We start from the raw sequence: 111,989 nt of genomic DNA on the forward strand, positions 1-111,989 counted from the left end.
GAAGGCCATCGCGAAGCGACGCGACCGAAGGGAGCGCCCTTGAGGGACCGGCCCGACCCGGAAGACGATGGGACGGACGGGAAACCCCCAGACCTTCTCTGATCCCGAGTGAGCGGCTCCCGACCATCCGAAGCCACCGGCCAGCGTCCCTGATGCCGCCCGGCTGAAGTCCCGCCCCCCGAAGCCCCCGCCGCGCGAAGCGATCCCGCCCGGGGGCAGCAGCCCGCCGTGATCCCGCCCACCATCAGATCCCGCCCGCCCTGCACCCGGCTCCCCGCTCCCGCCCCCCGAAGCCCCGCCCCCGCCCCCGCCCGGGGACACCCTCGAACGGATCCCCGGGGCCGCGGAGCGGTTACCCGGGGGTGCGGCGCCGCGTTGCTCCGGCATGACCACGGTTGAGACTTCCACGCCACGGACGGGACGCCGTCGGCGGCCTACGCCGCCCGGTTACGAAGAATCGGTTCAGCAGGGATCCCGGCAGCGGTATCCCGATCCGCCCATCTACAGTGCGCTGATCGCCCGTTGGGCGGAGGACGGCCGCACCGTGCCGGGGCGTCGGGACCCGGAGTGGTCCCGGATCAGTAGCACCCCGATCTGGCCCAACGGGCCGCTGTTCGGGAGCTGACTCAGAGCGCGAGCCGTCCCGCCGCCGTCGGGCGGAACCCGCACTCGGCGTAGAAGGTGCCGAGGTGAGGCTCGTGGTCGACGTGCAGCCACTGCGCCCCGCGCTCCCGCGCCGCCTCGGCGGCGGCCCGTACCAGCCGGACCCCGAGCCCGCGCCGCTCGTCCGGGTGCACGGTGGTGTCGAGGACGAAGGCGTGCGCCCCCCGTCCCAGGCGACGTTGACGAAGCCGACCAGGAGGCCGTCCCGGCGGGCGGTGACCCAGGCCGGGCTGCGTTCGAGGACGGGGGCGAAGGAGACCGCCCGGTGGCCGGGCCGGGCGGCGCCGAACAGGTCGTTCGATTCGGCGTCGGTCAGCGCGCCGGGCGGACGGCGAGCACCGGTGCCGGCCCCGCCATCGGCACCGCGTCCGGCACCTAGTGCTGTGACCGGCAAGGTTCACCGGGGCGCGGCGCTCCCCCAGCTACCTCCCCCAGACTCCGTCCGGGGGGACCCCCAGGGAGGTACCCCCAAGCACGGCACCTCGCAGCGTTGTCGGACCGCGCGAGTACGTCCAGTACGAGCCGCGGCCCTCCGCCTTGCGATGCACCGCACCTGGGGGCACCTCCCAGCGGTAGCTGGGGGAGCCGCGCCCCGGCAAGCCTTTCCGGCCACAGCACTAGCGCGTCTCCGGCCCCGCCAGGTGGCGGGCGATGACCATGCGCTGGATCTGGTTGGTGCCCTCCACGATCTGGAGCACCTTCGCCTCCCGCATCAGCCGCTCCACGGGGAAGTCCGCGGTGTAGCCGTAGCCGCCCAGGACCTGGACCGCGTCCGTGGTGACCGCCATCGCCGCGTCGGTGCAGAACAGCTTGGCCATGGCCGCCTGCCGGGAGAACGGCTTGCCGGCGTCCCGCAGGCGCGCCGCCGCGAGGTACAGCGCCCGGCCCGCCTCGATCTTGGTGGCCATGTCGGCCAGCATGAAGCGCAGCCCCTGGAAGTCCGCGATCGGGTGCCCGAACTGCTTGCGGTCCAGCGCGTACGTCAGGGCCTCGTCCAGCGCCGCCTGGGCGACGCCGATGGCGCAGGCGGCGATGCCGAGGCGCCCCGCGTCGAGCGCGGCCAGGGCGATGGTGAAGCCCTGCCCCTCCTCGCCGATACGGCGCGAGTCCGGCACGCGTACGCCGTCGAAGTGCAGCTGGGCGGTGGGCGAGCCCTTCATGCCCATCTTCTTCTCGGGCACGGCAGCGGTCAGGCCGTCCACGTCGCCGGGGACCAGGAAGGCCGTGATGCCCTTGGGGCCCTCGGCGCCGGTGCGGGCGAGGACGGTGTAGAAGTCGGCGACTCCGCCGTGCGTGATCCAGGCCTTGGTGCCGGTGATGACCCAGTCGTCGCCGTCGCGCACCGCCTTGGTGGTGAGCGAGGCGGCGTCGGAGCCGGCGGCCGGCTCGGAGAGGCAGTAGGCGCCCAGCAGGCCGCCGCCGAGCATCGCGGGCAGGTGGGCGGCCTGCTGCTCCTTGGTGCCGTAGCCGGCCAGGCCGTGGCAGGCCAGGGAGTGCACGCTGACGCCGAGCCCGACGGTCAGGCGGGCCGCGGCCAGCTCCTCCAGGACCTGGAGGTAGACCTCGTACGGCTGCTCGCCGCCGCCGTATTCGCCGGGGTACGGGAGGCCGAGCAGTCCGGCCTCCGAAAGCAGGGTGAAGATCTCGCGGGGGAACCGCCCGGAGTCCTCCTCCTCGGCGGCCACGGGGCGGATCTCCCGCTGGGCGATCTCGCGTACGAGGGCGAGGAGGTCCCGGGACTCCTCGGTGGGCAGCTGACGGTCCACCGGCTGCGGGGCGCGGTCTGTCATGGCGGCGCTCTCCTCCCTGGTCGGGCACGGCGGCGACGCGTGAGGTGTGGGACGCGACGCCGGATCTCGGTGCTCTCACAGCCGATGCTGCCCTCCCGGATCACGGAAGGGGCAGTTCAGAGGCTGCGGCGGGTCGAGTATGCCCGATCAGGGGCTTCCCGTCACCGGGGCAAGATCACCGAGCTGATCGAACGGCTCTTCGGGGGCGGGAGGCGCCGGGCACTCCGGGACGAACTCCTCGATCACGGTCAGCGTCGCGCGCAGCTGGCGTACGAGCAGGGCTCCCAGTGCGGCGCGGACCGGCTGTCCGGTCGCGTCCGAGGCGAGGCCGCCGATCCACTCCAGGGTGATCCCCTCGACCGAGGAGAGCCAGCCCACCAGCGCGAGCCGGGCGAGCGGCGGGAGCGCGCGGTGGCCGTACGCGCCTTCGGCGATCGTGGCGACCAGTTCCTCGCGGACGGCGTCGCGGATGGCCAGCACCTCGGCGTCGGAGCCGACGCCGCCGGTGACGATGGTGCGGTAGGCGGCGTGGTGGTGCTCCGCGTAGTAGAGGTAGCCGTCGATGGTGCGCCGGACCCGCTCGGCGTTCGGGAGGTCGGTCTCCCCGCCGGCGCGGGCGACGAGCTCGGCGACCGAGTCCTCGACGATGGCGAGGTAGTAGCCGCGCTTGCTCTTGAAGTAGTAGTAGATGAGTCCCTTGGCGACGCCCGCCTGCTTGGCGATGTCGTCCATGGACAGCGCGTCGTACGAGGTGTCGGCGAACAACTTGCGTCCGGTCGCTATGAGTTCGGCCCTGCGGACCTGCGAACGCTCGCTCGTACCGCGCTGTTGACTATTATTCAAATTCAGCCCTAGCCTCGAACCGCCACAAGATGCCTGAAGTATGGCAGCACTTCCCCTGCGCACCTGACGACGTACGGGAGGAAGACCATGGGTACCGGCACGACGCGCCACGGCACGGGAAGGCCCCGCGAGGGCCGCGTCCACTGGAAGAAGACGGCCGCCGTCGCGATGCCCGCGGTCGTCGCGGTCGGCGCGATGGCCATGATCATGGCGCAGGGCGCGCTCGCCGCCTCCTTCGCCGTCTCGGGGACCAGTTTCCAGGTCTCCTCCTCCAAGCTGAGCAGCAAGGGACTCGCCTCCTACGTACAGACGGACCGCTCCGTCGACGGCAAGGGCCATCCCGTCGCGCTGCTCGGCATCGGCGAGGCGACGCTCACCGACATCTGCCAGGCCGCCGAGGTGGACACCCCGCTCGGCACGGTGGTCTTCAAGCTGACCGCCGGCGGGCCGGCCGGGGAGGTCACGGCCGGCGACCTGGTGATCGACGGCGAGGACCTCGACGGCGACGCCGTCTTCGGCACGGCGCAGATCGGCCGGGACGCCTCGACCCTGGATCAGGTGGACGGGGTCAAGGGCGAACCGGGGAAGTTCGGCCTGCAGGCCGGGAACATCGAGGTGGTCGGGGTGAAGTCGCACGCCTGGTCCGCGACCGGCGGCAACTTCAGGCTCAAGGGCATGAAGCTGAGCGTCAGCCTGGACGGCGAGAAGTGCTTCTAGGCGTGCGAGGCCCGCGGAACGGGAGCGGGTGGCTGGAGCGGCGGCTTCCGCTGCCCGGGCACCGGCGGCGGCTGCGCGCCTGGCGCCGGACCCGGCCGTTCTGGGGCGGACTGCTGGTGCTGCTGAGCGGAGCCGAGCTGCTGCTGGTCCCGCTCTCCCCGCTGACCGTGCTGGTCAGCCTGGGCCTGGGCGGGATCGCGGCCATCGGGATCGGCGCCGCGCTGGTCCTGGCGGGGCTGTTCCTGTGGTTCCTGCCGCAGGCCCGGGCGTACGTCTCCCTGCACGCGCTGCTGCTGTCGGTGGTGTCCTTCGTGGCGACGAACCTGGGCGGGTTCCTGGTCGGGATGGCGCTCGGCATCGCGGGGAGCGCGCTGGCCTTCGGCTGGACCCCGCTGTCCGACGAGGAGGCGGGCGAGGAGGGTCCGTACCGGCCGGGCCCGGACGGCCGCGGTCCGCGGACGCCCGCCGTGGCGCTGCCGGTGGTGCTGCTGGCGGCGCTGGTGACGGGCGGCCCGGTGACGGAAGGGGCGAGGGCCGCCCCGGCCGCGGGGCCGCCGATGGCGGCGCGCACTCCCCCGACGGTCACCACCTCGCTCTTCGCGCCCCAGGGCTTCGCGTTCGCGGGCGTCACCCGGGTGCCGACGGTGGACGGGCCGCTCAAGGTGCTGGTGCTCACGATGCGCGCGGCCTCGCTGCGCGACTACCGGCTGCGGACGCGCGACGGCCGCGACGAGTACGGGCTGGCCGCCACCTCCCTGGACCTGCGGGGCGATGTCACCTTGTACCTCACGAAGTTCAGCGGCTGCATCGAGGGACTGCTGTGCGTCACCTTCAGCCCCGACGGGCTGCCCGCTCCCCCGGTCATCCCGCCGTTCGTCTTCATGACCCAGGTCAGCGCCGAGCAGGCGCTGGTGACCTCCGACGTGATCGTCACCGACGGCCTGCGGCTGGAGGCCTCGTGATCCCGGACCGGCACCGGCACCCGCACCGGTGCCGGCACCGGCGCCGGCCGGCCGAACCCGGCCGTGCCCGGTGCCGGTCCGGGCGGGGTCAGCCGGCCGTGACGCGGATCTTGGACTGGCCGTGTCCGAGCCGCTCCCAGTCGTCCATGAAACGGGCGGTGAGGCCGTGCTTCGCGGCGAGGTCCACCAGGGTCCGGGTGCGGTAGTAGAAGTCCTCGCGCAAGACCTGGTGCTCGGCGCCCTCGGTGCGGTCGAAGGTGAAGTCGAACCAGCCGCCGGGGGCCAGTACGCGCTCCACGTGTGCGAGGCACTCGTCGATGATCTCGATCGGCGAGTGGGAGAAGACGCTGTGGGCGTGCACGACGTCGAAGTGGTGCTCGGGGAGGAAGTCCAGGGTGAGGTCGCGGGTGATGGTCAGGTGCGGCAGCTTGGCCTGGAGGCCCTGCCTGGTCAGGGTCTCCTTGGCGGAGATGAGGATGTCGGGCGAGATGTCGATGCCGTAGTAGTGGCCGGGGTCGAGGTGCTCGATGAAGCGCCAGCCGGCCCGCAGGTTGCCGCAGCCGATGTCGAGCATCCGGTGGCCCGGCGTGAGGCCGTGCTCCATGAGGTAGTCGAACTGCATCTTGCCGAGGGCCAGCCAGCGGTCGTGGGTCTGGCTGCCGACGGCGGCCTCGGGGTTGCGGCCGGTGTCGGAGGCCATGACCGCGCGGTAGTAGCCCACGTGGTCGGGGTGCTTGTGGCGCAGCCAGGCGTCGCGTGCGGCGCGGCGTACGTACGGGGCGATGCGGGTCGGGTTGCTCAGCGCGTAGCGGACCTTGTGGGTGACGCTGGTGCGGTCGGCTTGGAGGTTCTTCTTCGTGGCCATGCGGGTTCCCTTGTGGGTGGCGGGCAGGAAGAGGTCGGACGGTCAGACTCCGGCGGGCGCGGCGGCGGACCCGGCGGTGGTGGCGGTGACGGTCCCTGCGGCGCGCGCCGTCGTGGTGGGGCGGCGCAGGACGAACAGGACCAGGGCCACCAGGGCGGCGGCGACGCCCAGGTAGAGCACGGTCTCGATCCACTGGAAGGTCCAGAAGTCGCTGCTGGGATAGACCTTGTGGTAGCGGGCTATGAAGCCGTGCTCGGCCATGCACTGCCGGAGCTCCTCGCCGGAGGTCTGGCAGACCGGGGTGTTGATGTCGTGCTCCCGCCCGTCGGGCGCGAGGTAGCCGAACTCCCCCGTGGACCAGGCGCTGCCGACCGTCCTCTTGGGCGTCATGCCCGGGGTGATCCGCGACTCGGGGTCGATCCAGCTGCTCCGCAGGAACCTGGTGAGGACGGTCGCCGTGCCGATGGCGGCGAAGGTCACGGCCATGGCGGGCAGGGTACGGCGGACCAGCAGGCCGACGGCCGTGCCGACGGCGAGACCGAACAGGGCGCAGGCCACTGAGGCGGGGCCGGTCGCGTTGTAGATGTAGGCGTCGTACCAGTAGAGGCCGTCCAGGGTGTTGGACACGGGCGACCACCACCAGGCGACGAGCGCGCCGATCTGGACGGCGGCGATCACGGCGAACAGCGCGGCGAGGCCGAAGCGGGCGGCGAACCAGCGGCGGCCGCTGACGCCCTGGGTGAGCGCGAGTTTGAAGGTCCCGGTCTCCATCTCGCGGCCCAGCAGCGGGGCGCCCCAGAACACGCCGATGAGGGCGGGGAGGGCGAGTCCGAGGGTGCCGAGGGCTCTGATCGGGCCGGTGCTGTGGTCCAGGACCAGGAAGGTGCCCACGCTTTCGCAGCCGCCGTTCCAGCCCTTGCAGGGGACGAAACCGTAGGCGTCGATCAGCGTCATCATCTCGGAGCGCATGTGGACGACCCAGGCCGTGAGGGCGATGAGCACCACGGTGCCGGTGGCGATCATCAGTCGCTGCTGGCGCCAGGCCAGCCACAGGACGCCCCTCACGCGGCCGCCTCCGTACGGTCGGTGCGCGGGGCCCGAGGGGCGCGCAGGTGTGCGAGCAACAGGTCCTCCAGGGAGGGGGTTCCGCTGAGCCAGCGGTCTTCGCCGCCGGTGACGGGGCCGCGTACGAGGGCGGTGACCTGACGGCCTGCGGTGACGGCGTGGACGACGGTGTTCCGGTCGAACTCGTGGGGCAGGCCGTCGGTTTCGATCGGGTCGGCGCGACCGGTGAGGCGGGTGTGCGCCGCGCAGAGTTCCTGGGCGTCGCCGGCGAGGCGTACGGCGCCGTCCTTGAGGAGCAGGACGTGATCGCAGACGTCCTCCAGCTCGGACAGCACGTGCGAGGACATGACGATGGTGACGCCCCGGTCGGCGGCCTCGGCCATGAGCAGGGCCGTGACGTCGTGCCGGGCCACCGGGTCGAGGTCGGCGAGCGGCTCGTCGAGGAGGAGGAGTTCGGCTCGTTTGCCGAGGGCGAGCGCCAGGGCGACACGCGTGCGGTTTCCGCCGGAGAGTGCGCCGACGCGCGCGGTGAGGGGGATGCCCCCGGCCCGTACGAGGCGTTCGGCGGCGGCCTGGTCCCAGCGGCGGTTCAGTTCGCGGCCCAGGCGCAGGGTGTCCTCGACGGTGAACCGCGGGTGGAGCGGCTTCTCCTGGGCGAGGAAGGCCGTACGCTCGCGGGCCTCGCGGGAGCCGGGGGCGTGGCCGAAGACCCGAATCTGCCCGGTGGTGGGGCGCTGCAGGCCGGCCGCGAGCTGGAGCAGGGTGCTCTTGCCGGCGCCGTTGGGGCCGACGAGTGCGGTGACGCGCCCGGCGGGCAGGTCGAGATCGCAGTCCCTCAGGGCGCTGCGGCCGCGGAACTCCCGTCCCAGCCGCGTCGCCTGGAGTGCCGTAGCGACGGTCGGGTCGCTCACGTGGTGTCCTCTCTGCCGGGGGATCCGGGGTGCGGTCCGGAGCCGGGTCCCGGTCCAGGTCCAGGTCCGGGTCCGGGTTCATGTGCGGGGAAGCTCTCGTCCACGGCTGCGGTGATCAGCGCCGTGATGTCCTCGCGGTCCAGGCCCGCCTCGCGCGCCCGGGCCATCCAGGCCGCCAGGTCGAGGCGCAGCGGCGAGTCGGCGGCCGCCTCGGGGCGCGACAGGGAGCGGCGTACGAAGGTGCCCGCGCCGGGACGCGGCTCGACGAGCCCTTCGCGCTCCAGCTCCCGGTACGCCTTGAGCACGGTGTTCGGGTTGATCGCGGTGGCCTCGACCACCTCCCGCGCCGTGGGCAGCCGGTCGCCGGGCTCCAGTACACCGAGCCGAAGGGCCTGCTTGACCTGGGTGACGAGCTGCAGATAGGTGGCGACACCGCTGCGCCGGTCGACGCGGAACTCCATGCCTCCACCTCATTCCACTAACTGGTTAGTGGAATAGTGCAGACATGATCCACCTCCGTCAAACCGGCGCGTCGGCACGGAACGCGAAAACGCCCGCCACGGTGAACGTGACGGGCGTGCGGGGAGGGGAACGGGAGGGCGGTTACAGCCAGCCGACCTGGGTGACGAACATGGCGATCACGACCACGAGCGTCCAGCCGAGCACGTGCTCCACCCAAGAGGAATCGTCCTTGGGTCCGCCGGTGCGGACGAGGTTCCGGACACGGGCGGCGGGGGCGGCGCTGTTGGCGGTCATGGTGTCCAATGTGCCAGCGTTCGCGGCGTTCGCGGTAGATGACGATGGTCACTGGTGGTGCGCGTCACGCCGCCGGGCCCGGCCGCCCGGTATGTGCGGTGCGGCTGGGGCCCGGCGGGCGTACCCTTCCGGCGTCCCGGTCAGATGCGTGTCTCGCGGCTGCGGCCCGCCATCGCCGCCATCGCGAGGCCGAGGCACAGGGCTACGGCACCGGTGATCACGTTGTTGACCACCGTGCGGGTCGTGTCCATCTCACCGGCGATGGCCCACGGGGCGATGATCGTCCACGCACCGAGGACGACCGCCGTCCACGCCATCGCGTGGGTGCGCTCGTACGCAGAACCCAGACCGCCCATGCACAGGCAGAACGCCAGGCCGGTGATCAGGTTGTTGATGGCCAGCGGCAGGAGGAGCAAGCCGAAACCCACGATCCACGGCGAGGCTGCCAGGTACAGGCCCGTGACTAGGGCCAGCGCCTCCACAGCCTGCGCCGCCGGGGTGCTGGTCACCCGCTCGAAGCGCGTGCGCATCTCTGCGAGGTCGGGGTGGTGCTCGATGCTCGAATGGGTGGTCATGGTGGCCGCCTCTCCTTGAGAAGCCTTTATCTGCCATTTACCCCACTATGTTCCGCCCATTCGGGCCATCGGGTCAAAAGGTGTTTTCAGAGCACTCCGACCGCCCGCAGCGCCGCGACCTGGGCCGGGCCCGGCGCCGCCGGGGCGTAGAGGTAGCAGACACCTCCGCTGCCCGAGACGACCTTGCCGGCCGCGTTGTGGCGCTTGGTGCGCAGCCAGATGTTCTCCCATTCGCGGCGCCGGTAGACGCGGCGCACGGAGGCGTTGTCGGGCGAGTTGGGGTCGTTGGCGACGATGTCACCGGCGGCCGTGAACCCGACGACGGTCATCAGGTGGCCCGCGGTGCCGTAGCCGGCGCCGGTCAGCTCCTCGGGCCGGAAGGACTGGGACGTGATGGCGGGGATGCCGGCCCGGACCAGGGTCTCCAGTTCGGCGAGGGAGGCGAGGCGGGTGACGACGCCGGCGAGCCCGCGGTAGGTGGCGGCGTAGGCGGCGTTGAAGGGCCAGTTGCCGCACCCCTTGTAGGCGGCGTCGTAGGTGGAGCGGGCCGCGTGGCACACCTGCGGGTCGGAGTACTTCGGGTTGACCCAGCCCAGGGCACTGGCGCTGGCCTTGCGGCCCCAGTACTCGATGATCATCTGGGAGGAGGTGGGGCTGCACCAGGCCTCTCCCCCGTTGTCGTACTGGGGGTAGCGGCCGGCGTGGACCTCCTGCGAGTAGCGCGGGACCGTCAGCTCGTGCGCCTGGCCGGAGGGCGGGGAAGCGGGGACGGTGAACCGGTCCGGGACGCCGGAGGCCATGGCGCCGGCCAGCCAGACGGTGGGCCCGCGGTCGGCTCCGGGCCTGCGGTACAGGGTCAGGCGCAGCTGCCAGTCGGTGACGCGCAGGCCGCCGGCCGGGGCGTCGACGGCCAGGGTGTCGGTCCAGACGGTGGACCTGCCGTCGGTCTGGCCGTCCACGGAGGTGCGGCGGATGTCGCCGTCCCCGGCGGCCCAGCGGCCCATGACGTACCAGGGGGTGGTGGTGCCGTCGTTGTAGGTGCCGCGCAGTTCGGTCTGGATCCAGGCGCCGGCGGGGGTGCGGGCGTTCCAGGAGGCGATGGCCTCGGTGGCGGGCACGCCGGAGCGGTGCACCGGCGAGGTCCAGGTCGCATACTCCCAGGTGCTCTTCTTCCCGGTGTGCGGGTCGGCGTACTCGGTACGGCCCGCGGCGGTCTCGATCTCCAGGCCGGGGCGGGCGCCGCCGACGGCGGTCGTGCCCTGGTGGACGCCGGCCTTCCAGTGGTCGTACGAGAACCAGAACCGGTTGTCGACGGGGCGGCCCGGACCCCGCGGAGCCGCGGGGGCGGCGGCCGCGGCGCTGCCGCCGGAGACCGTGGCGGCGGTGGCGGCGGTGGCGACCGCGAGTGCGGCGACGAGTACGGCCCTGCGCGGTGTGGGTGCGGTCATCGCGGGGTTCCCCCAGGGTGGGTCGGTGCTTCGATGGGCTCACCCTTCCAGTTCCCGGCGGCCCGGTGACGAAGCCACCGGTCGTGTCGGACACCCCTCTAGGCTGGTCGGGTGGAACCACAGCAGTCGCTTGAGTCACTCGCGCGGGAACTCGCCGCACTGCCCCCCTCCCTCGGCCCGGTGCGGCTGGTCGGGATCGACGGGCACGCCGGGTCCGGGAAGAGCACCTTCGCGGACCGGCTCGCCGAGGCGCTGGGCGACGTACCCGTACTGCACCTGGACGACGTGGCCACCCACGAGGAGCTCTTCGGCTGGCAGCGGCGGCTGCGCGCGCAGGTGCTGGAGCCGCTGGCCGCCGGGCGGCCCGCGCACTGGGCCCCGTACGACTGGGTGGAGCGGCGCTTCGGCCCGGAGCAGGTGCTGAAGCCGGCGCCGGTGCTCCTCGTCGAGGGGGTCGGGGCGGGCCGGCGGGCGCTGCGCCCGCATCTGGCGCGGCTGCTGTGGATGGAGACGCCGCGCGAGCAGTCCTGGGGGCGCGGGCGAAACCGGGACGGGCGTGAACTTTCCGACTTCTGGGACGGATGGGAGCGCGCGGAGCGCGCGCACTTCTCGGATGACCCTTCGCGCCCCTTCGCCGACACGCTGGTACGCCAGAGCGGTACGGGATACGAGTGGTCTTCCGGGACGGGTGCGACCGCACGAACCACCCCTTCCGTCACCGAGGGTGACGGACTCCCCCGGGCCTGAGCGGACCCCGAATTCCGCTCCGCCGGGCCTCCACCGAGCCGCTTGACCTGGGGCCCGAAACGGCCTTACGTTCTCAATGCGCGGCCTTTCGCGGCCGCCGCGGACACGAAGCCCCCGGTTGTTCCCCCGTGATCGGGGGCTTCGTTCTGCCCCGGACTCCGTCCACGCGGGCACCTTCTTCACCCTGAGTCACCGGGTAGACCCGGGGCGCACACCGGAACCCGGCCTGTCGCGCCCTACGTAAGGTGCGAAACCGCAGGTACGATGCAGCCCTGATTTCAGCGACGCTAGTCGGGGGCACCGGGCAACTCGCGCGCTCGAAGCGGGGGTTGCCGCGCACCACGGGGGCAGGCTTGTGGGGGACGTGATGGATTTCGGCACGCCGGGCAGCACGCACGCCCCGGCCGAACTCGCCTGGCTGCGCGGGGTCGACGCCTGCACCATGGGCGCCTATCCGCAGGCCGAGGAGGAGTTCCGGGCGGCCGTACGACTCGATCCCGCGATGGCCGACGCCTGGCTCGGGCTGCACGCGCTCCGGGTCGACACCACCAACGCGTTATTGCGCATGTACGCGCACCGGGACCGCTTCGGCGAACAGCGGGCCCGGCACCGGCGGACGCTGAACTCCTGGTACTGGCTGGGCTGGTGGGTGCAACCGGTGCTGGAGAGCCGCCGGGACCTGCTGCTGGCCCACGCCTCGCACTGGCTGGACGGCCGCCACGTGCCCGAACTGGACCAGGCGCTGGCCGCGCTGCCGCCGGTGGACACCGATCCGCAGGTGCGGTTCCTGCACGCCTGCCGGGCCTACCTGGTCAAGGACTGGGAGCAGCTGGTGCGGCACACCGAGCCGCTGGTGGACGATCCGCTGCTGGGGATCGAGGCGGGCCTGTTCGGCGGGATGGCCCGGGTCCGGCTGGAGATGTACGGGCAGGCCGAGCCGATGCTGTCGGCGGCGCTGATGCGGTGCCGCAGCGAGCAGCCGCAGCGCAAGGAGCTGCGGTACTGGCTGGCGCGGGCGCACGAGGGCACCGGGCGCAGCGCGGCGGCGCTGCCCCTGTACCGGGCGGTGCACCGGGTGGACCCGGCGTTCATGGACACGGCGGCCAGGCTGACGGCCATCGAGGACGGCGACGACACCGACGGCATGGCCGGTATGGCCGACGGGGCCGCCGGGTACTCCGGGTACGGGAGCTACGGCGGGCACGGCCCGTCCCCGGCGGGCGGGAACTTCGCGGCGGTGGCGCTGGGCGGCGGACCCGTCCAGGACATCGCGGCGGACGGCCAGGTGGAGCCGGACCCGCTGACCGGCACCTCGCCCCCCACGGGCCGGGCCGAGGGCGTACGGCGCAAGGTGTCCGTCCCGCCGCAGGGCGCGCCGGCGGGGCTGCCGGCCGGGCCGCCCGATCCGGAGGCGCTCGCCGAGGCGCTGGCGGAGCTGGAGCGGATGGTGGGGCTGGAGCCGGTCAAGCGGCAGGTGAAGGCGCTCTCCGCGCAGCTGCACATGGCGCGGCTGCGGGCGGGGCAGGGACTGCCGGTTCAGCCGCCGAAACGCCATTTCGTGTTCTCCGGACCCTCCGGCACGGGCAAGACGACGGTGGCGCGGATCCTGGGCCGGGTCTTCTACGCGCTGGGCCTGCTGGGCGGCGACCATCTGGTGGAGGCCCAGCGCTCCGATCTGGTGGGCGAGTTCCTCGGCCAGACCGCGGTGAAGGCGAACGAGCTCATCGATTCGGCGATCGGCGGGGTGCTGTTCGTGGACGAGGCGTACAGCCTGTCCAACTCGGGCTACAGCAAGGGTGACGCGTACGGGGACGAGGCCCTCCAGGTGCTGCTGAAGCGGGCCGAGGACAACCGGGACCACCTGGTGGTGATCCTGGCGGGCTACCCGGCCGGCATGGACCGGCTGCTGGCTGCGAATCCGGGGCTGTCCTCCCGGTTCACCTCCCGGGTGGACTTCCCCAGCTACCGGCCGCTGGAGCTGACCGCGATCGGCGGGGTGCTGGCGGAGGCGAACGGGGACTGCTGGGACGAGGAGGCCCTCGACGAGCTGCGCAGCATCAGCGCGCACGTGGTGGAGCAGGGCTGGATCGACGAGCTCGGCAACGGCCGCTTCCTGCGCACCCTGTACGAGAAGAGCTGCGCGTACCGGGATCTGCGGCTGGCGGGCTTCGCGGGCGAGCCCTCCCGCGACGACCTGGCCACTCTGCGGCTGGCGGACCTGATGCAGGCCTACGGCGAGGTCCTGTCGGGCCGGGGGCCGCAGGAGCGGCCGGAGCCGCCGCCGCTGTAGCTCGCGCAGGCCTTGCGGAAAGGGCGGGGCGGAGCCCCGCCCTTTCGCGGGGCTCCGCCCCGGACCCCGTACGTGCGCTCCGCGCCCGTACCCTCAAACGCCGGGCGGGCTGGGATTTGCTACGCACCGCGTACGTACGAGCGGGCTGGGATTTGCTACGCGCCGCGTACGTACGACCGGTGCGACGGGTCGCGGACCTCCCCGACCAGCATCTCCAGGACGTCCTCCATGGCGACCAGGCCCAGTACCCGCCCGGCCGCGTCCGCGACCTGGGCGAGGTGGGTGGCGTCCCGCCGCATGACGCTGAGCGCGTCGTCCAGCGGGAGGGTGGCGGACACGGTGGTCATCCGGCGCCAGACCCGCTGGGGCACGGCCCGCTCCCGGTCCTCCAGGTCCAGTACGTCCTTGACGTGCAGGTAGCCCATGAAGGCACCGCTGTCGGAGCGGACGGGGAACCGGGAGTACCCGGTGCGCACCGTCAGCTGCTCGATCTGGCGCGGGGTGACCGAGGGACCGACCGTGACGATGCGGTCCCGGGCGAGGAGCACGTCGGTGACCGGGCGGCTGCCCAGCTCCAGCGCGTCCTCCAGGCGCTCCTGCTCGACCGGCTCCAGGAGCCCGGCCTGCCGGGAGTCCTTGAGCAGCCGGCCGAGCTGGGCGCTGGTGTAGACGGCCTCGACCTCGTCCTTGGGCTCGACCTTGAAGAGCCGCAGGACGAGCTTGGCGCAGGCACCGAGCGCCGTGGTGACCGGTCCGCACAGGCGGGCGAAGGCCACCAGGCCGGGACTGAACCACAGGGCGGTCTTCTCGGGGGCGGCCATGGCGAGGTTCTTGGGGACCATCTCGCCGATGACCAGGTGCAGGAAGACCACGGCGGCGAGCGCGAAGGCGTAGCCGAGGGGGTGGATCAGTCCCCGAGGTACGTGGACGGCGTGGAAGACGGGCTCCAGCAGCCGGGCCACGGTGGGTTCGGCGACGGCGCCGAGGGTGAGCGAGCACATGGTGATGCCGAACTGCGCGGCGGCCATCATGCGGGGCAGGTTCTCCAGGCCGTGGAGCACCTGCCGGGCCCGCTTGGAGCCGGCCGCCAGGGGTTCGATCTGGCTGCGCCGTACGGAGACGAGTGCGAACTCGGCGCCGACGAAGAAGCCGTTGGCGAGGACCAGCAGCAGGGCGAAGAGGAGCTGGAGCACGTTCACCGGGTGGCGCCTTCCAGCTCGGCCGGCTGCGGGGCCGGTTCACCCGTGCGGCTCGCGCCGAGCCGTGCCGGGGCGGCGCGGCCGGACTCGGAGGCCGAGGCGAAGGCGGGCGCGGGCGCGGACCCGTGCGGAGCGGCCACGGGGGCCGCCGTCATCCGGACCAGCCGGACCCGTTCGGCGCGGTTGCGGCCGACCTGGCGGACGGACAGCCGCCAGCCGGGCAGCTCCGCCCGGTCCCCGGGAGCGGGGATCCGGCCGAGGAGGTCGGCGACGAGGCCGGCGACGGTCTCGTACGGGCCTTCGGGCACCTCCAGGCCTATCCGGCGCAGGGTCTGCACCCGGCAGCTGCCGTCGGCCTCCCAGGAGGGGCGGCCGTCCTCGGCGGGTACGGCGGCCAGCTCGGGGCCCTCGTCCTCGGCGAGGTCGTGCTCGTCGCGGACCTCTCCGACGAGTTCCTCCACGATGTCCTCCAGGGTGACCACCCCGGCGGTGCCGCCGTACTCGTCGACGACCACGGCCATCGGCTGTTCGCTGCGCAACCGTTCCAGCAGCGGCTGCACCGGCAGGGAGCCGGGCACCAGCAGCGGGGCGACGCAGATCCGCGCCACGGTGGTGCGGCCGCGCTCGGACTCGGGCACGGCGAGGGCGTCCTTGAGGTGGACCACACCGGTGATCTCGTCGATGCGGTCGCGGTAGACCGGGAAGCGGGACAGGCCGGTGGCGCGGGTCAGGTTGAGCACGTCGGCCGCGGTGGCCGTGTGCATCAGGGCGCTGACCTTCACCCGGGGAGTCATGACGTGCTGGGCCGTGAGCTCGCCCAGCGACAGGGTCCGTACGAAGAGGTCGGCGGTGTCCTGTTCGAGGGCGCCGGCCTGGGCCGAATGGCGGACCAGGGAGACCAGTTCGCCGGGGGTCCGGGCGGAGGCCATCTCCTCGGTCGGCTCGACGCCGAGCGCGCGCACGAGGCGGTTGGCGACGGCGTTGAGGCCGGCGATGACCGGCCGGAAGGCGCGGGAGAAGGCGTTCTGGGGACCGGCGACGAAGCGGGCCACCTGGAGCGGCCGCGAGACCGCCCAGTTCTTCGGGACGAGCTCGCCGACGACCATCTGGACGGCGGAGGCGAGCAGCATCCCGATGACCACGGAGACGCCGGAGGCGGCTCCCTCGGGGAGGCCGGTCGCGGCGAGCGGCCCGGCCAGCAGTGCGGCGAGGGCGGGCTCGGCCAGCATGCCGACCACGAGGGAGGTGATGGTGATGCCGAGTTGGGTGCCCGAGAGCTGGAAGGACAGCTCTCGCAGGGCCTCGACCACCGTGCGGGCACGGCGGTCACCGTCGGCTGCGGCGCGCTCGGCCTCGGGCCTCTCCACGGTGACGAGCCCGAATTCGGCTGCCACGAAGAAGCCGTTGGCGAGGATCAGGACGAAAGCCGCCGCGAGCAGGAGTAGCGGGATGGTCATGCCGCCGCCTCCGTGGGGAGGGCGGCGCGGGTATTACCGGACGATCCGTCCATTGCTGGAGGGAGTCACTCCTCAAGTCGCAGGTGACCCGCAGGCCCCGGGGGCCCCGGGGCAAGTGGGAGGGCGCACAGCTGCGCCCCGTCACCAGGGTAGTCATTGAGATCGTGGCCGCAACGGTACGCAGCCACGAGACTCGGTGGGCTCAGTGGTCGTTTGCGCCGGTTCCCCGGGTTTCGGCGAGGGCGCGCAGGGCGCGGGCGTCGCCGATCGCCTGGGCCTTGGCGACCCCGGGCTGGATGCCGAGGGCGGGCAGGCTGGTGCCGTCGCTGAGGTCGAGGAACACCCACGGGTCGCCGGGGCGGAGGTTGACGCGCAGGATCTGCGCCCACTCCAGGCGGCGGGTGGTGGTCAGATTGACCACGGTGACTCCGGCCTCGTCCGCGACCACCTTGGGGCGGCTGAGCAGGACGAGGACGGAGCTCAGCAGGACGGCGGTGAAGACGAAGCTGATCCGCTCCCCCGCGCTGAGGGTCTCCAGCAGGAAGGCGACCGCCGTGATGGTGACGAACATGGCGAGCCCGGCGCTCAGCAGGACGGCCCGGGTGCGGGTCGGCCGAAAGGTGACCGGCAGGGCGGGCGGTACGGGCTGGGCGGCGGACTCGGTCATGCGTTCGGATGCCTTCTGCGGTTGTCGTGCGGGTCGGGCAGCGGTGGGCCGGCCGGGCCGGCCCGCCGCGGCCTAGAGCCGGCAGGCGTGGATCGAGGTGGTGAGGATCGCGCGCGCGCCGAGCTCGTACAGGTCGTCCATGATCCGCTGGGCCTCCTTGGCCGGGACCATGGCGCGGACGGCGACCCAGCCCTCGTTGTGCAGCGGGGAGACGGTCGGCGACTCCAGGCCCGGGGTGAGGGCGACCGCGCGCTCCAGGTGCTCGGCGCGGCAGTCGTAGTCCATCATCACGTAGCTGCGGGCCACCAGGACGCCCTGGAGGCGGCGCAGGAACTGCTGGGCCTGCGGGTTGTCGGCGTCGGTGCCGTTGCCGCGGATGACGACGGCCTCGGAGGTGAGGATCGGCTCGCCGATGACCTCCAGGCCGGCGTTGCGCAGGCTGGTGCCGGTCTCGACGACGTCCGCGATGATCTGGGCGACGCCGAGCTGGATGGCGGTCTCGACCGCGCCGTCGAGGTGGACGACGGAGGCGTCGATGCCCTTCTCGGCGAGGTGCTTGGCGACGATTCCCTCGTACGAGGTCGCGATGGTCATCCCGTGGAAGTCCTCGGGGCCCTTCGCGGTGCCGGGGAGGGTGGCGTAGCGGAAGGTGGACCGGCCGAAGTTCAGCGGCAGGATCTCCTCGGCGCTGGCGCCGGAGTCGAGCAGCAGGTCGCGGCCGGTGATGCCGATGTCGAGCTTGCCCGAGGAGACGTAGATCGCGATGTCCTTGGGGCGGAGGTAGAAGAACTCGACCTCGTTCTCGGGGTCGACGACCACGAGCTCCTTGGACTCCTTGCGCATCCGGTAGCCGGCCTCATGGAGCATCGCCGACGCCGGTCCGGAGAGTGAACCCTTGTTGGGGACGGCGATGCGCAGCATGGGACTTCCTTTGATGCGTGGGTTTTGCGTGAATACGGGCGGGGTGTACGTGCCGGGGCTCAGAGGTGGGCGTAGACGTCGTCGAGGGAGATCCCGCGCGCCACCATCATCACCTGGACGTGGTAGAGCAGCTGGGAGATCTCCTCGGCGGCGGCTTCCTTGCCCTCGTACTCGGCGGCCATCCAGACCTCGGCGGCCTCCTCGACGACCTTCTTGCCGATGGCATGGACGCCCTTGCCGACGAGCTCGGCGGTACGGGAGGTGCTGGGGTCGCCGTTGGCGGCCTTGAGCTGGAGCTCGGTGAAGAGCTCTTCGAAGCTCTTGGAGGGTTTGTTCGCCATGATGGTCCTCAGAATACGGGGTTCCCCCACGCCACTCAGCGCCAGGGTTCGCTTACGGTCCGCAGGGTCATGGCGGTGGAGACGGCGGCGGTGACCGCTTCGTGCCCCTTGTCCTCATTCGACCCTTCGAGCCCGGCGCGGTCCAGCGCCTGCTCGTCGTTGTCGCAGGTCAGTACACCGAAGCCGACGGGGACTCCGGTGTCGATCGACACCTGCACCAGGCCCTGGGTGACGCCCTGGCAGACGTAGTCGAAGTGCGGGGTGCCGCCGCGGATGACCACACCGAGGGCGACGATGGCATCGTAACCGCGACCGGCGAGTACCTTCGCCACCACGGGGAGCTCGAAGCTGCCGGGGACGCGCAGCACGGTGGGCTCGTCGATGCCCAGCTCGTGCAGGGCCCGCAGGGCGCCGTCGACCAGTCCGTCCATGACCTTCTCGTGCCACTGGGCCGCGATCACGGCGACTCGGAGGTCTCCGCAGTTCTTCACGCTCAGTTCGGGTGCGCCCTTGCCGCTCACAGCTCTGCTCCTCGGTGGTTCGTGGATGTACGGGGGGTGTGCGTTCTTACTGGTTGCCGCAGGCGGACGTGGTCACGGCCTCGTCCAGCCAGGGCAGGTCGTGGCCCATCCGGTCCCGCTTGGTGCGCAGGTACCGCAGGTTGTGCTCGCCGGCCTCCACGGGCATCGACTCCCGGCCGGTGACCGCGATGCCGTGCCGTACGAGGGCGGCGGACTTGTCGGGGTTGTTGGTCAGCAGCCGGACGCTGCGGACGCCGAGGTCGGCGAGGATCTGCGCGCCGGCTCCGTAGTCGCGGGCGTCGGCGGGCAGGCCGAGCTCCAGGTTGGCGTCGAGGGTGTCGCGGCCGCGCTCCTGGAGTTCGTACGCGCGCAGCTTGGACAGCAGCCCGATGCCGCGGCCCTCGTGGCCGCGCAGGTAGACGACGACTCCGCGGCCCTCGGCCTTGATCCGCTCCATGGAGGCGTGCAGCTGGGGGCCGCAGTCGCAGCGCTGCGAGGCGAAGATGTCGCCGGTCAGGCACTCGGAGTGCATCCGGACCAGGATGTCCTCGGACGCGCCGCCCGGGCCGATCTCGCCGTGGACGAGGGCGACGTGCTCGACCCCGTCGACGGTGGAGCGGTAGCCGTACGCCGTGAAGTCGCCGAAGGCGGTCGGCAGGCTGACCTCGGCCTCGCGGCGCACGGTCGGCTCGGCGGAGCGGCGGTAGGCGATCAGGTCCTCGATGGAGATGATCGTCAGGCCGTGCTTGCGGGCGAAGGGGATCAGCTCCGGCAGGCGCAGCATGACGCCGTCCTCGCCGGCGATCTCGACGATGGCGCCGACCGGGCGCAGACCCGCGAGGCGGGCGAGGTCGACGGCGGCCTCGGTGTGGCCGTTGCGGACCAGGACGCCGCCGGGCTTGGCGCGCAGCGGGAAGACGTGGCCGGGGCGGACGAAGTCGGCGGGCTGGGACACCCCGCCCGCGAGCAGCCGCAGGGTGGTGGCGCGGTCGGCGGCCGAGATGCCGGTGGTGACGCCGTGGGCGGCGCTCGCGTCGACGGAGACGGTGAAGGCCGTCTGCATCGACTCGGTGTTGTGCTGGACCATCTGGGGGAGTTCGAGCCGGTCCAGCTCGGGGCCCTCCATGGGGGCGCAGATCAGGCCGCGGCACTCGCTCATCATGAAGGCGATGATCTCGGGGGTGGCCTTCTCGGCGGCGATGACGAGGTCGCCCTCGTTCTCGCGGTCCTCGTCGTCGACGACGACGATCGGGCGGCCCGCCGCGATGTCGCGGATGGCCTGCTCGACGGGGTCGAGGCGGAAGGTCTCTTCGGGGATGTCGGGCACGGGCTTGAGGGTGGTCATGCCGTTGCTCCTTCCAGGGCCGGGGCGGTGGTGGTGCGCGAGCGCTGGTACCAGTCGTAGGCGCCCCACAGCACGAGGGCGAAGTACACGACGTAGACGAGGCCGGAGAAGGCCAGGCCGTTGTTGAAGGCGAGGGGTACGCCGACCAGGTCGACGAGGAGCCAGGCGAACCAGAACTCGACGAGGCCGCGGGCCTGGGCGACCATCGCGACGATGGTGCCGACGAAGATGTACGCGTCCGCCCACGGGCTCCAGGACAGGTGCGGGAAGAGCGTGAAGAGGCCGCCGACGGCGAGGGTGCCCAGCGCCGCTCCGGCGAGGAGCAGGCCGCGCTCCTTCCAGGTGGCGGTGCGCACGGCGATGGAGCCGTCCTGGGCCTGCTGCTTGCCGCGCTGCCAGGCGCGCCAGCCCCATACGGCCACGCCGATGACCAGCAGCTGCTTGCCGACGCCGCCGGAGAGGTGGGCCGAGGCGTAGGCGGCGATGAGGATCAGGCCGGAGAGGAGCTGGGCGGGCCAGGTCCATATGGAGCGGCGCCAGCCGAGGGCGAGGGCGGCCAGGCCCATCAGGTTGCCGATCATGTCGGACCAGATGACCTTCTGCCCGAAGACGGCGAACGCCTCCGTGTTGAGCCAGGTCAGGGCGCTCACTGGTCGTCTCCCGTCGCGTGCAGCGGGTTCACGCCGGCGGCCAGCAGGCGTTCGACGTACTTGGCGAGGACGTCGACCTCCAGGTTGACCGGGTCGCCGCTCTGCTTGATGCCGAGCGTGGTCAGCGCGAGGGTCGTGGGGATGAGGCTGATGGTGAACCAGTCGGCGGCGGCCTCGACCACGGTCAGGCTGACGCCGTCGACCGTGATGGAGCCCTTCTCGACGACGTACCGCGAGAGGTGCTCCGGGAGGGCGATCCTGACGATCTCCCAGTGCTCCGACGGGGTGCGGGAGAGGATCGTTCCGGTGCCGTCCACGTGCCCCTGGACCAGGTGGCCGCCGAGCCGTCCGCCGAGCGCCATCGGACGCTCCAGGTTGACCCGGGAACCCTTGGTCAGCGCGCCGAGGCTGGAGCGGTTCAGGGTCTCCTGCATGACGTCGGCGGTGAACTCGCCGTCGGCGGTGTCCACGACGGTCAGGCAGACGCCGTTGACGGCGATGGAGTCGCCGTGCTTGGCGCCGTCGGTGACGAGGGGGCCGCGCAGGCGGAAGCGGGAGGCCTCCGAGAGCTGCTCGACGGCGGTGACCTCGCCCAGTTCTTCGACGATTCCGGTGAACACTCAGTGCTCCTTGGTGGCGGTGGCGGGGACGGGGACGGTGGCGGCGGGGACCGCGGTGATGCGCAGATCAGGGCCGACGCGGACGGCCTCGGTGATGTCGAGGCGCAACGCACCGGAGATGTTCTTGATTCCGGCGTCGGCGAGGGCCGCGGGGCCCGCGCCGAGCAGGGCCGGGGCGAGGTAGCCGATGACGCGGTCGACGGCTCCGCCTTCGAGGAAGGCTCCGGCCAGGGTGGGCCCGCCTTCCAGCAGGACCGAACGCACGCCGAGCGGGTTCAGGTGGGCGAGCAGGTCGTGCACGCCGATGCGGCCGTCACGCAGGGGCAGCCGGAGCAGCTCGACGCCGGGCAGGTGCCGCGTGTCGGCGTCCTCGCCGACGACGAGCAGGGTGGGCGCGGCGTCGTCGAGGATGCGGGCGGTCGGCCGGACCGTGGCCCGGGTGTCGAGGGCGATCCGCAGCGGTTGCGTCGCGCCTGCGACGCCGCGTACGGCGAGGTGCGGGTCGTCGGCGCGCAGGGTGCCGCCGCCCACCAGGACGGCGTCGCTCTCGGCGCGCAGCCGGTGGACGTCGGCACGGGACTCGGCGGAGGTGATCCAGCGGCTGCTGCCGTCGGCGGCGGCGCTGCGTCCGTCGAGGGTGGCGGCGTACTTCCAGGTGACGTGCGGCCGCCCGAGGCGTACGGAGGTCAGCCAGGCGGCGTTGCCCGCCGCGGCCTCCTCCTCCAGCAGCCCGGCCGAGGTGTCGACCCCGGCGCCGCGCAGGGTGGCGGCGCCGCCGCTGGCCTGCGGGTTCGGGTCGGGGACGGCGTAGACCACGCGGATGATCCCGGCCTCGACGAGGGCGCGGGCGCAGGGGCCCGTACGGCCGGTGTGGTTGCAGGGTTCGAGGGTGACGTACGCGGTGCCGCCCCGCGCGGCTTCGCCTGCCGCGCGGAGGGCGTGGACCTCGGCGTGCGGGCCGCCGGCCCGCTCGTGCCAGCCTTCGCCGACGACGGTGCCCGCGGGGTCGGTGATGACGCAGCCGACGACCGGGTTGGGGCTGGTGGAGCCGAGTCCGCGCGCGGCGAGCTCGATGGCTCGGCGCATGGCACGGATGTCCGCGTCGGGTGCTGCGTGCGCGGCGTGTGTCGCCACCGGGTCCTCCTGCCTCATCGGGCACGGACTCCGGGGCCTGTCGGGATACGACAGATGAAGCGGAACAGCTCACACGGGGACGCCGAGGCCGGAAAAACGGTCCGATCAGACATATCCACAGGGATATGCCGATGAACCGCCGACGGCGGCGTACCGGTCACTGGCCCGCCGCGCACTGCCTCCCATCCGGACTTTAACCGTCGGTCCAGGAATCTCACCTGGTCAACCGGCCGCTGGCTGCGGACGGGTCGCGGACTATAACCGCCGGTTCGGAATTACACCGACCCCGGAGTGCGCTGCTACTGGTACTGAAGCCAGTCTGCCACGGGTGATCGGCGGCCATGCGGGGGAAGCGCTGTGGCCTGGGTCACAAGACAGCCGTTCTTGAGCGAACGTATTGCGCCACCCGCACCCCCACCCGCACGCCACGCGTGCCCCCGTCCGGACTCCCGGCCGGGCTTTGGTCCAGACCTATTGACGGGTTGGTCTAGTCCTCTTAACGTTCCCTTCATCTTCCCGGGAGCAGCCCGTCCGATGTGCACGTCACGGGCCAACCAGCGCTACCTCTCTGCCTGTTGTTGCCCTGTTGTTGCCCTGTTGTGTCACGCCATCCTCCCCTCCCCAGGAGGCACCATGCTGTCCCCCACACGTACGAGAGCGATGCTCCTGGCATCCGGCGCCGCAATCGCCGGACTGCTGGTGGCCGGGCTCTCGACGGGCGTCTCGCACGCCGCCGACAACGAGAGCTGTCGCCCCGACGGGCTGTACAAGACGGCCGGTGTCGACGTCCCGTACTGCTCGGTGTACGACACCGAAGGCCGCGAGAAGATGGGCGCCGACCACCAGCGCCGCGTCATCGGATACTTCACCGGCTGGCGCACCGGCAAGGACGGCACCCCCGCCTACCTCGCCAACAACATCCCGTGGTCCAAGGTCACCCACCTGAACTACGCCTTCGCGCACGTGGGCGGCGACAACAAGATCTCGGTCGGCGCGGACAACGCGAACAACGCCGCCACCGGAATGACCTGGCCGGGCGTCGCGGGTGCCGAGATGGACCCGGCCCTCCCGTACAAGGGCCACTTCAACCAGCTGACGAAGTTCAAGAAGCAGTACCCGAACGTCAAGACGCTGATCTCGGTCGGCGGCTGGGCCGAGACCGGAGGCTACTTCGGGGACGACGGCAACCGCGTGGCCTCCGGCGGCTTCTACTCGATGGCCACCAACGCCGACGGCTCGGTCAACCAGGCCGGCATCGACACGTTCGCGGACTCCTCGGTCGAGTTCATCCGCACGTACGGGTTCAACGGCGTCGACATCGACTACGAGTACCCGACGACCATGAAGGACGCGGGCAACCCGCTGGACTGGCAGCTCTCCAACGCCCGCCGGGCCGGCCTCGTCAAGGGCTACGACGCCCTGATGAAGAGCCTGCGCGAGAAGCTCGACCGGGCCGGCGCCGCCGACGGCAAGCACTACCTGCTCACCGTCGCCGCGCCCTCCTCCGGCTACCTGCTGCGCGGCATGGAGACCTTCCAGATGCAGAAGTATCTGGACTACGTCAACATCATGTCCTACGACCTGCACGGGGCCTGGAACGAGTTCGTCGGACCGAACGCCTCGCTCTTCGACGACGGCAAGGACGCCGAGCTGGCCGCGGCGAACGTCTACGGCAGCTCCCAGTACGGCGGCATCGGCTACCTCAACACCGACTGGGCGTACCACTACTTCCGCGGCTCCATGCCGGCCGGCCGCATCAACATCGGTCTGCCGTACTACACCCGCGGCCACAAGAACGTGCAGGGCGGCACCGACGGCCTGTGGGGCAAGGCTCCGGCGACCACGTGCCCGGCGGGCGCGGGCCTGACCAAGTGCGGTGACGGCGCGGTCGGCATCGACAACCTGTGGCACGACAAGGACACCAACGGCGTCGAGGCGCCGGCCGGTTCCAACCCGATGTGGCACGCGAAGAACCTGGAGAAGGGGATCGTCGGCGACTACGTCACCTCGTACGGCTTCCCCGCGAACACCACGCTGACCGGCACCTACGCCCGCAAGTACGACGCGACGCTGGTCGCGCCGTGGCTGTGGAACGCGCAGAAGAAGGTCTTCCTGTCCACCGAGGACGAGCAGTCGGTGGCGGCCAAGGCCGACTACGTGGTGGACCGCGGCATCGGCGGCACCATGGTCTGGGAGATGGCCGGCGACTACGCCTGGAACGCCGCGAAGGGCCAGTACGAGACGGGCTCCACGCTCACCTCGCTGATGTACGACAAGTTCAAGGCGGCCGCCCCGTACGGCGCGAAGAAGTCCAACACCGCGCTGCCGACGCAGGCCGTGGACATCAAGACGGAGTTCACCGAGTTCAAGCTGGGCGACTCCAACTACCCGATCACCCCGAAGATCAAGATCACCAACAACACGCAGACGACGCTGCCGGGTGGCACCGAGTTCCGGTTCGACTACGCGACCTCGGCCCCGAACAACGCCTCCGACCAGTCCGGCTTCGGTACGACGGTGATCAGCAGCGGCCACACCGGCAGCAACGCCGGCGGTCTGAAAGGCGACTTCCACCGGGTGTCGCTGAAGCTCCCGGCCTGGCAGACGCTGGCCCCGGGCACCTCGGTCGACCTGGCGTTCAACTACTACCTGCCGGTCTCCACGCCCTCCAACTGGACGGTGACCGTCTCCGGCACGACGTACGCGCTCGCCGGGGACCTGGCGCGCGGCGTCACGGTGGTGCAGCCGGGCAGCACCACGCCGCCGACCACTCCCCCGCCCACCACGGCTCCGCCGACCACGCCGCCCCCGACCACCACGCCCCCGACGGGCGGCACGTGCACCAGCCCGGCGTACGTGGCAGGTCAGATCTACAACAGTGGCAACCTCGTCTCCCACAAGGGCCACACCTGGAAAGCACAGTGGTGGACGCAGAACGAGGAGCCCGGCACCACGGGCGAGTGGGGCGTCTGGAAGGACCAGGGCGCCTGCTGATGACACCCGACGGGTGAGGTGAGGACGTGAGGACCCGGTGGCCCGGCGGCCACCGGGTCCTCACGCGTGGCCTTCGGCATGCGGACGGTGGCCGGTCCGGCGAAGCTGGATTCCTCCAGCGGCAGCTGTCACGTTTCCGAGGGCTGTCCGGTCTCTGCTGGTGAAGGCAACGTTTCCAGCGAAGGGCAGGACCCCATGAGCACCATCCTCGTCACCGGAGGCACCGGCACCCTCGGCTCGCTCGTCGTCACCCGGCTCCGGGACGCCGGCCACGAGGTCCGCGTGCTGAGCCGGCACTCCCCGGACCACCCGGTCGACCTGCGGGACGGCAGCGGGCTGGCCGCGGCCATGACGGGCGCGGAGGTCGTCGTGCACTGCGCGAGCAACACGCGGGCCCAGGGCAAGGGCGACGACGTGGCCGCCGGGCACCTGATCGAGGCGGCCCGGCGGGCGGGGACCATCACGAACATCGTCTACATCTCGATCGTCGGCGTGGACGTGGTCCCCTTCGGCTACTACGAGATGAAGCTGAAGGTCGAGCGGCTGCTGGAGGAGTCCGGGCTGGGCGTGACGATCCTGCGCACGACCCAGTTCCACGACCTGGTGGAACAGGTGGTGGCCATGGCGGCGAAGCTGCCGGTCATGCCGCTGCCGAACGGGGTCCGGGTGCAGCCGATCGCCGCCACGGAGGTGGCGGACCGCCTGGCGGAACTGGCCGTCCCGGCCCCGTCGGGCCGCGTCCCGGACATGGGCGGCCCCGAGATCCGCACCCTGCCGGAGCTGGGCCGCGCCTACCTCTCGGCGACGGGACGCCGCCGCCGGGTGGTCCCGCTGCCGCTGTGGGGCAAGGCGTACGCGGGCTTCCGCCGCGGCGGCAACCTGACGCCCTCCCACGCGGCGGGCCGGGTCACGTTCGCGGAGTTCCTGGCCGCGCGGGAGCGGTAGGACACCCCCCAGGCCGCAGGGCGCTGAGGAGCCGTCAGCCGGACCCGTCAGCCGGATCCCCCGAACAGCACCTCCTGCGCCGCCTCGCGCGCGGCCAGCCGTGCCCCCGCCAGCACCGCCGGGCCGCCCAGGGTGGTGGCCCGGACCTCGGTGGGGACCGGGGTCAGCGTGGTCAGCCGGTGGGCCACCCGGGCCGCGAGGCCGGGGCCGCCAGCGAGGCCCAGTTCGCCCGCCAGGACCACGCATCCCGGGTCCAGGACCGCGGCGACCGCCGCCGCGCCCAGCGCCAGGCGTTCGGCCAGGGCTTCGAGGAAGGCCTCCCCCGCGGCTCCTGCCACGGCTTCCTCCCCCGGACCCGCGAAGCCGTGCTCGCGCGCCAGCGCCGTCACGGCGTCCCGGCCCGCCAGGGCGTGGAACCCGCCCCCGCAGTCGGTGGCCGAGGGCAGGCCGCCGGTGCCGGGGACGGGGAGGAAGCCGATCTCGCCCGCCCCGCCGGAGGCGCCCCGGCGCAGCCGCCCGTCCAGGACGACGGCGGCGCCCACTCCGGCGCCGAGCCACAGGAGCACGAAGGAGTCCAGGTCGCGGGCCACGCCCAGGCGCTGTTCGGCGAGGGCGGCCAGGTTGGTCTCGTTCTCGACGGCCACCACGGCGGTCAGGCTCCGCTGCAGCGCCGCCACCAGGTCCCGGTGCCAGGCCGGCAGGCCGTTGGTGTCGCGGAGTTCGCCGGTGGCGGGGGCGACCAGGCCGGGGGCGCCGATGACGACGGTGTGCAGTGCGCCGGCCCCGGCCTCCCGGGCGGTGCGCAGCAGGGCCGCGACCGCGTCCTCGGGGGCGCCGACGGGCAGGGCGGCCTCGGCCAGGGGCTGGCCGAGGAGGTCGGTGACCACGGCGGTGACGCTGTCCGTCCGCACGTCAAGGGCGGCGAGGTGGGCGCGGCGGGCGACGATTCCGTACAGCTTGGCGTTGGGGCCGCGGCGCTGTTCGCCGGACTCCCCGACGACTTCGATCAGCCCGGCTTCGGTGAGCCGGTCCACGAGGTCGGCGACCGACGGGCGGGAGAGGCCGGTCATGGTCTTGAGCTGGGTGGCCGTCAGCGGTCCGGCCTCCTGGAGGAGTTGCAGGGCCAGGCGGTCGTTGATGGCGCGCGCCGTGCTCGGTGAGGCGGGGGACGGTACCGGAGTGAGGGCTGGGGTCACGGTGCCCATCCTAGGGAGTCGAAGCCATTAACTATCAGGTAGGGTCCCTGATAGTTTAGTGCTCATGACCGGGGAACCCGACCTCAGCCCGGCGCGCCTGCGCCATGCCCGTTTCGCGATCGCCGCCGTCTTCTGCGCCCATGGCGCCGTCACCGGCTCCTTCGCCACCCGTATCCCCTGGATCCAGGACCACGCCCAGCTCAGCGCGGGCACCCTGGGCCTGGCCCTCGCCTTCCCCGCCCTGGGCGCGGCGCTCGCGATGCCGCTGGCGGGGCGGATCAACCACCGTTTCGGTGCCCGGGCCGCACTGCGCGCGCTGCTGGCGCTGTGGACCTTGTCCCTGATCCTCCCGAGCCTGGCCCCGAACCTGCCCACCCTCTGCTTCGCGCTCTTCGTGTACGGAGCCACCTCCGGCATGTCGGACGTGGCGATGAACGCGCTGGGCGTGGAGACCGAGAACCGGCTGGGCCGCTCGATCATGTCCTCGCTGCACGGCATGTGGAGCACGGGCGCGCTGCTCGGTTCGGCCGCCGGTACGGTCGCCGCGCACGCGGGGGCCGACGCCCGGCTGCACCACCTGATCGCCGCGCTGGCCCTCACCGCGGCCGGGCTGGTCGCCGTACGCGGGGTGCTGGACCTGAGGAGCGACCAGGAGGCGCAGGCGCCGCCGCACTTCGCGCTGCCGCCGAGGTCCGCGCTGCTCATCGGGGCCATCGGCTTCTGCGCGGTCTTCGCGGAGGGCGCGAGTCTGGACTGGTCGGCGGTCTACCTGCGGGACGTCCTGCACACGGACGCCGGCCTCGCGGCGGCCTCCACCACCGCCTTCGCGCTCACCATGGCCGTCGCCCGGCTCGCCGGGGACCGGGTGGTGGACCGGTTCGGGGCGGTGCGCACCGTGCGGGCCGGCGGCGTGCTGGCCACCGTCGGCGGGCTGCTCGTCGTGACGGTCCGCCATCCCGGGGCGGCCCTGGCCGGCTTCGGACTGATCGGGCTCGGCATCGCGGTGGTGGTGCCGCTGGCCTTCGCGGCGGCGGCGCGCAGCGGTCCGGCCCCGGCGCAGGCCATCGCGGGCGTCGCGACGATCACGTACACATCGGGACTGATCGCCCCGTCGGCGATCGGTGCGGTGGCGGACGCGACCTCGCTCGTGGTCTCCTTCGGTCTGGTCACCCTGCTGGCCTTCGCGCTGGTCGTGGGGGCCGCCGTACTGCGGCAGAAGCCGGCCGCGCCCGGGGCCTCCGCGGCCGATCGGGACGAAACCGCCGGTATCCGCCCGTAATATGTCCGGGGCCCTCGCGGCCTTGATGCTTGATCAGCGGCGGAACGGAAGTGGTGGACATGGGCCTCGGCGTGCGCTGGACCCTGCACGGTGACGGGCGGACCCCCGCCCCCGGCGCGGTGGTACGGCCGGACGAGCGGCTTTCGTGGCCGCGGACCGCGGGGCTCGGCGCCCAGCACGTCGTCGCCATGTTCGGCGCGAGTTTCGTCGCGCCGGTGCTGATGGGCCTGGACCCGAACCTGGCCATCATGATGTCCGGTGTCGCGACGGTGATCTTCCTCCTCGCGACGCGCGGCCGGGTCCCGTCCTATCTGGGCTGTTCGCTGTCCTTCGTCGGTGTCGCGGCGGCGATCCGGGCCTCCGGCGGGGACAGCGCGGTCGTCACCGGCGCCGTCTTCGTCGTCGGCGTGGCGCTGTTCCTGGCCGGGCTCGCCGTGCAGTGGTTCGGCGCCCGGATCATCCACGTGGCGATGCCGCCGGTGGTGACGGGCGCGGTCGTGATGCTGATCGGCTTCAACCTGGCGCCGGTGACGGCTTCGACGTACTGGCCGCAGGACCAGTGGACGGCGCTGCTGGTGATGCTGTTCACGGGTCTGGCCGTGGTCTGTCTGCGCGGTTTCTGGTCGCGGATCGCGATCTTCCTGGGCCTGGTCTTCGGGTACGGGCTCTCCTGGATCCTCGACCGGATCTTCGGCAAGATCCACTCCACGGTGGGCGGGGCCGAGGCCGTGGACCACTGGCGCCTCGACCTCTCCGGGGTCGGCAAGGCCGACTGGATCGGGCTGCCGACCTTCCACGCGCCGCAGTTCGAATGGTCGGCGATCCTGATCGCCCTGCCCGTTGTGATCGCGCTGATCGCCGAGAACGCCGGTCACATCAAGGCCGTCGGCGAGATGACCGGCGACCCGCTGGACGACAAGCTCGGCACCGCCATCGCGGCCGACGGCGCCGCGTCCATGCTGTCCACGGCGGTCGGCGGGCCGCCGAACACGACGTACTCCGAGAACATCGGCGTCATGGCCGCCACCCGGGTCTACTCCACGGCGGCGTACTGGGCGGCGGCCGGCTTCGCTCTGCTCTTCGGCCTGTGCCCCAAGTTCGGGGCGATCGTCGCCGCGATCCCGGGCGGGGTGCTGGGCGGCATCACCGTCATCCTGTACGGCATGATCGGTCTGCTCGGCGCCCAGATCTGGATCAACGGCCGGGTGGATCTGCGCAACCCCCTGAACCTGGTGCCGGCCGCGGCGGGCATCATCATCGGCATCGGCGGGGTCGAGCTGCAGATCACCGACAGCTTCGAGCTCGGCGGCATCGCGCTGGGCACGATCGTGGTGATCACCGGCTACCACACCCTGCGGTACTTCGCCCCTGCGCACATGAAGGAGCAGGAGCCCCTGCTCGACGAGGGCACCTCCACCTACGATGATCAGGACGGCCCGGACACGCCGCGTTGACGGGGTTTCGCCCGAACCGGCGAAGCGTACGGCCAAGTTCCCCGGATCCGGCGCGGCGCCTGCGACTCTGCCTCCCATGGAAGCGGTGCTGGCGCGGATGCGCGCCCTGGACGAACGGCTGCCGCCGCAGGACGGTGTCGCCGTCTTCAACCGGGTCTACCTGACAGTGACGGAGACCCTGCACCGGCGGATCGAACACGGCGGCTTCCCGGCGCCGCGGCGGGCCCAGACCCTCAGCGTGCGGTTCGCGGAGCGGTACCTGGCGGCGGTGGAGGCGGACCGGGCTCCGGCCTGCTGGCGGCCCCTGCTCCAGTACCGGCGCCACCCCGGGATCCGGCCGCTCCAGCACGCGCTGGCCGGGATCAACGCGCACATCGGCCATGACCTGGCGGTGGCGGTGGTGTCCACCTGCCGCTCCCTGGACTGCGAACCGGCCGCCCTCGAAGGCGATTTCGACCGGGTCGGCGACACCCTGGTCGCCCTGGAGGAGCACATCCGGGAGGAGCTGATGCCGGGCCCGGACCTCCTGGAGATCGCCGATCCGCTGACCCACCTGGTGGGCTCGTGGAGCCTGGAGCGCGCCCGCGCGGGCGCCTGGGCGGCGGCCCGGCTGCTGTGGACGCTGCGCCGCTCCCCCGACCTGGCCGAGGAGTTCCGGGAGTCGCTCGACGCGGGCGTCGGCCTGGTCGGCCGCTGCCTGCTGACCCCGGGCCGGCTCAGCCGCCTGTGACGGCGAACGGACCGCGGTCGCCGAAGGCGAGCTCCGCGAAGCGCTCGCCGATGCGGCGGTGGCCGGCCGGGTCCGGGTGGAGCCGGTCGGGCAGCGGCAGTTCGGCGAAGTCCTCTTCGCCGTAGAGGGCGCGGCCGTCGAGGTGGTGCAGGTTCGGGTCGTCCGCCGCCCGCTGCGCGGTGATGCGGGCGAGCGCGTCCCGGACGACACCGAGCGTCAGCCGCCCGGTGACCCGGTCCGCGGGGTCGCCGAGGGCCTTGAAGCGCAGCTCCCCGCCCTCGAAGTCCGGCGCGGTGGGGCCCGGGGTGTCCTCGTGGATGGGGCACAGGACGGGAGAGACGACCAGCAGCGGGGTGTTCGGGTGCCCCTCGCGGACGGTGTCGAGGAATCCGTGGACGGCCGGGACGAAGGCACGCAGGCGCATCAGGTCGCGGTTGACGAGATTGATGCCGATCTTGAGGCTGATCAGGTCCGCGGGAGTGTCCCGGACGGCGCGCGCCGTGAACGGGTCGAGCAGGGCGTTGCCGCCGAAGCCCAGGTTGACCAGCTCCACGCCGCCCAGGGCTGCCGCGAGCGCCGGCCAGGTGCCGGTCGGGTCGGCGGCGAAGGAGCCGTGGCTGATGGAACTGCCGTGGTGCAGCCAGACCTTGCGGCCGCGGTCCGGGAGGTCCTCGACCGGGGCGTCGGTGCGCAGGGCGATGAGCTCGGTGACCTCCGTATGCGGCAGCCAGATCTCGACGTCCTTCATCCCGTCGGGGAGCCCGGTGAACCGGACGGTGCCGGGCGGACCGGGGCGGAGGACCGCCGACCCGGTGGCCATGTCGACGACGCGGACGTTGCCGCCCGGCACGCTGCCCCGGCCGGCCGGGCGGCCGTCGACGAGCAGCTCGTACACGCCGTCCGGGCGGGACGGGACGCCCTGGTAGACCGTCTTCGTGGGGAGCGCGTCCAGCTCGACGGCGGTGGCCCGGGTCCGGAAGGCCAGCCGTACCCCGGAGGGCTGGGCCTCGACCGTGGCCAGTTCCGCGTCGGGGAACTGCTCGCGCGCGCGGGCGGGCAGCCGGTGCGGGAGCACGCCGTGCGCCGTGCGTTCCACGTCGAGGGCACCGCGCAGCAGGCGCGCCTCGACGGCCGTGGTGATCCAGTGGGCGGTTCGGGCCTGGTCGGACGGGGCGTTCATGCCCCCACCCTGCCAATCCCGGGCGCGCCCCGCACCCGCTTTAGCGCGTGTGGGCGGCCACGCGCGGTGTCAGCGGGAGACGAGCCGGGGCATGAGAACGGGCCGCCGCCGCGATGTTCGCGCGGGGGCGGCCCGTGGTCACGGGGTCCGGGTGGGGGTGGCACCGACGGACTCGGGGGGGAGGCCGGTCCTCCGGGAGGTCAGTCCTCCGGGAGTTCGACCGGGGCGATGTCGTCGTAGACGTCGCCCGGGCCCGGGTTGGTGGAGTCGGTCGAGCCGCCCAGGTGGTGCATGACGCCCCAGACCGCGTTCAGGGCGGTCTGGACGGCGCCCTCGGCCCAGCCGGCCGTCCACGAGATGTCGTCGCCCGCGAGGAAGATGCCGCGCTTGTCCTCGGGGAGGCGGTCCTGCATGAAGTGGGTGAACAGACGGCGCTGGTAGCGGTAGTGGCCCGGGAGGTTGGCCTTGAACGCGCCCATGAAGTAGGGCTCGTTCTCCCAGGACACGGTCACCGGGTTGCCGATGATGTGGCGGCGGATGTCGACCTTCGGGTAGATCTCGCCGAGGGACTTCAGCATGACCTCCATCCGCTCGTTCGCGGACAGCGGCAGCCACTTCAGGCTGTCGTCGCACCAGGTGTACGAGAGGCAGATGACGGCGGGCTTGTCCGGGCCGTTGTCCAGCAGGTACGTGCCGCGGGTCATCCGGTCGGTGAGCGTCATCGACATGACGTCGCGGCCGGTCTCCTCGTCCTTGTCCAGCCAGAACGGCCGGTCGACGGGGATGAACAGCTTCGAGCTCTCCATGTAGTGGGTGCGCTCGATCGCCGTCCAGTGGTCGATCGGGAACAGCGTGTCGTCGCACGCGATCTTGGAGAGGAGCATCCAGGACTGCGCGGTGAAGATCGCGGCGCGGTACGTGCGGATGTCGCCGGACGCGTCGGTGACCGTGATGCGGTTGCCCGCCGTACGGTGCAGGCGGGTCACCGCCGGGCGCGGGGTTCCCTCGTGCAGGGAGGACAGCGAGGTGCCCTGGGCCCAGTGGATGATCTTCTCGGGCTCGCGCTCCCACAGGCGCAGCGGGAGCTGCTGCGAGCCGCCCACGATGCCGCGGTGGTGGTCGTCGGCCTCGGTGTAGACGACGCGCAGGATCTCCAGGATGGAGTTCGGGAAGTCGGTGTCCCAGCCGCCCGTGCCGAAGCCGACCTGGCCGAAGATCTCGCGCTTGCGGAAGGACTGGAAGGCCTCGGACTTGCAGAGGAAGCCGTAGAAGGTCTCGTCGTCGAGCTTCTCGACGAGCTTCGCCCAGATCTCACGGATGCGCGGGACGTCCCGCTCGCGCATCGCGGTGTTCATGTCGGAGAAGTCGGCGCCCTCGTCCAGGCAGGCGTTCCACGCGGCCGACACGTCGCGGTAGACCTGCGGGAGGTCGGCGATGGTCTCGGCGTAGTGGGTCTCGCCCTTGAGGTCGACGACCGTCGAGGGGGTCGCCTCGGCGAGCGGGTTCGGGAAGGGCTCCGTGACCAGGCCGACGAGGTCGATGTAGTGCTGGAGGGCGGTGGAGGACGGCGGGAAGCGCATGGCGCCCATCTCCGCGGTCAGCTCCTCGGTGCCGGCGCCCTCGAAGCCGACGGTGCGCAGCCGGCCGCCGATCTGGTCGGCCTCGTAGACGACGGGCTTGAGGCCCATCTTCATCAGCTCGTAGGCCGAGATGATGCCGGACAGACCACCGCCGATGACGGCGACCTCGGTGCCGTGCTCGGTCGCCGGTATCTGGCCCAGGCCCGCCGGGTGGGCGAGGAAATCGTCGTACGCGTACGGGAAGTCCGGGCCGAACATGGTGATCGGCGGCTGTCCGTCGCTGTGCGGGACGGCGGTGGTGGGCACCGTGGACGTCATGGGGCTACGTCTCCTTGCGGCCTTGCGGCGGGACTGGGGGAAGAGGGAGGTCTTAGACGAGGGAGGCGTAGAGCCCGGGGCGCCGGTCGCGCAGGTACGGATTGTTCTCGCGCGAGGCGGCCAGCAGCTCGGGATCGGCCTCGCCGAACACCAGCTCCTCGCCGCGGCCGGCCCGGGTGCGGGTGACCCCGTCGGGGCTCGCCAGGCAGCTGAGTCCGACGAACTCGAACTCGCCTTCCGGGCCGGTGCGGTTGACGTACGCGATGTACATCTGGTTCTCGAAGGCCCGTACGGGGACGAGCTGTTCGGCCACGAACTGGAACGGGTGCATCTGCGCGGTCGGCACCAGGAGGAAGTCGGTGCCGGCGAGCGCGTGCGCCCGGACGTTCTCGGGGAACTCCACGTCGTAGCAGATCATGATGCCGATGCGGAGGCCGTTCAGGTCCGCCTGGACGACGGGGGTGTCGCCGGGGGTGAAGGCCTCCTGCTCGAAGCAGCCGAAGAGGTGGGTCTTGCGGTAGTTCGCGAGCCGGACGCCGTCCGGGCCGACGAGCTGCGCCGCGTTGTAGACGGTGTCGCCGTCCCGCTCGGGGTAGCCGTACAGGACGGCGATGCCGTGGCGGCGGGCGATGCCGCCGATGACGTGGGCGGACTCGCCGTCGGCCGGCTCGGCGAGACCGGCGATGTCCTCGACCTCGAGGGCGTAGCCGGTCAGGAACATCTCCGACGTCACGAGGAGTCCGGCCCCGCCCTGTGCGGCGCGCGCCGCGGCCTCGTCGAGCGCCTTGAGGTTCTCGGCGGTGTCGCCGAGCCGTCCGGAGCTCTGGAGGAGGGCGGTGCGCAGCGGGGGCATGGACTACCTCTGTGGCAGGAGGGGTGGGGTCCTTAGACGGTACGTTCGCGCGTTCGACCCGGACAAGCCGTGACCGTTGCGCTGCGCGCATCGATTCGTTGCGTGTTCCACCACCTGCGCGGAGATTCGTTGCGCGGGGGTCCGCCGGGGTCCTGCGGACCCGGTGGGAGCCCCCGCGGACCCCCCTCAGGAACCCGTGCGGAAGGCCGGGTGCGCGGCCAGGAAACGGAGGTCGTCGAGGATGTCGGGCGTGTGGTCGGAGACCACGCGGCCGCTCCACGTGTCGACGAGGGCGGGGACGGTCAGGGCGCCGTCGAAGTGGTGGCCGGCCGCCTCGTACGCCAGGCGCAGCTCGGTGTGCCCGGGCGCTTCGGTGTCGTCGCCGAGGACGGTGGAGTCGAGGACGGTGGAGTCGAGCACGGTGGCGCCGACCGCGTCCTCGATGCCCAGCAGGGCGAGGGCCCCGATCACCTGCCGGGAGCGGGGACAGCCGGCGGCGAGGTAGAGGTGGTAGCGGTGCGGGACGGGGGAGAAACCGGTCCCGATGCGGCCGCGGAGGGCGGGGGCCGGACCGGTGCGGGGCAGGACGGTGTACGACATGACTCTCCTGGGGCGGGCGCGCGGAAGGGGCCTGAGCAGGGCGGTGTTCCGGGCGGCGCGGTGCGCGCGGTCCCGGTCGCCCGTCGCTGTCCGGAGTGGCTCAGCCTCGCGCGCCGAATGCGCTGCACACCCGCAGGAGGTCGATGTGCAGGCGCCGGGTCAGCCACCAGCGGCGGAGGGTCCGTGTGTCCACCGGTCCCGCCCCCGTCCCGTCCTCGGCCGCCCGTCCCGCGGTCGTTAGGCTTCCCACGGCGGGCGTCGGCCGTCCTGGCCGTCCCCCGCAGTCTCGTGGCGGCGCGTGGGGCCGTCAAGAAGGCGGTGAGGGCCGATGTCGCCACCGCACCGACGGAAGGAGCTCCGCACCCATGTCCCCCGAAGTGCCGGCCGTACTCGACAACCCGGTCTGGGCCGCGCTGAACGGACCGCACCGCGCCTTCGCCGAGCACGGACCCGCGGGCCTGGCCGCCCGCTACACCGAGGACGCCAGCCCGTTCGCGGCGCTCGCCGACCCGCAGGACCCCCGCGCGTGGGCGGATCTGGCGGCGCTCGCCGGACCCGGCGAGGGGGTCTGGGTGACCGGGCTGCTGACCCCGCCGCCGGGGTGGGAGACGGTGGCGGCCATTCCCGGCGTGCAGCTGGACGGCCGGGCGGTACGGGCCGAGGCCGCGCCCGAGGCGGTCCCGCTGGGGCCCGGCGATGTACCGGAGATGCTGGAGCTGGTCGGACTGACCAGGCCGGGCCCGTTCCTGGACCGGACGGTCGAGCTGGGCACGTACCTCGGGATCCGGCACGGGGGGCGGCTCGTCGCGATGGCCGGGGAGCGGATGCGGCCGACGGGCTGGTCGGAGATCAGCGCGGTGTGCACGCACCCGGACCACCGGGGCCGGGGCCTGGCGGGCCGGCTGATACGGGCGGTCGCCGCGGCGGTCCGCGAACGCGGGGACAGCCCGTTCCTGCACGCGGCCGCGGAGAACACGGGGGCGGTGCGGCTCTACGAGTCGATGGGGTTCGCCCTGCGGCGCCGGCCGGACTTCCTGGGGCTCCGTACGCCGGCCAAGGCGGCCTGATCCGGAGGCCGTTGGCCGCGGCGGGTTTCGCGGGGCGTCCAGCGGTCAGACGCGGGACAACCCACGGAAAGGAACTGCCATGACCGACGTCTCACGCCTGCCCGGCTCCGCGCACCACTTCTGGCAGTGGCAGTCCCGGGCGGCCTGCCGGGACCTGGGATCCGGCCGGTTCTTCCATCCCGCCGGCGAGCGGGGCGAGGACCGGGAGGAGCGGGATGCCGCCGCCAAGCGGGTCTGCGCGGGGTGCCCGGTGCGGGCCGCATGCCTCGATCACGCGCTGCGGACCCATGAGCCGTTCGGCGTCTGGGGCGGCCTGACGGAGGAGGAGCGCCGCGCGCACCTCGCCCCGGCGGAGCTGGCCCGGCGGGCCGGCTCCTGATGCCGCCGCGGACACCGCTTAGGCAGGGGCGCCCGAGGTGAAGCGGCGGAGGAGGGGGGAGAGGACCAGGACGGACTTGGTGCGTTCCACGAAGGGTTCGCCCGCGATGCGTTCCAGTACCCGCTCGAAGTGCCGCATGTCGGAGGCGAAGATCTGGACGAGGGCGTCCGCGTCGCCGGTGACGGTCGACGCGGACACCACCTCGGGGTAGCGCTCCAGGCCTCGCCGGATGTCGTCCGGCGAGGTGTTGTGGCGACAGTAGATCTCGATGAAGCCCTCGGTCTCCCAGCCCATCGCGGCGGGGTCCACGCGGACCGTGAAGCCGGTGATGGCGCCTTCGGCGCGCAGCCGGTCCACGCGCCGCTTCACGGCGGGGGCGGAGAGCCCGACTTCGGAGCCGATGTCCGCGTAGGAGCGGCGGGCATCCTCGGCGAGGGCGTGCACGATGCGTTCGTCGAGATCGTTCAGTCGCACTGCGGGTGGATCACTTCTCTGCTGTGGCCAATGTCGAGCGGCGAATGCCGTACAGGAAGTAGACCATGAGGCCGACGGCCATCCAGCCACCGAAAACGATCCAGGTGGCGGTGTCCAGGCTGAACATCATGTAGACGCATGCCGCGACACCGAGGATCGGCGTGACGGGGAAGAGCGCCACCTTGAAGGTGCGCGGCATGTCCGGGCGGGTCTTCCGCAGCACCACGACCGCGACGTTCACGAGCCCGAAGGCGAACAGCGTGCCGATGCTGGTGGCGTCAGCCAGCTTGCCCAGGGGGATGAAGGACGCGAGGACGCCGCAGAAGAGGGAGACGATGACCACGTTGGCGCGGGGCGCGCCGGTCTTCGCGTCGACCTTGGCGAAGACCTTGGGGACCAGGCCGTCGCGGGACATGGCGAACAGGATGCGGGTCTGCCCGTAGAGCACGGCGAAGACGACGGAGGCGATGGCGACGACAGCACCGGCGGCCAGCACGACGCCCCAGAAGCTGTGGCCGGAGACGTCGGTCATGATCTGGGCGAGCGCGGCCTCGGTGCCCTCGAAGTCCTGCCACGGCATGGCGCCGACGGCGACGAAGGCGACGAGGACGTACAGGACGGTGACGATGCCCAGCGAGAGCATGATCGCGCGGGGCAGGTCCTTCTTCGGGTTCTTGGCTTCCTCACCCGCGGTGGAGGCTGCGTCGAAGCCGATGTAGGAGAAGAACAGCGAGGCGGCGCCGGCGCTGATGCCGGTGATGCCGAGGGGGGCCAGCGGGGCGTAGTTGCCGGCCTTGATGCCCATGAAGCCGATGCCGATGAAGAGCAGCAGGGTGACGATCTTGACGCCGACCATGATCGAGTTGATCCGGGCGCTCTCCTTGGCGCCGCGCATCAGGAAGACCATGGCGAGCAGGACGACGACCAGCGCCGGCAGGTTGATGAAGCCGCCCTCGCCGAGCGGCGCGGAGACGCCCTCGGGGATGGTGACGCCTATGGTGCCGTCGAGCAGCTCGTTGAGGTACTCGCCCCAGCCGACCGCGACCGCCGCGACGGACACGCCGTACTCCAGGACCAGGCACCAGCCGCAGACCCAGGCGACGAGCTCGCCCATGGTGGCGTAGGAGTACGAGTACGAGGAACCGGAGACCGGGACCGATCCGGCCAGCTCCGCGTAGGAGAGGGCCGAGAAGAGCGCGGTCAGGCCCGCGATGACGAAGGAGATCGTCACGGCGGGGCCGGCCTTGGGGGCGGCGGTGCCGAGGACGACGAAGATGCCGGTGCCCAGGGTCGCGCCGATGCTGATCATGGTCAGCTGCCACATGGTGAGCGAGCGGCGCAGCGAGCCGCCCTCACCCTGACCGCCCTCGGCGACGAGCTGCTCGACCGGCTTGCGGCGGAGGAGGGGGTGCGCGGGCCTGCGGGGCTCGGTCGTGACGGGTGGCGCCTGGCCGTGGTCGAGCACGAAGGACTCCTTCTTCACTGCGGATGGGGACTGACAGGCGTCGACCGCAGCGGTCCGGAGCAGAGCAGGCCTGAGCCTGGGCATGGGGGACCGCCGAGCAGGCGGTCCGCGCCACTCCACGTACAGCGAGTGAGCCTACGAGCTGAGGTGTGCGCCCGTAATGCACCATCCTTGCACATTGGCGCACGATCGTTGCGCGGATCTGTCCCGGATGGTCCTTTGTTGCGCGCGGATGATCGATCGCTGCGCAGCGGACCTCCGACACCTTTCTTGACACTTCGTCAGATGTGTCGCAGCGTGCCGCCATGGATCTGGACGTGCTCTACGAGATCGACGTACCGAGACCCTGGCGAGGCGCCCACCCGCACGGTCAGCGGGCCGCCGAGCAGCGCGCCTACCGGGAGGCCGTCGAGCAGATACGGCTCGCCGACCGGATGGGTTTCCGAACGGTCTGGGCGGTCGAGCACCACTTCCGCGAGGGCCGCTCGCACTGCCCGGCCCCGGAGGTGCTGCTCGGGCACCTCGCCGGACTGACCGAGCGGATCCGGCTCGGCTTCGGCGTGACCCTGACCCCCTTCGGCTTCACCCCGCCGCAGCGGATCGCGGAGAAGGTGGCCACCGTGGACGTGCTGTCCGGCGGCCGGGTGGAGTGGGGCACCGGGCGCTCCACTCCCATGGAGCAGGCGGCCTTCGGGGTGGACCGGGAGAGGTCCCGGGAGGACTGGCGCGAGGCCCTCGGGATCGTGGCCGGGATGTGGCGGGAGGAGTACTTCGCATACGCCTCCGAGCGGTTCCGCTTCCCGCGCCGGATGGTCACCCCCAAGCCGGTCCAGGACCCGCACCCGCCCGCCTGGATGGCGGCCACCTCCCCCGGCTCGGCGGAGGTGGCGGGGGCGGCCGGCCTCGGGCTGCTCTCCTTCTCGATCATGCAGCCGCTGGACGCGATGGCCCGGCAGGTGGCGGCGTACCGGGCGGCCGCCCGCGCGCCCGAGCCGCTCACCGACGTCACGACGAACCGGGTCAGCGCCTACACACTGGTCCACGCGACCGCGCCGGGCGCGCGGCCGGGTGCCCGCGTGTGGGACTCGGTGGCCTGGTGGTACTCCAACCTGGCGCGGTTCACCCTGGAGTGGGAACTGCCGCACCTGGACCCCGAGGAGCGTGAGAGGACCTTCCCGCTGCTCACCCCGATCCTCGAAGGGGAGGTTCCGGTACGGGAGTTCAGCGAGGGCGACATGATCCTGATCGGGGACGCGGAGACGATCGTCACCAAGGCCAAGCGGTACGCGGACCTCGGCGTGGACCAGCTGATCTGCTACGTGCAGTGGGGCTACCTCGAACACCGGGAGATCCTGCGGACGATCGAGATCCTGGGGAAGGAAGTCATTCCGGAACTCGCCCGCTACGAACCCGGGACGGCCGCCCCGTGACCTCCGGGAACGCCGAAGGGACCCCCGGGAACGCAGAGAACGCAGAGAACGCAGAGAACGCCGACGGCCTCGGCACCGATGGCCCCGACAGGTCCCCCGTACCCGACTACGCCGCCCTGCACCGCCTCGACGGCCGGCGGTTCGTGCTGCTCGGCGCGGGCAACGGCATCGGGCGCCAGACCGCCCACGCCCTCGCCGCCGCGGGCGCCCGCGTGCTGTGCGTGGACCTCGACGCCGAGCGCGCCGGGGCCGTCGCCGCCGAGACCGGGGGCCTGCCGTACACCGCCGACGTGACCCGCCGCGAGGCCGTACGGACCCTCTTCGAGGAGGCGCCGGACCTGCTCGGCGGCCCGGTGGGCGCAGTGGTGGACATCGTCGGCATGGCCCGGTACGCCGGGCTGCCCGCACTGGACGACGCCGGCTGGGACTGGCACTTCGACGTCGTCCTGCGGCACGCCTGGCTCGCCGTCCAGTACGGCGGCGAGGCCGTCGCGGCCGCCGGCGGCGGCCCGCTGGTCTTCGTGGCCTCCGTTTCCGGGCTGACCGCGGCCCCGCTGCACGCCGCGTACGGGGCCGCCAAGGCCGGCCTGATGGCATTGGTGCGCTCGGCGGCGGTGGAACTGGGCCCGCGCGGGGTACGGGTGAACGCGGTGGCGCCGGGGGTGGTGTGGACCCCGCGGGTCGCCGCCCTGCTCGGCACCGAGGGGAGGCGGCGCAACGCGGAGAACGCTCCGCTGGGCCGGGTCGCCGAGACCGCGGACATCGCGGCCGCCCTGTACTTCCTCGCCTCGCCGCTGTCCTCGTACGTGACGGGGCAGACGCTGGTGGTGGACGGCGGGGTCGGCGTGAAGTTCCCGTATCCGACGATCGGAGGCGAAGAGTGAGACCAGCGGGACCACTGAGCCCTGACGAGCGGTGGCAGGACCCCGAGCCCTTCCTGCGCGGGGTGGCCTGGCTGGACAAGGGGCGCCCGGTGCGGGCCGACCCGGCCGACACCATGCGGCTGCCCTGGGACACCGGCGAGCGGGCCACCCTGCCGATCGGGGTCCGGCTGGAGTTCACCACCGGGACCGCGCGGGCGGTGGAGATACGCTACCGGGCCACCGTGCCCGGCCCGACCGACGCCCTGCGCGACCTCGCGCACGGCTTCGCGCTGTGGGACCGGCACGGCGTGGTCTCCGAGGTGTTCACCGAACCGGCCGCGGAGGCCGTCGTACGGATCGAACTGGGCGGCGGCACGGGCCCCTTCACCATCCACCCGCCCGAGACCCAGTCCCCGCTGGTCCTCGGCCTGCGCGGGATCGGCGGCCCCCTCGCGCCGCCGCCGCCCGCCCCGCGCTGGGTCGTGCACGGCGACTCCATCACCGAGGGCTGGTGGTCCACCCGCCCCGCCCACGGCTGGCCCGCGGTCACCGGCCGGGCGCTGGGCTGGGACACCGTCAACCTCGGCTACGCGGGCGCCGCCCGCGGGGAACTCGCCACCGCCGAACAGCTCGCCGCTCTGCCCGCCGACGTCCTCACCCTCGCCTTCGGCACCAACTGCTGGTCCCGGGTGCCCTATTCCGCCCCGCTGCTGTACGAGACCACGCGCGCCTTTCTCGACCTGGTCCGTCAGGGGCATCCGCGGACCCCGCTCCTGCTGGTCTCGCCCGTCCTGCGGCCCGACGCCGAGCGCACCCCGAACAAGCTGGGCGCCACCCTGGGCGCCCTGCGCGACGCGATGGAGCGCGCCACGCGGGACCGGATCGCCGCCGGGGACGACCGCCTCGCCGTGCTCCCGGGCCGTGACCTGCTCGGTCCCGAGCATCTGGCGGACGGACTGCACCCCAACGACACCGGACACCAGGTGCTCGGCCTCGCTGTGGCCACGGCTCTGCGGCGGACCGGGTTCGGCACGGGGTGAGTGAAACAGCCCACATCGCTCGGCTTGAACAGATTTCCCCCACCAGGGCGTGTCCTGAGCACAGTTGCCGCCGCTGAGGCGACGGCACGGCAGACATCACACGTGGGAGAGATCAAGATGGGCATGAAGCGCGGAACCACCCTTGCCGCGGCCGCGATCGCCGTCGTCCTGGCGGCGAGCGCCTGCGGCCCGACGGACGACAAGGCCGCCGACACGGCCGCGCCGGCCGGAGCCGCCTCCGCCCAGGCGTCCTCCCAGCCGGCGGCGGCCGACGGGGGATCGGGCGCCAAGCCGGCCGGTCAGCTGGCGATCGCCGGCAGCGACCAGCTCGGCTCGGTGCTCACCGACAGCGCCGGACTGACCCTCTACCGCTTCGACAAGGACACCGCCAAGCCGTCGAAGTCGAACTGCGACGGGGACTGCGCGAAGACCTGGCCGGTGGTCGCGGCCGGCGACGCCACCGCCGCGGCGGGCATGGACCCGGCCCTGCTGGGCGAGGTGGTGCGCAGCGACGGTACCAAGCAGCTGACGGTGGCAGGCTGGCCCGCGTACCGCTTCAACAAGGACGCCAAGGCGGGCGACTTCAACGGCCAGGGCGTCGGCGGGGTGTGGTTCGCGTTCGCCCCGGACGGGAAGAAGGCCGCGAAGGCGGCTCCGGCCGCGGGCGGTGCGGCCGAGGCGGGCGCGGGCCTGTCCGTGGCGAAGGACCCGAAGCTGGGCGACCACATCGTCGACGGCAAGGGCATGACCGTCTACCGGTTCAAGCCGGACACGGCGTGGCCGATGGTCTCCAAGTGCGTCGGCGACTGCCTGGCCAAGTGGCCGGCCGTGCCCCCGGTGGACAAGGCGAACGCCAAGGGGATCACCGAGCGGAACTACCTGGTCCTGGACCGCCCCGACGGCAAGAAGCAGCAGACGGTCGACTGCTGGCCCGTCTACACCTTCTCCGGTGACAAGAAGCCGGGCGACATCAACGGTCAGGGCGTCGGCGGCACCTGGTACGCCGTCTCCCCCGACGGAAAGCTCATCACCGTCCAGTAGCCCCTCCCGTCCCCCGCTTCCCCCTCCCCCCACCTCCGTACCGCGCGGCCCCCGCCCCCCTCCCCCCGGGCGGGGGCCGCGCACCGTCCCGCCCCGGCCCGACCCGTTCCGCCCGGGCGGGACGCTGCCTAAGGGCTGTCCCGTAATCCCCGGCGGGCGCACGACGCCAGCTACGGCACCTCGCTGCGTTGTCGGAACGCCCGAATACGCCCAGTATGGGGGTGCCCCTCCGCCTTGCGATGCACCGCATCTGACGCCGTGCGCTGATCCACCGGGGATTACGGGACAGCCCTTAGACTGCGCCGCATGCTGCGCGTACTGGCCGTCGACGACGAGAAGCCGCTCCTGGAGGAGCTCCTCTACCTGCTGCGCTCCGATCCCCGGGTGCGCAGCGCGGAGGGCGCCTCGGACGCGACCGAGGCGCTGCGCCGGATCACCCGTGCGCTGGAGGCCGGCCCGGACGGGGCCGACGGCATCGACGTGGTCTTCCTCGACATCCACATGGCCGGGCTGACCGGACTGGACATCGCCCGGCTGCTGGCCGGGTTCGCGCGGCCGCCGCTGATCGTGTTCGTGACGGCCCACGAGGGGTTCGCCGTACAGGCCTTCGACCTCAAGGCCGTGGACTACGTGCTCAAGCCCGTGCGGCCGGAGCGGCTGGCCGAGGCCGTGCGGCGGGCGTGCGCGCAGCTGGGCCGGGCCGGGGAGGTTCCCGCGGCCGCCGGGATCCCGGGCGTGACCGGCGGTCCGCCCGGTGCGGCCGCTCCCGTACCCGCCGCGCCGGCCGCCTCCGCCCTGCCCGCCGCGGCGGTGCCGCGCCGCCCGGCGGCCGAGGTCACCGTCGCCGACCGCACGCCGGACCAGATCGCCGTCGAACTGGGCGGGGTCACCCGGTTCGTGGCGATCGCCGACATCGCCTACGTCGAGGCGCAGGGCGACTATGCCCGCCTGCACACCGACGAGGGGAGCCATCTGGTCCGGATCCCGCTGTCCACGCTGGAGGAGCGGTGGGCGGCGCGCGGGTTCGTACGGATCCACCGCCGCCATCTGGTGGCGCTGTCCCGGATCGACGAGCTGCGGCTGGACGCGGGCACCACCAGCGTCCGGGTCGGCTCGGCGGAGCTCCAGGTGAGCCGCAGGCACGCGCGGGAGCTGCGGGACCTGCTGATGCGCCAGGCGACCGGCTGAGCGGACAGGGGCCCGGGCAGCCGGGGTTTCCGGCCGCCCGTCGGCCACCCGTCGGCCGGGCGTCGGCCACCCGTCGACCCGCCCGGCGGCCGGGCGCCGGCGACCGTCCGGCGGCGCGGCGGCGCCGTTCGTCGCACGCCGAGGGGCGTACGGCGATCCGCCGGGGCCGTCGGCCGCACCGCCCCGGTGAACGGCCCGCCGGGGTCACCGCCCCCGCGTATCGTGGATCTTCCGGCGCGGGAGGAGCGAGATGTCCGAAATCCAGGCGCTGCTCGACGCCCTGACCGGACTGCCCCGCACCCGGCCCGCCGGTCCCGCCGAGGCCGAGGCTCTGCTCGCCCGGCTGCGCAGCGCGGCCGCGCGCTGGGCCGACATCCTCTACGAGGCCGGCGAAGGCGTCCGCGACCAGGTGCCGCCCCGCGCGGAGGCGGCGCTGACGCTGGCCTTCCGCCGCGCCGAGGAGTCGTACGTGGAGCTGGAGATCGCCCTGCGCGACTGTGCGGAGCACCGCGACCCGGTGATCTGACCCGCACGGGTCCCACCAGGTCCGAATCGTGCCTGTTGCCCTGTCAGGGGGCGTGCATAGACTCCGGTCACCCTTCCCCTCGCTTCGCTGGGGGGACCCCTACCCCCTGCGAAGGACCGACCGGTGAACCAGACGTACGCGCTGACCGCGGTCACCGTCGTCGTCCTGGTCACCGTCCTGGTCGGCGCGCTGGGTCTGCGGATCTCCCGGACCACGTCCGACTTCTACGTCGCCTCGCGCACGGTCGGGCCCCGCCTGAACGCGGCGGCGATCAGCGGGGAGTACCTCTCCGCCGCGTCCTTCCTCGGGGTGGCCGGGCTGGTGCTGCTCCAGGGGCCGGAGATGCTCTGGTATCCGGTGGGCTACACCGCCGGGTACCTGGTGCTGCTCGTGCTGGTGGCGGCCCCGCTGCGCCGCTCGGGCGCGTACACGCTGCCGGACTTCGCCGAGGCCCGGCTGGAGTCCCAGGCGGTGCGCCGGATCGCGGTGCTGTTCGTCATCGGGGTCGGCTGGCTGTACCTGCTGCCGCAGTTGCAGGGCGCGGGGCTGACCCTGGAGATCCTGACCGGGGCCCCGCACTGGGTGGGCGGGGTGGTCGTCGCCGTCGTGGTGAGCGCCGCCGTGGCCGCCGGCGGGATGCGCAGCATCACCTTCGTGCAGGCCTTCCAGTACTGGCTCAAGCTCACCGCCCTGCTGATCCCGGCGTTCTTCCTGGTCGCCGCGTGGGCCGGGGACGGCGCGCCGCGGGCCTCCTTCGACGCCCCGGCCGTCTTCCGCGAGCACACCGCCGTCACGCTGGCCGAGGACGTACGGCTGTCGGTCGAGGCGCCGCTCACGGTGACGGTGACCGGGCAGGTGGACGGGCGGACGTACGAGGCTGTCCCGGTGACCCTGGCCGCCGGGCAGCACTCCGTACGGGCCCGCGCGCGGCTGGAGTTCACCCCGGACACGCCCGTCCCCGACACCCGGGCGGAGGCCGGGCTCGGGGTGTCCAGCTGGTCGGAACCGCTGTCCGGGGACCGCCCGGAGTACCGGCTGTACGCGACGTACGGGCTGATCCTGGCCACCTTCCTCGGCACCATGGGCCTGCCGCACGTCGCGGTGCGCTTCTACACCAGTCCCAACGGGCGGGCCGCGCGCCGCACCACGCTGGTCGTGCTCGGGCTGGTCGGGGTCTTCTACCTGCTGCCGCCGGTGTACGGGGCGCTGGGCCGGATCTACGCGCCCGAGCTCGCCCTCACCGGCGACGCGGACGCGGCGGTGCTGGTGCTGCCCGAGCGGATGCTGGGCGGGCTGCTCGGGGAGCTGCTGGGGGCGCTGCTGGCCGGCGGCGCCTTCGCGGCGTTCCTGTCGACGGCCTCGGGGCTGACGATGGCGGTGGCCGGGGTGCTGCACCAGGACCTGCTGCCGTCGCGCGGGGTGCGCAGCTTCCGCTTCGCGGTGCTGGTGGCGATCCTGGTGCCGCTGGCCGGGAGCGTGGCGGCCCGGGACGTGCCGGTGGCGGACGCGGTGGGGCTGGCCTTCGCGGTGTCCGCCTCGTCGTTCTGTCCGCTGCTCGTCCTGGGCATCTGGTGGCGCCGGCTGACCCCGCCGGGTGCGGTGGCCGGTCTGGTCACGGGCGGCGGGGCGGCGCTGAGCGCGGTGCTGGCGACCCGGGGCGGCCTGGCCCCGGCGGGCTGGATGCACACGCTGCTGGCGTGGCCGGCGGCGTGGTCGGTGCCACTGGGGTTCCTGACGATGGTGCTGGTGTCGCTGGGCACCCGGTCGAAGATCCCGGTCGGGACGGCGGCCACCCTGGCGCGGCTGCACCTGCCGGAGAACGTGGCCGGGGAGCGGACGGGGGCCGCCCGGTGACCGGGACCGTGCTCGCGGTGCTGGCGGTGGCGGGCGCGGTCCTGCTGCCGGGCGCGGGCTGGGCGGCGGGCCGGTGGCACGCCCGGCGCGGTGAGCGGGCGGCCGGCCTGGACCTCGGGACCCCGGTGGAGCGGGCCACCTTCCACACCCTGCACACGGCTTCGCTGGCCGCTCCCCCGCTGCGCGCCGGGCTGACCGAGGACGCCGCCCGCAAGGCGGCCCGGCGGCTGCGGTCGCTGCTGGGCACGGAGGCGCTGTGCCTGACGGACCGGGAGTCGGTGCTGGCCTGGGACGGCCCCGGCGCCGACCACCACGAGCGGCGGGCGATGGCCCGGGTGGCGGTGATGCTGGAGTCGGGGCGCAGCCAGAGCGTGCGGACCGAGTGCCAGCGGCCCGACTGTCCGCTGAAGTGGGCGGTGGTGGCCCCGCTCACGGGCGAGGACGGGGTGCTGGGTGCGCTGGTGGCCTACGGGTCTCGGGAGTCGGCGGTGCTGGTGCGGGCCGCGACGGAGGTCGCCCGGTGGGTGTCCGTGCAGCTGGAGCTCTCGGAGCTGGACCGGTCGCGGACCCGGCTGATGGAAGCGGAGATCAAGGCGCTGCGGGCGCAGATCTCCCCGCATTTCATCTTCAACTCCCTGGCCGCGATCGCCTCGTTCGTCCGGACGGATCCGGAGCGGGCCCGGGACCTGCTGCTGGAGTTCGCTGACTTCACCCGGTACTCCTTCCGGCGGCACGGCGATTTCACCACGCTCGCGGAGGAGTTGCGCTCCGTCGAGCAGTATCTGGCGCTGGCCGGGGCCCGGTTCGGGGACCGGCTGAAGGTGACCCTGCAGGTGGCGCCGGAGGTGCTGCCGGTGGCGCTGCCGTTCCTGTGCCTCCAGCCGCTGGTGGAGAACGCCGTCAAGCACGGGCTCGAGGACTCCCCGCAGGAGTGCCGGATCACGATCACCGCGCGGGACGCGGGCGCGGAGGCGGTGATCACGGTGGAGGACAACGGGGTCGGGATGGATCCGGCCCTGCTGCGCCGGATCCTGGCCGGGGAGCACCGGGGCTCTTCGTCCGGCATCGGGCTGCCCAATGTCGACGAGCGGATCCGGCAGGTGTACGGCGACGCGTACGGCCCGGTGATCGAGACGGGCGTCGGCGCCGGCATGAAGGTCACCGTGCGGATACCGAAGTACCGGGCAGGCGTGCACAGTTCACCGCCGGGCCACCCACCTCACCGGTACTGACGGAAGGGGCCCGTGGCATCCTACGACCGGCGCGATGTGACGGAAGGATCGCCGACGTGCGGGTCGGGCGAGAGCAGCACCGTGACGAGTTGCGGGCATGGGTACGGGAGGGTGCGGAGGGCGGCGGTGCTCATGGCGCCTGCCTGATCGTCGAGGGGGAGCCCGGCGCGGGCCGGACCTCCTTCGTCCGGGAGGCGCTGGTGCAGGCGGCGGCGCTGGGCTGCCGGGTGCGGTACGGGGCGGCCGACGCGCTCGCGGCGGACCTGCCGCTGCGTGCCGCGCTGGACTGCGTGCACCCTTCGGGCCCCGCCCGGGCGGCCGTCGTCGCCCTGCTGCGGGAGGCCGAGGGGGCGGTGGCGCCCGGCGGCGCCCTGCTGGCGGCGATGGACCTGCTGGTGGCCGGGGTCGAGGAGTGGTGTGCGCAGCGGCCGCTGCTGCTGGTGCTGGACGACGCGCACTGGGCGGATCCGGCCAGCCTGCTCCTGTGGCGGCGCCTGGCCCGCACGGCGGCGGCCGGGCGGCTTCCGCTGCTGCTGGCGGCGACCCGGCGGCCGCTGCCCCGCCGGCCGGGGGCGCAGCGGCTGTGCGCGGCACCGGGCGGGCGCACGGTCCGGCTGGAGCCGCTGACCGCGGCGGAGTCGGCCGGGATGGTCCGCGGCCTTCTGGGGGCGCCGCCCGGGCCGCGGCTGCGGGAGGCGGCGGAGCAGGCCGGTGGCAATCCCCGGCTGCTGCGGGACCTGCTCGCCCACTGGTCCGGGCTGATCCGGGTCGAGGACGGCTGCGCGGAACTGTCCGTCGCGGTCGCCGAGTTGCCGACGCCGCCCGCCTCCGTGGCCCGGGGGCTCGACTGTCTCTCCGGTCCGGCGCGCACCACCCTGCGGCATGCGGCGATGCTGGGCCCGGCGTTCACCGCACGCGAGCTGGCCCTCGTACAGTCCAGGCCCGCACGGGAGTTGCTCGCGGATCTGGAGGAGCCGCTCCTGGCGGGGCTGCTGGAGGACACCGGGGACCGGCTGCGCTTCCGCCACCCGGCGCTGCGGCGGGCGCTGTACGCGCAGACGCCGGGGGCCCTGCGCACGGCCCTGCACCAGGACGCCGCCCGGGCCTTCGCCGAGGCGGGGCTGGACCCGGCCCGGACCGCCGGACAGCTGCTGCGCGGCGGCCGGCTGAGCCCCTGGGCGGTGCGTTGGCTGGCCGCTTCGGCGCCGGCCCTGATCGCCGCGGCCCCGGGTGCCGCGGCCGAGCTGCTGGAGCGGGCCATCGCGCAGGGCGATCCGCGGGAGCGGGAGACCCTGGAGGCGCTGGAGGAGCAGCTTGCGGACGCGGCGCTGACGCTGCGGCGAACGGAGTCCGCGGCTCTCCTCGACGCGCTGCGGGCCCGGACCACGGATCCCGACCGGCGGGCGGCGGTGGACTTCAAGCTGGTGTCGGCGCTGATGATCCAGGGGGACATGGCCCGCTCCCTCGCGGTGACGGAACGGGCCCTGGCCGAGCAGTTCCCCTCGGCCGTCCGGCGGCTGCGGCTGGAAGCCTGCCGGGTGCTGGCGCTGGCCGATCTGCACCGGCCGGCCGAGGCGTTCGCGCTGGCCGGGCCGGTGGTGGCGGGGGCGCGGCGGCTGGGCGATCCGCTGTGCGCGGCGGAGGCCCATCACGCGATGTCGTTCGCGCTGTTCCACCTGGGGCGCGGGCGGGACTCGCTGCACCACGTCGCGGAGGGGATCGCCTGTGCGCGGCGCAGCCCGGCCGCCAACGACATGCGGCTGCTGCTGCTGGCGAACCAGGCGGAGGGCCACCTGCGCTTCGACGAGCCGGACATCGTGGCCGCCGCGCTCGGTGAGGCGCGGGAGCTGGCGGCCGCGACCGGCTCGACGGGGCGGCTGGTGGTGACCGAGGCCCGGCTCGCCGAGTTCCACTACCGGCTCGGCGACTGGGACGAAGCCCTGTCCGGCGTGGCCCGGGCGCGCGAGCTGCCGGTGTCCGACGGCTGGCTGCCGGTGGTGGTGCACGGGCTGCGGGCTCTGGTGCTGGGCCACCGCGACGAGCGGGAGGCGGCGGGCACGGAGCTCGCGGACCTGCCGGCCGACGCCTTCGCCACGTCCGCCGCGCGCCGGTACGCCTCCCATGTGCTGCTGGCCCGGGCCCTGTTGGCGGAGCGGGACGGACGCCCGGCCGACGCGCTGCGCGCGCTGCTGCCCGAGCTGGCGGACGACGCGGAGGAGGTGGTGTCGTACGAGCGCCCCTGGGTGCTGTCGGAGATCGTCCGGCTCGCCCTGGAGAGCGGGGAGACCGCTACGGCGCGGGAGGCGGTGGCGGCGTGCGGGCGCCTGGCGGCGGCGCTGCCCGATTACCCGGGTCCGGCGCTGGCCCTGCTGCGCTGCCGGGGCCTGTTCGCGCAGGATCCGGAGCTGCTGGCGGAGGCGGTGGCGCGGGGGGAGCGCGGCGGGTGGCCGCTGGTGCTGGGCCACACCCTGGAGGACCTGGCGGTGGCCCGGGCCTGGCACGGCGACCTGGCCGGCTCCCGGTCGGCGCTGACGCGCGCGGTGGCGGCGTACGAGGACCTGGGCGCCCTGTGGGACATCGCGCGGGCCGATGCCCGGCTGCGGAGCCTGGGGGTGCGCCGGGGCAGCCGGTCGGCGCGGCGGCGGCCGGCGAACGGCTGGGAGGCGCTGACCCCGGCCGAGCTGAAGGTGGCGCTGCTGGTGGCGCAGGGCCGGTCGAATCCGGAGATCGCGAGCGCGCTGTTCCTGTCGCGCAGGACGGTGCAGACGCACGTGTCGCACATCCTGGCCAAGCTCCAGGTCCGCTCCCGCGCGGCGGTGGCGGCTCAGGCGGCCGCCCGGGCGCAGGGGGCGCCGGGTCCGTAGCCGGGCATGGCGGCGCGCAGCGCCCGTAAGGCGTAGTGCGTACGGGACTTCACGGTCCCGGGGGGCACGCCGAGCACCTCGGCGGCCTCGCAGACCGAGGCCCCCCGGAAGTAGATCTGCACCAGCACGGCGCGGTGCTCGGGGCTGAGTAATCGCAGGGCTTCGCGGAGGTCGAGGGAGGTGACGGCCTCCTCGGTACGGTCGTCGGCTGCCGGGGAGTGCTCCAGGGCGTCCGGCCCGACCTCGGCGGGGCGCACCTGGCGGGCCCGCCGGGCGTCGATGGCCAGGCGCCGGCCGACGGTGTAGAGCCAGGGCCGCATGGAGGCGTGGCCGCTCTCCAGGGCCTCGGGGTGCGTCCAGGCGCGGAACAGCGTCTCCTGGAGCAGGTCCTCCGCGCGGTGCCGGTCGCCGAAGGTCAGGCCGAGGAGGAAGCCGTAGAGGGCCTTGCCGTGCTCGCTGTGCAGCCGGGCGAGGGCGTGCGCGTCGGTGCGACGGGTGAGGGTGCTGGTCACGGGGTGCCCCTTCCAGGTCGGATGACCTGAGCGTGACGGAGCGGTGCCGTGGAGTTATCCGCCGCTTGGCGTATCCCGCCGCACCGATCGCCGACCGGTCGAACGGCACGCCGAACGGTCCCCTGCCGGGCTCCGCCCGGACCCGCGCCTCAATCGCCGGCGGGGCTGGACATGCCTCCGGCGGCGCCTCAAACGCCGGCGGGGCTGAAATTGCCCTGCGGGCAATCCAGCCCCGCCGGCGTTTGGCGCGCTGGGGGTGCCCCCGGACGGAGTCTGGGGGAGGGTCTGGTGGCGGAGCCCCCGGCAGCGGGCGCGCGCCCGGGTACGCGCGTGGCCCCGGCCGTCCAGGGCGGACGACCGGGGCCACGGGAAAGGAAACCTAGCTCCAGCTGGCGTGCAGCGGCTTGCCCTCGGCGTAGCCCGCGGCGGACTGGACGCCGACCACGGCCTTCTCCTCGAACTCCGCGAGGGAGCCCGCACCCGCGTAGGTGCAGGACGAGCGGACACCCGCGATGATCGAGTCGATCAGGTCCTCGACGCCCGGACGGGCCGGGTCGAGGAACATGCGCGAGGTGGAGATGCCCTCCTCGAACAGACCCTTGCGGGCCCGGTCGTAGGCCGACTCCTCGCTCGTACGGTTCTGCACCGCACGCGCCGACGCCATACCGAAGGACTCCTTGTACAGGCGCCCGTCGGCGGACTGCTGGAGGTCGCCCGGGGACTCGTACGTACCGGCGAACCAGGAGCCGATCATGACGTTCGACGCGCCGGCGGCCAGCGCCATCGCCACGTCGCGCGGGTGACGGACACCGCCGTCGGCCCACACGTGCTTGCCGAACTTCTTGGCCTCCGCCGCGCACTCCAGCACCGCGGAGAACTGCGGGCGGCCCACGCCGGTCATCATGCGGGTGGTGCACATGGCGCCGGGGCCCACACCGACCTTGATGATGTCCGCGCCGGCCTCGATCAGGTCGCGCACGCCCTCGGCGGCGACGATGTTGCCGGCCACGATCGGGACCTGCGGGTCCAGCGCGCGGACGGCCTTGATCGCGTTGATCATCGACTCCTGGTGGCCGTGCGCCGTGTCGATGACGAGCGTGTCCACGCCCGCGTCGAGCAGCTGCTTGGCCTTCTGCACGAAGTCGCCGTTGATCCCGACGGCGGCCGCGATGCGCAGCTTGCCGTTCGCGTCGGTGGCGGGGGTGTACAGGGTCGCGCGCAGCGCGCCCTTGCGGGTGAGGATGCCGACGAGCTTGCCGTCCTTGTCGACCGCCGGGGCCAGCTTGCGGTGGCCGGCGTCGAGCTTGTTGAACGCCTCGCGGGGGTCGATGTCGGCGTCGATGAGCAGCAGCTCCTTCGACATGACCTCGGAGAGCTGGGTGAAGCGGTCCACGCCGGTGAGGTCGTGGTCGGTGACGACGCCGACCGGGCGGCCCTCGCCGTCGACGACGACGCCGGCGCCGTGGGCGCGCTTGGGCAGCAGGGACAGCGCGTCGGCCACGGTCTGGGTGGGCGCCAGCGTGATCGGGGTGTCGAGGACGAGGTGGCGGGTCTTCACCCAGGAGATGACGTCGGTGACGACCTCGATCGGGATGTCCTGCGGGATGACGACGATGCCGCCGCGGCGGGCGACCGTCTCGGCCATCCGGCGGCCCGCGATGGCGGTCATGTTCGCCACGACGAGCGGAATGGTGGTGCCGGTGCCGTCGGGCGCGGAGAGGTCGACGCCCTGACGGGAACCGACCGCGGAGCGGCTCGGCACCATGAACACATCGTCGTACGTCAGGTCGTACGGCGGCTTCTGGTCATTGAGGAAACGCACGTGCTGAACATCCCAGTCGATCGAAGGATCCTTCTATGGCCTCGACAGGGCAGCCGAGGAAACGCACGTACTTCATTCTCCCATGACCTGGGGTTTACACCGCCCGGGCCGATCGTCCAGGACATACCGGGCCGCCTGGTCGTTTCCTACGGGACTTTGGTCCTCCGGCGGTGGATCGGCAGGCGGCTTGCCACCAGCGGGAGCGCCGATCCGCCGTGCCGGACCGCCGTGAACTCGGCCGCGATGGCCAGGGCCGTCTCCTCGGGGGTCGCGCCGCCCAGGTCGAGGCCGATCGGGGAACGCAGCCGGTCCAGCGCGGCCTGCGGCACTCCTTCCTCGCGCAGCCGCGCGACCCGTTCGGCGTGGGTGCGCCGCGATCCCATGGCTCCGACGTAGGCCAGCGGCAGCCGCAGGGCGAGCGCGAGGAGCGGCACGTCGAACTTGGCATCGTGGGTGAGGACGCACACGGCGGTACGGGCGTCCAGCCGGCCCGCGTCCCGTTCCGCGGCCAGGTGCCGGTGCGGCCAGTCGACGACCACCTCGTCGGCTCCGGGGAAGCGGGCGGGGGTCGCGAAGACGGGCCGGGCGTCGCACACGGTGACCCGGTGGCCCAGGAAGGCGCCGATCCGCGCCAGGGCCGCGGCGAAGTCGATGGCTCCGTAGACGATCAGCCGGGGCGGTTCGGCGGCCGATTCGACCAGCAGGGTCAACGGCTCCCCGCACAGCCCGCCGGCCGTGCCGAGCTCGACGGTGCCCGTGCGCCCGGCCAGCAGCAGCGCTCTGACCTGCTCGGCGGCGGCCCGGTCCAGCTCCGCGCCGCCGCCCAGGGAGCCCTCGTACGATCCGTCGGCGTGCACGGCGAGTGCCCGGCCGAGCTGGAGCGGCGGGCCGGAGACCACCCGGGCCAGCGCGGCCCGCGTCCCGCCGGCGGCGGCGTCGAGCACCGAGCCGAGGACCGGGCGCACGGGGTCGCGCCCGCGCACCGGGGTGACCAGGACGTCCAGGACTCCCCCGCAGGTGAGTCCCACGGCGAAGGCGTCGTCGTCGCTGTAGCCGAAGCGGTGCAGGCCACCCCGGCCGGATTCGATCGCGTCGAGGCAGAGCTCGTGCACGGCGGACTCCACGCAGCCCCCGGAGACGGAGCCGAGCGCGGTGCCCCAGTCGTCGACGGCGAGCGAGGCGCCCGGTCCGCGCGGGGCGCTCCCGCTGACGGAGACGACGGTGGCCAGGGCGAATTCCCGGCGCGCGGCGCACCACGCGCGTAGCTCGTCGGCTATGTCGAGCATCAGCGGATGTACTCGCGGCGCGGGGTCTGTCCGGGGATGAGCGGCCTGGGCGGCATGACGGCCGGGGCCGGCGGCCGGGTGGCGGTCGGCCGGCCCGTGGCGGCGCGGGCGGCGGCGCGGGCGGGTCCGCTGTACGCGTCGGCCGCCGGGTCGCGCGCGCCCAGGAGTTTCGCTGCGTGGGCGACGCTCGCCAGGGTGGCGTGGTGGTGCCAGCCGCGGAAGGAGCGGCCCTCGAAGTCACGGATGCCCACGGGTTCGCAGGTCTCGGTGAAGTCGAGGGAGACGCGGTCGGTGAGTTTGGCGAGCAGGAACAGCTGGGCGAGGGGCCGGTCGCCGATGTTGGTGATCCAGAACTCGGAGGGCAGCAGCGCGGCTTCGGTCCAGGCCCCGACCAGCAGCAGCGGGGTCGACGGTGCGGGTGCGGGCCGGTCCTCGCTGGGGGTGGCGAGGATGGAGGCCGAGGTCAGCAGGGTCACGGCACCTTCGGCCCGGCCGTGCCGGGTCCATTCGACGACGCGGCGCTGGGAGCGCAGGGAGTCGATGAGCTCGCGGGCGGGCGCGGTGTGCGGGCCCGGCTTGTGGCGGCCGGCGCCGCCGAAGGAGACGGGCAGCGAGCCGTCGACCTTGAAGACGAAGGGGATGTCCTGGAGGGCGAAGGACTCGATGCTCTGCGGGAGATCGCCGTTGGCGACCTCCATCACCACGGGCCGGCGCTGGAGTTGCCAGGTGGCGGCCATCCGCTGAACGGCGTGTACGGCGTCCTGGGCGGGGGTGAGGGAGCGGGCCGTGTCGGGGATGCCGGCCCTGCGGCGGCGCAGGAGTTCGCTGGTCCAGGGCCCGGGGAGGGTGAGGGTCCATTCGACCGGGAAGCTCGCCTCGCTGGAGGCGAGCCAGATCCCGCTGGCCTGCTGACAGTTGGCGGTGCGGCCGAGCTGGGGGACGAACTGCCGGCCGACGCCGACCGAGCGGTCGCCTGCCTTCTCTATGACCATGGGCTGGAGCACCCAGGCCAGCGGGCGCTGCGCGGTGCGTTCGAGGTGCTGGGCGAGGGAGCGGCGGACCGGGGTCCAGTCCCAGGGGGACTTGCTGATGAACTGCTGCAGGCTCTGCTCGACGGAACTGGCTCCGGTTCCGGCGATGTTGCGGATTGTTTTCTTCCCTTTGGTCCGCACCAGGCCGTTCAGATAAACGCGGGCCCAGTTTCGCTGGTCCCGCCGGGGTAAGGACTCGAAGAGAAGAGAGATCAGAACGTCGATCAATTCGGAGATTTCCTTCGTGGAATCCTCCGGCAGGACTAAGCGAGCCATCTGGTGCCTCCCCCGCGACCAGCTAGATCCAATACCCTACTTGACCGCGGAGAACGGCCGTAGGCCCCGGCGGCTACTTCCTGAGGTCGCTGGCAGTTTCGAGCCGCTCTTCCTCTACCACGAGGGGGATGGGGATCTGGTTCGCCGCATAGTAGATCGCGATCAGGAAGTGGGCGACAAGGGTGAGCGGTGCGGAGAAGAACGCCAGGATGACGGTCAAGGGGTAGGCGATGGCGCCGAGGCCGAAGCGCACCCTCGTCGCCCTGGCGCCTTCCTTGTCGACGTGTTCGTGGAAGAGGTGTCCCACCCGGGTGACGTACCACCAGAAGGCCAGGAACGCCAAGGCGTAGGCCACCGTGACGAGGCTGTAGAGGACGGCCGCCGCGTTGGCCGAGCCGCCTTCCTCCATGAGGTGTTCGGCGAGGACGTTGGTGGTGTAGGGAATCACCGACACCACCATGAGCACCAGGAGATTCAGGAACAACAGCGGGCGGTCGACCCGCTTGAGGTGACTGAAGATGGTGTGGTGGTTCACCCACATCACACCGATGATGAGGAAACTCACCACATAGGCGGCGTAATGCGGCCACTGTTCCCGGACTCCGTGCCAGAACTCGGATCCCGCTTCTTCCGGAACCTTCAATTCCAGGACGAGGATGGTAATGATGATGGCAAATACACCATCACTGAATGCCTCGACCCGTCCGGTTTCGCGTTCCATGGCCTCCCCTTCACCATTTCTTGCATATATCTACGACCCGCCACACATACGGGGAGGGCGCACGTCCGCCGCCCTCCCCGCACACGCTACCCAGATTTCTCCGGTCAGCCGCCGAACCCGGCAGTCTGCCGCCAGATTCGGCCATCGCGGACCACAAGTGTCCCGAACGCGTGCTCCGGTTCACCGTTCAGGTTCATGATCGCCCGGTAGAAGATGGTGTCGTCCGTCTCGATGTACTCCTGGAGTTCGACCAGGGTGGGCTTCACCGTGAGATAGCCGGTGAACGTCTCGCGAACGGCGTCGATGCCGACCGAGACGCCCTCGAAGCGCAACAGCACCGCGTCGTCGGTGTAGTTCTTCATTACCGCCTCGATGTCCAGGGCGGCCAGCGCTTCCATCTGGCGCACGAACACCGGGTGCAGCTTGGAGATGTCGTACTTGGCCATGTCGACTCCGTTCGTTCAACTGGTGGAGGTGGGTACTTCTGGTGTTGCGGCAGGTGAGGCGCAGGACTGCGCGCTGCCGGCGAACGGCAGCCGGACGACCATCCGGGTCTCGCCCGGGCGTGAGCGGGCCGCGATCGACCCGTGGTGGCGCTGGGTCACGATGCGGTAGCTGAGGTGCAGCCCCAGGCCCGTGCCCTTGCCCACGTCCTTGGTCGTGTAGAAGGGTTCGAAGATCCGCGGCAGGGATTCCTCCGGGATGCCGCGGCCGGTGTCGGTGATCTCCACGACCATGCAGACGCCTTCGGCCCGGGCGCGCAGGGTGAGGACGCCGGCGCCCTCCATGGCCTCGGCGGCGTTGTCGACCAGGTTCGTCCACACCTGGTTCAACTCGCTCGGATAGCCCGTCAGTTCGGGCAGGTCCGGCTCGTACGCGCGGACGATGCTGATCCCGGCGAGCTTGGCACGCAGTACGACCAGCGTGTTCTCCATTCCGTCGGTCACCGAGAAGCGCTGTTCGGGCGCGCGGTCGAGATTGGCGTAATCCCGGGTGGCGGCGACGAGTTGGGAGATGCGCGGGCCGGCCGCCCGGAGCTCCGCGGCGAGCGAGCGGATCTCCAGCAGCGCCGCCAGGTGGTCCAGGGCGGCCGCGAGGGCCGGCTCGCCGACGCCCTCCAGCCGCTCCAGCAGCCAGCCCAGCTCCAGCCCGAGGTCCGCGACGCCCGAGCCGAGCAGCCCGGGCCGTTCCGTGCCCGCCTCCTCGGCCCAGTCGGCGATCTCCTCCTCGGCGTCGGCCTGGGCGAACGGATCGGTGATCTCCGGCGGCGGCAGCTTGTCCAGTTCGTCGGCGAGCCGGTCGAGTACGGAGCGCTCCGCGCCGGTGGCGGCCGCGCCCCAGGCCTGGGCGGTGCGGGTGAGCCGGTCCAGGGCGGGGGCCAGCTCCTGCGCCGCCCGGGCCACGGCGGCCGCCGGATTGTTCAGCTCGTGGGCCAGGCCAGCGGCGAGGGTGCCGAGCGCCTCCACAGTGGCCCGTTTGCGGGCCTGCACCTCGGAGGACTTGATCCGCCAGGCCAGCACGGGTATCAGGACGGCGGCCACCCCGTGGCAGCGGGTCAGCATCTCGAAGAAGACCGGCTTCGCGTAGGCCACGACGGTGGTCGACGGCCCGCTCGCGGCCGCGGTGGCCACGTAGGCGCCGTCGGTCAGCAGCGGCAGTTCGCCGGTGAACCGGTGGGCGGCCGACGGTTTGCCGTCGTGGTCCTCGGCGGCGGCACTCTCCTCCTCGGTGGAGTGCCGGGTGAGCACCTCCTCCCGGCCGTCGACGACCTTGGTGACGACGAGCCCGCCCGAGAGCAGGACGTGGAATCCGGTCGCCTCCTCGCCGTCCCGGAAGAGCACCTCGCCGTCGGCGAGGACCCGGGGCTCGGAGACCGAGACCAGCCAGTCCAGCTGGTCCTCCGTGATCCCGGCGAAGATCTCCAGCCCGCGCAGCGCGGACCTCAGCTCCAGGGGGTTCATGCCGTGCTCCCCTCCGCCCGGGTGCGGGCGGCCAGCCTCAGGGTGACCAGCAGGGCCAGCGCGCACACCCCGGCGACGGCGGCCATGAAGCCGACGGAGGTGCGGTGCAGCCCGTGGATGTTGGTGAGCATCCCGGCGAGCACCGCCGGCACGCTCATCGCGAGGTACGCGAAGACGTAGACGGCGGCGGTCAGTTCGCCCCGGTGCGCCGGGTCGGCGAGTGCGCTCAGCGCGCGGAAGGAGCCCAGGAAGGCGGCCCCCCAGCCGCTGCCGAGGACCGCGGTGGCCACCAGGAACACCGCGGCCGAGCCGAGACCCAGCGCGAGCAGGACCAGGGCGAGCCCGGCGAGCAGTCCGCACAGCCCGAGCACGGCGGTCCGCAGGGCCTCGGTGCGGCCCAGCATCAGCTGGGCCGCGGTGGCGGCGCCCGCGAGGAGCGCGACCGTGCCTCCGCCGACGAGGTAGTTGGTGGACTCCAGGAGCGAGAGGGCCAGGTGCGGGCCGAGCGAGAGGTAGAAGCCGCCCACGGACCAGACGGCGACGATGGTCAGGACGAGGACGGCGAACCGGCCGCGGGCACCGGCCGGCACGTGGATCCGGTGCGGGACCACCCGGAAACGGCCCCCCGCCCCCGGGGCGCTCTCGCGCATCCGGACCACGCCGACCAGGGTCACCGCGAAGGCCCCGATCAGCAGCAGGTAGCTCAGGACGGTCGGCGCGGGGGCGAACTGGACGAGGAGGCCGGCGCCGATCCCGCCGAGCCCGATCCCCACGGTCGGTCCGGCGCTGTTGACCTGGGCGCCGAGCGCGGGCCGGGAAGCGGGGGCGAGTTCCAGGAGGGCCGCGCCCATCGCCCCGGTGGCCAGGCCCACGGCGAGCCCCTGCACGGCGCGGGCGGCGAGCAGCAGCCCGAGCCCCTGGGCGCCGGCGAAGAGTCCCATGGAGACGATCGCGAGGAGCAGCCCGGCGGCCAGCACCGGGCGCCGGCCGAGGGTGTCGGACAGGGACCCGAACAGCAGGAGCCCGGCGAGCACGGTGACCGCGTACAGGGCGAAGACCACCGTGATCATGCCGGAGGACAGGTCCCACTTCTGCTGGTAGAGCACGTAGAGGGCGGAGGGCACGGAGGAGGAGAGCATCAGCAGGACGAGGACCGCGCCCACCACCCAGAAACCGGAGCCTCTGGGCACGTCGGCCGCCGGTGCGGCCGGGTGCACGCTGACTCCCACGCTCGTCTTGGACATGTCGGCCACTGCTTGCTCAACTCCCCCGTGATGGACCCCGCGTGGGATCCGTGATGTGCGGTCAGGCGAGGGCCTGGGCCCTTGCCAGCGCGCGGGCGGTGAGCACCCCCGCGAGATGGCCGAGGTACTCGGCCGAGGTGCCGCGCCCGGGGACGAAGAGCTCCCGGGGCTCGGCGCGGAACGCCGCGAGCACGGCGTCCGTCGTGTACGGGCCCCCGCGCAGCCGGTCTTCGACCCCGCGCAGCCGCAGCGGGCGGGCGGTGGCTCCGGTGACGGCGATGCGCGGTCCGTCGGGCGTGACCCGTACGGCGGTGGCGCACACCGGGTAGCGGGTGGCCCGGTCGGCGGTCTTCTCGAAGGCGGCGGACCGTCCGGCGGCGGGCACCAGCAGGGCGGTGACCACCGTGCCGGCGGGCGCGCCGGCGGCCGCGAACTCCTCGGCGGTCACGGTCGACCGTCCGCCGGGACCGGCCAGTTCGACCCGGGCGTCGGCGGCGATGGCGGCGACCGGCAGGTCGGTGGCCCGCCCGCCGGCGGCGAGGTTGCCGCCGGCGGTGCCGAGGTTGCGGACCTGGGGGTCGCCGTTGGCGCGGGCCGCGGCGGCCAGTTCCGGTGCCCCGGCGAGCACCAGCGGGTCGGCGGAGAGTTCGGCGAGCGTGGTGAGGGCGCCGATCCGCAGTCCCGCACCGTCGGTGCCGCGCGTGATGCCCCGCAGCTCCGCCAGCCGCCGGATGTCGACCAGCAGGCCGGCCCGGTCGGCGCCGGCGCGCAGGTCGGGCAGCAGGGTCTGGCCGCCGGCCAGCACCCGGGCGCCGCGCGTTCCGGCCAGCAGGGTCAGCGCCTCGTCGAGGCCGACGGGCCGGACGTAGTCGAACTCGGTGAGGATCATTCGGCTTCCCCTCTCAGGCGGCGCCAGACCTTCTCGGGGGTGAGCGGCATGTCGATGTGCTGGACGCCCAGGTCGGAGAGGGCGTCGACGACGGCGTTGACGACGGCCGCGGCGGGCGGGACGGTGGCGATCTCGCCGGCGCCCTTGGCGCCGAGCGGGTTGTGCGGGGTGGGCGTGACGGTCTTGTCGAGGGCGAAGAACGGCACGTCGGCGGCGCGCGGCAGGGCGTAGTGGCCCAGGTCGCGGCTGACGAGCAGCCCGTTCTCGTCGTACTCGGCGGCCTCCATGAGGGCCTGGCCGAGGCCGTGCACGATGCTGCCCTCGATCTGGCCGAGGACCACCTTCGGGTTGCCGATGTTCCCGGCGTCGTCGACGGCGGTGTAGGCGACGACCTCGGTCTCGCCGGTCAGTTCGTCCACCTCGACGACCGCGACGTGGGTCCCGAAGGGGTAGTTGAAGTCCGGCGGGTCGAAGTGGGTGGTCTCGTCGAGCGCGGGCTCGATCTCCGGGGGCAGCCCCCAGCCGTACCACATGGCCATCGCCAGCTCGGCGAAGGTCTTGGTGTTCTCCTCGTTGCCCTCTTCGTAGACCTTGCCGCCCGCGTAGACGACCTTGTCCTCGGGGATGCCGAGGAAGACGGCGCCGGCGCGGACCAGCTTGGCCTTGATCTTGCGGGCGGTGAGGGCGACGGCGGGCGCGGCCATGCTGTAGGAGCGGGAGCCGTAGGTGCCCTGCCCGTAGGGGGCTTTGAGGGTGTCCCCCTCGTAGACCTGGACCTGCTCCGGGTCGATGCCGAGCTCCTCGGCGGCGACCTGCGCGAAGACGGTGGCGTGGCTCTGGCCGGTGGAGGCGGAGCCGACGGTGACGGTGACCTCGCCGGTCGGGTGGACGCGGATGTTCGCGCTCTCCCAGGTACCGCCGAGCATGCCCTCCTTGGACATCCGGGTGGAGGGGCCGACCCCGCAGATCGCGACGTAGGTGGCGAGGCCGACACCGAGGCGCTTGCCGCGGGTGCGGGCCTCGGCCTTGCGGGCCGGCATGTCGGCGTAGCCGGACAGCTCGATGGCCCGGTCGAAGTTCAGCTGGTAGTTCCCGGAGTCGTAGGTCCAGCCGAGGCCGTTGTCGTACGGGAACTTCTCGGTCGGCACCAGGTTCTTGCGCCGAACCGCCGCCGGGTCCATACCGATCTCGGAGGCGTACCGGTCGACCAGGCGCTCCATCAGGAAGGCGGCCTCGGCGCGCCCGCTGCCGCGCTGGGCGCCGAGCGAGACGGTGTTGGTGAAGGCGGCGTAGACCTCGCAGAAGGCGGCGTCGATGTCGTACATCCCGCTGATGGAGCGGCCCATCAGGGCGGTGGCGACACCGGGGCCGATCGTCGAGGGGTACGCGCCGAGGTTGGCGTAGCTGGTGCAGCGCACGGCGGTGATGCGGCCGTCGCGGGTACCGGCGAGGGTGACGTGCTGGCGGTGGTCGCGGCCCTGGACGGTGGAGTTCATCAGCCCGGTGCGGGTGTCCACCCACTTCACGGGCCGGCCGAGCGCCTTGGACAGGAGCAGGACCAGCGCCATGTCGGGGTACAGGTAGCCCTTGGTGCCGAAGCTGCCGCCTACGGTCGGGGCGATCACCCTGAGTTTGTTGAAGGGGATGCCGAGGACCAGCGCGGAGAGCAGGAATCGGTGGTTGTGCGGGCCCTGGGTGGAGGCGTAGAGCGTGTACTCGCCGGTGGCGGCGTTGTAGTCGCCGACCGCTCCGCGCGGCTCGATGGGGCTGTTGATGGTGCGCTGGTTCACCAGGTCGAGCTCGACGGTGACCTCGGCTTCGGCGATGGCCGCGTCGGTGCGGTCCTTGTCGCCGCAGGTCCAGTACGCGTTCAGGTTGCCCGGGACCGCCTCGTGCAGCTGGGGCGCGCCCTCGGCGAGCGCCTCGTCGGCCCGGGTGACCACGGGCAGCGGCTCGTACTCGACGGCGATGGCGGCCAGCGCCGCGGCGGCCTGGCGCGGGGTCTCGGCGACGACCACGGCGATGGGGTCGCCGACGTGGCGCACGGTGTCGCCGGTGAGGACCGGGCGGGCGCCGGGAAGTCCGTACGGGTGGGGCGGGAAGTGGCTCTCGACCCCGCCGGGTATCCAGATGCAGGGCAGCGGCATCACGTCGGTGAAGTCGGCGGCGGTGGCCACCTTCAGCACGCCGGGCAGCTGCTCGGCCGCCTTGGTCTCGATGGAGAGGATCTTCGCGTGGGCGACCGGGCTGCCCAGGATGGCCATGTGGGCCGTGCCGGGCAGGTCGATGTCCCCGACGTACTTGGCCTCGCCGCGCAACAGCTGCGGGTCCTCGCGGCTGTCCAGCGGCTGCCCGAGAACGCCGTTCCCCGGGAGGGAGGTCTCCCCCGTCACTGTGGTCATGTCCCTCACGCCTCCTGTCCGGCGGCGGAGGATCCGGCGGGCGTCTCGACGCGGGCGGCCGCGCAGGCGCGCTGCACTCCGCGTACGACGCTGTGGTAGCCGGTGCAGCGGCAGAGGTTGCCGGTGAGCCACTCACGGATCTCCGGCTCGGTGGGGGCCTCGCCGCCGGCGGTGTTGTCGACCAGCTCGCCGAGGGCCATGACCATGCCCGGGGTGCAGAACCCGCACTGGGTGCCGTGCTCCTGGCGCAGCGCCTCCTGGAGCCCGGTCAGTTCGCCGCCGGGGGTGGTGACGCCCTCGATGGTCGCCACCTCGGAGCCGGCGGCGGAGGCGGTGAGGACGAGGCAGCTCTTGACCGACCGGCCGTCGAGCTGGACGACGCAGGAGCCGCACTGACCGGTGTCGCAGCCGACTTTGGTGCCGGTCAGTCCGAGGCCGTCGCGGAGCCGTTCCACGAGCAGTTCGTTCGGCTGCGCCGAGAACTGCTCGGGTCTTCCGTTCACGTTCAGTGTGATATCCATGCCAGCGCCTGCGCTTCCGTGAGCGGCCGGTTGAAGAGGGGCCCGCCGGGCTGCTGGAGAATTCCCCCGGAGTGCAGCGGGCCGGTGTCTACGGGCGCGAATCCCAGATCCGTGATGATTCCCGCGACGATTTCCTTCGCTTTCCCGTCGTCGCCCGCCGTGAAATGCGCCAGGCGCTCACCGGCAGCGGTGCCGGCGACTGCGAGAGTTTCGAAGTGCATGGTGTTCAGGGATTTCACGACCTGCGCGCCGGGATACCACTCGGCGACCAGGTCGCTGGAGCCGCGACCGCCGAGATCGGCGGGGTCGCCGGGGCCGCTGAACGCGTTCGTGGCGTCCACCAGCACCTTGTCCTGTACGACGTGCGGCGGCAGCAGCCCCCGCACGGAGGCGAACGGCACCATCAGCACCAGGAGTTCGGCCTGCCCGGCGGCCTTGACGGGGTGCGCCGCCGAGGCCGCCGGGCCCAGCTCGGCCAGGAGCGGGCCGAGGGTCTGCGGGCCCCGGGCGTTGGCCAGCACGACCTCGTGGCCTGCCGCCACGAGGATCCGCGCGAGGACCGTGCCGATCCGCCCGGTGCCGATGATGCCTGTCCGCATGTGACGCTCCTCGATCGCTGGTTTCCGCGCGCGGTCCGCGCTGTCGGGCCGCGGTGTCAGTCCATGCCGATCCAGACCGACTTGGTCTGGGTGTAGCTCTCCAGCGACTCGGGTCCGCACTCGCGGCCGTAGCCGGAGGCCTTGTAGCCGCCGTAGGGGACGGAGGGGTCGTACTGGTTGTAGCAGTTGACCCAGACCGTGCCCGCCTTGATCTGCGAGGCGACGCGGTGGGCGCGCCGCAGGTCCTTGGTGTGGACTCCGGCGGCGAGGCCGTACGCGCTGTCGTTGGCGATGCGCACGGCGTCCTCCTCGGTGTCGAAGGGGATGATCGACAGGACCGGGCCGAAGATCTCCTCCTGGGCGATCCGCATGCCGTTGTCGACGCCGGTGAAGACGGTCGGCAGGAAGTAGAGGCCCTGGCTGGAGGCGCCCTCGGGGGTCCACCCGGTGCCGCCGGTGCGCAGGATCGCGCCTTCCTTCTCGCCGACCTCGATGTACGAGCTGACCTTGTCGAACTGGCCGCGGTGGGCCAGCGGCCCGAACAGCGTGGCGGGGTCGCGCGGGTCGCCCGGCTTGAGGGCGGCGGCCCGGCGGACCAGGCGTTCGACCATCTCGTCGTGGATGGGCCGGTGCAGGAGCAGGCGGGAGCCGGCGGTGCAGATCTCGCCCTTGTTGTAGTAGATGCCGAAGAAGGCGAGTTCCTCGGCGGCGTCGAGGTCGGCGTCGGCGAAGACGATGTTGGCGGACTTGCCGCCGAGTTCCATCGTCACCTTCTTCAGGGTGCCGGCCGCCTTGCGGATGATGGACTGGCCGACGGAGGTGGATCCCGTGAAGGCGATCTTGTCGATGTCCGGGTGGTCGGTGAGGGTCTCCCCCAGTTCCACGCCCGGACCGGTGATCACGTTCAGCACACCGTCCGGGATCTCCGCCTCCTGGAAGAGCTCGGCGATCTTCAGGGCGGTGAGCGGGGTGGCCGGGGAGGGCTTGTGCACGACCGTGTTCCCCGCCGCCAGCGCCGGTGCGATCTTCGTCATCGACAGCAGCAGCGGGAAGTTGAACGGGGTGATCGCGCAGACCACGCCCAGCGGTTCGCGCAGGGTGTAGGCCAGCTGCCCGCCGGCCGGCGCCCGCGAGGAGCCGTCGACGCGGGTCACGGCGCCGGCGTAGTAGTGCATGAGCTGGGCGGCCATGGGGGCGTCGACCGTGCTGGAGAAGGCGAACGGCTTGCCCATGTCCACGGTCTCCAGCAGGGCGATTTCCTCCAGGTCGCGCTCGATGAGCTCACCGACCCGGTTCAGCCTGAGCGCACGCTCCTGCGCGGACAGTCTGCTCCACGGACCTTCCTCGTACGCCTTGCGGGCGGCGGCGACGGCCGCGTCCGCGTCGGCTGCGGTGGCCTGGGCCACCGGCACGATCTCCTGGCCGTCGACGGGGCTGACGTCCGGTTCGGTACGGCCGTCCTGGGCCGAGACCCACTTGCCGCCGATGAACAGCTTCCCGGGATTGGCCAAGGGCTGGCCGCTCAGCTCACGCTTGGTCATGGCTGCCTTCCGTGTCGTATGCGGGGGCGGTGCTAGCCCTTCGCGAGCTGCGCTAAGAAGGTCTCGGCGAGGGCCTTGGAGGAGTACGGGTTCTGGCCGGTGGTCAGCTTTCGGTCCACGACGACGTGGGAGTCCCAGATCGCTTCGGCCTTCTCGTAGCGGGCGCCGAGCCGGGTGAGCTCGACCTCCAGGATCAGCGGGAGCCGGCCGGCCATGTTGGTGACGAGCTCCTCGCTGTGCGAGAAGGCCGTCATCCGGTAGCCCTCGAAGGGCCAGTGGCCCTCGCCGTCGCGCAGCGCGAGCAGCGAGGTGTGGCCGTGGCACACGGTGGCGAGCGGCTTGTCCTGGGCGATGACCCAGCGCAGGATCTGCGCGAGTTCGTCGGACTTCGGCAGGTCGCCGATCGCGCCGTGGCCGCCGCTGACGTAGACGCCGTCGTAGTCGGCGATGTCCTTCTCGGTCAGGGACTCCAGCGCGATGGGGGCCTTCAGCTGGGGGGTGTTCTCGATGACCCGGACGTACTCGGCGGCGTTGGCCGCGTCCTCGTCCGGCGAGCCCTGCGGGCGGACCCACTGGAGGAACTGGGGATCGATGCTCGTCTGGTCGACGGTCGGGGCCTGGCCCCCGATCGTCGCCACGTCCACGGCGTGGCCGGCGGCCTTGAACAACTGGTAGGGAACGACGAATTCCTCGGCCCAGAATCCCGAGGGGTGCTGTTCGCCGTCCAGTAGATGGAGCGTGGCCTTGGCCGTCATGACGACGAGAATCTTCATGATTCTCTCCTTGTTCTGGATTCGCTGCCGATTCAACACGGCCCCCGCAGGGGGCGTAAGGGGACGGCGTCAGGCCCGTGATACTTCGTCACGTGCGTCCAACGCCGAGATGATGGTGCGGAATTCACCGACCAGGGGATGGTCTGGATGGGCTTCTGCGAATATGCGCTCTCCGTACAGCGCCGCCATTTCCGGTGAGTACGGAAGGATTCCGGCCAGGGGTGCGCAGTAGACCTCCTCCGCGCGCCGCCGGGCCTGTTCCCGGTCGATGCCCTCGGGGGCCATGCTCAGCACCACGGTCCGCCGGCAGGCCAGGCGCCCGGCGAGGGCGATGGTCTCCTCGACCCCGGAGAGGTCGATCCGGTCGGCCCGGGCCATGATCATCAGCACGTCGGCGCTCGCCATGGCGGTGACCGACTCGTTGTTCAGCCCGGCGTGGGTGTCGAGCAGCAGCACGTCGAGGGCGTAGTGCCCGGCCAGCCGGTCGAAGCCCTCCGGGAGCAGGCCCACGTCGTAGCCGCTGGTCATGAGCTCGCGCAGGGCCGCGGTGCCGGTACGGGCCGGTACGACGTACAGCCCGGGCGCGCCCACCTGCTGGGCCGCGGCCTCGATCTCGCAGCGGCCGAGCAGGTAGTCGGCCAGGGAGGCGCCGGGTCCGAGCCGGAACAGCAGGTCCAGCGTGGGTGACTGGATGTCGGTGTCCACCACTCCCACCCGGCGCCCTTCGGCCGCGATCAGCAGCGCGAGGTTCGCCAGTACCGAGGACTTCCCGGTGCCACCGCGGTGCGAGTGCACGACGATGGTGCGGGTCATCTAGGCCACCACCTTGTGGCCGGCACCGTCCGCGTGCGGCCCCCGCGCCGCGCGTGGCCGGTGCAGGGCCAGCATGGTGACGTCGTCGTGCTGTTCGGCGGTGCCGGTGTGCTCGCGCACCGCCAGGTCCATCCGGTCGACCACGTCCTTGCCGCTCACCGGGACACCCGCGAGCAGTTCCAGCATCCGTTCGTCACCGAGGAAGCTGCCGTTGGGACAGCGGGCCTCGGGGACCCCGTCCGTGAAGGCGAAGAGCGTGTCGCCGTGGTCCAGCTGGGCGTAGCCCAGGGTGTACACGCAGTCGGGCAGGACCCCGACGGCCGGGCCGGTGACGTCCAGCTCGAGGGGCCGGCTGCCGTCGGCGCGCAGCAGCAGTGGCGGGTTGTGGCCGCCGTTGATGTAGACGAGGCTGCCGGTCAGCGGGTCGAGCACGCCGAAGAACAGGGTGGCGAAGTAGCCCTGCCGCAGGTGGTTGCGGGTGAGGTAGCCGTTGGTGGCGGTGACCGCGTTGAGCAGCGGGGTGGCACCGACCACCGGGATCCGCCGGCTGCCGCCCGCGCGTCCGGCGGCGACCAGGTGCTGGAGGCCGCTGTTCTCCGCGGTGTGCCGCAGCAGCGAGCGGATGAGCGCCATGAAGAGCGCCGCCCCGACCCCCTTGTCGCAGACGTCGGCGACGACGAACGCGAGCCGGCGGCCGCGGGAGATCTCGAAGACGTCGTAGAAGTCCCCGGCGACCTGCCGGGCCGGCCGGAACCGGACGTCGATCTCCCAGCCCGCCGGGACGGGCAGCGATTCGGGCAGGAACCCGGCCTGGATCTCCCGGCCGATCTCCAGCTCCTTCTCGTAGCCCATGAGTTCGGCGCGGGCGTCGGCTTCGCGCAGGGTGCGGCCGAGTCCGGCGCGCTCCGAGCAGCTGTGCAGCCGGGCCCCGACGAGGGCGGGCAGGAAGGGAGGGACGAGGTAGTCGTGCCCGATCCGGACGTGTTCCTCCAGGGCGGCGAACTCGGTCACCGTCCAGACGACCACGATGGGGGCCCCGGCCCAGCGGCGCAGCCGGCGTACGGCCATCCGTACGGACTCCCCGTCGGACTCGGCCGGGGCGAGCAGCACGTCCGCGACGGGAAGCAGTTCCTGCGGGCCTTCCCGGAGCTCCGTCAGCGTACGGGTGACGAGTTCCGCGTCCATGGTCCGCAGCGCCTCGAACAGCTCGGGCGGCGGTGGCGGGTACTCGTCGAGGATGATCACGGTCGTGGAGGGCATGGGTCCGTCCCCTCAGCCTTCACTGTCAGCGTGCTGATGTTGCGGCCGTCCCTGTGCGCATAGCTGAACTCGTCCACGCTGGTCAGCGCCAGGTGGATGCCGAGGCCGCCGATCCGCCGTTCCTCGGGGGCGACCCCGGGGACGGGCGGGAGGCGGCCTTCGACGGGGTCGAAGGCGGGTGCGGCGTCTTCGATGGTGATCTGCACCCCGCCCGGGCCGGAGCGGCCGCGGACGGTGATCCGTCCGTCGCCGCCCCGGTACCCGTGCATCACGATGTTCGTGGCCAGCTCGTCCACGGCCAGCCGGAGCCGGTAGGCGGCGCCCTTGTCCAGGGCCGCCCGTCCGGCCAGCCGCAGGACGAACGAGGCGATCTCGCCCAGTGCCCCGACCGTCGCGGGCACCTCCAGTACGACGGGCGTCCTCGCCAGTTCGACCATGTCACTCACGGTGGTCACTCATCGGAGAGGACGATGCTGCGGTCGAGCCCTGCCGTCCGGATGGTCCGGGACACGGGCTCGATGGCACCGACCACCTTGATGGTGACGTTGTTCGCGACCTTCTGCTGGGCGAAGACCAGGGAGCGGAGTCCGGCGCTGGCCATGTAGCCGACGCCGGCCATCCTGATCTCGACGGTGCTGGTGCCGTGTCCGGCGGCCTTCTCGATGGTCTGGTGGAAGTCCGGCGCGGTCTTGGCGTCCAGTTCGCCCGTCAGTTCGATCACGGTGGTGTCGCCCTCGATGCTCAGGGACACGGAAAGCGGCATGTCAGGTCTCCTTCGGTCACAGCATCTCAGTCGTCTCGGAAAGCGGGGTATTGGTACGGCCCACCAGGATCACGACCGACCGCGGGCCGATCAGGTACTTCCCGGCGTTGTCCAGTTCCTGCTCGGCGCCCGGGGTGCGGATGTCGTGCGGCGCCTCGGCCCCCGTGTCGGCGAACAGGTGCCAGCTCCGCCCGCCGGGCAGCGCGGGCAGTTCCAGGTCGTGCGACTCCCAGTGCGAGTTCATGGCCACGTACACCACGTCGTCGTCGCCGGTGCCGCACCGGGCCACCGCCAGCAGCCGGCTCTCCGCCGACCAGTCGGGCTGCCAGGCCCGCTCCCCGTGCCAGCTGATGTCCGGCAGGCCCAGGTTCTCGCGGACCTGTCCGGTGGGGTGGGCGGTGGAGCGCAGCTCGCGGTGGTGCTTGCGGAAGGCGATCATCTCCCGCGTGAACCGGAGCAGTTCGGCGTTGTCGTCGACCTGGTCCCAGTCGAACCAGGACAGCTCGTTGTCCTGGCAGTACGTGTTGTTGTTGCCCTGCTGGGTGCGCGCGACCTCGTCCCCGGCCAGCAGCATCGGGATGCCCTGGCTGGTGAAGAGGATGGCGAGGGCGTTCTTCATCTGCCGGGTGCGCAGCGCGTTGATCTCGGGATCGTCGGTCGGTCCCTCGGCGCCGCAGTTCCAGCTGGCGTTGTCGTTGCCGCCGTCGTTGTTGCCCTCGCCGTTGGCCTCGTTGTGCTTGTCGTTGTAGGAGACCAGGTCGGCGAGGGTGAAACCGTCGTGCGCGGTCAGGAAGTTGACCGAGGCGGCGGTGCCGCGGCCGGTGTAGAGGTCGGGCGAGCCGGCGATGCGGGTGGCCAGTTCGCCGGTCACCCCGGGGTCGCCCTTGAGGAAGCTGCGCACGGTGTCGCGGTACTTCCCGTTCCACTCCGCCCAGCGGCCGTACGCCGGGAAGTTGCCGACCTCGTAGAGGCCGCCCGCGTCCCAGGCCTCGGCGATGAGCTTGGTGTGCCGCAGCACCGGGTCGTAGGCGAGCAGTTCCAGCAGCGGCGGGTTGGGCAGCGGGGTGCCGTCCAGGGCCCGGCCGAGGATGGCCGCGAGGTCGAAGCGGAAGCCGTCGACGTGGTAGTCGGCGACCCAGTGGCGCAGGCAGTCGAGCACGTAGTTGCGCACGACGGGGTGGTTGCAGTTGACGGTGTTGCCCGTGCCGCTGAAGTTGAAGTAGTACCCCTCGGGCGTGAGCATGTAGTACGTGGCGTTGTCGAGCCCCTTGAAGGAGATCGTCGGGCCCTGCTCGTTGCCCTCGGCGGTGTGGTTGAAGACGACGTCGAGGATGACCTCGATGCCGGCCGCGTGCAGGTCCTTGATCAGGGTGCGGAACTCGTCGCCCTGCATCCCGTACCGTCCGGTGGCCGCGTAGCCGGCCTTCGGCGCGAAGAACGAGACGGTGTTGTAGCCCCAGTAGTCGAAGAGCTTCTCGCCGGTCTCCGGGTTGGAGCGCGGGTTGTCGCTCTCGTCGAACTCGAAGACGGGGAGCAGCTCGATGCAGTTCACCCCGAGTTCCTTGAGGTACGGGATCTTCTCGCGCAGCCCCGCGAAGGTGCCGGGGGCGGTGACGCCCGAGGAGGGGTGCCGGGTGAAGCCGCGCACGTGGGTCTCGTAGACGACGAGGTCCTCGGCGGGGATGCCCAGCGGGGTGTCGTCGCCCCAGTCGAAGTCCTGGAGGCAGACCCGGGAGCGGTACTGGTAGCCGCGGCTGCGGTCCGGCTCCACGCCCCACACGTCGCGGCCGGCGATCAGCCGGGCGTACGGGTCGGAGAGCACCTGCCGGGCGTCGAAGCGGTGGCCGGTGACCGGGTCGTAGGGGCCGTCGGCCCGGTACCCGTACTCGATGTTCTCGTGGTCGAGGCCGAAGACCGTCATGGCGAAGACGCTGCCGGTGCGGAATTCCTCGGGGAATTCCAGCTCGGCCATCGGCTCGGGCTCTCCGCGCTTGTAGATGACCAGGGTCATGGAGGTGGCCTGGTCGGAGAAGACGGAGAAGCTGACCCCGCCGGGGACCACATTGGCCCCGAAGGGGAACGGTTTGCCGGCGCGGACGCGGTACCCGCCCACCTCGTGGGTCGGGTACGCGTCGACGCGCAGGACCTGCTCGGACTGGGCCTCGCTCATCGCGCGGCCTTGGCCTTGGCCTTGGCGGCCGCGGCCGCTGCCTCACCGGTCTCGAAGAAGTCGAGGAACCCGGTGGCCGACATGACGAACCGGACTTCCTCGCTCACCCCGTAGAGGGTGACGGCGACGCCGGCGTGCTGCGCCTCGCGGTAGACCACGAGCAGGGTGCGCAGGCCCGCGCTGGAGACGTAGGTGACCGCGGTGAGGTCGATCTTCAGCGGCTTGCCCTCGCGCACGAGCGGCAGCAGCGCCTGGAGCAGCGAACCGGATGTCTCGCTGTTGATCTCACCGGTGGCGACGAGCACGGTGCCCGTCTTGTTCCGGCGTTCCTTGACGTTGAGAGTCATTGCTTTCCCCTCTGGTTGGGGCGCCCCCCGTTGAGCGCTACTTCTTGGCCACTGGACGCAGCCGGACCTTGACCTTCACCCGCCCCTGGACGTCGGGCAGCCGTACGGTGAGGGCATCGGCGTCGAAGTCGTCGTACGGCTTCTCGTCGATCTCCACGGACGCGATCCGCACCGAGCCGGCCGGGAGCAGGTCGGGCGAGACGCGCAGGATCCGGTCGGGCAGGTTGGTCGGGTCGGGCTGGAAGTGGAAGTCCATCTCCCGGCCGTTGACGAGCAGGTTGTTGTAGACGGCGGAGAGGTAGCAGAGCTCCGCCGAGTGGTACATGGACATCGAGTGGCTGCCCTTGAGCCGCTCGGTGCCGAGCAGGTACGGCGTACCGCTGGCGAGCACGTTGAAGTAGACGGCGCCCTCGTCGTGGTCGAGGAAGAAGGTGTTGTAGAAGGCCTGCGCCTGCCGGGCCTCGCGCAGGTTCGCGTCGCCGCCGACCGTGCCGTTCAGGATGAGGTAGGCGAGGATCGCCTGCTCCTGCTGCCACCAGGCCTTGCGGTCGTGCCAGGCGAAACGATACGTCTCCTCGTCGCCGGACTTGATCCGCTCGACGACGTCGTACCAGCCGCCGCGCTGCACGTCGCTGCCGACCGCCGGCATGATCTCGCCGATCTTCCTGGCGAGCTCCTCGTAGGCCGGCTTGGGCTTCAGCGAGTTCATCCGCATCAGGTTCCAGGCGATCTTCAGGTTGTGACCGACCACCGCGCGGTTCTGCTGCCAGCTGTGCTGGGTGTCGTGCGACCAGTCCCGGTTGAAGCGCTCCTGGACGAAGGGGCTGTTCTTGTAGTCCGGGAACTTGTCCGCGATGGTGTCGAAGGTGTACTCGAGGAAGTCGGCGTACTTCTGGTCGCCGGTCGCCAGGTACAGGTTGATCAGGTACGCGGGCGCGTGGTCGCCGACCGAGTTCCAGTTCTTGCGCTCGGCGTTCTCGCCGAGGGACTCGTGGTCGGCGCTGAAGAGGATCGGGTCGATGTGCGAGTAGTAGCCGCCCTGCTCCGGGTCGAAGAAGAACTTGTCGAACAGCCGGATGGTGGCGTCCGCGTCGTTCTTGATCCGGATGTCACCGGTGACCCGGTACGTCTGGATCGGGCCGGCCAGCGCGTAGATCTGCTCGTACATCGGGATCGCGTCGTAGTCGTCGGAGAACTCCGAGGTGAACAGCTTGCGCTCGCTGTCCCCGTCGACGCTGATGCCGTGGTACCAGAAGACCACGTCCTCCTCGCTGTCCACGACCCGCATGTGCTTGCGCAGGTACTCGGTGCCGCGCTCGGCGACCTCCAGGTACTCGTCCTTGCCGGTCAGCAGGTAGGCCGAGGCCATGCCGTAGACGAGGCGGGAGATCGTGTCGGTCTCCTGGACGTGGCTGGCGGTCTTGTCACCGCCGAGCCGGATCTCGGTGCGGTACTCGGTGAAGTCCACCGGCCCGTCGCCGAACTGCGCCCGCTTGTAGAAGTCGGCCAGCGACTCGATCTGCTTGATCCACCAGCTGGGCTCCTCGAAGCGGTAGTCCTCGGCTCCGCGGCCCAGGAACACCAGGCGCTTGGCGTCGAAACGCCCGCCGTGCTCCGGGTAGTGGACTCCGTAGACGAAGAGGAACCGGCCCGGCGACAGCATCTCGTCGATGTGCCCGGAGGCGTCGATGTAGGGCTCGTCCAGGTTGCGGACCAGCTCGGCGCTGGGGTCACCGGCGAGCGAGACGTCGAAGGCACGCCCGTCGGAGGTCTTCAGACCCAGCACGCGCGAGCCGGAGTCGAAGCGGGTGACGTATCCGGCGATGGTGTCGGAGAAGGAGAAGCTCACGGCATCCGCCATGTCATGCACCGTCCTTGTCGTGAGAGCCCTCGTGAGTGCGGTCGGGAGTGCTGTCGTGAGTGCTGCCCTGAGTGCGGTCGTCCTCGTACCCCTGGCTGATCTCGACGATCACTCCGTCGGGGTCGCGGACCCACACGGTCCGCCAGCCGCAGATGAAGTCGTCGAAGTCCAGCGGTCCCAGGGTCACTTCGGCCGCGTCGCCCAGCTCGGCCAGGAACGCGTCCACGCTGTCGGTCTGGAAGGCCAGGTGGCGCATCCGCCCCGGGGCCTGCGGCCCGTCGTCGTGGGCCGGGCGGGCCGGTTCGGCGCCGGCCGCGAAGAGCTCCAGGTACGCGTCCCCCTTGCGCAGGAACACGATCCGGGCCTCGCCCAGGTCGACCACCCGGGCCCTGGTGAAGCCGAAGTACCGGGTGTAGAACTCCTCGGTGGTCTTCTGGTCCGCGCAGTTCAGGCCCACGTGCGACCAGGTCGGCCCGGCCATCAGGCCTGCCCCCGGCCCCGCCCGGCCGCGATCAGCTCGATGATCCGGCGGGCGAAGAGGTGGTGGTGGGCGCCGGTGCGGCCGGTGACCAGGTCCCCGTCGACGACCACGTCCTCGTCGACGTACTCGCCGCCCATGTTGCGGACGTCTCCGATGAGGTTGTTGTGGCAGACCACCTTGCGACCGCGGATCTTGCCGGGGATCGAGGAGGCCAGCCACATGCCGTGGCAGATGATCCCCTTCAGGACCGTCGGCTCCTCGAAGGCCCGGCACAGCAGCTCCGTCGCCGGGGCCAGCTGGTCCACGTCCTCGGTGTAGCGCAGCCGGTCGGCCACCATGCCCGAGGGCACGATGATCGCCGCGTACCGGCGCAGCTCGTCGTCGCTCAGCCCCTCCAGGGACTGGCTGGCGGTGAAGGGCGCCCGGTACTCGTGGCCGGAGAAGGTGATGGAGTCGTTGCCCCACAGCCGGGTCAGGAAGTCGACCTCGGCGCCCTCCTCCGCGAACCGGTGCTGGTAGTAGAAGATCTCCGGCTCGTAGAAGTCGCTCTCGACCAGGACCGCGATCCGGGTCCCGCTCAGCGCGCCCTCGCGCAGTACGGCGTCAGGCACGGGACGCCCCCTTCAGGAAGTCCGCCGCGCGTTCGGCGATCATCGCGATGGCGGTGTGGCAGTTGCCCGACGGGACCGCGGGCATCACGCTCGCGTCGACGACGCGCAGGTTCCGTACGCCGTGCACGCGCAGCTCGGGGTCGACGACGGAGAGGTCGTCGATGCCCATGCGGCAGGAGCCGGCCTGGTGGTGGTAGCTCTCCGACTTCTGCTTCACGAAGGTGCGCAGGTCGTCGTCGGACACGGTGCCCGGTCCGGGCTGGAGCTCCTGCTTGTACCAGGGGGAGAAGGCGGAGGTCGCGAAGATCTCCCGGGCGGTCTTGACGCCCTGCACCATCCGCTCCAGGTCCCACCGGTCGCCCAGGTAGTTCGGGTTGATCAGCGGGTGGGCCAGGGGGTCGGCGCTGGCGAGCTTGATCCAGCCACGCGAGACGGGCCGTACGACCCCGGGCAGGATGGACACCGTGTTCGGGTGGTCCTGGCCGACGATCACGTCGAAGGGCACGTGGACGAAGGCGATCTGCAGGTCCGGCGCGGGCAGTCCCGGCCGGGAGGACAGGAACAGAGCGCTCTCCGACAGGTTCTGCGCCGGCGGCGGGAGCTCCTGGGTGACCTCGGCCATCAGCCCGGTCAGGACGTGGTTGTGGAAGTTCTCGCCGACCCCGGGCAGGGCCGCGGTGACCTCGATGCCGTGTTCGCGCAGCTGGTGCGGGTGCCCGATGCCGGAGAGCAGCAGCAGCTTCGGGGACTCGATCGCCCCGGCGGCCACGATCACCTCGCGGCGGGCCCGTACGGTGTGCGGGCCGGGCTCGGCGGTGCTGCTGTGGCCGTCCGCGACGGTCCGGCCCGGGAACTCGGCGGGGGCCTGGAGCTGGACGTACTCGACGCCCGTGCAGGTGTCCCCGTCGAAGAGCAGCCGGGTGCTCTGCGCGCTGGTGCGCAGGGTCAGGTTGGGGCGGCCGAGCGCGGGCTCCAGGTACGAGGCGAGGGTGCCCTGGCGGCGGCCGTCGGCCACGTCGATGTGGTGCCAGCCGGTGCCGAAGAGGCCGCGCCGGGGACCGTCGGTGTTGAAGTCGGCGATCTCCTCGTGCCCCAGCTCGACGGCCGCGTCGATGAAGGCGCGGGAGACCGGGTTGGGGCCGTGCTGCCCGGCGTTGGTGATGCGCTGGGGGCCGCGGGTGCCGGTGGTGGCGGCGGTGGCGTCCTCCTGGCCCTCCAGGAGGGCGAAGTACGGGAGCACGTCCTCGTACGCCCAGCCGGCCGCGCCCTGGTAGGCCCAGTTGTCGAAGTCCGAGGCGTGGCCCCGGATGTGCATCATGATGTAGAGGTTGCTGCTGCCGCCGGGGGCCTTGCCGCGCGGTTCGTAGGTGCGGCGGCCGCCCAGGCCGGGCTGCGGGGTGCTGGTGTAGCCCCAGTCCACGGGCCCGCCGAGCAGCTTGTACCAGGAGGACGGGTCGTCCACCTCGGGCGGGATCCGGGAGCCGCCCGCCTCCAGGACGAGGACGGTGACGTCCGGGTCCTCGGAGAGGCGGTTGGCGAGGACACTGCCCGCGGTACCGGATCCCACGACGATGTAGTCGTACTCTTCCACGCTCACGGGTCCCCCCTCAGCCCTGGCTCAGCACCTGGAAGGGGACGGTGTCGTGGTAGTTCGCCATGTAGGCGATCTTTCCGTCCACGATCCGGAAGAAGTTCATGACCTCGGCCTCGATGGACTCGCCCGAGGCGCTGACCGCGGTCAGGTGGGAGACGGCCGCGGCCTTCTCCCCGCCTGCGTCGACGAGGAAGTGCACGGGCTCGTTCCGGAAGACCCGGTACATGGTGCCCATGCCCTTCATCATCGAGCGCAGCAGTTCGAGGCCCTCGATGTGGCCGGCGAGCTGCTCGTCCATGACCTGGTCGTCGGCGAACAGGTCGCACCAGCGGTCCCAGTCCCCGGCGTTGGCGTACTCGTAGTACCTCGTCAGAATCTCTCGCGCATCCATGGCGTCCCTCATCCCCCTATCGGTCCCTGCGGGTTCCGTCCGGCGCGAACGGCGCCCAGAACTGGCTGAAGGCGGAGGCCGAGTCGCCGAAGAGCCCGTCGCGACCCTCGACGATCCGGCCGTCCCGCCACCGCATGAAGTGGAAGACCGGGTAGTCCATCCGCTCGTACGGGGACCGGCTGTCCTGGGCCGCGCCGTCCCGCAGGGCGACGTTGCGGCACACGTCGGCGGAACAGTCCTCGCCGACGAGCACCGCTTCCAGGTCCATCCGGAAGGTGCCGCCCGTGAGCTTGTGGGTCTGCCCCATCAGCTCCAGGAAGGCGTCCAGGCTCTCGTACCAGCCGGCGAGCGGGTGGTTGCCCGGTACCAGCCAGCGCAGGTCCTCGGAGTAGTACTCCAGGATGCGCGCCCGGTCGCCGGAGCCGAGGGCGGCGTAGGCCGCCTGCACCCGCTCCCGTGTCACTTCGGTCATCGTGGCTTCTCCTTCGCCGGCGGTCAGAGGGAGCCGGAACCGGGCATCGGCGCCAGGTCGTTGACGGTGTACTGCTTGATCAGCGGTCCGTCGGGACCGGCGACCACGGTCCAGGTCTGGTCGGCGTCGAATCCGAGCCACTGGCTGCGGGCGGCCGGCGGGTCCCAGATCTTGGCCTGCCAGTTGACGAGCACCCGGACGACCGCCCGGTCGCCCTCGATGACGGGCTCCACCTTCGTGACCCTGTGCACCTCGTCGAAGAACCGGTTGGTGACGGCCTCGTACCAGCGGCCGAAGCCCTGGTGGCCCAGGAAGGTGTCCTCGGGGACCTTGAACTCCAGGTCCTCGGTGATCAGGGCGAGCACCTCGGCCAGTCCTACGTGCCGGTCCAGCGCCACGTACCAGTCCTCGGCGAAACTGCGGATCGCGTCCTCGGTCAACTGCCGCTCGGCGGGCATGCGGTCTCCTCCTGTTCTGTGCTGCGTGACTGCTCTGGTCAGATCTGGATGTCGACGAGGAACGGACCGGGGTGGGCCAGCATCCGGCTCACGGCGGCCGCCGCCTCGTCCGGCTTCTCCACCCGCATCCCGCCGGCGCCGAGCGACCGGGCCAGCCCGGCGAAGTCGATCTCGGGGTGGGAGAGGTCGAAGGAGCCCGGGAATCCGTGCTCGGGGATGTCCCGCTCCCGCCAGTACTGGGCGATGTTGTCGTCCAGCAGCCGGTACTTGCGGTTGTTGCAGACCACGAACTTGGCGTCGATGCCGTGCCGGGCCGCCGTCCACAGCGCCTGGTACGTGTACATCGACCCGCCGTCGCCCGCGAAGCCGACGACGAGCCGGTCCGGGCGGGCGAGCTTGGCGCCGACCGCGCCCGGGAAGCCCACGCCCAGGGAACCGCCCCGGGTGAGGTGGTAGTCGCCCGGGCGTTCCGCCGGCAGGTACTTCGTGACCAGCGGGGAGGTGGTCAGCGCCTCGTCGAAGACGATCAGGTCCCCGCCGGTGCGCTCGGCGAGGGTCCGCAGGAAGACCGCCATCGGCGTGCCGTCGTCGGTGGCCGGCTGCGCCTCGCGGGCCCGCTCCCGGGTCCGTACGTCGAGCCGGGCGGCCGCGGCCGCCCGCCGCTGCGGGGTCAGCCGGTGCTCCAGTACGCCGGCCAGCGCGCGCAGCGCCTGCTTGGGATCCGCGGCGAGGCCCAGGTCCACCGGGTGGTTCTTGGCGATCTCGTACGCGTTGAGGTCGATGTGGACGACCTTCGCGCCCTCCCGGAAGGGGCTCTCCAGTTCGGGGAACACCTCCGGGAAGACATAGGTGCCGACGATCAGCACCCCGTCGGCGTCCCCGACGAGCTCCTTGCTGTGCGGGCCGAACATGTGGCCCGTCTGGCCCCGCCGCAGCGGGTGCGACGCCGCGATGTTGACCTCGGAGGAGTCGACCTCGTACACGTCGGCGCCCAGCAGCTCGGCGACGGCGGCCAGTTCGTTCTGCGCCCCGGAGAGCGAGACCCCGTCCCCGATCAGGACGACCGGCCGCTCGGCGGAGGCGAGCAGCTCGGCCGCCCGCCCCACCGAGGCGGGCGAGGGCGCCACGTCCGTGAGCGGCACCGTGGCGGGCAGGACGGGCTCGGAGTTGAGCTCGTCCAGCACGTCCATCGGCAGCGCCACGAACACGGGCCCGCGGGGCGGGGTGAGCGCGATCTTCACGGCCCGCCGGATGGTGCGGAGCACGGAGTGCCGGTCGGTGACCCGGGTCGCGTACTTCGTCACCGGCTTGGCCATCGCCACCAGATCGGACGCCATCTGGGCGTCCATGGCGTCGTATCGCACCCCGGCGTCACCGGCGACCACGACGAGCGGGGTGTGGCCGCGCAGCGACTGGTAGAGCATGCCGATGCCGTTGCCCAGCCCCACCCCGGAGTGCAGCTGGAGGAGCGCCGCGCCGCCGGTCGCCCGGGCGTATCCGTCGGCGATACCGGCGGCCACGGTCTCCTGGAGGGCGAGGACGTACTGGAAGTCCTCGGCCGCGTCCACCGCGTCGAGGAATCCCTGTTCCACCGTCCCAGGATTTCCGAACATCACATTCAGGCCGTCGGCCTTGAACTGCTCGATCAGCCTTTCCCGTCCGGGAGTGGCTCCGGTGTTCATCGAACTCCCCCTCATTCCCACGAGTTGCCGGAATTACCAGCCGTAACGGGTGAGACCGTCTTCCAGGACTTCCACGATCTTCTGTCCCGTGAGGTACGAGTCAGGCGTGGAACGTCCGGTCACGAACGGGAAGTCGACGATGACCGAGACCGGCTTGCCGAAATTCCCGTGGTACGCGCCGCGCGGGCCCGTCGCGTCGCGCAGGATGTATTCCAGCGGATACGGCGGCGGCCCCATGTTGAAGTCGGTACCGAGGAATCCGGTGCCGTCCTTGTAGTCGTACTCCTTGCAGTGGCCGGTCACGTGCTTGCCCCAGATGATGCTCTTGCGGTCGCTCCAGTCCCGGGCGAAGGCCAGGCAGGCGACCCCGTAGCACTCCGCGGCCACGACCTTGCCGGCCTTCTTGAAGGCCAGGATCAGGGCGTGCACGCGCTCGTTGTTGGCGAGGTCGGCGATCGGGCCGCTGCCGCCGACGATGAGGATCGCGTCGTAGTCGGCGATGTCGGCGTCGAGCTTGTCCAGATCGCGGTGGTACTGCTCCAGCTTCCGCAGATAGCCCTCGTCGCTCGTGTACGGGCGCTCCGGGACCCACGCCTCGATGTCGAGCGGCGAGTCCAGCCGGCTCGACTGCTCGAACTCCCGCCCCAGCCGGGCGTTCTCCTCGGTGGTGACCGAGCGTCCCAGCGGAGGATCGATGTAGTTCGCGTCGAGGCTCGGCGGAAGAGCGTGTGCACGCTTTCCGGTCGGCGTGGCGAATATGACCTCGTAGCCCCGCTCATCGAACTTGGATACGGGCCCTATCAGTTCTTCGGCCCAGTAACCGTGTTCGGAGACAATGACCAGAATCTTTCTGCTCACGTATTCCTCCAGGCGCCGCCTGTTGTCGTTGGCGTCCCCCACACTGGCCGCGCCCGGAGCCTTCGTCAAAGCGCCGGTGTGCGACTTCGTGAGGTAGCGGGCCACCTCATGGGGGCACCTCAGGAAGTCGTCCGCCGACGTCATGAAGTAGCTTCAGGACTACCTGACTTCGGCCGAATCGCTGAACCATTACAAGAGCCGCGCTCTATGGTCTGGACGCGTCGTGAATCACGGGCGCGCGGACTGTGTTGACGAGTGAGCACGAGCACGAGGAGAGGGACGGGGACGATGACGATGGACCTGTTGTGCACACACATCGATCGGATACGTCCGGTGAAGCCCGGGACCGAGGGCTGCGAGGAGTGCCTCATCGCCGGTGACAGCTGGGTGCACCTGCGGATGTGCCTCAGCTGCGGGCACGTCGGATGCTGCGACTCCTCGAAGAACCGTCACGCCACCCGCCACTACCGCACCACCGAGCACCCCATCGCGGCCTCGCACGAGCCCGGCGAGGACTGGGCCTGGTGCTACGCCGACAAGCTGATGCTGGACCCGGCGTGAGCGCGGCCCCGGAGAGCGCGGCCGCCGTGGCGGCCGCCGCCGAGCACGTGGAGAACAAGAAGCCCGTCATCCTGGCCGTGGACGACGACCCGCAGGTGCTCCGCGCGGTCCGCCGCGACCTGCGCAGCGCCTACGGCGACCGCTACCGGGTGCTCGGCGCCTCCTCGGCCGCCGACGCCCTGAAGATCCTGGACTCCCTCGACGAACGCGGCCACGACCCGGCGCTGTTCCTCGTGGACCAGCGGATGCCGGACGTCACCGGCGTCGAGTTCCTGCTCGAGGCGGTCAGCCGCTTCCCGGACGCCCGCCGCGTGCTGCTGACCGCGTACGCGGAGACCGACGCGGCGATCACCGCCATCAACCGGGTCCGGCTGGACTACTACCTGCTCAAGCCGTGGGACCCGCCGCACGAGCGGCTCTTCCCGGTCCTGGACGACCTGCTGTCGGACTGGCTGGCCACCTACCGGCCCGCGTACGACGGGATCATCGTGGCCGGCCACCTGGTCTCCCCCGGCACCCACGCCGTGCGGGACTTCTTCACCCGAAACGGCCAGCCGTTCCGCTTCCTCAACGTGGAACGGGACCCCGAGGCGCTGACCGTGATCGCGGCCGCCCAGGCCGACGCGGCGCTCCCGCTGGTCCGCTTCCCGGACGGGTCGGTGCTCTCCGCGCCCACCGACACCGAGCTCGCCCAGCGCCTGGGCCTGGCCACCACGGCCTCCCGCCCGCACTACGAGTGCGTCATCGTCGGGGCCGGTCCCGCGGGCCTGGCGGCCGGGGTGTACTCGGCCTCCGAGGGCCTCTCGACCCTCATGCTGGACTCCCGCGCCCCGGGCGGCCAGGCGGGCACCTCCAGCCTGATCGAGAACTACCTCGGCTTCCCCTCGGGCCTCTCGGGCGGCGACCTGACCCGCCGGGCCACCATCCAGGCCTCCCGGTTCGGCGCCGAGATCCTGCACCCGGTGGAGGTGGTCTCGCTGACCCGGGACGACCCGGCGAAGATCCTCACCCTGGCCGACGGCACGGAGATCTCCGCCGAGACGGTCCTGCTCGCCACCGGGGTCTCGTACAACCGCCTCGACGCCCCGGGCGCGGACCGCTTCGAGGGAGCCGGTCTCTACTACGGCGCGGCCACGACCGAGAGCTCGGCGTGCATCTCGCAGCACGTGTTCATCGTGGGCGGGGCCAACTCGGCCGGCCAGGCAGCGGTGCACTTCGCCAAGTACGCCGCCCGCGTGACGATCCTGGTCCGCGCGGCCTCGCTGGACGCGAGCATGTCCCGCTACCTGATCGACGAGATCGACCGCACCCCGAACATCGAGGTGAGGGTCCGCACGACGGTGGTCCGGCTGGACGGCGACGAGCACCTGGAACGGCTGACCCTCCACGACGGGGAGACGGGCGAGGACACGGAGATCCCGGCCCGCTTCATGTTCACGTTCATCGGCGCCCGCCCGCACACCGACTGGCTCTCGGGCGTCGTCGAGCGGGACGAGTACGGCTTCGTCCTCACCGGCTCGGACCTGATCGCGAACGGCGGCGAACTCCCGGCCGAGTGGAGCCTGGAGCGCGCCCCCTACCCGCTGGAGACCAGCGTGCCGGGCGTGTTCGCGGCGGGCGACGTCCGGGCGCACTCGGTGAAGCGGGTCGCGTCGGGCGTCGGCGAGGGCGCGATGGCGGTCTCCCTGATCCACCGCTACCGCTCGATGGGCTGAGAGCGAACGCGAAAAGCTTGCGATCAAGCATCCAACGGATGCAACGTTAATTACATGATTACATCCGAACAGAGCGAACAGCTCCGCGTGTGGTTCGCCGAGCGTCTGCCGGTGGACGTCTACGAGTCCCTCGTCTCGGTCACGGCCGACCGCGAGGAGATCACGGTCGTCGGCACCGTCCCGGCGGCCGAGTCGGTCAAGGAGTTCCGCGAACGCACTCGCGAACAGCGCATCGAGGTCGCCCGCGAGGCCGAGGAGCTCTACCGCCGCAAGGTCGCCTGGGGCGTGCGGGTGGGCGAGGAGACCACCCTCTTCACCCACCTCGCCGTCCCGGTCATGACCCGCCTGCGCCAGTCCGAGCGCCAGGTCCTCGACACCCTGGTCGCCGGCGGCGTGGCCCGCAGCCGGGCCGACGCCCTCGCCTGGTGCGTCCGCCTGGTGGGCCGCAACACCGACACCTGGCTGACGGAACTGCGCGACTCCCTCGACAAGGTCCACCAGGTCCGCGCCCAGGGCCCGGACGTGTCGGAGGGTACGGACTCCAGGAAGTCCGAGTCCGAATAACGCAATCCCCCCACGGGCACGCATGATCCCGTAAGGCTGGCCACGACCACCATCCAGGGAGAGGCACGCACCATGACGACCACCGTCGAATACATCCGCTACCGGATCGCATTGGACGACCAGCAGGCCTTCGAGGACGCGTACACCCGGGCGGCCGAGGCCCTGGCCGCCTCGCCCGAGTGCGTCGACTACGAGCTGGCACGCTGCGAGGAGGAGAAGGAGCGCTACATCCTCCGCATCCGCTGGACCTCGGTCGACGCCCACCTCAACGGCTTCCGCAAGGGCGAGCACTTCCCGGCCTTCTTCAGCGCGATCCGGCCGTACGTGACGGCGATCGAGGAAATGCAGCACTACACGGTGACGGACATCGCGGGCACGGGAAAGGCCGCAGGGTAACCATGAGCACGACACCCACCATCTACGAGTGGATGGGCGGCGCGGAGGCGATGAACCGCCTCACCGACGCCTTCTACGCCCACGCCCTGCGGGACGAGATCCTGGCCCCGGTCTTCGCCGGCATGGACTCGGAGCACCCGCAGCACGTCGCGGTCTGGCTGTCGGAGGTCTTCGGCGGCCCGTCGGACTACTCCGCCCACCACGGCGGCCACCAGCACATGGCCACCAAACACCTGGGCCGCGCGATCACCGAGAAGCAGCGCCGCCGCTGGGTGGACCTGCTCCTGGACACGGCCGACGAGGTCGGCCTCCCGACGGACCCGGAGTTCCGCGCGGTGTTCGTCTACTACATCGAGTGGGGCACCCGCATGGCCCTGATCTACTCGGGCCCCAACCCACCCCCGGTCGACGCGGCCAAGATCCCGACCTGGTCCTGGGGCCAGACCCCGCCGTGGGTCCCGAAGACCCCGACGACCTGACCCACCCCCGCCCCCGGCCACTCGGCGTTCCGGGCGCCTCCGGAGTGAAGGGGTGAGGTCCCTGTGGGACCTCACCCCTTCAGCCGTTCGCTCAAGTTCCACGCCGGACGGACTCAGGGGGCCGCGGTGACCCTGTCGTGGTCGGCCGGGCGGGAGGCCGGGCCGGGAACCGGGGACGTCCGCCCCGAACGGGAGGCGCGCCGGGATCCCGGACGGCGTCCGCCCAGGTCCTTCAGGCGCATGGCGGGTCCTTCGACACAGTGCCACGACAGCATCGCCAGCACGACGGTCACAGCGAGGCTCAGGCCGAGATAGGGCACCAGACCCCAGCGGGCGAAGCCCAGGACGACCAGTGCCTGCTCCACGACGAAGCCGTAGATGTAGATGCCGTACGAGTAGTCGCTGCGCGCACCGATCCGGCGGAAGGGGGCCGGAAGACGGATCGCCAGCCACACCAGGAAATAGGCGAAGGCCGGCACACCGACGACGAAGAGGAATCCGTAGCGCGCGCTGACCAGGAGCGCCACGAGGGATGCGATGCCGAGCACGTCGCTGACCGGGATCCGCTCGCGGTACAGCTCGATGACCGCCCCCAGGGCGAACGCGTACCCCAGGTAGATGACGAGAACCGGGTTCGTGAAGCCCACCAGGGGCAGGTCGAACGGGTGGAGGTAGGAGGCCTCGAAGGCCCCCGCCCAGAACCGGTCGCCCACGGCCTGCCGAATCACCAGCCAGCCCAAGAGGCAGGTGATCAGCAGCACGGCGCGCCGGGCGCGTGCGAGAACGCCCGTCACGGCCAGAACCGCCACACCCACGTAGCAGAGGACTTCGTAGTACAGCGACCACAACGCGCCGTCGATGCTGCGGTCGTACGCGACACCCTTGCCCATGGCATCGGCCATCACGCCGGACACGTCGTTCTGATTGAGCTGGATCGCCCCGTTCGACCGCAGGTATTCCACCGGCCCCCAGCCCCGGCCCAGGAAACCGTCCAGGGTCCCGTGCAATCGCCAGTACAGGACCGGAGCCACGACGAACGCCGTCAAGAACAGGCAGACCCACAATCCGGGCAGCAGCCGCAGCGCCCGATGCCACAGGAACCGCCCCAACCCCAGGCGGGCCCCGCTGCGGGTGACGAGGATCCCCGAGAGAACGAAGAACCCGTAGACCGACCACTTCCCGAGGTCGACCTGGCCGTGGGTGAAAGCGCGGCCGAACTCGGTCCTGCCGAAACCGAGCACACGCGCATGGGAGACGACGACGGCTGTCGCCAGGCACAGCCGGATGACACCCATGCTGTTGTTCCGGCCGGTCAGCAGTTCGGCAACGGTGCCGTGGGACCACCGCACCCGCCACCGAGAAGTGCGGCTATCCACGTACGACGCCTATCCCTGGTTCCGATCAACTGACCAAGGTTGCCGGGCACCGGCCCAGGATGTCCAACCCCACCTTCTCGGAGTGGCACACGTCACCGTGATCGGCACAACTCCGACGACTCCTCTGTTCAGCCACGCCGGCGTTTGAGGCGCGGGCTCCGGGGCGGAGCCCCGGCAGCCGGCCCGGGACCGGGCTCCGGCTCCGGCTCGGGCTCGGGCTCCGGCTCCGGCTCGGGCTCGGGCTCCGGCTCCGGCTCCGGCTCCGGCTCCGGCTCCGGCTCGGCCAGCAGCACCGTCAGCGGCGGCAAGCCCTCCGCCTCGCGCCAGAAATCCACGGCCTCCTCCAGGATCTCCACCAGCGTCTCCCAGTCGCCCGGCCGCGCGGCGGCGTACCCACGCCACGAGGTCACGGCGACCAGCCGCCCGCCGGCATCCGGCAGCCACGACAGATCCCTCAGCGAGTCCGCCAGCGCGTCCCAGTTCCCCCCGAACCACTCCGGCAGCCGCAAGGCGGCTTCGCAGCGCCGCATCAGCTCCGCCTTGCCGCGTACGCCGTCCAGGTCCAGCCTCAGCGTCGTCCAGCCAGCGGCTTCGGCGGCGGCGAGCGCAGGGGCGAGCGGCTGCGGGTCGAGGGTCATCGGAGAACCGCCCTGAAGGTCTCGTAGTGGTCGTCCGTGTAGAAGAACTCCCCACCCTCGCCCGTCACGATCCGCCGGGCCCCGCGGTCCCGCTCCCCCGGCGTCCTCACGGTGAACTCGTGGTAGTAGCCGCGCTTCTGCCGGGGCAGGACCTTCTCGAAGTTCCCGAAGACGGTCCCGTCCTGGCGGTACGGATACGGCCCGCCCTTGTCGATGAGCGCGAGCACGTCCCGGGCCTGCTGCGGCAGCGCGGCGGCCCGTACGGTCGCCAGCCCGTCGGCCCACGCCGGAACCCCGGGGCTGGGGCCGGCGCTGGCGCTGGCGGCGGCAGGCGCGGGTCTCTCCCCGCCACAACCCACCGCACCGACCAGCGCGGCGCACAGGAACACGGCCCCCAGTACACGCAGCAACGATCGGGGCACGTTCCGAAAGATCATGCACCGATCGTGCCAAATATCCGATTCGCTCGCGAATCGCCCGGTGGCCTCAGAGCGCGGCCATCTTGGTGTAGGGACTCAGGATTCGTTTCTGGACCGACCCGAAGTCGACGAGAACAGCGATCCCCTCCTCGATTCCGACGACACGGCCGAGGCCGTGCTCATCGTGAGTAACCCGGTCGCCGACGCTGAACTGCCGGATGGGCTGTTCCACGGGGGCCTTGAACGGGCTGGACGGCAAATGGCGGCGAGGTACTGCTGACTTTGTCATTGAAACCAGTATGCGCCCAGCGGGCCGCCGCGCGGTCCGCCGTTCGGATCTCAATTCCGGCACCATCCGCACCGATGGTGGCTACAGGTCGTCGGGGTCGGCCCGCTCCAGCGCCGGCCGCAGCCCCGGGGACGACTCGGTGAGCAGGTAGTCGGCGACCGCCGTGTCCGTGACCAGGCTGGTCACCAGCCCCGACCGCAGCACCGCCCCGATCGCGGAGGCCTTGCGCAGCCCGCCCGCGATGGCGACGACCTCGGGGATCCGCCGCAGCCGGTCCGCCTCGACGGTGATGCACCGCTCGCCGAGGTCCCGGCCGACCCGCCGCCCCTCGGAGTCGAACAGGTGGGCGGACATTTCGGCCGCCACGCCCAGCGAGGCGTAGTGCTCCCGCTCCTCGTCCGTCAGCATGTCGTGGACGGTGGAGATGCCCGGCTCCCAGGAGCCGATGGAGACGGCCGCGACCGTGACCTTGTCGAAGTACTCGAAGGCGCGCGCGATCCCGGTCTGGTTGCGCAGCGCGGCCGCGGTCGCCGGGTCGGGCAGCAGCATCGGCGCGTAGATCGGGTGCGCGTCCCCGCCCGAGACCTGCGCGGCCCGCCGTACCGCCTCCACGGACCCGCGCTCGGCGGTGCCCGCGTCGTACACGCCGGTCAGCTGCACCACGGTGCACGGCGGCAGCCGGTGCAGTGAGGCGGCCATGTGAATGGTCGACCGCCCCCACGCCAGGCCCAGTACGTCGCCCTCGTTGACCAGCTCGCCCAGCAGATCGGCGGCGACGGCGCCCAGGTTCTCCGGATCGGGCGCGTCCTCGGTGGCGTCGGCGGGCGACTCCACCACGACGGCGTGCCGGAGCCCGTAGCGGGCCCTGAGCGCGTCCGAGCGCTCCGCGTCCAGTTCCGCCGGTACCCGGATCTCGATCCGTACGAGGTCGCGTTCGAGGGCGGTCTCCAGGACCCGGGCCACCTTGAAGCGGCTCACGCCGAACTCCTCGGCGATCTGGATCTTGGACTTGCCCTCCAGGTAGAAGCGGCGCGCCATGGCCGCCGCCTGCACCAGCTCCGCGGGTCCCATCCGCAGGGCTGACCGTCCCGCCGACATTGCAGACACCGCGTTCTCCTCACTGCTGTTCACACTCTCGTGTTCACACTCTCGACTCGCCGTTCATCCTGTCAGATCCGACGGCCGTTGATCAGCCTGGACAGCCAGCGTTCACCGAGCTGTTCATCAACCCTTGGTTCAGTGGTCGCAAGCCCAGGGCGCCGCGGCGATCGCGGCGCCCGCCTGCTCACGCAGCGTGCGTACGGCGGCCGCCGGATCGACGGCGCCGTATACCGCGCTGCCCGCGACGAAGACGTCGGCGCCGGCCTCGGCGCAGCGTTCGATGGTCGAGGCCGAGACCCCTCCGTCCACCTGGAGCCACAGCTCCAGACCGTGCTTGGCGATCAGCTCCCGGGTACGGCGGATCTTGGGCAGCATGATGTCGAGAAAGGGCTGGCCGCCGAAGCCCGGCTCGACCGTCATGATCAGCAGCATGTCGAGCTCGGGGAGGATGTCCTCGTACTGCTCGATGGGCGTCGCGGGCTTGAGCGCCATCGACGCCCGCGCCCCCTTGGCCCGGATCTCCCGCGCGAGGCGCACGGGCGCCGCCGCGGCCTCGGCGTGGAAGGTGACCGAACCCGCGCCGGCCTCCACGTACTGCGGGGCCCAGCGGTCCGGGTCCTCGATCATCAGGTGGAGGTCCAGCGGGATGTCCGTGGCCCTGCTCAGGGACTCCACGATCGGCAACCCGAGGGTGAGGTTGGGGACGAAGTGGTTGTCCATGACGTCGACATGCAGCCAGTCGGCCCCTTCGACGGCCTTCGCCTCGTCGGCGAGCCGGGAGAAGTCGGCGGACAGGATGCTGGGATAAATCTGAGCGGCCATGCCCCAAGCCTGCCATGCCCCCACACAGTTCCGGCCACGACCCCGTAAGTCGCACCCGGCGTAGCGCCGCTTAAGCGATCATGGAGAACATTTCACTGTCCTGGACCCCGGTGGCCGTGTCCCCACTGCGGCGCCGGAAGACGGGGGCGTGAGGAGCGGGTGGAGGCCGGGTCGGTGCGCCTCAGCGGGCAGGCGGTGTCGAGCGGGCATAGCGCTCCGAGAGCCGACGGAGGTGGGTGACCAGTTCCTCGGGCCCGGTGACGTCGAAGTCGAAGTCGAGCATGCCCAGGTGGACGGCGAGGGTCTGCACCGTGTCGGCCCCGGTGATCAGGACGCAGCTGTCGGCGTCGAGTGCCTCGACCGTGCCGACCGCAGGGTTGATCCGCTCGATCACCGCCGTCGCCGGTGCGTGGACGGTGACCCGCGCCCGGTGGCGCCAGGCCGCGCTCGACACCCGTTGGGAGACGTACGCCGCGGCGTCGCCGCCGGGCGGTTCGCGCGGGGCGAAGCGCGGCCCGGTCGGTGTGCGGGGCTCGATCCGGTCGATCCTGAAGGTGCGCCAGTCCTCGCGCTCGACGTCCCACGCCACGAGGTACCAGCGCCGTCCCCAGTTCACCGCGCGATACGGCTCCACCACGCGACGGGTGGACGAGCCGGCGTGGTCCAGGTAGTCGAAGCGCAGTCGTTCCCGGTCGCGGCAGGCGGATACCAGGGTGGTCAGCACGTCCGCGGAGACGGTCGGCGGCGGACGGTCCGCGGGCACGGCCACGATGTACGCCTGGAGCGCCCGCACCCGGCGGCGCAGCCGCGAGGGCAGCACCTGCTCCAGCTTGGCCAGCGCCCGCAGCGAGGTCTCCTCGGCGCCGGGAACGGCGCCCTGCGCGGCAGTGCGCAGGGCGATCGTCACCGCCACGGCCTCCTCGTCGTCGAGGAGCAGCGGGGGCATCGCCGCCCCCGCACCCAGCCGGTAGCCGCCGGTGGCTCCGCGCGCGGCGTCCACGGGATAGCCGAGCTCGCGCAGGCGGTCGATGTCGTTGCGGACGGTTCGGCCGCTCACCCCGAGGCGTTCGGCCAGTTCGGATCCCGGCCAGGCACGCGGGGTCTGCAGCAGGGAGAGCAGGCGCAGCAGTCGTGCGGAGGTATCAAGCATGAGGCCCAGCCTGTTGTGCCATTAGGAACGTACCGTGCCTATATCGAGAATACTGTCGTACCCATGGAGAGCAGCAGCAACACCGACGCCCGGATCCGCCCGTTCCGCATCGACATCGCGCAGGACGAGCTCGACGACCTGCGCGACCGGCTGGCACGTACCCGCTGGGGCAGCGAGATCCCCGGCGCCGGCTGGAGCCGGGGAGTGCCCACCGACTACCTGAAGGCCCTGGCCGCGTACTGGGCCGACGGCTTCGACTGGCGCAAGGCGGAGGCGGAGCTCAATGAGTTCCCCCAGTTCACCACCGAGATCGACGGCCAGAACATCCACTTCCTGCACGTCCGTTCGCAGAATCCGGCGGCCGTCCCGCTGCTCCTGCTGCACGACTGGCCCTGCTCGTTCGTGCAGTTCGCCGAGGTGATCCGGCCGCTGGCGGAGGACTTCCACGTCATCGTGACCTCGACGCCGGGCACCGGCTTCTCCGGTCCGCTCGGCGAGGCGGGCTGGAACACCGGCCGCATCGCCGGCGCGTTCGTCGAGCTGATGAGCCGGCTCGGCTACGGCGCCTATGGCGTCCAGGGAACGGGCGGCGGCGCCTGGATCGCCGCCGAGATGGGGCGCCGGGCACCCGACGAGATCGTCGGCATCCACGTCAACGGCCTGGTCACCTTCCCCTCCGGGGACCCCGCCGAACTCGACGGACTGACCGGTCCCGAGCAGGAGCGGCTGGCCCGGCTGGAGGACTTCCAGCAGGACAAGATGGGCTTCAACGCCATCCAGTCCACCCGCCCGCAGACCCTCGCCTACGGTCTCCACGACTCACCGGTCGGCCAGCTCGCCTGGATCGCCGAGAAGTTCAAGGAGTGGACGGACCCCGCCGCCGAGCTCCCCGAGGACGCCGTGGGCCGCGACCGCCTGCTGACGAACGTCAGCGTCTACTGGTTCAGCGGAACGGCCGGCTCCTCGGCAAACCTCTACTACGAATCGGGGCACGACGCGAGCGCCTGGGCCCCGAAGCCGCGCGGCACCGTCCCGACCGGCGTCGCCGTCGCCCTGCACACCGACATCGCCATCCGCCGCTTCGCCGAACGGGACCACAACATCACCCACTGGAGCGAGCTGGAGCGCGGCGGCAACTTCCTCTCGCTGGAGCGGCCGGAGGCGTTCGGCTCCGACGTCCGCGCCTTCTTCAGCACGGTCGGCGGCTGACACCCACCGCCGTCACCGCGAGAGTGCCCGGGCAGGCCGAAGCGTTCGCACACCACGCCGGAACTGCCCGGGCCCTCCCCTACGCCGTGCGCCGCAGCAGCGCCAGGTACATCGCGTCCGTACCGTGCAGGTGCGGCCACAGCTGTACGTCCGGGCCGTCGCCCAGGCCCGGTACGCCCGCCATGTACGGCCGGGCGTCGATCAGTTCGGCGGACACCGGGGCCTGGCCCGCGCCCCGGCCCTTCAGGACGTCGTCCACGACCACCCGGGTCTCCGCCAGGTGCGGCGAGCACGTCGCGTAGCCCACGACGCCGCCCACCCGCACCGCCGACAGCGCCTCGCGCAGAAGCCCCCGCTGGAGCGGCGCGAAGCCCTCCAGGTCCTCCGGGCGGCGGCGCCAGCGGGCCTCCGGGCGGCGGCGCAGGGCGCCCAGGCCCGAGCACGGCACGTCCATCAAGACCCGGTCGAAGGAGCCCGGCAGCCACGGCGGCCGGGTGCCGTCCGCCGCGATGACCTGGTACGGCCCGGGGTTGCCGGACAGGGCCTTCTCCACCAGCCGGGCCCGGTGCGGCTGCTTCTCGGACGCCAGCAGGAACGCCCCGCGCCGCGCCGCCAGAGCCGCGAGCAGCGCCGCCTTGCCGCCCGGTCCGGCGCAGCCGTCGAGCCAGCGCTCGTCACGGCCCTCGACCGGCACGGCCGCCAGGGCCATCGCCACCAGCTGGCTGCCCTCGTCCTGGACACCCGCGCTCCCGTCGCGCACGGCCTCCAGCGCGCCCGGCTCGCCGCCCTCGGCCATCCGCACGGCGTACGGGGACCAGCGGCCCGGCAGCGCCGACTCCTCGCCCACCGCCTCCAGCAGCTCCTCCGGCGTGGACCGCCCCGGCCGGGCCACCAGGGTGACCTCGGGCCGCTCGTTGTCGGCCTCCAGCAGGTCCTCGATCCCGGCGCGCCCGCCGCCCAGCGCGTCCCACAGGGCGCTGACGATCCACCGCGGGTGCGAGTGGTACACCGCGAGGTGTTCCTCGGCGTCGTCCTCGTACGGCGGCGCCACCCGCTCCAGCCAGCCGTCCAGGTCGTGCGCGGCGATCTTGCGCAGCACGGCGTTCACGAACTTCGCGCGCCCGTCGCCGAGCACCACCCGGGCCAGCTCCACGCTCGCCGAGACGGCGGCGTGCGTGGGGATCCGGGTCCCCAGCAGCTGGTGCGCCCCGAGCGAGAGCACGTCCAGCACCGGCGGGTCCACCTCCCGCAGCGGGCGGTCGATGCACGCCTTGATCACGGCGTCGTACGTGCCCTGCCGGCGCAGCGTCCCGTAGACCAGCTCGGTGGCCAGTGCCGCGTCACGCGCCTGGAAGCTCTCGTCCTGGCGGGCCTTGCGCAGCAGCGGCGGCAGCACGAGGTTGGCGTACGCGTCGCGCTCGTCCACCGCCCGCAGCACCTCGAAGGCCAGCATCCGGACGGGGTCCTTCTGGGGCCGGCGGTACGGCTTGGCCTGCTTGCCGGACGGCTTGCCGCCGCCCGCGGGACGCCGACTGGGCTGACGAGGCTGTTCGCTCACGTGAAAGGTGCTCCGGAGGTACGAGTTCTACGAGTGCTACGGGTGTGCGGAGGGGCAGCCGGTATGACGGATCGAACCGGCTGGGTTCAGCGTACGTCGGCGCCGCCGAGCCGCTCGCCGGGAGCGATCCGCACCCCGCGGGCCCAGTCGGCGCCCCGCATCGGCTTCTTGCCCTGCGGCTGCACCCACAGCAGCTCCACGGCGTGCGAGCCGGTGCCGGCGTAGACGTTGTTCTTGGCCGCGGCCAGCACGCCGGGCGCCAGGTCCGTGCGGTCGGGCACCAGGCCGACCGAGATCAGCTTGAGCCGCTCCCCGCGGAAGACGGTCCACGCGCCCGGTGCCGGGGTGCAGCCGCGCACGACGCGGTCGGCGCGCATCGCCGGGGCCGCCCAGTCGATCCGGGCGTCCTCCACGGTGATCTTGGGTGCGAGCGAGATCCCGTCGGCGGGCTGCGGGACGGCGCGCAGGGTGCCGTCCTCGATGCCGTCCATGGTGGCGGCCAGCAGACCGGCACCGGCGAAGGCGAGCCGGGTGAGCAGGTCGCCGCTGGTGTCGGTGGCGCGGACCTCCTCGGTGAGGATCCCGTAGACGGGGCCGGAGTCCAGTCCCTCCTCGATCTGGAAGGTGGAGGCGCCGGTGACCTGGTCCCCCGCCATGATCGAGTGCTGTACGGGCGCGGCGCCGCGCCAGGCGGGCAGCAGCGAGAAGTGCAGGTTGACCCACCCGTGGCGGGGGATCTCGATGGCGCTCTTGGGGATCAGCGCCCCGTACGCGACGACCGGGCAGCAGTCCGGGTCGATCTCGCGCAGCCGGGCCTGGAAGTCGGGGTCGCGCGGCCGTGCGGGCTTGAGGACCTCGATCCCCGCCTCCTCGGCACGCTCGGCGACGGGGCTGGCGACGAGCCGGCGACCGCGGCCGGCGGGGGCGTCCGGCCGGGTGACGACGGCCGCGACCTCGTGCCGCCCGGAGGCGATGAGGGCGTCCAGGGCGGGCACGGCGACCTCGGGGGTGCCTGCGAAGACGAGCTTCACTGGGGTCCTACCTCGCTATCTCGGCTGTCAGCAGCGCACCAGTCTATGGGGCGTACGGGCTGGGGGTGTCCGGTGGCCGTCAGGGGGCGTACCCACACACACGCGCCTCTCGCATATGCCGACACGCCCCCAGAGCGTGACCTGGGCGCCGGGTGGCGCGTTGGTCAAGAGAGATTGACCAAAACGGGCCGCGTGTGAACGGTTTCTGCGGCCCGATCCGCCCTTCAGCACCGGTTCGAGAGGCTTCTTCATGGCCGACCACGCCACCCACGACGCCCAAGCCCGGGCCAGCCTGCACCTGCTGGTGCGGGACATCGAGCGGGTTCGCCGGCAGGTGGATGCCCTGCGTACGCTCACCGCCCAGCTCGGCAATGTGTACCGCCCGCGCCGCTCCGGTCCCTCCACGGGCTTCGTCGTCTACGGCCGGGCGCCCGCGCCCACCGTCCGCCTCGCCCAGGAGCTGCGGGACAGCGTCGAGACGCTGGTCACCGCCGCCGTGGACTTCGACCGCTCGCTCGGCTTCTCGTGGGACGCGGTCGGCTCGGCGCTGGGTGTGACCAAGCAGGCCGTGCACCGGCGCTACGGTGCCCGGCGTGCGCAGGCCGCGGAGTCCGCGGAGCCGCCGGCCGAGGGAACGCCGACCCGGACCCTGGGGCCGCTCCCCACGATCCCCGCGGCCCGCTCGGTGCCGCCGCAGCCGCTGCAGCCTCTGCGCGAGGACTCCCAGCCCGCCGCGAGCGCCCCCCGCTCCCCGGCCCTCCCGGGCCCCCGCAACGGCTGACCGGCCGCCCGCCGCCGGGACGCCGACCCCCGACGGCCCCAGCCGATCCCCGACCCCGCCGGAGCGCCCCCACGGGCCGCCCCGCCGGGGTCGTTCGGCGTCCAGGCCCGGGCCCTGCGGGCGCCCTCCCCCACCCCGCCCCTTCCCGAAACCGGGGCTCCGCCCCAGACCCCGTACGTGCGCTGCGCGCCCGTGCCCTCAAACGCCGGGCGGGCTGGAATTGCCCGCCGGGCATTTCAGCCCCGCCGGCGTTTGAGGGCACGGGGGGGCCGGGGCGGAGCCCCCGCCGGGTCCGGGGCGGAGCCCCGGAGACGGGGGCCGGGGCGGAGCCCCGGAGACGGGGGCCGGGGCGGAGCCCCGGAGACGGGGGGCCGGGGGCGGAGCCCACGGTTTCGGGAAGGGGCGGGGTGGGGGAGAAGCCCCGCGCGGCGGCACCCGGCGGACCGACCCGTCAGCCGATGTCCGGCGGGTCGATGCGGACCCGGACCGCCTCCGACGCCGGGACACCCCGCGCCATCCGGGCCGCCTGCGCCGACTTGAGAGCGGCGGCCAGGGCCGCGCCACTGCCCGGCGGGACCCGGACCAGCGCCCGCTCCCCGGGAGACGGCTCCCCCCGCCGCCCCGCGATCGGCACCGGCCCCAGGACCTCCGCATCCGGCGGCAGCCCGGCCCCCGCCAGGAACGCCTCCACCGCCTCCCCCCGCCCCGCCACCGCCGCCATCCGCGACACCGGCGGAAAACCGAGCTGGGCCCGCTCCGCGAGCTCCCGTACGGCATGGCCCACCGGATCCCAGCGCACCAGCGCCTGCACCGGCCGCAGCGTCGGCTCGGCGACCACGACGACCTGGCCGTCCCCCCGGACCAGCGACGCGGCCGCGATCCACCGGCGCAGCGCGTCCTCGCCCGCCCGCAGGTCGGGCCGGGTCAGCATCGCCCAGCCGTCGAGCAGCAGCGCCGCCGCGTACCCCTCCCCCGTCGCGACCGGTTCCGCCCCCGGGGTGCACACGACCAGCGCCGGCCGGTCCGGCACCTCGTCCAGGACGTGGTCGCGCCCGGAGGTCCGTACGGGCACGGCCGGGAAGGCCCGCCCCAGCTCCTCGGCCGTACGCCGCGCGCCGACCACCTGGGCCCGCAGCCGGAACGACCCGCACTCCTCGCAGTGCCAGGACGGTTCGGCCCGCCCGCACCACCCGCACTGCAGGTCCCGCTCGTCGGGGGCCTCCAGCGGCCCGGCGCAGACCGTGCAGCGGGCCGGCGTACGGCACCGCTCGCACGCCAGCCGGGGCACATAGCCCCGCCGCGGCACCTGGACGAGTACGGGCCCGGTCTTGAGCCCCTCCCGTACGGTCTCCCACGCCAGGCTCGGCAGCCGCGCCGCCCGGGCCGCCTCGTCGCGGGCCAGCAGTTCGTCGCCCACGGTGCGGATCCGCGGCGCGCAGGCCCGTACCGTCTCGCGGTCGGCGACCAGCGGCCGCGCCCAGCCCGACTCGACCAGCTGGGCGGCCTCCACGGTGCAGCTCGTGCTCCCGGCCAGGAAGCCGCAGCCGTCGCTGACGGAGCGCAGTTCCAGAACCTCCCGGACGTGCGGGAAGGGGGCGTGGTCGTCGCTGTGGCTGGAGTCCCCGTCGTCCCAGACGGCGACCAGCCCGAGGTCGCGCACGGGCGCGAACATCGCCGCCCGGGTGCCGAGGACGGCCCGCACCGAGCCCCGGCTCACGGCGAGCCACTGGCGGTAGCGCTTCTCGGGCCCGGACTCGGCGGTCAGCAGCGCGTGCCGCCCCTCGCCGAGCAGGGCGGTGAGCGCGGTGTCCACGCGGGCGGCGGTCCGCCCGTCGGGGACCACGGCGAGGGCCCCGCGGCCGGAGGCGAGGGTGGCGGCCATGGCACGGGCGAGCTCGTCGGCCCAGCCCGGGCCGGGCAGGGCGGTCCAGACGGCGCGCGGGGTTCCGCCGGTGGCGAGGGCGCGCAGGAAGGCGGGCCCGGAGCCGTACCGCTGCCAGCCGCCGGGCTCGGGCTCGGCGGGCGGAGGCAGCGGCTCGGGCGAGGGCTTGGCCTCGGCGCGGGCGTTGCGCGGGGGCAGCGCCAGCTGGAGTACGTCGGCCAGGCTGCCCGCGTACCGGTCGGCGACGGCCCGGGCGAGCGCCAGCAGGCGTGGGCCGAGCACCACCTCGGGCGAGACGACCTGGGCGAGGGCGGCGAGGGCTCCGTTGTAGTCGGACTCGGCGCGGCGCTCGACGATGAAGCCGTCGATGAGCCCGCCGCCCTCGCGGCGGCCGCCGTGCACCCGGTGGGAGCCGGCGCCGAAACGGACCCGGACGCGGACGCCGGGCTGGGCGGACTCGGAGAGTTCGGCGGGAACGGCGTAGTCGAAGAGCCGGTCGAGGTGGAGCACGCCCTTGTTCACGAGGACGCGGGCAACGGGCAGCTCCTCGGCGACGGCGGCCCCTCGCCAGGTACGGGGCTTCGCCTTGGGCGCCTTGGCCTTCGCCTCGGCGACCATCTCCCGGATCAGCGCCAGCTGCTCCGGCGGGGAATCGTTCGCGCTGCTCACATCAGCATTCTTACCAAACCGCACTGACAGACAGGGCATGCGAACGGCCCCGGACCACGAGGTCCGGGGCTGTTCGTCACGAGCGGTGGTGCTTACAGACCGGCGGCCGCGCGCAGCGCGTCCACGCGGTCGGTGCGCTCCCAGGTGAAGTCCGGCAGCTCGCGGCCGAAGTGGCCGTAGGCGGCGGTCTGGGCGTAGATCGGCCGCAGCAGGTCCAGGTCGCGGATGATCGCGGCCGGGCGCAGGTCGAAGACCTCGCCGATCGCGTCCTCGATCTTCTGGACCTCCACCTTGGCGGTGCCGAAGGTCTCGACGAAGAGACCGACGGGCTCGGCCTTGCCGATCGCGTACGCGACCTGGACCTCGCAGCGCGAGGCCAGCCCGGCGGCGACGACGTTCTTGGCGACCCAGCGCATCGCGTACGCGGCGGAGCGGTCGACCTTGGACGGGTCCTTGCCCGAGAAGGCGCCGCCGCCGTGGCGGGCCATGCCGCCGTACGTGTCGATGATGATCTTGCGACCGGTCAGGCCGGCGTCACCCATCGGGCCGCCGATCTCGAAGCGGCCGGTCGGGTTCACCAGCAGCCGGTAGCCCTCGGTGTCGAGCTTGATGCCGTCCTCGATGAGCTGGTTCAGGACGTGCTCGACGACGAACTCGCGGATGTCGGGAGCGAGCAGCGAGTCCAGGTCGATGTCCGAGGCGTGCTGCGAGGACACGACGACCGTGTCGAGGCGCACGGCCTTGTCGCCGTCGTACTCGATGGTGACCTGGGTCTTGCCGTCGGGGCGCAGGTACGGGATGGTCCCGTTCTTGCGGACCTCGGAGAGCCGCTTGGAGAGCCGGTGCGCGAGGTGGATCGGGAGCGGCATGAGCTCGGGGGTCTCGTCGCAGGCGTAGCCGAACATCAGGCCCTGGTCGCCGGCGCCCTGCTTGTCCAGCTCGTCCTCGTCGCCCTCGACCCGCTTCTCGTAGGCGGTGTCGACACCCTGCGCGATGTCCGGGGACTGCGCGCCGATGGACACCGACACGCCACAGGAGGCGCCGTCGAAGCCCTTCTTCGAGGAGTCGTAGCCGATCTCGAGGATCTTGTCGCGGACGAGCTGCGCGATCGGCGCGTACGCCTTCGTGGTCACCTCGCCCGCGATGTGCACGAGACCTGTGGTGATGAGGGTCTCCACGGCCACGCGCGAGGTCGGGTCCTCGGTGAGGAGCGCGTCGAGGATCGTGTCGCTGATCTGGTCAGCGATCTTGTCGGGGTGGCCCTCGGTCACAGACTCCGAGGTGAACAGACGACGGGACACAATGCTCCCTGGGGTTGCAGCGGCTGCTGGCTGATCATTTGGCGGAACCACACCGGGGGCTGCGCCCGATCACGTTCCGAATGCAGTTTATCGGTCGCCACCGATTAACGGACCACCCGTCTCGCCTTATGGGAGCCGTGTGACCTGCGGCACTCCATTCTGGCGCACGGATGTGACCAGGAGAAGGGATCTTCTCAGGCGCGTCGCGCCGGAAGGCGGACCGCCACCTGGTCCCACACCAGCTCCGCCAGATCTTCCTTCGGACCATAGGGAACCTGAGTCTCCGAACCGTCCGAGGCCAGGATCACAGCCTCGTTCTCCTCCGAACCGAAGGTCTTGGCTTCGCCGACCTCGTTGACGACGAGAAGATCACATCCCTTGCGCCGGAGCTTGGCCCGCCCGTTGGCGAGGACGTCGTCGGTCTCGGCGGCGAACCCCACGACGACCTGGCCGTCCCGGGCCCGGTCGGCCGAGATCTCGGCGAGGACGTCGGGGTTCCGCACGAGGGCGACCGGCGCCGGCTCCTGCCCGTCCTTCTTCTTGATCTTCCCGCCCGCGTACTCGGCGGGGCGGAAGTCGGCCACGGCCGCGGCCATCACCACGGCGTCGGCGTCCGCCGCCGCCTTGAGGACCGCCTCCCGCAGCTGTACGGCCGTCCCCACGCGGACGACGTCCGCCCCGGCCGGGTCGGCCAGCGCGGTGTTGGCCGCGACCAGGGTGACCCGGGCCCCCCGGGCGACGGCGGTACGGGCGAGCGCGTAGCCCTGCTTGCCGGAGGAGCGGTTGCCGAGGAAGCGGACCGGGTCCAGCGGTTCCCGCGTGCCGCCCGCGCTGATCACCACGTGCCGCCCGGCGAGGTCCGGCTCGCTCACCCCGCGCGCGAGGACCCGCCGGCACAGCTCGTAGATCTCCTCGGGGTCGGGCAGCCGGCCCTTGCCGGTGTCCTTGCCGGTGAGCCGGCCCACGGCGGGCTCGATGACGACCGCTCCGCGCCGCCGCAGCGTGGCCACGTTCTCCTGGGTGGCGGGGTGCTCCCACATCTCGGTGTGCATGGCGGGGGCGAAGACCACCGGACAGCGGGCGGTGAGCAGGGTGTTCGTGAGCAGGTCGTCGGCCAGTCCGTGGGCGGCCTTGGCCAGCATGTCGGCGGTGGCCGGGGCGACCACGACGAGGTCGGCGGACTGCCCGATGCGTACGTGCGGAACCTCGTGGACGGTCTCCCACACCTCGGTGGAGGCGGGATTCCCGGACAGGGCGGCCCAGGTGGCCTCACCGACGAAGTTCAGGGAGGCCGCCGTCGGCACCACCCGCACCTCGTGCCCGGACTCGGTCAGCAGGCGCAGCAGCTCGCACGCCTTGTAGGCGGCGATCCCGCCGCTGACCCCCAGCACGACCTTCGGCTTACCCACCAGGCACTCCTCTTCAGGATCCATCTCACTGTGACACCTATGGGGCCTATGACACACCACAGGCCCGGCAGATGTTCTGCCGGGCCTGCGGTGAAAGGAATTTTCGGTGCTTACTGAGCCGGGGCCTCGATGGCCTCGGAGGTCAGCAGACCCGCGTTGATCTCGCGCAGCGCGATCGAAAGCGGCTTCTCGTGGACGTGGGTGTCCACCAGCGGGCCGACGTACTCGAGCAGGCCCTCACCGAGCTGCGAGTAGTACGCGTTGATCTGACGCGCGCGCTTGGCCGCGTAGATCACGAGGCTGTACTTCGAGTCAGTAGCCTCGAGCAGCTCGTCGATCGGCGGGTTGATGATGCCCTCGGGCGCAGTGATGGAAGAGGACACGCTCTACCTTCCGAAGAATGGGTGAAAGATCAAGCATTGAGCGACATGAACATCGATCAACGATCAGACAACTTCCATCAAGGCTAGCAGCTCACGGGCTACATCCTCGACGGAGGTGTTGACAAGGGTGGTGTCGAACTCGGACTCGGCAGCCAGTTCGATCTTGGCGGTCGCGAGTCGGCGCTCGATGACCTCGGCCGATTCGGTGCCCCGGCCGGTGAGCCGGCGGACCAGCTCGTCCCAGCTCGGCGGGGCCAGGAAGACCAGTTGGGCTTCGGACATCGACTCGCGGACGAGCCGGGCGCCCTGGAGGTCGATCTCCAGCAGGACCGGTTCGCCGTTCTCCAGGCGTTCCAGTACTGCGCCGCGCGGTGTGCCGTAGCGGTTGCCCGCGAACTCGGCCCACTCCAGCAGCTCGCCGTTGGCGATCAGCTTGTCGAACTCGTCGTCGTTGACGAAGAAGTAGTGGACTCCGTGTCGCTCACCGGGCCGCGGCTTGCGGGTGGTGGCCGACACCGAGAGCCATACCTCCGGGTGGACCTTGCGCATATGCGCGACGACCGTGCTCTTGCCGACCCCCGAAGGGCCGGAGAGCACGGTCAGCCGCGGACGAACCTCTGCTGCCATAGAGCGATTATCCAGGTTCTCGGGACTGCCTGAGAACGCGGGAAGAACTCCGGGCGACGCGTCAGCCGGCAGGGGTGCCGAACTCACGCTCCAGAGAAGCGATCTGGTTGGAACCGAGACCTCGGACACGCCGGGACTCGGAGATGCCGAGGCGCTCCATGATCTGCTTGGCGCGCACCTTGCCCACGCCAGGCAGGGACTCCAGCAGGGCGGAGACCTTCATCTTGCCGATGACGTCGTTCTCCTGGCCGGTCTTGATGACCTCTTGGAGCGAGGCGCCGGAGTGCTTGAGTCGATTCTTCACCTCGGCCCGCTCCCGGCGAGCCGCGGCGGCCTTTTCGAGCGCGGCTGCGCGCTGTTCAGGGGTAAGGGGCGGAAGAGCCACGCCTACGTCACCTCGGATGTCGAACTGTCGGATACGGACCGGTGGAGAACCCGCAGGCACCCCACCAGGCGAGCTCCCGAACAGCGGTGGAACTCGTTCGCTGCGCGTTCACTCTGCTCGGAGACTAGCGGCCATCACCGCTCCAGTCAGCGAGAACGAACGAAAAGTCCTGGTCAGCCTCCACTGAACCGTACATCACGGACAAAATACCCCTGTTTTGTCCGGTGAAAGACGTTCGAATTTCGTCAGACAGTGCGATGACGCCGTCCGGCAGCCGCCGCGAACGCACCGAATCCGTGTGCGGCGGGAGCCGCACACGGACGGATCGGGCGGATGATCAGGCGGAGACGGCCTCGCGGATCTCGTCCGCGAACTGCCGCGCCGAGGTGCGCAGGGCCGTCGCGTCCGGACCGTGCTTCAGCACGCCCCGCGACACGTTCGGGACGACGTTGCGCACGGCCTTGCCGAACACTGCCGGCAGGTCCGCCGCCGTCGCTCCCTGCGCGCCGATGCCGGGGGCCAGCAGCGGCCCGTTGATGTCCAGGTCGAAGGAGGACAGGTCGCCCAGCGTGGCGCCGACCACGGCCCCGAAGGAGCCCATCGGTGCCGCGCCCGCGTTCTCGGCCGCGAGGTGCGCCAGCATCGTCGCGCCGATCGTCCGGCCGTCCTCCCGTACCGCCCGCTGGACCTCCGCGCCCTCCGGGTTCGAGGTCAGCGCGAGGACGAACAGACCGGCGCCGGACTCGCGCGCCAGGTCCACCGCCGGGCGCAGGGATCCGTAGCCGAGGTACGGGGAGACGGTGAGCGCGTCCGAGAAGAGCGGCGAGGACGGCGAGAGGAAGGTCTCCGCGTACGCCGCCATCGTCGAGCCGATGTCGCCGCGCTTCGCGTCCATCACCACGAGGGTGCCCGCCGCCCGCGCGTCGGCCACGCTCCGCTCCAGCACCGCGATGCCGCGCGAGCCGAACCGCTCGAAGAAGGCCGCCTGCGGCTTGAAGACCGCCACCTGGTCGGCCAGCGCCTCCACCACGGTGCGCGAGAACCGCTCCAGGCCCGCGATGTCGTCGTTCAGGCCCCAGGAGGCCAGCAGGGCCGCGTGCGGGTCGATGCCCACGCACAGCGGGCCGCGGGAGTCCATCGCCTCGCGGAGGCGGGTACCGAACGGGGTCACGGGGGTCACGGTCACTGCGCGGCCTTTCGGGTCTCGGCGCCCACCGCTTCGGCGAGCGTCGTGTACGGGCTGTTGGCCAGGCGCGCGGCCAGGCCCTTGTGGACGGCACGGGCGTAGAACGGGCCCTCGTAGATGAAGGCGCTGTACCCCTGGATCAGCGTGGCGCCGGCCAGGATCCGCTGCCAGGCGTCCTCGGCGTTCTCGATGCCCCCGACGCCGACGAGGACCAGCCGGTCCCCCACACGGGCGTACAGGCGCCTCAGGACCTCCAGCGAGCGCTCCTTGACCGGCGCGCCCGACAGGCCGCCGGTCTCCTTCACCAGGGACGGGGCGGACTTCAGGCCGAGACCGTCGCGCGCGATCGTCGTGTTGGTCGCGATGATGCCGTCGAGGCCCAGCTCCAGGGCGAGGTCCGCGACCGCGTCGACGTCCTCGTCGGCCAGGTCCGGGGCGATCTTGACCAGCAGCGGGACCCGGCGGTCGGTGACCACCCGGTCCGCGGCCTCCCGTACGGCCGACAGCAGCGGACGCAGCGACTCCGTCGCCTGGAGGTTGCGCAGGCCCGGCGTGTTCGGCGAGGAGACGTTGACGACGAGGTAGTCGGCGTGGCGGGCGAGGCGCTCGGTCGAGGCCACGTAGTCCCCCACCGCCTCCTCCTCGGGCACGACCTTGGTCTTGCCGATGTTGACGCCGACGACCGTCTTGAAGACCGGGTTACGGGCCGCCAGACGCTCGGCGACGGCGGCCGAGCCCTCGTTGTTGAAGCCCATGCGGTTGATCAGCGCGCGGTCCGGCACCAGCCGGAACAGCCGCTTCTTCGGGTTGCCGGGCTGCGGCTCGGCCGTGACCGTGCCGATCTCGATGTGGTCGAAGCCGAGCATCGACATGCCGTCGATGGCGACGGCGTTCTTGTCGAAGCCGGCCGCGAGGCCGAAGGGGCCGTGCATGCGCAGGCCGAGGGCCTCGGTGCGGAGCGAGGCGTGGCGCGGGGCGAGCCAGGCCGCGATGAAGGTGCGCAGCACCGGGATGCGGGCCGCGAGGCGGATCCAGCGGAAGGCCGTGTAGTGGGCCTGCTCCGGGTCCATCCGCTTGAAGACCAGGTTGAAGAAGAGTTTGTACATCGTCGAGAAGGATCCCTCTGCGCTCATGGAAAGGGGGACACCCGTCGTGAAACCGGTGTCCCCCTCCCCGTGTCCGGGCTGTACGGGCTGTTAGGGCCTGCCCGGCCTGTCAAGCCGGGCTCGCGGGGCCCTAGTCGCGGGCCGCGGTCAGGTGCTCCGCGTGCTCCTGGAGGGAGCGGACGCCCACGTCGCCGTGGTTGAGCGCGTCGATGCCCTGGACGGCCGCGGCGAGTGCCTGGACCGTGGTCAGGCACGGGACGCTGCGCGCCACGGCCGCCGTGCGGATCTCGTAGCCGTCGAGGCGGCCGCCGGTGCCGTACGGGGTGTTGACGATCAGGTCGACCTGGCCGTCGTGGATCAGCTGGACGATGGTCTTCTCGCCGTTCGGGCCCTCGCCCTCGCTGAGCTTGCGCACCACGGTGGCGTTGATGCCGTTGCGGCGCAGCACCTCGGCGGTGCCGGAGGTGGCGAGGAGTTCGAAGCCGTGGGCGACGAGCTCGCGCGCCGGGAAGATCATCGAGCGCTTGTCGCGGTTGGCGACGGAGATGAAGGCGCGGCCCTTGGTGGGCAGCGGGCCGTAGGCGCCGGCCTGCGACTTGGCGTAGGCCGTGCCGAAGACGGAGTCGATGCCCATGACCTCGCCGGTGGAGCGCATCTCCGGGCCGAGGACGGTGTCCACGCCGCGGCCGTGGATGTCGCGGAAGCGCGACCACGGCATGACGGCCTCCTTGACGGAGATCGGCGCGTCGAGCGGCAGCGTGCCGCCGTCGCCGGTCTTCGGCAGCAGGCCCTCGGCGCGGAGCTCGGCGATGGTGGTGCCGAGCGAGATGCGGGCGGCGGCCTTCGCCAGCGGGACGGCGGTCGCCTTCGAGGTGAAGGGGACGGTCCGGGAGGCGCGCGGGTTGGCCTCCAGGACGTAGAGGATGTCACCCGCCATCGCGAACTGGATGTTGATCAGGCCGCGGACGCCGACGCCCTTGGCGATGGCCTCGGTGGAGGCGCGCAGGCGCTTGATGTCGTAGCCGCCGAGGGTGATCGGGGGCAGGGCGCAGGCCGAGTCGCCGGAGTGGATGCCGGCTTCCTCGATGTGCTCCATGACGCCGCCGAGGTAGAGCTCGGTGCCGTCGTAGAGGGCGTCGACGTCGATCTCGATCGCGTCGTCGAGGAACCGGTCGACCAGCACGGGGCGGGTCGGGGAGATCTCGGTGGACTCGGCGATGTACGACTCGAGGCGCGCCTCGTCGTAGACGATCTCCATGCCGCGGCCGCCGAGCACGTACGACGGGCGGACGAGGACCGGGTAGCCGATCTCGTCGGCGATGGCCTTCGCACCCGTGAAGGTGGTGGCGGTGCCGTGCTTGGGGGCGGGCAGGCCGGCGTCGGCGAGGACCTGGCCGAAGGCGCCGCGGTCCTCGGCGGCGTGGATGGCCTCGGGCGAGGTGCCGACGACCGGTACGCCGTTGTCCTTGAGCGCCTGGGCGAGACCGAGCGGGGTCTGGCCGCCGAGCTGGACGATGACACCGGCGATGGGGCCGGCCAGCGACTCGGCGTGGACGATCTCCAGCACGTCCTCGAGCGTCAGCGGCTCGAAGTACAGGCGGTCGGAGGTGTCGTAGTCGGTGGAGACGGTCTCCGGGTTGCAGTTGACCATCACGGTCTCGTAGCCGGCGTCGCTGAGGGCGAAGGAGGCGTGGACGCAGGAGTAGTCGAACTCGATGCCCTGGCCGATGCGGTTCGGGCCGGAGCCCAGGATGATGACCGCGGGCTTCTCGCGCGGGGCGACCTCGCTCTCCTCGTCGTACGAGGAGTAGAAGTACGGGGTCTTCGCGGCGAACTCGGCGGCGCAGGTGTCGACCGTCTTGTAGACGGGACGGACGCCCAGCGCGTGCCGGACCTCGCGGACGACGTCCTCGCGCAGGCCGCGGATCTCGGCGATCTGGGCGTCGGAGAAGCCGTGGCGCTTGGCCTCCGCGAGCAGCTCGGGGTGGAGCTTGTCGGCGGCGGCCAGGTCGTCCGCGATCTCCTTGATGAGGAAGAGCTGGTCGACGAACCAGGGGTCGATCTTCGTGGACTCGAAGACCTCTTCCTGGGTGGCGCCGGCGCGGATCGCCTGCATGACGGTGTTGATGCGGCCGTCGGTCGGGCGGACGGCGGTGGCGAGCAGCTCGGCCTTGTCGCCGGGCTCGCCGACGAAGGTGAACTGCGAGCCCTTCTTCTCCAGGGAGCGCAGGGCCTTCTGGAGGGCCTCGGTGAAGTTGCGGCCGATGGCCATGGCCTCGCCCACCGACTTCATGGTGGTGGTGAGGGTGGCATCGGCGAGCGGGAACTTCTCGAAGGCGAAGCGCGGGGCCTTGACGACGACGTAGTCGAGGGTCGGCTCGAAGGAGGCCGGGGTCTTCTCGGTGATGTCGTTGGGGACCTCGTCGAGCGTGTAGCCGATGGCCAGCTTGGCGGCGATCTTGGCGATCGGGAAGCCGGTGGCCTTCGACGCGAGCGCCGAGGAGCGCGAGACGCGCGGGTTCATCTCGATGACGATGACGCGGCCGTCGACCGGGTCGATCGCGAACTGGATGTTGCAGCCGCCGGTGTCGACGCCGACCTCGCGGATGATCGCGATGCCGATGTCGCGCAGCCGCTGGTACTCGCGGTCGGTGAGCGTCATCGCCGGGGCGACGGTGATCGAGTCACCGGTGTGGACGCCCATCGGGTCGAAGTTCTCGATGGAACAGACGACGACGACGTTGTCCTTGGTGTCGCGCATCAGCTCCAGCTCGTACTCCTTCCAGCCGAGGATGGACTCCTCCAGGAGCACCTCGGTGGTCGGGGAGAGCGTCAGGCCCTGGCCGGCGATGCGGCGCAGCTCCTCCTCGTTGTGGGCGAAGCCGGAGCCGGCGCCGCCCATGGTGAAGGAGGGGCGCACGACGACGGGGTAGCCGCCGAGGGTCTCGACGCCCGCCAGGACGTCGTCCATCGAGTGGCAGATGACCGAGCGGGCGGACTCGCCGTAGCCGATCTTGGCCTTGACGGCCTCGACGACGCCCTTGAAGAGGTCGCGGTCCTCGCCCTTGTTGATGGCCTCGACGTTGGCGCCGATGAGCTCGACGCCGTACTTCTCCAGCACCCCCTGTTCGTGCATGGAGATGGCGGTGTTCAGCGCGGTCTGGCCGCCGAGGGTGGGGAGCAGCGCGTCGGGGCGCTCCTTCGCGATGATCTTCTCGACGAACTCGGGGGTGATCGGCTCGACGTACGTGGCGTCGGCGATCTCCGGGTCGGTCATGATCGTCGCGGGGTTGGAGTTCACCAGGATGACCCGCAGGCCCTCGGCCTTGAGGACGCGGCAGGCCTGGGTGCCGGAGTAGTCGAACTCGGCGGCCTGGCCGATGACGATCGGGCCGGAGCCGATGACCAGGACGGACTGGATATCGGAGCGCTTAGGCACGATCGGCCTCCATCAGGGCAGTTTCCATCAAAGACGTGAAGCGGTCGAAGAGGTACGCGGCGTCGTGCGGACCGGCGGCCGCCTCGGGGTGGTACTGGACGCTGAAGGCGGGCTGGTCGAGCAGCTGGAGGCCTTCGACGACGTTGTCGTTCAGGCAGACGTGGGAGACCTCGGCGCGGCCGTAGGGGGTCTCGGAGACCTTGTCGAGGGGTGCGTCGACGGCGAAGCCGTGGTTGTGCGCGGTGATCTCGACCTTGCCGGTGGTGCGGTCCTGGACGGGCTGGTTGATGCCGCGGTGGCCGTACTTCAGCTTGTAGGTGCCGAAGCCGAGCGCGCGGCCCAGGATCTGGTTGCCGAAGCAGATGCCGAAGAGCGGGGTCTTGCGGGCGAGCACGCCCTGCATGACGGAGACCGCGTGGTCGGCGGTGCCCGGGTCGCCCGGGCCGTTGGAGAAGAACACGCCGTCCGGGTTGACCGCGTACACGTCCTCGACGGTGGCGGTGGCGGGCAGTACGTGCACCTCGATGCCGCGCTCGGCCATCCGGTGCGGGGTCATGCCCTTGATGCCGAGGTCCACGGCGGCGACGGTGAACTTCTTCTCACCGATGGCGGGGACGACGTACGTCTCCTTGGTGGCGACCTCGGCGGACAGGTCGGCACCGGTCATCTCGGGGGCCTGGCGCACCTTGGCGAGCAGCATGCCGTCGTCGGCGATCGCGTTGCCGGAGAAGATGCCGACGCGCATGGCGCCGCGCTCGCGCAGGTGGCGGGTCAGGGCGCGGGTGTCGATGCCGGAGATCCCGACGACACCCTGCTTGACCAGCTCCTCGTCCAGCGAGCGCCGGGAGCGCCAGTTGGAGGGGACGCGGGCGGGGTCGCGTACGACGTAACCGGACACCCAGATGCGGGAGGACTCGGGGTCCTCGTCGTTGACGCCGGTGTTGCCCACGTGCGGGGCGGTCATCACGACGACCTGGCGGTGGTACGACGGGTCGGTGAGGGTCTCCTGGTAGCCGGTCATGCCGGTGGAGAACACGGCCTCACCGAAGGTCTCCCCGTGGGCGCCGTAGGCGCGGCCCCGGAAGATCCGACCGTCCTCCAGGACGAGTACGGCGGGAGTTTTGTCTGCTCCCCTGGTGGAGGTCGTCATCGTTCGGCGCCTTCCGTCGTGATGGATGAGTTCATGAGATTGACGGCTTCGACCCAGGCGGCGTGTTCGGCCGCGCGGTCGGAGCGGAATCCGGAGTCGATCAGCTTGTCGCCGTGCGCCCAGGTGACGACGAGCAGACCGCCCTCGGTGAGTACCTTGCCCGCGATTCCCTTGTCGAGGCGGGCGCCGCGCAGCTGCGCGGCCGGTACGAAGAAGTCGGTGGCCCCCGGACGGACCACGTCGAGGCCCGCGTCGGTGAGCGTGAGCTCGACCCGGCTGCGGACGCCCAGACCGTGGGCGACGATCCGGTCGAGCCACTGCCCGGCGGTGGTGGACCCGTGGTAGCGGCCGGTCAGGGCGAGCCGGTGCTGGGGGAGACCGTCGGGGGCGGCGGGCAGCTCCGGCAGGTCGTTCTGCAGGGCGCCGCGCCATTTCCAGCCCTGCCGCATCAGCCAGTACACGAACGCGATGAAGACGACCAGGCCGATCACCCACGCCATGCGGGCGCCGAAGCTGGTCACCTCCGCCGACTGTCGTTCGGCGGCCTCGGCGGCCAGTTGGATTACTGCAGGTGTCACGCCAGTTTCCCGTCCACGACCGTTGCCCGGCCCCGCAGGAAGGTGTGAGTGACGCGACCCGGCAGCTCACGGCCCTCGTAAGGCGTGTTGCGGCTGCGGGAGGCGAAGTGTGCGGGGTCCACGACACCACGGTACGAGGTATCGACCAAGGTCAGGTTCGCGGGTTCACCTGCCGAGACGGGGCGGCCGTGGTTGTCCAGGCTGCCGATGCGCGCGGGCGCGAAGGACATCCGCTCCGCGACGCCCGCCCAGTCGAGCAGTCCGGTCTCCACCATCGTCTGCTGGACGACGGAGAGCGCGGTCTCCAGGCCCACCATGCCCATGGCGGCGGCGGCCCACTCGCAGTCCTTGTCCTCGTGCGGGTGCGGGGCGTGGTCGGTGGCGACGATGTCGATCGTGCCGTCGGCGAGCGCCTCGCGCAGGGCCATGACGTCGCGCTCGGTGCGCAGCGGCGGGTTGACCTTGTAGACCGCGTTGTACGAGCGGACGAGCTCCTCGGTGAGGAGGAGGTGGTGCGGGGTGACCTCGGCGGTGACGTCGATGCCGCGGGCCTTGGCCCAGCGGACGATCTCGACGGAGCCGGCGGTGGAGAGGTGGCAGATGTGCACGCGGGAGCCGACGTGCTCGGCGAGGAGCACGTCGCGGGCGATGATCGACTCCTCGGCGACGGCCGGCCAGCCGCCCAGGCCGAGCTCCGAGGAGACGACGCCCTCGTTCATCTGGGCGCCCTCGGTGAGGCGGGGCTCCTGGGCGTGCTGGGCGACGACACCGCCGAAGGCCTTCACGTACTCCAGGGCGCGGCGCATGATCACGGCGTCGTCGACGCACTTGCCGTCGTCGGAGAAGACGGTGACGCGGGCGGCGGAGTCGTGCATGGCGCCCAGCTCGGAGAGCTGCTTGCCCTCCAGGCCGACGGTGACGGCGCCGATGGGCTGCACGTCGCAGTAGCCGGACTCCTTGCCCAGGCGCCAGACCTGCTCGACGACGCCGGCGGTGTCGGCGACCGGGAAGGTGTTCGCCATGGCGAACACGGCGGTGTAGCCGCCGGAGGCGGCGGCGCGGGTGCCGGTGAGGACGGTCTCGGAGTCCTCGCGGCCGGGCTCGCGCAGGTGGGTGTGCAGGTCGACGAGGCCGGGCAGGAGGATCTGGCCCTCGGCCTCGATGACGGTCGCGCCTTCGGCGGACAGGCCGGTGCCGACCTCCGCGATGGTCTCGCCGTCGATCAGGACGTCCTGCGCCTCGCCGCCGAGTACCTTCGCGCCACGGATAAGGATCTTGCTCATGGTTACTTGCTCTCCTCGGTACGGGCGGCGGTGGTGGTGACGGCGGGCTCGGATCCGCCCAGCAGGAGGTACAGGACGGCCATCCGGGTGGACACGCCGTTGGCGACCTGCTCGACGGCCGTGCAGCGGTCGGAGTCGGCGACCTCGGCGGTGATCTCCATGCCGCGGTTCATCGGGCCGGGGTGCATCACGATGGCGTGCTCGGGCATCTTCGCCATGCGGTCGCCGTCGAGCCCGTACCGGCGGGAGTACTCGCGCTCGGTCGGGAAGAAGGCGGCGTTCATGCGTTCGCGCTGCACACGCAGCATCATCACAGCGTCGGACTTCGGCAGCACCTCGTCCAGGTTGTACGAGACCTCGCACGGCCAGCTCTCGACGCCGATCGGCACCAGCGTGGGCGGGGCCACCACGGTGACCTGGGCGCCCAGGGTGTGGAGCAGCTGGACGTTGGAGCGGGCGACGCGGCTGTGCAGGACGTCGCCGACGATGGTGATCCGGCGGCCGTTCAGGTCCTTGCCGAGGCCGGCGTCGCGGCCGACCAGGCGCCGGCGCATGGTGAAGGCGTCCAGCAGGGCCTGGGTGGGGTGCTCGTGGGTGCCGTCGCCGGCGTTGACCACGGCGGAGTCGATCCAGCCGGAGGTCGCGAGCCGGTAGGGGGCGCCGGAGGCGTGGTGGCGGATGACGACCGCGTCGGCGCCCATGGCCTCCAGGGTCAGCGCGGTGTCCTTCAGGGATTCGCCCTTGGAAACCGAGGAACCCTTGGCGGAGAAGTTGATGACGTCGGCGGAGAGCCGCTTGGCGGCCGCCTCGAAGGAGATCCGGGTGCGGGTGGAGTCCTCGAAGAAGAGGTTGACGACGGTGAGGCCGCGCAGGGTGGGCAGCTTCTTGATCGGCCGGTCCGCGACGCGGGCCATCTCCTCGGCGGTGTCGAGGATCAGGACGGCGTCGTCGCGCGTGAGATCGGCGGCCGAGATGAGGTGGCGCTTCATCTGGATGGCTCCGTAGGTCGGGAGGGCAGCAGGCAGGCGTACTGACTGGCGGGGGGTGCGGGCGGGCAGGGCAGGCTGCGGCGCGGACCCCGTGGGGGCCCGGTCAGTCGTACGGACTACTGCCCGGCTGCCTGGGCGGTCCGCTGGCCGAGCAGCACGGCGTCACGGCCGTCCTCCTCCTGGAGCTGGACCTTGACGGTCTCCCGCAGCGACGTGGGGAGGTTCTTGCCGACGTAGTCGGCGCGGATCGGCAGTTCGCGGTGGCCCCGGTCGACGAGGACGGCGAGCTGCACGGCGCGGGGGCGGCCGAGGTCGCCGAGCGCGTCGAGGGCGGCGCGGATGGTGCGGCCGGAGAAGAGAACGTCGTCGACGAGGACGACGAGACGCCCGTCGATGTCGTCGCCGGGGATCTCGGTGCGGCCGATCGCGCGGGCGGGCTTCATGCGCAGGTCGTCGCGGTACATGGTGATGTCGAGGGAGCCGACCGGGATCTTCGTGCCGGTGATCTCTTCGAGCTTGGCGGCGAGCCGGCGGGCGAGGTACACACCGCGGGTGGGGATGCCGAGGAGCACCACGTCGTCGGCGCCCTTGGCGCGTTCGACGATCTCGTGGGCGATGCGGGTCAGGACCCGCGCGATGTCCTGCGCTTCGAGTACGGGGCGCGTGGAATCGCTGATCTGCTGGGTGTCCATGAAAAGGACCTCCTTCTCCGCCTCACGGGACGGACCTTAAAGGACGTCTGATGTACGTCTCCCACGGTACCAGGGGACGGGCGGTAACCCGTCACCCGGCTGGTGCGCGGGGGCCCTCACGGGGCTCCTGGGGCTGTCCCCGAGGAGGGCGACGGAGACCATTCAGCTTGACGCATCCAAGTAACGCTGCGTAACCTCACAGTGAGTTACCAGCCGCGCGGCTGAGCCGCACGTGGTCATGTCGTCACAGCGTCCGGGAGCGTTATGTCCAGCGAATACGCCAAACAGCTCGGGGCCAAGCTCCGCGCCATCCGCACCCAGCAGGGCCTTTCCCTCCACGGTGTCGAGGAGAAGTCCCAGGGCCGGTGGAAGGCCGTAGTGGTCGGGTCCTACGAGCGCGGGGACCGCGCCGTGACCGTCCAGCGCCTCGCCGAGCTGGCGGA

107 protein-coding genes and 1 riboswitch (1 of these 108 running past the window's edge) are annotated in these 111,989 nt (G+C 71.9%); of the genes, 28 read left to right on the plus strand and 79 right to left on the minus strand.

What is annotated here, in order from left to right; all coding sequences use genetic code 11:
- Positions 1–626 precede the first annotated feature (626 nt).
- The 3 genes from ACGFYQ_RS13640 to ACGFYQ_RS13650 form a co-directional block, all read right to left on the minus strand.
- On the minus strand, positions 627–797 hold the full coding sequence (locus ACGFYQ_RS13640) for a GNAT family N-acetyltransferase (protein ID WP_393743322.1): 171 nt from the start codon (positions 795–797) through the stop codon (positions 627–629).
- Positions 798–1,280: 483 nt separating this feature from the next.
- Complete coding sequence (locus tag ACGFYQ_RS13645) at positions 1,281–2,453, minus strand: acyl-CoA dehydrogenase (protein ID WP_393743324.1); 1,173 nt, start codon at positions 2,451–2,453, stop codon at positions 1,281–1,283.
- A gap of 147 nt (positions 2,454–2,600) precedes the next feature.
- Positions 2,601–3,296 carry a TetR/AcrR family transcriptional regulator gene (locus ACGFYQ_RS13650; RefSeq protein WP_393743326.1) on the minus strand — a complete coding sequence of 232 codons (696 nt, stop codon included), beginning with the start codon at positions 3,294–3,296 and terminating at the stop codon, positions 2,601–2,603.
- Between the two features lie 168 nt (positions 3,297–3,464).
- On the opposite strand from ACGFYQ_RS13650, the gene ACGFYQ_RS13655 reads away from it, so the two are divergent.
- Positions 3,465–4,013: a DUF6230 family protein gene (locus ACGFYQ_RS13655; protein ID WP_393744024.1), complete on the plus strand. Its 549-nt coding sequence runs from the start codon at positions 3,465–3,467 to the stop codon at positions 4,011–4,013.
- 2 nt (positions 4,014–4,015) lie between these two features.
- Positions 4,016–4,975 (plus strand): DUF6114 domain-containing protein, encoded by a 960-nt coding sequence (locus ACGFYQ_RS13660; RefSeq protein ID WP_393743328.1) that lies wholly within the window; start codon positions 4,016–4,018, stop codon positions 4,973–4,975.
- Positions 4,976–5,063: 88 nt separating this feature from the next.
- Here the strand turns inward: ACGFYQ_RS13660 and ACGFYQ_RS13665 are convergent, their stop codons facing one another.
- The 7 genes from ACGFYQ_RS13665 to ACGFYQ_RS13695 form a co-directional block, all read right to left on the minus strand.
- A complete protein-coding gene (locus ACGFYQ_RS13665; RefSeq protein ID WP_393743330.1) occupies positions 5,064–5,840 on the minus strand; it encodes a class I SAM-dependent methyltransferase in 777 nt (258 codons plus the stop codon).
- A 42-nt stretch (positions 5,841–5,882) separates the two neighbouring features.
- Positions 5,883–6,905 carry a transporter gene (locus ACGFYQ_RS13670; RefSeq protein WP_393743332.1) on the minus strand — a complete coding sequence of 341 codons (1,023 nt, stop codon included), beginning with the start codon at positions 6,903–6,905 and terminating at the stop codon, positions 5,883–5,885.
- Complete coding sequence (locus tag ACGFYQ_RS13675; RefSeq protein ID WP_393743334.1) at positions 6,902–7,816, minus strand: ABC transporter ATP-binding protein; 915 nt, start codon at positions 7,814–7,816, stop codon at positions 6,902–6,904. The genes ACGFYQ_RS13670 and ACGFYQ_RS13675 overlap by 4 nt, the downstream gene beginning before the upstream one ends.
- Positions 7,813–8,277, minus strand: a complete 465-nt coding sequence (locus tag ACGFYQ_RS13680) for a GntR family transcriptional regulator (protein ID WP_393743336.1) — start codon at positions 8,275–8,277, stop codon at positions 7,813–7,815. Before ACGFYQ_RS13680 ends, ACGFYQ_RS13675 begins: the two co-directional genes overlap by 4 nt.
- 142 nt (positions 8,278–8,419) lie before the next feature.
- A complete protein-coding gene (locus tag ACGFYQ_RS13685; RefSeq protein ID WP_393743338.1) occupies positions 8,420–8,572 on the minus strand; it encodes an SCO1431 family membrane protein in 153 nt (50 codons plus the stop codon).
- Positions 8,573–8,712: 140 nt separating this feature from the next.
- Entirely contained in the window at positions 8,713–9,147 is a 435-nt protein-coding gene (locus ACGFYQ_RS13690; protein WP_393743340.1) for an SPW repeat protein, read from the minus strand.
- A gap of 86 nt (positions 9,148–9,233) precedes the next feature.
- Complete coding sequence (locus tag ACGFYQ_RS13695) at positions 9,234–10,595, minus strand: peptidase C39 family protein (RefSeq protein WP_393743342.1); 1,362 nt, start codon at positions 10,593–10,595, stop codon at positions 9,234–9,236.
- Positions 10,596–10,706: 111 nt separating this feature from the next.
- Between ACGFYQ_RS13695 and ACGFYQ_RS13700 the strand changes: the two genes are divergently transcribed.
- Together ACGFYQ_RS13700 and ACGFYQ_RS13705 are read left to right on the plus strand one after the other, a co-directional pair.
- The gene (locus tag ACGFYQ_RS13700; RefSeq protein WP_393743344.1) at positions 10,707–11,342 is read left to right on the plus strand and encodes a uridine kinase; all 636 of its coding nucleotides are present in this window, start codon (positions 10,707–10,709) and stop codon (positions 11,340–11,342) included.
- A gap of 367 nt (positions 11,343–11,709) precedes the next feature.
- Positions 11,710–13,632, plus strand: coding sequence for an AAA family ATPase (locus ACGFYQ_RS13705; protein ID WP_393743346.1), 1,923 nt, complete (start codon positions 11,710–11,712; stop codon positions 13,630–13,632).
- 155 nt (positions 13,633–13,787) lie between these two features.
- Here ACGFYQ_RS13705 and ACGFYQ_RS13710 read toward each other — a convergent pair whose 3' ends face one another.
- From ACGFYQ_RS13710 to ribD, 10 genes are all read right to left on the minus strand, one after another.
- Positions 13,788–14,831 (minus strand): hemolysin family protein, encoded by a 1,044-nt coding sequence (locus tag ACGFYQ_RS13710; RefSeq protein WP_393743348.1) that lies wholly within the window; start codon positions 14,829–14,831, stop codon positions 13,788–13,790.
- Positions 14,828–16,288, minus strand: coding sequence for a hemolysin family protein (locus tag ACGFYQ_RS13715; RefSeq protein ID WP_393743350.1), 1,461 nt, complete (start codon positions 16,286–16,288; stop codon positions 14,828–14,830). The genes ACGFYQ_RS13710 and ACGFYQ_RS13715 overlap by 4 nt, the downstream gene beginning before the upstream one ends.
- A 202-nt stretch (positions 16,289–16,490) precedes the next feature.
- Positions 16,491–16,955 (minus strand): PH domain-containing protein, encoded by a 465-nt coding sequence (locus ACGFYQ_RS13720; protein ID WP_393743352.1) that lies wholly within the window; start codon positions 16,953–16,955, stop codon positions 16,491–16,493.
- 72 nt (positions 16,956–17,027) lie between these two features.
- Positions 17,028–17,876 carry an ATP phosphoribosyltransferase gene (gene hisG, locus ACGFYQ_RS13725; RefSeq protein ID WP_393743355.1) on the minus strand — a complete coding sequence of 283 codons (849 nt, stop codon included), beginning with the start codon at positions 17,874–17,876 and terminating at the stop codon, positions 17,028–17,030.
- A gap of 59 nt (positions 17,877–17,935) precedes the next feature.
- Positions 17,936–18,217: a phosphoribosyl-ATP diphosphatase gene (locus tag ACGFYQ_RS13730; RefSeq protein ID WP_267054274.1), complete on the minus strand. Its 282-nt coding sequence runs from the start codon at positions 18,215–18,217 to the stop codon at positions 17,936–17,938.
- A gap of 35 nt (positions 18,218–18,252) precedes the next feature.
- Positions 18,253–18,738, minus strand: a complete 486-nt coding sequence (gene ribH / locus ACGFYQ_RS13735) for a 6,7-dimethyl-8-ribityllumazine synthase (RefSeq protein WP_215031692.1) — start codon at positions 18,736–18,738, stop codon at positions 18,253–18,255.
- Positions 18,739–18,784: 46 nt separating this feature from the next.
- The gene (locus tag ACGFYQ_RS13740; RefSeq protein WP_393743358.1) at positions 18,785–20,083 is read right to left on the minus strand and encodes a bifunctional 3,4-dihydroxy-2-butanone-4-phosphate synthase/GTP cyclohydrolase II; all 1,299 of its coding nucleotides are present in this window, start codon (positions 20,081–20,083) and stop codon (positions 18,785–18,787) included.
- The gene (locus ACGFYQ_RS13745; protein ID WP_393743360.1) at positions 20,080–20,733 is read right to left on the minus strand and encodes a nicotinamide riboside transporter PnuC; all 654 of its coding nucleotides are present in this window, start codon (positions 20,731–20,733) and stop codon (positions 20,080–20,082) included. Before ACGFYQ_RS13745 ends, ACGFYQ_RS13740 begins: the two co-directional genes overlap by 4 nt.
- Positions 20,730–21,353: a riboflavin synthase gene (locus tag ACGFYQ_RS13750; protein WP_393743362.1), complete on the minus strand. Its 624-nt coding sequence runs from the start codon at positions 21,351–21,353 to the stop codon at positions 20,730–20,732. The genes ACGFYQ_RS13745 and ACGFYQ_RS13750 overlap by 4 nt, the downstream gene beginning before the upstream one ends.
- On the minus strand, positions 21,354–22,505 hold the full coding sequence (ribD, locus tag ACGFYQ_RS13755) for a bifunctional diaminohydroxyphosphoribosylaminopyrimidine deaminase/5-amino-6-(5-phosphoribosylamino)uracil reductase RibD (RefSeq protein ID WP_393743364.1): 1,152 nt from the start codon (positions 22,503–22,505) through the stop codon (positions 21,354–21,356).
- Between the two features lie 150 nt (positions 22,506–22,655).
- Positions 22,656–22,786, minus strand: a riboswitch (FMN riboswitch).
- Between the two features lie 334 nt (positions 22,787–23,120).
- Between ribD and ACGFYQ_RS13760 the strand changes: the two genes are divergently transcribed.
- On the plus strand, positions 23,121–25,481 hold the full coding sequence (locus ACGFYQ_RS13760) for a chitinase C-terminal domain-containing protein (RefSeq protein ID WP_393743366.1): 2,361 nt from the start codon (positions 23,121–23,123) through the stop codon (positions 25,479–25,481).
- Positions 25,482–25,676: 195 nt separating this feature from the next.
- Positions 25,677–26,426 (plus strand): SDR family oxidoreductase, encoded by a 750-nt coding sequence (locus ACGFYQ_RS13765; RefSeq protein ID WP_393743368.1) that lies wholly within the window; start codon positions 25,677–25,679, stop codon positions 26,424–26,426.
- Positions 26,427–26,473: 47 nt separating this feature from the next.
- On the opposite strand, the gene ACGFYQ_RS13770 is transcribed toward ACGFYQ_RS13765, so the two are convergent.
- A complete protein-coding gene (locus tag ACGFYQ_RS13770) occupies positions 26,474–27,622 on the minus strand; it encodes an ROK family protein (protein ID WP_393743370.1) in 1,149 nt (382 codons plus the stop codon).
- A gap of 64 nt (positions 27,623–27,686) precedes the next feature.
- Here ACGFYQ_RS13770 and ACGFYQ_RS13775 point away from each other — a divergent pair, with 64 nt between their 5' ends.
- The 3 genes from ACGFYQ_RS13775 (at position 27,687) to ACGFYQ_RS13785 (ending at position 31,085) form a co-directional block, all read left to right on the plus strand.
- Positions 27,687–28,901: an MFS transporter gene (locus tag ACGFYQ_RS13775; protein ID WP_393743372.1), complete on the plus strand. Its 1,215-nt coding sequence runs from the start codon at positions 27,687–27,689 to the stop codon at positions 28,899–28,901.
- Between the two features lie 59 nt (positions 28,902–28,960).
- Positions 28,961–30,355 carry a uracil-xanthine permease family protein gene (locus ACGFYQ_RS13780; RefSeq protein ID WP_393744026.1) on the plus strand — a complete coding sequence of 465 codons (1,395 nt, stop codon included), beginning with the start codon at positions 28,961–28,963 and terminating at the stop codon, positions 30,353–30,355.
- A gap of 76 nt (positions 30,356–30,431) precedes the next feature.
- A complete protein-coding gene (locus ACGFYQ_RS13785) occupies positions 30,432–31,085 on the plus strand; it encodes a DUF5995 family protein (RefSeq protein WP_393743374.1) in 654 nt (217 codons plus the stop codon).
- Here ACGFYQ_RS13785 and ACGFYQ_RS13790 read toward each other — a convergent pair.
- The 4 genes from ACGFYQ_RS13790 to ACGFYQ_RS13805 form a co-directional block, all read right to left on the minus strand.
- Positions 31,072–32,265, minus strand: coding sequence for a GDSL-type esterase/lipase family protein (locus ACGFYQ_RS13790; protein ID WP_393743376.1), 1,194 nt, complete (start codon positions 32,263–32,265; stop codon positions 31,072–31,074). The genes ACGFYQ_RS13785 and ACGFYQ_RS13790 overlap by 14 nt on opposite strands.
- A 200-nt stretch (positions 32,266–32,465) precedes the next feature.
- Entirely contained in the window at positions 32,466–34,163 is a 1,698-nt protein-coding gene (locus ACGFYQ_RS13795) for a flavin monoamine oxidase family protein (protein ID WP_393743378.1), read from the minus strand.
- Between the two features lie 52 nt (positions 34,164–34,215).
- Positions 34,216–35,016: a carbon-nitrogen hydrolase family protein gene (locus ACGFYQ_RS13800; RefSeq protein ID WP_393743380.1), complete on the minus strand. Its 801-nt coding sequence runs from the start codon at positions 35,014–35,016 to the stop codon at positions 34,216–34,218.
- Between the two features lie 186 nt (positions 35,017–35,202).
- Positions 35,203–35,616 (minus strand): hypothetical protein, encoded by a 414-nt coding sequence (locus ACGFYQ_RS13805; RefSeq protein ID WP_393743382.1) that lies wholly within the window; start codon positions 35,614–35,616, stop codon positions 35,203–35,205.
- 365 nt (positions 35,617–35,981) lie between these two features.
- On the opposite strand from ACGFYQ_RS13805, the gene ACGFYQ_RS13810 reads away from it, so the two are divergent.
- Both ACGFYQ_RS13810 and ACGFYQ_RS13815 read left to right on the plus strand, forming a co-directional pair.
- Entirely contained in the window at positions 35,982–36,683 is a 702-nt protein-coding gene (locus tag ACGFYQ_RS13810) for a GNAT family N-acetyltransferase (RefSeq protein WP_393743384.1), read from the plus strand.
- 79 nt (positions 36,684–36,762) lie between these two features.
- Entirely contained in the window at positions 36,763–37,062 is a 300-nt protein-coding gene (locus ACGFYQ_RS13815; RefSeq protein WP_393743386.1) for a WhiB family transcriptional regulator, read from the plus strand.
- Positions 37,063–37,080: 18 nt separating this feature from the next.
- Here the strand turns inward: ACGFYQ_RS13815 and ACGFYQ_RS13820 are convergent, their stop codons facing one another.
- Positions 37,081–37,536: an Lrp/AsnC family transcriptional regulator gene (locus ACGFYQ_RS13820; protein WP_030027017.1), complete on the minus strand. Its 456-nt coding sequence runs from the start codon at positions 37,534–37,536 to the stop codon at positions 37,081–37,083.
- Positions 37,537–37,546: 10 nt separating this feature from the next.
- Entirely contained in the window at positions 37,547–39,001 is a 1,455-nt protein-coding gene (locus ACGFYQ_RS13825) for an amino acid transporter (RefSeq protein WP_393743388.1), read from the minus strand.
- Positions 39,002–39,306: 305 nt separating this feature from the next.
- Here ACGFYQ_RS13825 and ACGFYQ_RS13830 point away from each other — a divergent pair, with 305 nt between their 5' ends.
- The 9 genes from ACGFYQ_RS13830 to ACGFYQ_RS13870 all read left to right on the plus strand — a co-directional run bounded on the left by ACGFYQ_RS13830 (position 39,307) and on the right by ACGFYQ_RS13870 (position 51,039).
- Positions 39,307–40,431 carry an LLM class flavin-dependent oxidoreductase gene (locus tag ACGFYQ_RS13830; RefSeq protein WP_393743390.1) on the plus strand — a complete coding sequence of 375 codons (1,125 nt, stop codon included), beginning with the start codon at positions 39,307–39,309 and terminating at the stop codon, positions 40,429–40,431.
- On the plus strand, positions 40,428–41,315 hold the full coding sequence (locus tag ACGFYQ_RS13835) for an SDR family NAD(P)-dependent oxidoreductase (RefSeq protein ID WP_393743392.1): 888 nt from the start codon (positions 40,428–40,430) through the stop codon (positions 41,313–41,315). Before ACGFYQ_RS13830 ends, ACGFYQ_RS13835 begins: the two co-directional genes overlap by 4 nt.
- Positions 41,312–42,334: a GDSL-type esterase/lipase family protein gene (locus tag ACGFYQ_RS13840; RefSeq protein ID WP_393743394.1), complete on the plus strand. Its 1,023-nt coding sequence runs from the start codon at positions 41,312–41,314 to the stop codon at positions 42,332–42,334. The genes ACGFYQ_RS13835 and ACGFYQ_RS13840 overlap by 4 nt, the downstream gene beginning before the upstream one ends.
- Before the next feature lie 117 nt (positions 42,335–42,451).
- Positions 42,452–43,375 (plus strand): SCO0930 family lipoprotein, encoded by a 924-nt coding sequence (locus ACGFYQ_RS13845; RefSeq protein WP_393744028.1) that lies wholly within the window; start codon positions 42,452–42,454, stop codon positions 43,373–43,375.
- 306 nt (positions 43,376–43,681) lie between these two features.
- Entirely contained in the window at positions 43,682–44,563 is an 882-nt protein-coding gene (locus ACGFYQ_RS13850; protein WP_393743396.1) for a LytR/AlgR family response regulator transcription factor, read from the plus strand.
- Between the two features lie 250 nt (positions 44,564–44,813).
- Positions 44,814–45,089, plus strand: a complete 276-nt coding sequence (locus ACGFYQ_RS13855; RefSeq protein ID WP_393743398.1) for a hypothetical protein — start codon at positions 44,814–44,816, stop codon at positions 45,087–45,089.
- 123 nt (positions 45,090–45,212) lie between these two features.
- A complete protein-coding gene (locus ACGFYQ_RS13860; RefSeq protein ID WP_393743400.1) occupies positions 45,213–46,943 on the plus strand; it encodes a cation acetate symporter in 1,731 nt (576 codons plus the stop codon).
- On the plus strand, positions 46,940–48,175 hold the full coding sequence (locus ACGFYQ_RS13865; protein WP_393743402.1) for a sensor histidine kinase: 1,236 nt from the start codon (positions 46,940–46,942) through the stop codon (positions 48,173–48,175). Before ACGFYQ_RS13860 ends, ACGFYQ_RS13865 begins: the two co-directional genes overlap by 4 nt.
- Before the next feature lie 56 nt (positions 48,176–48,231).
- On the plus strand, positions 48,232–51,039 hold the full coding sequence (locus ACGFYQ_RS13870; RefSeq protein WP_393743404.1) for an ATP-binding protein: 2,808 nt from the start codon (positions 48,232–48,234) through the stop codon (positions 51,037–51,039).
- On the opposite strand, the gene ACGFYQ_RS13875 is transcribed toward ACGFYQ_RS13870, so the two are convergent.
- The 29 genes from ACGFYQ_RS13875 to ACGFYQ_RS14015 form a co-directional block, all read right to left on the minus strand.
- Positions 51,000–51,551 carry a sigma-70 family RNA polymerase sigma factor gene (locus tag ACGFYQ_RS13875; protein WP_393743406.1) on the minus strand — a complete coding sequence of 184 codons (552 nt, stop codon included), beginning with the start codon at positions 51,549–51,551 and terminating at the stop codon, positions 51,000–51,002. The genes ACGFYQ_RS13870 and ACGFYQ_RS13875 overlap by 40 nt on opposite strands.
- Before the next feature lie 379 nt (positions 51,552–51,930).
- Positions 51,931–53,373 carry a GuaB1 family IMP dehydrogenase-related protein gene (locus ACGFYQ_RS13880; protein WP_393743408.1) on the minus strand — a complete coding sequence of 481 codons (1,443 nt, stop codon included), beginning with the start codon at positions 53,371–53,373 and terminating at the stop codon, positions 51,931–51,933.
- 146 nt (positions 53,374–53,519) lie between these two features.
- The gene (locus ACGFYQ_RS13885) at positions 53,520–54,659 is read right to left on the minus strand and encodes an XdhC family protein (protein WP_393743410.1); all 1,140 of its coding nucleotides are present in this window, start codon (positions 54,657–54,659) and stop codon (positions 53,520–53,522) included.
- Complete coding sequence (locus ACGFYQ_RS13890; RefSeq protein ID WP_393743412.1) at positions 54,659–55,966, minus strand: IS701 family transposase; 1,308 nt, start codon at positions 55,964–55,966, stop codon at positions 54,659–54,661. Before ACGFYQ_RS13890 ends, ACGFYQ_RS13885 begins: the two co-directional genes overlap by 1 nt.
- A gap of 73 nt (positions 55,967–56,039) precedes the next feature.
- Entirely contained in the window at positions 56,040–56,687 is a 648-nt protein-coding gene (locus ACGFYQ_RS13895; protein ID WP_393743414.1) for a TMEM175 family protein, read from the minus strand.
- Between the two features lie 104 nt (positions 56,688–56,791).
- A complete protein-coding gene (locus ACGFYQ_RS13900) occupies positions 56,792–57,133 on the minus strand; it encodes a nuclear transport factor 2 family protein (RefSeq protein WP_257557273.1) in 342 nt (113 codons plus the stop codon).
- A 15-nt stretch (positions 57,134–57,148) separates the two neighbouring features.
- Complete coding sequence (locus ACGFYQ_RS13905) at positions 57,149–58,648, minus strand: ATP-binding protein (protein ID WP_393743417.1); 1,500 nt, start codon at positions 58,646–58,648, stop codon at positions 57,149–57,151.
- Positions 58,645–59,892, minus strand: a complete 1,248-nt coding sequence (locus tag ACGFYQ_RS13910; RefSeq protein ID WP_393743419.1) for an MFS transporter — start codon at positions 59,890–59,892, stop codon at positions 58,645–58,647. The genes ACGFYQ_RS13905 and ACGFYQ_RS13910 overlap by 4 nt, the downstream gene beginning before the upstream one ends.
- A 61-nt stretch (positions 59,893–59,953) precedes the next feature.
- Positions 59,954–60,781: an FAD binding domain-containing protein gene (locus ACGFYQ_RS13915; RefSeq protein ID WP_393743421.1), complete on the minus strand. Its 828-nt coding sequence runs from the start codon at positions 60,779–60,781 to the stop codon at positions 59,954–59,956.
- A complete protein-coding gene (locus ACGFYQ_RS13920; protein ID WP_393743422.1) occupies positions 60,778–63,183 on the minus strand; it encodes a xanthine dehydrogenase family protein molybdopterin-binding subunit in 2,406 nt (801 codons plus the stop codon). Before ACGFYQ_RS13920 ends, ACGFYQ_RS13915 begins: the two co-directional genes overlap by 4 nt.
- Positions 63,184–63,188: 5 nt before the next feature.
- Positions 63,189–63,704 carry a (2Fe-2S)-binding protein gene (locus ACGFYQ_RS13925; RefSeq protein WP_393743424.1) on the minus strand — a complete coding sequence of 172 codons (516 nt, stop codon included), beginning with the start codon at positions 63,702–63,704 and terminating at the stop codon, positions 63,189–63,191.
- Positions 63,689–64,423: an NADPH-dependent F420 reductase gene (locus tag ACGFYQ_RS13930; RefSeq protein WP_393743426.1), complete on the minus strand. Its 735-nt coding sequence runs from the start codon at positions 64,421–64,423 to the stop codon at positions 63,689–63,691. Before ACGFYQ_RS13930 ends, ACGFYQ_RS13925 begins: the two co-directional genes overlap by 16 nt.
- Entirely contained in the window at positions 64,360–65,844 is a 1,485-nt protein-coding gene (locus tag ACGFYQ_RS13935) for an aldehyde dehydrogenase family protein (protein WP_393743428.1), read from the minus strand. The genes ACGFYQ_RS13930 and ACGFYQ_RS13935 overlap by 64 nt, the downstream gene beginning before the upstream one ends.
- A 32-nt stretch (positions 65,845–65,876) precedes the next feature.
- The gene (locus ACGFYQ_RS13940; protein ID WP_393743430.1) at positions 65,877–66,617 is read right to left on the minus strand and encodes a type 1 glutamine amidotransferase domain-containing protein; all 741 of its coding nucleotides are present in this window, start codon (positions 66,615–66,617) and stop codon (positions 65,877–65,879) included.
- 69 nt (positions 66,618–66,686) lie between these two features.
- Complete coding sequence (locus tag ACGFYQ_RS13945; RefSeq protein WP_393743432.1) at positions 66,687–67,430, minus strand: AAA family ATPase; 744 nt, start codon at positions 67,428–67,430, stop codon at positions 66,687–66,689.
- Positions 67,431–68,690 carry a PP2C family protein-serine/threonine phosphatase gene (locus ACGFYQ_RS13950; protein ID WP_393743434.1) on the minus strand — a complete coding sequence of 420 codons (1,260 nt, stop codon included), beginning with the start codon at positions 68,688–68,690 and terminating at the stop codon, positions 67,431–67,433.
- Entirely contained in the window at positions 68,672–69,145 is a 474-nt protein-coding gene (locus ACGFYQ_RS13955) for an ATP-binding protein (RefSeq protein WP_393743436.1), read from the minus strand. Before ACGFYQ_RS13955 ends, ACGFYQ_RS13950 begins: the two co-directional genes overlap by 19 nt.
- Complete coding sequence (locus tag ACGFYQ_RS13960; RefSeq protein ID WP_215147958.1) at positions 69,142–69,453, minus strand: STAS domain-containing protein; 312 nt, start codon at positions 69,451–69,453, stop codon at positions 69,142–69,144. Before ACGFYQ_RS13960 ends, ACGFYQ_RS13955 begins: the two co-directional genes overlap by 4 nt.
- Before the next feature lie 16 nt (positions 69,454–69,469).
- Entirely contained in the window at positions 69,470–71,623 is a 2,154-nt protein-coding gene (gene glgX, locus ACGFYQ_RS13965) for a glycogen debranching protein GlgX (protein WP_393743439.1), read from the minus strand.
- A complete protein-coding gene (locus ACGFYQ_RS13970) occupies positions 71,620–71,970 on the minus strand; it encodes an STAS domain-containing protein (RefSeq protein ID WP_215147956.1) in 351 nt (116 codons plus the stop codon). The genes glgX and ACGFYQ_RS13970 overlap by 4 nt, the downstream gene beginning before the upstream one ends.
- A gap of 37 nt (positions 71,971–72,007) precedes the next feature.
- On the minus strand, positions 72,008–73,831 hold the full coding sequence (locus ACGFYQ_RS13975; RefSeq protein WP_393743441.1) for an AGE family epimerase/isomerase: 1,824 nt from the start codon (positions 73,829–73,831) through the stop codon (positions 72,008–72,010).
- 1 nt (position 73,832) lies between these two features.
- Positions 73,833–74,312, minus strand: coding sequence for a VOC family protein (locus ACGFYQ_RS13980; protein WP_393743443.1), 480 nt, complete (start codon positions 74,310–74,312; stop codon positions 73,833–73,835).
- Entirely contained in the window at positions 74,312–74,923 is a 612-nt protein-coding gene (locus ACGFYQ_RS13985; protein WP_393743445.1) for a DJ-1/PfpI family protein, read from the minus strand. Before ACGFYQ_RS13985 ends, ACGFYQ_RS13980 begins: the two co-directional genes overlap by 1 nt.
- The gene (locus ACGFYQ_RS13990) at positions 74,916–76,520 is read right to left on the minus strand and encodes a GMC family oxidoreductase (protein ID WP_393743447.1); all 1,605 of its coding nucleotides are present in this window, start codon (positions 76,518–76,520) and stop codon (positions 74,916–74,918) included. The genes ACGFYQ_RS13985 and ACGFYQ_RS13990 overlap by 8 nt, the downstream gene beginning before the upstream one ends.
- Before the next feature lie 10 nt (positions 76,521–76,530).
- Positions 76,531–76,908: a nuclear transport factor 2 family protein gene (locus tag ACGFYQ_RS13995; RefSeq protein WP_393743449.1), complete on the minus strand. Its 378-nt coding sequence runs from the start codon at positions 76,906–76,908 to the stop codon at positions 76,531–76,533.
- 16 nt (positions 76,909–76,924) lie between these two features.
- Positions 76,925–77,380 (minus strand): nuclear transport factor 2 family protein, encoded by a 456-nt coding sequence (locus ACGFYQ_RS14000; protein ID WP_393743451.1) that lies wholly within the window; start codon positions 77,378–77,380, stop codon positions 76,925–76,927.
- Between the two features lie 23 nt (positions 77,381–77,403).
- On the minus strand, positions 77,404–77,838 hold the full coding sequence (locus ACGFYQ_RS14005) for a nuclear transport factor 2 family protein (RefSeq protein WP_393743453.1): 435 nt from the start codon (positions 77,836–77,838) through the stop codon (positions 77,404–77,406).
- 38 nt (positions 77,839–77,876) lie between these two features.
- Complete coding sequence (locus tag ACGFYQ_RS14010; protein WP_393743455.1) at positions 77,877–79,520, minus strand: thiamine pyrophosphate-binding protein; 1,644 nt, start codon at positions 79,518–79,520, stop codon at positions 77,877–77,879.
- A gap of 33 nt (positions 79,521–79,553) precedes the next feature.
- Positions 79,554–80,378 (minus strand): type 1 glutamine amidotransferase domain-containing protein, encoded by an 825-nt coding sequence (locus tag ACGFYQ_RS14015; protein WP_393743457.1) that lies wholly within the window; start codon positions 80,376–80,378, stop codon positions 79,554–79,556.
- Positions 80,379–80,666: 288 nt separating this feature from the next.
- On the opposite strand from ACGFYQ_RS14015, the gene ACGFYQ_RS14020 reads away from it, so the two are divergent.
- The 5 genes from ACGFYQ_RS14020 to ACGFYQ_RS14040 all read left to right on the plus strand — a co-directional run bounded on the left by ACGFYQ_RS14020 (position 80,667) and on the right by ACGFYQ_RS14040 (position 84,093).
- Positions 80,667–80,939, plus strand: a complete 273-nt coding sequence (locus ACGFYQ_RS14020) for a UBP-type zinc finger domain-containing protein (protein WP_362401241.1) — start codon at positions 80,667–80,669, stop codon at positions 80,937–80,939.
- Positions 80,936–82,654, plus strand: coding sequence for an FAD-dependent oxidoreductase (locus ACGFYQ_RS14025; RefSeq protein WP_393743460.1), 1,719 nt, complete (start codon positions 80,936–80,938; stop codon positions 82,652–82,654). Before ACGFYQ_RS14020 ends, ACGFYQ_RS14025 begins: the two co-directional genes overlap by 4 nt.
- A 54-nt stretch (positions 82,655–82,708) precedes the next feature.
- Positions 82,709–83,218, plus strand: a complete 510-nt coding sequence (locus ACGFYQ_RS14030; RefSeq protein WP_393743462.1) for a hypothetical protein — start codon at positions 82,709–82,711, stop codon at positions 83,216–83,218.
- 72 nt (positions 83,219–83,290) lie between these two features.
- Positions 83,291–83,614 carry a putative quinol monooxygenase gene (locus ACGFYQ_RS14035; RefSeq protein ID WP_393743464.1) on the plus strand — a complete coding sequence of 108 codons (324 nt, stop codon included), beginning with the start codon at positions 83,291–83,293 and terminating at the stop codon, positions 83,612–83,614.
- Positions 83,615–83,616: 2 nt separating this feature from the next.
- Complete coding sequence (locus ACGFYQ_RS14040; protein ID WP_393743466.1) at positions 83,617–84,093, plus strand: group II truncated hemoglobin; 477 nt, start codon at positions 83,617–83,619, stop codon at positions 84,091–84,093.
- A 113-nt stretch (positions 84,094–84,206) separates the two neighbouring features.
- Here the strand turns inward: ACGFYQ_RS14040 and ACGFYQ_RS14045 are convergent, their stop codons facing one another.
- The 7 genes from ACGFYQ_RS14045 to ACGFYQ_RS14075 all read right to left on the minus strand — a co-directional run bounded on the left by ACGFYQ_RS14045 (position 84,207) and on the right by ACGFYQ_RS14075 (position 89,888).
- Positions 84,207–85,469: an acyltransferase family protein gene (locus ACGFYQ_RS14045; protein ID WP_393743468.1), complete on the minus strand. Its 1,263-nt coding sequence runs from the start codon at positions 85,467–85,469 to the stop codon at positions 84,207–84,209.
- Positions 85,470–85,597: 128 nt separating this feature from the next.
- Positions 85,598–86,107, minus strand: a complete 510-nt coding sequence (locus ACGFYQ_RS14050; RefSeq protein ID WP_393743470.1) for a barstar family protein — start codon at positions 86,105–86,107, stop codon at positions 85,598–85,600.
- Complete coding sequence (locus ACGFYQ_RS14055; RefSeq protein ID WP_393743472.1) at positions 86,104–86,544, minus strand: ribonuclease domain-containing protein; 441 nt, start codon at positions 86,542–86,544, stop codon at positions 86,104–86,106. Before ACGFYQ_RS14055 ends, ACGFYQ_RS14050 begins: the two co-directional genes overlap by 4 nt.
- Before the next feature lie 49 nt (positions 86,545–86,593).
- Positions 86,594–86,815: a CarD family transcriptional regulator gene (locus ACGFYQ_RS14060; protein ID WP_189740325.1), complete on the minus strand. Its 222-nt coding sequence runs from the start codon at positions 86,813–86,815 to the stop codon at positions 86,594–86,596.
- An 81-nt stretch (positions 86,816–86,896) separates the two neighbouring features.
- Positions 86,897–87,913, minus strand: coding sequence for a sugar-binding transcriptional regulator (locus ACGFYQ_RS14065; protein ID WP_388567098.1), 1,017 nt, complete (start codon positions 87,911–87,913; stop codon positions 86,897–86,899).
- 138 nt (positions 87,914–88,051) lie between these two features.
- Complete coding sequence (gene rpe, locus ACGFYQ_RS14070) at positions 88,052–88,738, minus strand: ribulose-phosphate 3-epimerase (RefSeq protein ID WP_393743475.1); 687 nt, start codon at positions 88,736–88,738, stop codon at positions 88,052–88,054.
- A gap of 181 nt (positions 88,739–88,919) precedes the next feature.
- Positions 88,920–89,888: a helix-turn-helix transcriptional regulator gene (locus ACGFYQ_RS14075; RefSeq protein WP_393743477.1), complete on the minus strand. Its 969-nt coding sequence runs from the start codon at positions 89,886–89,888 to the stop codon at positions 88,920–88,922.
- Between the two features lie 63 nt (positions 89,889–89,951).
- On the opposite strand from ACGFYQ_RS14075, the gene ACGFYQ_RS14080 reads away from it, so the two are divergent.
- The gene (locus ACGFYQ_RS14080) at positions 89,952–91,097 is read left to right on the plus strand and encodes an epoxide hydrolase family protein (protein ID WP_393743479.1); all 1,146 of its coding nucleotides are present in this window, start codon (positions 89,952–89,954) and stop codon (positions 91,095–91,097) included.
- Positions 91,098–91,176: 79 nt separating this feature from the next.
- On the opposite strand, the gene ACGFYQ_RS14085 is transcribed toward ACGFYQ_RS14080, so the two are convergent.
- Together ACGFYQ_RS14085 and fmt are read right to left on the minus strand one after the other, a co-directional pair.
- Positions 91,177–92,655 carry an RsmB/NOP family class I SAM-dependent RNA methyltransferase gene (locus ACGFYQ_RS14085; RefSeq protein ID WP_393743481.1) on the minus strand — a complete coding sequence of 493 codons (1,479 nt, stop codon included), beginning with the start codon at positions 92,653–92,655 and terminating at the stop codon, positions 91,177–91,179.
- A gap of 86 nt (positions 92,656–92,741) precedes the next feature.
- A complete protein-coding gene (fmt, locus tag ACGFYQ_RS14090; protein WP_393743483.1) occupies positions 92,742–93,686 on the minus strand; it encodes a methionyl-tRNA formyltransferase in 945 nt (314 codons plus the stop codon).
- Positions 93,687–93,936: 250 nt separating this feature from the next.
- On the opposite strand from fmt, the gene ACGFYQ_RS14095 reads away from it, so the two are divergent.
- Entirely contained in the window at positions 93,937–94,467 is a 531-nt protein-coding gene (locus ACGFYQ_RS14095) for a hypothetical protein (RefSeq protein WP_393743485.1), read from the plus strand.
- Positions 94,468–94,918: 451 nt separating this feature from the next.
- On the opposite strand, the gene ACGFYQ_RS14100 is transcribed toward ACGFYQ_RS14095, so the two are convergent.
- From ACGFYQ_RS14100 to pyrR, 14 genes are all read right to left on the minus strand, one after another.
- Positions 94,919–96,967 (minus strand): primosomal protein N', encoded by a 2,049-nt coding sequence (locus ACGFYQ_RS14100; RefSeq protein ID WP_393744031.1) that lies wholly within the window; start codon positions 96,965–96,967, stop codon positions 94,919–94,921.
- Positions 96,968–97,110: 143 nt separating this feature from the next.
- A complete protein-coding gene (metK, locus tag ACGFYQ_RS14105; protein ID WP_328924704.1) occupies positions 97,111–98,319 on the minus strand; it encodes a methionine adenosyltransferase in 1,209 nt (402 codons plus the stop codon).
- Between the two features lie 194 nt (positions 98,320–98,513).
- Entirely contained in the window at positions 98,514–99,728 is a 1,215-nt protein-coding gene (gene coaBC / locus ACGFYQ_RS14110; protein ID WP_393743487.1) for a bifunctional phosphopantothenoylcysteine decarboxylase/phosphopantothenate--cysteine ligase CoaBC, read from the minus strand.
- A gap of 110 nt (positions 99,729–99,838) precedes the next feature.
- Positions 99,839–100,111 carry a DNA-directed RNA polymerase subunit omega gene (gene rpoZ / locus ACGFYQ_RS14115; protein ID WP_004948662.1) on the minus strand — a complete coding sequence of 91 codons (273 nt, stop codon included), beginning with the start codon at positions 100,109–100,111 and terminating at the stop codon, positions 99,839–99,841.
- A 63-nt stretch (positions 100,112–100,174) separates the two neighbouring features.
- Complete coding sequence (gene gmk, locus ACGFYQ_RS14120) at positions 100,175–100,738, minus strand: guanylate kinase (protein ID WP_393743489.1); 564 nt, start codon at positions 100,736–100,738, stop codon at positions 100,175–100,177.
- Positions 100,739–100,799: 61 nt separating this feature from the next.
- Entirely contained in the window at positions 100,800–101,123 is a 324-nt protein-coding gene (locus ACGFYQ_RS14125) for an integration host factor (RefSeq protein WP_008740406.1), read from the minus strand.
- A gap of 337 nt (positions 101,124–101,460) precedes the next feature.
- On the minus strand, positions 101,461–102,303 hold the full coding sequence (gene pyrF / locus ACGFYQ_RS14130; protein ID WP_393744033.1) for an orotidine-5'-phosphate decarboxylase: 843 nt from the start codon (positions 102,301–102,303) through the stop codon (positions 101,461–101,463).
- A gap of 2 nt (positions 102,304–102,305) precedes the next feature.
- Positions 102,306–103,415 (minus strand): quinone-dependent dihydroorotate dehydrogenase, encoded by a 1,110-nt coding sequence (locus ACGFYQ_RS14135; RefSeq protein WP_393744035.1) that lies wholly within the window; start codon positions 103,413–103,415, stop codon positions 102,306–102,308.
- A gap of 130 nt (positions 103,416–103,545) precedes the next feature.
- Positions 103,546–106,854 carry a carbamoyl-phosphate synthase large subunit gene (carB, locus tag ACGFYQ_RS14140; protein WP_393743492.1) on the minus strand — a complete coding sequence of 1,103 codons (3,309 nt, stop codon included), beginning with the start codon at positions 106,852–106,854 and terminating at the stop codon, positions 103,546–103,548.
- A complete protein-coding gene (gene carA / locus ACGFYQ_RS14145; protein WP_393743494.1) occupies positions 106,847–108,004 on the minus strand; it encodes a glutamine-hydrolyzing carbamoyl-phosphate synthase small subunit in 1,158 nt (385 codons plus the stop codon). Before carA ends, carB begins: the two co-directional genes overlap by 8 nt.
- Entirely contained in the window at positions 108,001–108,582 is a 582-nt protein-coding gene (locus ACGFYQ_RS14150) for a hypothetical protein (RefSeq protein ID WP_393743496.1), read from the minus strand. The genes carA and ACGFYQ_RS14150 overlap by 4 nt, the downstream gene beginning before the upstream one ends.
- Positions 108,579–109,865 carry a dihydroorotase gene (locus ACGFYQ_RS14155; RefSeq protein WP_393743498.1) on the minus strand — a complete coding sequence of 429 codons (1,287 nt, stop codon included), beginning with the start codon at positions 109,863–109,865 and terminating at the stop codon, positions 108,579–108,581. The genes ACGFYQ_RS14150 and ACGFYQ_RS14155 overlap by 4 nt, the downstream gene beginning before the upstream one ends.
- Before the next feature lie 2 nt (positions 109,866–109,867).
- Positions 109,868–110,854: an aspartate carbamoyltransferase catalytic subunit gene (locus ACGFYQ_RS14160; protein WP_393743500.1), complete on the minus strand. Its 987-nt coding sequence runs from the start codon at positions 110,852–110,854 to the stop codon at positions 109,868–109,870.
- 116 nt (positions 110,855–110,970) lie between these two features.
- Entirely contained in the window at positions 110,971–111,546 is a 576-nt protein-coding gene (pyrR, locus tag ACGFYQ_RS14165) for a bifunctional pyr operon transcriptional regulator/uracil phosphoribosyltransferase PyrR (RefSeq protein WP_388567079.1), read from the minus strand.
- A gap of 264 nt (positions 111,547–111,810) precedes the next feature.
- Between pyrR and bldD the strand changes: the two genes are divergently transcribed.
- Positions 111,811–111,989: the beginning of a transcriptional regulator BldD gene (gene bldD, locus ACGFYQ_RS14170; protein WP_393743503.1), read on the plus strand. It continues 322 nt past the right edge of the window; only the first 179 of its 501 coding nucleotides appear in the window; its start codon is at positions 111,811–111,813; the stop codon falls past the right edge of the window.

The organism is Streptomyces sp. NPDC048258, from assembly GCF_043201995.1.
GTDB lineage: Bacteria > Actinomycetota > Actinomycetes > Streptomycetales > Streptomycetaceae > Streptomyces.

Coding starts and splice junctions, on each gene's coding strand:
- ACGFYQ_RS13645 (WP_393743324.1), bottom strand. CDS start 2,453: ATGACAGACCGCGCCCCGCAGCCGGTGGACCGTCAGCTGCCCACCGAG.
- ACGFYQ_RS13655 (WP_393744024.1), top strand. CDS start 3,465: ATGCCCGCGGTCGTCGCGGTCGGCGCGATGGCCATGATCATGGCGCAG.
- ACGFYQ_RS13665 (WP_393743330.1), bottom strand. CDS start 5,840: ATGGCCACGAAGAAGAACCTCCAAGCCGACCGCACCAGCGTCACCCAC.
- ACGFYQ_RS13680 (WP_393743336.1), bottom strand. CDS start 8,277: ATGGAGTTCCGCGTCGACCGGCGCAGCGGTGTCGCCACCTATCTGCAG.
- ACGFYQ_RS13685 (WP_393743338.1), bottom strand. CDS start 8,572: ATGACCGCCAACAGCGCCGCCCCCGCCGCCCGTGTCCGGAACCTCGTC.
- ACGFYQ_RS13690 (WP_393743340.1), bottom strand. CDS start 9,147: ATGACCACCCATTCGAGCATCGAGCACCACCCCGACCTCGCAGAGATG.
- ACGFYQ_RS13695 (WP_393743342.1), bottom strand. CDS start 10,595: ATGACCGCACCCACACCGCGCAGGGCCGTACTCGTCGCCGCACTCGCG.
- ACGFYQ_RS13705 (WP_393743346.1), top strand. CDS start 11,710: ATGGATTTCGGCACGCCGGGCAGCACGCACGCCCCGGCCGAACTCGCC.
- ACGFYQ_RS13715 (WP_393743350.1), bottom strand. CDS start 16,288: ATGACCATCCCGCTACTCCTGCTCGCGGCGGCTTTCGTCCTGATCCTC.
- ACGFYQ_RS13720 (WP_393743352.1), bottom strand. CDS start 16,955: ATGACCGAGTCCGCCGCCCAGCCCGTACCGCCCGCCCTGCCGGTCACC.
- hisG (WP_393743355.1), bottom strand. CDS start 17,876: ATGCTGCGCATCGCCGTCCCCAACAAGGGTTCACTCTCCGGACCGGCG.
- ACGFYQ_RS13730 (WP_267054274.1), bottom strand. CDS start 18,217: ATGGCGAACAAACCCTCCAAGAGCTTCGAAGAGCTCTTCACCGAGCTC.
- ACGFYQ_RS13740 (WP_393743358.1), bottom strand. CDS start 20,083: ATGACCACCCTCAAGCCCGTGCCCGACATCCCCGAAGAGACCTTCCGC.
- ribD (WP_393743364.1), bottom strand. CDS start 22,505: ATGAGGCAGGAGGACCCGGTGGCGACACACGCCGCGCACGCAGCACCC.
- ACGFYQ_RS13760 (WP_393743366.1), top strand. CDS start 23,121: ATGCTGTCCCCCACACGTACGAGAGCGATGCTCCTGGCATCCGGCGCC.
- ACGFYQ_RS13765 (WP_393743368.1), top strand. CDS start 25,677: ATGAGCACCATCCTCGTCACCGGAGGCACCGGCACCCTCGGCTCGCTC.
- ACGFYQ_RS13775 (WP_393743372.1), top strand. CDS start 27,687: ATGACCGGGGAACCCGACCTCAGCCCGGCGCGCCTGCGCCATGCCCGT.
- ACGFYQ_RS13780 (WP_393744026.1), top strand. CDS start 28,961: ATGGGCCTCGGCGTGCGCTGGACCCTGCACGGTGACGGGCGGACCCCC.
- ACGFYQ_RS13785 (WP_393743374.1), top strand. CDS start 30,432: ATGGAAGCGGTGCTGGCGCGGATGCGCGCCCTGGACGAACGGCTGCCG.
- ACGFYQ_RS13790 (WP_393743376.1), bottom strand. CDS start 32,265: ATGAACGCCCCGTCCGACCAGGCCCGAACCGCCCACTGGATCACCACG.
- ACGFYQ_RS13795 (WP_393743378.1), bottom strand. CDS start 34,163: ATGACGTCCACGGTGCCCACCACCGCCGTCCCGCACAGCGACGGACAG.
- ACGFYQ_RS13800 (WP_393743380.1), bottom strand. CDS start 35,016: ATGCCCCCGCTGCGCACCGCCCTCCTCCAGAGCTCCGGACGGCTCGGC.
- ACGFYQ_RS13805 (WP_393743382.1), bottom strand. CDS start 35,616: ATGTCGTACACCGTCCTGCCCCGCACCGGTCCGGCCCCCGCCCTCCGC.
- ACGFYQ_RS13810 (WP_393743384.1), top strand. CDS start 35,982: ATGTCCCCCGAAGTGCCGGCCGTACTCGACAACCCGGTCTGGGCCGCG.
- ACGFYQ_RS13815 (WP_393743386.1), top strand. CDS start 36,763: ATGACCGACGTCTCACGCCTGCCCGGCTCCGCGCACCACTTCTGGCAG.
- ACGFYQ_RS13830 (WP_393743390.1), top strand. CDS start 39,307: ATGGATCTGGACGTGCTCTACGAGATCGACGTACCGAGACCCTGGCGA.
- ACGFYQ_RS13845 (WP_393744028.1), top strand. CDS start 42,452: ATGGGCATGAAGCGCGGAACCACCCTTGCCGCGGCCGCGATCGCCGTC.
- ACGFYQ_RS13850 (WP_393743396.1), top strand. CDS start 43,682: ATGCTGCGCGTACTGGCCGTCGACGACGAGAAGCCGCTCCTGGAGGAG.
- ACGFYQ_RS13855 (WP_393743398.1), top strand. CDS start 44,814: ATGTCCGAAATCCAGGCGCTGCTCGACGCCCTGACCGGACTGCCCCGC.
- ACGFYQ_RS13885 (WP_393743410.1), bottom strand. CDS start 54,659: ATGCTCGACATAGCCGACGAGCTACGCGCGTGGTGCGCCGCGCGCCGG.
- ACGFYQ_RS13890 (WP_393743412.1), bottom strand. CDS start 55,966: ATGGCTCGCTTAGTCCTGCCGGAGGATTCCACGAAGGAAATCTCCGAA.
- ACGFYQ_RS13895 (WP_393743414.1), bottom strand. CDS start 56,687: ATGGAACGCGAAACCGGACGGGTCGAGGCATTCAGTGATGGTGTATTT.
- ACGFYQ_RS13900 (WP_257557273.1), bottom strand. CDS start 57,133: ATGGCCAAGTACGACATCTCCAAGCTGCACCCGGTGTTCGTGCGCCAG.
- ACGFYQ_RS13905 (WP_393743417.1), bottom strand. CDS start 58,648: ATGAACCCCCTGGAGCTGAGGTCCGCGCTGCGCGGGCTGGAGATCTTC.
- ACGFYQ_RS13910 (WP_393743419.1), bottom strand. CDS start 59,892: ATGTCCAAGACGAGCGTGGGAGTCAGCGTGCACCCGGCCGCACCGGCG.
- ACGFYQ_RS13915 (WP_393743421.1), bottom strand. CDS start 60,781: ATGATCCTCACCGAGTTCGACTACGTCCGGCCCGTCGGCCTCGACGAG.
- ACGFYQ_RS13920 (WP_393743422.1), bottom strand. CDS start 63,183: ATGACCACAGTGACGGGGGAGACCTCCCTCCCGGGGAACGGCGTTCTC.
- ACGFYQ_RS13925 (WP_393743424.1), bottom strand. CDS start 63,704: ATGGATATCACACTGAACGTGAACGGAAGACCCGAGCAGTTCTCGGCG.
- ACGFYQ_RS13935 (WP_393743428.1), bottom strand. CDS start 65,844: ATGACCAAGCGTGAGCTGAGCGGCCAGCCCTTGGCCAATCCCGGGAAG.
- ACGFYQ_RS13940 (WP_393743430.1), bottom strand. CDS start 66,617: ATGAAGATTCTCGTCGTCATGACGGCCAAGGCCACGCTCCATCTACTG.
- ACGFYQ_RS13945 (WP_393743432.1), bottom strand. CDS start 67,430: ATGACCCGCACCATCGTCGTGCACTCGCACCGCGGTGGCACCGGGAAG.
- ACGFYQ_RS13950 (WP_393743434.1), bottom strand. CDS start 68,690: ATGCCCTCCACGACCGTGATCATCCTCGACGAGTACCCGCCACCGCCG.
- ACGFYQ_RS13960 (WP_215147958.1), bottom strand. CDS start 69,453: ATGCCGCTTTCCGTGTCCCTGAGCATCGAGGGCGACACCACCGTGATC.
- glgX (WP_393743439.1), bottom strand. CDS start 71,623: ATGAGCGAGGCCCAGTCCGAGCAGGTCCTGCGCGTCGACGCGTACCCG.
- ACGFYQ_RS13970 (WP_215147956.1), bottom strand. CDS start 71,970: ATGACTCTCAACGTCAAGGAACGCCGGAACAAGACGGGCACCGTGCTC.
- ACGFYQ_RS13975 (WP_393743441.1), bottom strand. CDS start 73,831: ATGGCGGATGCCGTGAGCTTCTCCTTCTCCGACACCATCGCCGGATAC.
- ACGFYQ_RS13980 (WP_393743443.1), bottom strand. CDS start 74,312: ATGGCCGGGCCGACCTGGTCGCACGTGGGCCTGAACTGCGCGGACCAG.
- ACGFYQ_RS13995 (WP_393743449.1), bottom strand. CDS start 76,908: ATGGATGCGCGAGAGATTCTGACGAGGTACTACGAGTACGCCAACGCC.
- ACGFYQ_RS14000 (WP_393743451.1), bottom strand. CDS start 77,380: ATGACCGAAGTGACACGGGAGCGGGTGCAGGCGGCCTACGCCGCCCTC.
- ACGFYQ_RS14005 (WP_393743453.1), bottom strand. CDS start 77,838: ATGCCCGCCGAGCGGCAGTTGACCGAGGACGCGATCCGCAGTTTCGCC.
- ACGFYQ_RS14010 (WP_393743455.1), bottom strand. CDS start 79,520: ATGAACACCGGAGCCACTCCCGGACGGGAAAGGCTGATCGAGCAGTTC.
- ACGFYQ_RS14020 (WP_362401241.1), top strand. CDS start 80,667: ATGACGATGGACCTGTTGTGCACACACATCGATCGGATACGTCCGGTG.
- ACGFYQ_RS14030 (WP_393743462.1), top strand. CDS start 82,709: ATGATTACATCCGAACAGAGCGAACAGCTCCGCGTGTGGTTCGCCGAG.
- ACGFYQ_RS14035 (WP_393743464.1), top strand. CDS start 83,291: ATGACGACCACCGTCGAATACATCCGCTACCGGATCGCATTGGACGAC.
- ACGFYQ_RS14040 (WP_393743466.1), top strand. CDS start 83,617: ATGAGCACGACACCCACCATCTACGAGTGGATGGGCGGCGCGGAGGCG.
- ACGFYQ_RS14050 (WP_393743470.1), bottom strand. CDS start 86,107: ATGACCCTCGACCCGCAGCCGCTCGCCCCTGCGCTCGCCGCCGCCGAA.
- ACGFYQ_RS14055 (WP_393743472.1), bottom strand. CDS start 86,544: ATGATCTTTCGGAACGTGCCCCGATCGTTGCTGCGTGTACTGGGGGCC.
- ACGFYQ_RS14060 (WP_189740325.1), bottom strand. CDS start 86,815: ATGACAAAGTCAGCAGTACCTCGCCGCCATTTGCCGTCCAGCCCGTTC.
- ACGFYQ_RS14065 (WP_388567098.1), bottom strand. CDS start 87,913: ATGTCGGCGGGACGGTCAGCCCTGCGGATGGGACCCGCGGAGCTGGTG.
- rpe (WP_393743475.1), bottom strand. CDS start 88,738: ATGGCCGCTCAGATTTATCCCAGCATCCTGTCCGCCGACTTCTCCCGG.
- ACGFYQ_RS14075 (WP_393743477.1), bottom strand. CDS start 89,888: ATGCTTGATACCTCCGCACGACTGCTGCGCCTGCTCTCCCTGCTGCAG.
- ACGFYQ_RS14080 (WP_393743479.1), top strand. CDS start 89,952: ATGGAGAGCAGCAGCAACACCGACGCCCGGATCCGCCCGTTCCGCATC.
- ACGFYQ_RS14095 (WP_393743485.1), top strand. CDS start 93,937: ATGGCCGACCACGCCACCCACGACGCCCAAGCCCGGGCCAGCCTGCAC.
- ACGFYQ_RS14100 (WP_393744031.1), bottom strand. CDS start 96,967: ATGGTCGCCGAGGCGAAGGCCAAGGCGCCCAAGGCGAAGCCCCGTACC.
- gmk (WP_393743489.1), bottom strand. CDS start 100,738: ATGGCAGCAGAGGTTCGTCCGCGGCTGACCGTGCTCTCCGGCCCTTCG.
- ACGFYQ_RS14135 (WP_393744035.1), bottom strand. CDS start 103,415: ATGTACAAACTCTTCTTCAACCTGGTCTTCAAGCGGATGGACCCGGAG.
- carA (WP_393743494.1), bottom strand. CDS start 108,004: ATGACGACCTCCACCAGGGGAGCAGACAAAACTCCCGCCGTACTCGTC.
- ACGFYQ_RS14155 (WP_393743498.1), bottom strand. CDS start 109,865: ATGAGCAAGATCCTTATCCGTGGCGCGAAGGTACTCGGCGGCGAGGCG.
- ACGFYQ_RS14160 (WP_393743500.1), bottom strand. CDS start 110,854: ATGAAGCGCCACCTCATCTCGGCCGCCGATCTCACGCGCGACGACGCC.
- pyrR (WP_388567079.1), bottom strand. CDS start 111,546: ATGGACACCCAGCAGATCAGCGATTCCACGCGCCCCGTACTCGAAGCG.